Annotated in this window: 95 protein-coding genes and 2 pseudogenes (2 of these 97 running past the window's edge); 46 read left to right on the top strand and 51 right to left on the bottom strand. The window is 63.1% G+C overall.

Features of this window, described 5'->3' with window-relative positions; all coding sequences use genetic code 11:
• The 3 genes from phnA to AB4Z53_RS16080 all read right to left on the bottom strand — a co-directional run.
• On the bottom strand, window positions 1–505 hold the start of the coding sequence (gene phnA, locus AB4Z53_RS16090; protein WP_113539688.1) for a phosphonoacetate hydrolase. 758 nt of this gene lie to the left of the window's left edge; 505 of the gene's 1,263 nt are visible here — the first part of the coding sequence; its start codon is at window positions 503–505; the stop codon falls past the left edge of the window.
• Between the two features lie 15 nt (window positions 506–520).
• Window positions 521–1,723 carry a 2-aminoethylphosphonate--pyruvate transaminase gene (locus AB4Z53_RS16085; protein WP_441596608.1) on the bottom strand — a complete coding sequence of 401 codons (1,203 nt, stop codon included), beginning with the start codon at window positions 1,721–1,723 and terminating at the stop codon, window positions 521–523.
• 102 nt (window positions 1,724–1,825) lie between these two features.
• On the bottom strand, window positions 1,826–3,478 hold the full coding sequence (locus AB4Z53_RS16080) for a Na/Pi cotransporter family protein (RefSeq protein ID WP_441596607.1): 1,653 nt from the start codon (window positions 3,476–3,478) through the stop codon (window positions 1,826–1,828).
• 115 nt (window positions 3,479–3,593) lie between these two features.
• Here AB4Z53_RS16080 and AB4Z53_RS16075 point away from each other — a divergent pair, with 115 nt between their 5' ends.
• Window positions 3,594–4,469, top strand: coding sequence for a LysR substrate-binding domain-containing protein (locus AB4Z53_RS16075; RefSeq protein ID WP_113539854.1), 876 nt, complete (start codon window positions 3,594–3,596; stop codon window positions 4,467–4,469).
• A 62-nt stretch (window positions 4,470–4,531) separates the two neighbouring features.
• On the opposite strand, the gene pta is transcribed toward AB4Z53_RS16075, so the two are convergent.
• The 8 genes from pta to tauA all read right to left on the bottom strand — a co-directional run bounded on the left by pta (window position 4,532) and on the right by tauA (window position 13,107).
• Window positions 4,532–5,527 (bottom strand): phosphate acetyltransferase, encoded by a 996-nt coding sequence (gene pta, locus AB4Z53_RS16070; RefSeq protein WP_113539691.1) that lies wholly within the window; start codon window positions 5,525–5,527, stop codon window positions 4,532–4,534.
• A complete protein-coding gene (locus tag AB4Z53_RS16065) occupies window positions 5,527–6,564 on the bottom strand; it encodes a YeiH family protein (protein ID WP_113539692.1) in 1,038 nt (345 codons plus the stop codon). Before AB4Z53_RS16065 ends, pta begins: the two co-directional genes overlap by 1 nt.
• A 76-nt stretch (window positions 6,565–6,640) precedes the next feature.
• The gene (xsc, locus tag AB4Z53_RS16060) at window positions 6,641–8,416 is read right to left on the bottom strand and encodes a sulfoacetaldehyde acetyltransferase (protein WP_113539693.1); all 1,776 of its coding nucleotides are present in this window, start codon (window positions 8,414–8,416) and stop codon (window positions 6,641–6,643) included.
• Between the two features lie 35 nt (window positions 8,417–8,451).
• A complete protein-coding gene (locus AB4Z53_RS16055; RefSeq protein ID WP_441596606.1) occupies window positions 8,452–9,852 on the bottom strand; it encodes an NAD(P)/FAD-dependent oxidoreductase in 1,401 nt (466 codons plus the stop codon).
• Between the two features lie 18 nt (window positions 9,853–9,870).
• Window positions 9,871–10,251 carry a nuclear transport factor 2 family protein gene (locus AB4Z53_RS16050; protein ID WP_441596635.1) on the bottom strand — a complete coding sequence of 127 codons (381 nt, stop codon included), beginning with the start codon at window positions 10,249–10,251 and terminating at the stop codon, window positions 9,871–9,873.
• Window positions 10,252–10,367: 116 nt separating this feature from the next.
• Window positions 10,368–11,195: an ABC transporter permease subunit gene (locus AB4Z53_RS16045; RefSeq protein ID WP_441596605.1), complete on the bottom strand. Its 828-nt coding sequence runs from the start codon at window positions 11,193–11,195 to the stop codon at window positions 10,368–10,370.
• Window positions 11,188–12,000 (bottom strand): taurine ABC transporter ATP-binding protein, encoded by an 813-nt coding sequence (locus tag AB4Z53_RS16040; RefSeq protein ID WP_223729370.1) that lies wholly within the window; start codon window positions 11,998–12,000, stop codon window positions 11,188–11,190. Before AB4Z53_RS16040 ends, AB4Z53_RS16045 begins: the two co-directional genes overlap by 8 nt.
• An 84-nt stretch (window positions 12,001–12,084) precedes the next feature.
• A complete protein-coding gene (gene tauA / locus AB4Z53_RS16035) occupies window positions 12,085–13,107 on the bottom strand; it encodes a taurine ABC transporter substrate-binding protein (protein ID WP_441596604.1) in 1,023 nt (340 codons plus the stop codon).
• Window positions 13,108–13,250: 143 nt separating this feature from the next.
• Between tauA and pdxR the strand changes: the two genes are divergently transcribed.
• Together pdxR and AB4Z53_RS16025 are read left to right on the top strand one after the other, a co-directional pair.
• Window positions 13,251–14,726, top strand: a complete 1,476-nt coding sequence (pdxR, locus tag AB4Z53_RS16030; protein WP_441596603.1) for a MocR-like pyridoxine biosynthesis transcription factor PdxR — start codon at window positions 13,251–13,253, stop codon at window positions 14,724–14,726.
• Window positions 14,727–15,112: 386 nt separating this feature from the next.
• Window positions 15,113–15,409 (top strand): PRC-barrel domain-containing protein, encoded by a 297-nt coding sequence (locus tag AB4Z53_RS16025; protein ID WP_441596602.1) that lies wholly within the window; start codon window positions 15,113–15,115, stop codon window positions 15,407–15,409.
• 89 nt (window positions 15,410–15,498) lie between these two features.
• Here the strand turns inward: AB4Z53_RS16025 and AB4Z53_RS16020 are convergent.
• Window positions 15,499–15,736: pseudogene (locus AB4Z53_RS16020) on the bottom strand (YciE/YciF ferroxidase family protein); the annotation flags it as partial.
• A gap of 329 nt (window positions 15,737–16,065) precedes the next feature.
• Here AB4Z53_RS16020 and AB4Z53_RS16015 point away from each other — a divergent pair.
• The 4 genes from AB4Z53_RS16015 to AB4Z53_RS16000 all read left to right on the top strand — a co-directional run bounded on the left by AB4Z53_RS16015 (window position 16,066) and on the right by AB4Z53_RS16000 (window position 20,081).
• Window positions 16,066–16,287, top strand: a complete 222-nt coding sequence (locus tag AB4Z53_RS16015) for a hypothetical protein (RefSeq protein WP_441596601.1) — start codon at window positions 16,066–16,068, stop codon at window positions 16,285–16,287.
• Window positions 16,288–16,495: 208 nt separating this feature from the next.
• Window positions 16,496–18,325: an ABC transporter ATP-binding protein/permease gene (locus AB4Z53_RS16010; protein WP_441596600.1), complete on the top strand. Its 1,830-nt coding sequence runs from the start codon at window positions 16,496–16,498 to the stop codon at window positions 18,323–18,325.
• Between the two features lie 98 nt (window positions 18,326–18,423).
• A complete protein-coding gene (locus AB4Z53_RS16005; RefSeq protein ID WP_441596599.1) occupies window positions 18,424–19,464 on the top strand; it encodes a glutathione synthetase in 1,041 nt (346 codons plus the stop codon).
• Window positions 19,465–19,610: 146 nt separating this feature from the next.
• Window positions 19,611–20,081: an NUDIX hydrolase gene (locus AB4Z53_RS16000; RefSeq protein ID WP_441596634.1), complete on the top strand. Its 471-nt coding sequence runs from the start codon at window positions 19,611–19,613 to the stop codon at window positions 20,079–20,081.
• A gap of 9 nt (window positions 20,082–20,090) precedes the next feature.
• Here the strand turns inward: AB4Z53_RS16000 and AB4Z53_RS15995 are convergent, their stop codons facing one another.
• Both AB4Z53_RS15995 and AB4Z53_RS15990 read right to left on the bottom strand, forming a co-directional pair.
• A complete protein-coding gene (locus tag AB4Z53_RS15995) occupies window positions 20,091–20,285 on the bottom strand; it encodes a hypothetical protein (RefSeq protein WP_113539703.1) in 195 nt (64 codons plus the stop codon).
• A gap of 158 nt (window positions 20,286–20,443) precedes the next feature.
• Window positions 20,444–21,727 carry a DUF763 domain-containing protein gene (locus tag AB4Z53_RS15990; protein ID WP_441596598.1) on the bottom strand — a complete coding sequence of 428 codons (1,284 nt, stop codon included), beginning with the start codon at window positions 21,725–21,727 and terminating at the stop codon, window positions 20,444–20,446.
• Window positions 21,728–22,011: 284 nt separating this feature from the next.
• Between AB4Z53_RS15990 and AB4Z53_RS15985 the strand changes: the two genes are divergently transcribed.
• Window positions 22,012–22,326: a hypothetical protein gene (locus AB4Z53_RS15985; protein WP_113539705.1), complete on the top strand. Its 315-nt coding sequence runs from the start codon at window positions 22,012–22,014 to the stop codon at window positions 22,324–22,326.
• 57 nt (window positions 22,327–22,383) lie between these two features.
• On the opposite strand, the gene AB4Z53_RS15980 is transcribed toward AB4Z53_RS15985, so the two are convergent.
• From AB4Z53_RS15980 to AB4Z53_RS15955, 6 genes are all read right to left on the bottom strand, one after another.
• Entirely contained in the window at window positions 22,384–22,794 is a 411-nt protein-coding gene (locus AB4Z53_RS15980) for a PAS domain-containing protein (RefSeq protein ID WP_441596597.1), read from the bottom strand.
• A 76-nt stretch (window positions 22,795–22,870) separates the two neighbouring features.
• On the bottom strand, window positions 22,871–23,188 hold the full coding sequence (locus AB4Z53_RS15975) for a hypothetical protein (RefSeq protein ID WP_113539707.1): 318 nt from the start codon (window positions 23,186–23,188) through the stop codon (window positions 22,871–22,873).
• 613 nt (window positions 23,189–23,801) lie between these two features.
• Window positions 23,802–25,409, bottom strand: coding sequence for a copper resistance CopC/CopD family protein (locus tag AB4Z53_RS15970; protein WP_441596596.1), 1,608 nt, complete (start codon window positions 25,407–25,409; stop codon window positions 23,802–23,804).
• A 44-nt stretch (window positions 25,410–25,453) separates the two neighbouring features.
• Window positions 25,454–25,984 (bottom strand): YcnI family copper-binding membrane protein, encoded by a 531-nt coding sequence (locus AB4Z53_RS15965; RefSeq protein WP_441596595.1) that lies wholly within the window; start codon window positions 25,982–25,984, stop codon window positions 25,454–25,456.
• 289 nt (window positions 25,985–26,273) lie between these two features.
• Entirely contained in the window at window positions 26,274–26,648 is a 375-nt protein-coding gene (locus AB4Z53_RS15960) for a DUF2946 family protein (RefSeq protein ID WP_365887435.1), read from the bottom strand.
• 224 nt (window positions 26,649–26,872) lie between these two features.
• Window positions 26,873–27,415: an NADPH-dependent FMN reductase gene (locus tag AB4Z53_RS15955; RefSeq protein ID WP_441596594.1), complete on the bottom strand. Its 543-nt coding sequence runs from the start codon at window positions 27,413–27,415 to the stop codon at window positions 26,873–26,875.
• 69 nt (window positions 27,416–27,484) lie between these two features.
• Here AB4Z53_RS15955 and AB4Z53_RS15950 point away from each other — a divergent pair, with 69 nt between their 5' ends.
• Complete coding sequence (locus AB4Z53_RS15950; RefSeq protein ID WP_441596593.1) at window positions 27,485–30,133, top strand: autotransporter domain-containing protein; 2,649 nt, start codon at window positions 27,485–27,487, stop codon at window positions 30,131–30,133.
• A gap of 19 nt (window positions 30,134–30,152) precedes the next feature.
• On the opposite strand, the gene AB4Z53_RS15945 is transcribed toward AB4Z53_RS15950, so the two are convergent.
• The gene (locus tag AB4Z53_RS15945; protein WP_113539713.1) at window positions 30,153–31,091 is read right to left on the bottom strand and encodes an AraC family transcriptional regulator; all 939 of its coding nucleotides are present in this window, start codon (window positions 31,089–31,091) and stop codon (window positions 30,153–30,155) included.
• A 107-nt stretch (window positions 31,092–31,198) separates the two neighbouring features.
• Between AB4Z53_RS15945 and AB4Z53_RS15940 the strand changes: the two genes are divergently transcribed.
• Window positions 31,199–32,401, top strand: coding sequence for an MFS transporter (locus AB4Z53_RS15940; RefSeq protein ID WP_441596592.1), 1,203 nt, complete (start codon window positions 31,199–31,201; stop codon window positions 32,399–32,401).
• 193 nt (window positions 32,402–32,594) lie between these two features.
• Here AB4Z53_RS15940 and AB4Z53_RS15935 read toward each other — a convergent pair whose 3' ends face one another.
• Entirely contained in the window at window positions 32,595–33,701 is a 1,107-nt protein-coding gene (locus AB4Z53_RS15935) for a DUF930 domain-containing protein (protein WP_441596633.1), read from the bottom strand.
• Between the two features lie 347 nt (window positions 33,702–34,048).
• Here AB4Z53_RS15935 and AB4Z53_RS15930 point away from each other — a divergent pair, with 347 nt between their 5' ends.
• The 4 genes from AB4Z53_RS15930 (at window position 34,049) to AB4Z53_RS15915 (ending at window position 38,666) form a co-directional block, all read left to right on the top strand.
• On the top strand, window positions 34,049–35,092 hold the full coding sequence (locus AB4Z53_RS15930) for an amino acid ABC transporter substrate-binding protein (protein WP_441596591.1): 1,044 nt from the start codon (window positions 34,049–34,051) through the stop codon (window positions 35,090–35,092).
• A gap of 20 nt (window positions 35,093–35,112) precedes the next feature.
• Window positions 35,113–36,303, top strand: coding sequence for an amino acid ABC transporter permease (locus AB4Z53_RS15925; protein ID WP_441596590.1), 1,191 nt, complete (start codon window positions 35,113–35,115; stop codon window positions 36,301–36,303).
• Complete coding sequence (locus tag AB4Z53_RS15920; RefSeq protein WP_441596589.1) at window positions 36,300–37,373, top strand: amino acid ABC transporter permease; 1,074 nt, start codon at window positions 36,300–36,302, stop codon at window positions 37,371–37,373. Before AB4Z53_RS15925 ends, AB4Z53_RS15920 begins: the two co-directional genes overlap by 4 nt.
• A 78-nt stretch (window positions 37,374–37,451) precedes the next feature.
• Window positions 37,452–38,666 carry a TIGR03862 family flavoprotein gene (locus AB4Z53_RS15915; RefSeq protein WP_441596588.1) on the top strand — a complete coding sequence of 405 codons (1,215 nt, stop codon included), beginning with the start codon at window positions 37,452–37,454 and terminating at the stop codon, window positions 38,664–38,666.
• A 52-nt stretch (window positions 38,667–38,718) separates the two neighbouring features.
• Here the strand turns inward: AB4Z53_RS15915 and AB4Z53_RS15910 are convergent, their stop codons facing one another.
• A complete protein-coding gene (locus AB4Z53_RS15910) occupies window positions 38,719–40,533 on the bottom strand; it encodes an ABC transporter ATP-binding protein (RefSeq protein ID WP_291149738.1) in 1,815 nt (604 codons plus the stop codon).
• A 456-nt stretch (window positions 40,534–40,989) separates the two neighbouring features.
• Entirely contained in the window at window positions 40,990–44,277 is a 3,288-nt protein-coding gene (locus tag AB4Z53_RS15905) for an autotransporter domain-containing protein (protein WP_441596587.1), read from the bottom strand.
• 235 nt (window positions 44,278–44,512) lie between these two features.
• Between AB4Z53_RS15905 and AB4Z53_RS15900 the strand changes: the two genes are divergently transcribed.
• Window positions 44,513–45,307, top strand: coding sequence for a DeoR/GlpR family DNA-binding transcription regulator (locus AB4Z53_RS15900; RefSeq protein WP_441596586.1), 795 nt, complete (start codon window positions 44,513–44,515; stop codon window positions 45,305–45,307).
• Window positions 45,308–45,560: 253 nt separating this feature from the next.
• Here the strand turns inward: AB4Z53_RS15900 and AB4Z53_RS15895 are convergent, their stop codons facing one another.
• Genes AB4Z53_RS15895 through AB4Z53_RS15885 form a run of 3 tightly spaced genes read right to left on the bottom strand, consistent with a single transcriptional unit; the run spans window position 45,561 to window position 48,710 of the window.
• A complete protein-coding gene (locus tag AB4Z53_RS15895) occupies window positions 45,561–46,664 on the bottom strand; it encodes an ABC transporter substrate-binding protein (protein ID WP_441596585.1) in 1,104 nt (367 codons plus the stop codon).
• A complete protein-coding gene (locus AB4Z53_RS15890) occupies window positions 46,664–48,049 on the bottom strand; it encodes a sensor histidine kinase N-terminal domain-containing protein (protein ID WP_441596584.1) in 1,386 nt (461 codons plus the stop codon). The genes AB4Z53_RS15895 and AB4Z53_RS15890 overlap by 1 nt, the downstream gene beginning before the upstream one ends.
• Window positions 48,036–48,710 (bottom strand): response regulator transcription factor, encoded by a 675-nt coding sequence (locus AB4Z53_RS15885; protein ID WP_291149726.1) that lies wholly within the window; start codon window positions 48,708–48,710, stop codon window positions 48,036–48,038. Before AB4Z53_RS15885 ends, AB4Z53_RS15890 begins: the two co-directional genes overlap by 14 nt.
• 279 nt (window positions 48,711–48,989) lie before the next feature.
• Here AB4Z53_RS15885 and AB4Z53_RS15880 point away from each other — a divergent pair, with 279 nt between their 5' ends.
• The 6 genes from AB4Z53_RS15880 to AB4Z53_RS15855 all read left to right on the top strand — a co-directional run bounded on the left by AB4Z53_RS15880 (window position 48,990) and on the right by AB4Z53_RS15855 (window position 54,786).
• Window positions 48,990–49,961: a Bug family tripartite tricarboxylate transporter substrate binding protein gene (locus tag AB4Z53_RS15880; RefSeq protein ID WP_441596583.1), complete on the top strand. Its 972-nt coding sequence runs from the start codon at window positions 48,990–48,992 to the stop codon at window positions 49,959–49,961.
• A 134-nt stretch (window positions 49,962–50,095) separates the two neighbouring features.
• Window positions 50,096–50,554 carry a tripartite tricarboxylate transporter TctB family protein gene (locus tag AB4Z53_RS15875; protein WP_113539859.1) on the top strand — a complete coding sequence of 153 codons (459 nt, stop codon included), beginning with the start codon at window positions 50,096–50,098 and terminating at the stop codon, window positions 50,552–50,554.
• 24 nt (window positions 50,555–50,578) lie between these two features.
• Window positions 50,579–52,084, top strand: coding sequence for a tripartite tricarboxylate transporter permease (locus AB4Z53_RS15870; protein ID WP_441596582.1), 1,506 nt, complete (start codon window positions 50,579–50,581; stop codon window positions 52,082–52,084).
• Between the two features lie 157 nt (window positions 52,085–52,241).
• Complete coding sequence (locus tag AB4Z53_RS15865) at window positions 52,242–52,853, top strand: helix-turn-helix transcriptional regulator (protein WP_441596581.1); 612 nt, start codon at window positions 52,242–52,244, stop codon at window positions 52,851–52,853.
• A complete protein-coding gene (locus AB4Z53_RS15860; protein ID WP_441596580.1) occupies window positions 52,850–53,827 on the top strand; it encodes an ornithine cyclodeaminase family protein in 978 nt (325 codons plus the stop codon). Before AB4Z53_RS15865 ends, AB4Z53_RS15860 begins: the two co-directional genes overlap by 4 nt.
• Window positions 53,824–54,786, top strand: coding sequence for a pyridoxal-phosphate dependent enzyme (locus AB4Z53_RS15855; RefSeq protein WP_441596579.1), 963 nt, complete (start codon window positions 53,824–53,826; stop codon window positions 54,784–54,786). The genes AB4Z53_RS15860 and AB4Z53_RS15855 overlap by 4 nt, the downstream gene beginning before the upstream one ends.
• A 29-nt stretch (window positions 54,787–54,815) precedes the next feature.
• On the opposite strand, the gene AB4Z53_RS15850 is transcribed toward AB4Z53_RS15855, so the two are convergent.
• Window positions 54,816–55,757: a LysR substrate-binding domain-containing protein gene (locus AB4Z53_RS15850; protein ID WP_441596578.1), complete on the bottom strand. Its 942-nt coding sequence runs from the start codon at window positions 55,755–55,757 to the stop codon at window positions 54,816–54,818.
• A 111-nt stretch (window positions 55,758–55,868) separates the two neighbouring features.
• Here AB4Z53_RS15850 and AB4Z53_RS15845 point away from each other — a divergent pair, with 111 nt between their 5' ends.
• The 11 genes from AB4Z53_RS15845 (at window position 55,869) to AB4Z53_RS15795 (ending at window position 70,523) form a co-directional block, all read left to right on the top strand.
• Window positions 55,869–57,668, top strand: coding sequence for an adenine deaminase (locus AB4Z53_RS15845; protein WP_441596577.1), 1,800 nt, complete (start codon window positions 55,869–55,871; stop codon window positions 57,666–57,668).
• A gap of 60 nt (window positions 57,669–57,728) precedes the next feature.
• Entirely contained in the window at window positions 57,729–59,129 is a 1,401-nt protein-coding gene (locus AB4Z53_RS15840) for an NCS2 family permease (RefSeq protein ID WP_441596576.1), read from the top strand.
• A gap of 66 nt (window positions 59,130–59,195) precedes the next feature.
• Window positions 59,196–60,992, top strand: coding sequence for an adenine deaminase (ade, locus tag AB4Z53_RS15835; protein WP_441596575.1), 1,797 nt, complete (start codon window positions 59,196–59,198; stop codon window positions 60,990–60,992).
• 549 nt (window positions 60,993–61,541) lie between these two features.
• Window positions 61,542–63,218 carry a putative bifunctional diguanylate cyclase/phosphodiesterase gene (locus AB4Z53_RS15830; RefSeq protein ID WP_113539730.1) on the top strand — a complete coding sequence of 559 codons (1,677 nt, stop codon included), beginning with the start codon at window positions 61,542–61,544 and terminating at the stop codon, window positions 63,216–63,218.
• Between the two features lie 144 nt (window positions 63,219–63,362).
• Complete coding sequence (locus AB4Z53_RS15825) at window positions 63,363–63,881, top strand: ubiquinone biosynthesis methyltransferase UbiE (RefSeq protein ID WP_113539731.1); 519 nt, start codon at window positions 63,363–63,365, stop codon at window positions 63,879–63,881.
• Window positions 63,878–65,053, top strand: a complete 1,176-nt coding sequence (locus AB4Z53_RS15820) for a class I SAM-dependent methyltransferase (RefSeq protein WP_113539732.1) — start codon at window positions 63,878–63,880, stop codon at window positions 65,051–65,053. The genes AB4Z53_RS15825 and AB4Z53_RS15820 overlap by 4 nt, the downstream gene beginning before the upstream one ends.
• Complete coding sequence (locus AB4Z53_RS15815; protein WP_113539733.1) at window positions 65,050–67,410, top strand: SpoIIE family protein phosphatase; 2,361 nt, start codon at window positions 65,050–65,052, stop codon at window positions 67,408–67,410. The genes AB4Z53_RS15820 and AB4Z53_RS15815 overlap by 4 nt, the downstream gene beginning before the upstream one ends.
• Window positions 67,411–67,414: 4 nt before the next feature.
• On the top strand, window positions 67,415–67,975 hold the full coding sequence (locus tag AB4Z53_RS15810) for a slr1658 superfamily regulator (RefSeq protein ID WP_113539734.1): 561 nt from the start codon (window positions 67,415–67,417) through the stop codon (window positions 67,973–67,975).
• Between the two features lie 13 nt (window positions 67,976–67,988).
• The gene (locus AB4Z53_RS15805; RefSeq protein WP_113539735.1) at window positions 67,989–68,330 is read left to right on the top strand and encodes a slr1659 superfamily regulator; all 342 of its coding nucleotides are present in this window, start codon (window positions 67,989–67,991) and stop codon (window positions 68,328–68,330) included.
• Between the two features lie 214 nt (window positions 68,331–68,544).
• Complete coding sequence (locus tag AB4Z53_RS15800; protein ID WP_441596574.1) at window positions 68,545–69,222, top strand: FadR/GntR family transcriptional regulator; 678 nt, start codon at window positions 68,545–68,547, stop codon at window positions 69,220–69,222.
• Window positions 69,219–70,523: a CynX/NimT family MFS transporter gene (locus tag AB4Z53_RS15795; protein WP_441596573.1), complete on the top strand. Its 1,305-nt coding sequence runs from the start codon at window positions 69,219–69,221 to the stop codon at window positions 70,521–70,523. The genes AB4Z53_RS15800 and AB4Z53_RS15795 overlap by 4 nt, the downstream gene beginning before the upstream one ends.
• A 94-nt stretch (window positions 70,524–70,617) precedes the next feature.
• Here AB4Z53_RS15795 and AB4Z53_RS15790 read toward each other — a convergent pair whose 3' ends face one another.
• Window positions 70,618–71,832: an MFS transporter gene (locus AB4Z53_RS15790; RefSeq protein ID WP_441596572.1), complete on the bottom strand. Its 1,215-nt coding sequence runs from the start codon at window positions 71,830–71,832 to the stop codon at window positions 70,618–70,620.
• A 323-nt stretch (window positions 71,833–72,155) separates the two neighbouring features.
• Between AB4Z53_RS15790 and AB4Z53_RS15785 the strand changes: the two genes are divergently transcribed.
• Together AB4Z53_RS15785 and AB4Z53_RS15780 are read left to right on the top strand one after the other, a co-directional pair.
• Window positions 72,156–73,376: a helix-turn-helix domain-containing protein gene (locus AB4Z53_RS15785; RefSeq protein ID WP_441596571.1), complete on the top strand. Its 1,221-nt coding sequence runs from the start codon at window positions 72,156–72,158 to the stop codon at window positions 73,374–73,376.
• 10 nt (window positions 73,377–73,386) lie between these two features.
• Window positions 73,387–74,031 carry a Vgb family protein gene (locus AB4Z53_RS15780; protein ID WP_113539861.1) on the top strand — a complete coding sequence of 215 codons (645 nt, stop codon included), beginning with the start codon at window positions 73,387–73,389 and terminating at the stop codon, window positions 74,029–74,031.
• Between the two features lie 8 nt (window positions 74,032–74,039).
• On the opposite strand, the gene AB4Z53_RS15775 is transcribed toward AB4Z53_RS15780, so the two are convergent.
• On the bottom strand, window positions 74,040–75,233 hold the full coding sequence (locus tag AB4Z53_RS15775; protein ID WP_441596570.1) for an MFS transporter: 1,194 nt from the start codon (window positions 75,231–75,233) through the stop codon (window positions 74,040–74,042).
• A 103-nt stretch (window positions 75,234–75,336) separates the two neighbouring features.
• Here AB4Z53_RS15775 and AB4Z53_RS15770 point away from each other — a divergent pair, with 103 nt between their 5' ends.
• Window positions 75,337–76,230, top strand: coding sequence for a LysR family transcriptional regulator (locus AB4Z53_RS15770; protein WP_113539862.1), 894 nt, complete (start codon window positions 75,337–75,339; stop codon window positions 76,228–76,230).
• 94 nt (window positions 76,231–76,324) lie between these two features.
• Here AB4Z53_RS15770 and AB4Z53_RS15765 read toward each other — a convergent pair whose 3' ends face one another.
• The 11 genes from AB4Z53_RS15765 to AB4Z53_RS15715 all read right to left on the bottom strand — a co-directional run bounded on the left by AB4Z53_RS15765 (window position 76,325) and on the right by AB4Z53_RS15715 (window position 86,424).
• A complete protein-coding gene (locus tag AB4Z53_RS15765; RefSeq protein ID WP_113539741.1) occupies window positions 76,325–77,155 on the bottom strand; it encodes an alpha/beta fold hydrolase in 831 nt (276 codons plus the stop codon).
• An 87-nt stretch (window positions 77,156–77,242) separates the two neighbouring features.
• Window positions 77,243–78,841 carry an MFS transporter gene (locus tag AB4Z53_RS15760; protein ID WP_441596569.1) on the bottom strand — a complete coding sequence of 533 codons (1,599 nt, stop codon included), beginning with the start codon at window positions 78,839–78,841 and terminating at the stop codon, window positions 77,243–77,245.
• On the bottom strand, window positions 78,838–79,296 hold the full coding sequence (locus tag AB4Z53_RS15755) for a DoxX family protein (RefSeq protein ID WP_113539743.1): 459 nt from the start codon (window positions 79,294–79,296) through the stop codon (window positions 78,838–78,840). The genes AB4Z53_RS15760 and AB4Z53_RS15755 overlap by 4 nt, the downstream gene beginning before the upstream one ends.
• A gap of 50 nt (window positions 79,297–79,346) precedes the next feature.
• Window positions 79,347–79,559 carry a hypothetical protein gene (locus tag AB4Z53_RS15750; RefSeq protein ID WP_113539744.1) on the bottom strand — a complete coding sequence of 71 codons (213 nt, stop codon included), beginning with the start codon at window positions 79,557–79,559 and terminating at the stop codon, window positions 79,347–79,349.
• 23 nt (window positions 79,560–79,582) lie between these two features.
• Window positions 79,583–81,565, bottom strand: coding sequence for an amidohydrolase (locus AB4Z53_RS15745; RefSeq protein ID WP_441596632.1), 1,983 nt, complete (start codon window positions 81,563–81,565; stop codon window positions 79,583–79,585).
• Window positions 81,565–81,858 (bottom strand): XapX domain-containing protein, encoded by a 294-nt coding sequence (locus tag AB4Z53_RS15740; RefSeq protein ID WP_113539745.1) that lies wholly within the window; start codon window positions 81,856–81,858, stop codon window positions 81,565–81,567. The genes AB4Z53_RS15745 and AB4Z53_RS15740 overlap by 1 nt, the downstream gene beginning before the upstream one ends.
• A gap of 83 nt (window positions 81,859–81,941) precedes the next feature.
• Complete coding sequence (locus tag AB4Z53_RS15735) at window positions 81,942–82,592, bottom strand: hydrolase (protein WP_441596568.1); 651 nt, start codon at window positions 82,590–82,592, stop codon at window positions 81,942–81,944.
• Window positions 82,593–82,737: 145 nt separating this feature from the next.
• Window positions 82,738–83,646, bottom strand: coding sequence for a helix-turn-helix domain-containing protein (locus tag AB4Z53_RS15730; protein ID WP_113539747.1), 909 nt, complete (start codon window positions 83,644–83,646; stop codon window positions 82,738–82,740).
• Window positions 83,647–83,872: 226 nt separating this feature from the next.
• Window positions 83,873–84,781 carry a helix-turn-helix domain-containing protein gene (locus tag AB4Z53_RS15725; protein ID WP_441596567.1) on the bottom strand — a complete coding sequence of 303 codons (909 nt, stop codon included), beginning with the start codon at window positions 84,779–84,781 and terminating at the stop codon, window positions 83,873–83,875.
• Between the two features lie 133 nt (window positions 84,782–84,914).
• Window positions 84,915–85,805: a helix-turn-helix transcriptional regulator gene (locus tag AB4Z53_RS15720; protein WP_441596566.1), complete on the bottom strand. Its 891-nt coding sequence runs from the start codon at window positions 85,803–85,805 to the stop codon at window positions 84,915–84,917.
• A 190-nt stretch (window positions 85,806–85,995) separates the two neighbouring features.
• A complete protein-coding gene (locus AB4Z53_RS15715; protein ID WP_441596565.1) occupies window positions 85,996–86,424 on the bottom strand; it encodes a hypothetical protein in 429 nt (142 codons plus the stop codon).
• 56 nt (window positions 86,425–86,480) lie between these two features.
• Between AB4Z53_RS15715 and AB4Z53_RS15710 the strand changes: the two genes are divergently transcribed.
• Complete coding sequence (locus AB4Z53_RS15710) at window positions 86,481–87,113, top strand: alpha/beta hydrolase (protein ID WP_441596564.1); 633 nt, start codon at window positions 86,481–86,483, stop codon at window positions 87,111–87,113.
• Between the two features lie 17 nt (window positions 87,114–87,130).
• On the opposite strand, the gene AB4Z53_RS15705 is transcribed toward AB4Z53_RS15710, so the two are convergent.
• Window positions 87,131–89,419, bottom strand: coding sequence for a hypothetical protein (locus AB4Z53_RS15705; RefSeq protein WP_441596563.1), 2,289 nt, complete (start codon window positions 89,417–89,419; stop codon window positions 87,131–87,133).
• Window positions 89,420–89,854: 435 nt separating this feature from the next.
• Here AB4Z53_RS15705 and katG point away from each other — a divergent pair, with 435 nt between their 5' ends.
• From katG to AB4Z53_RS15690, 3 genes are all read left to right on the top strand, one after another.
• On the top strand, window positions 89,855–92,062 hold the full coding sequence (katG, locus tag AB4Z53_RS15700) for a catalase/peroxidase HPI (RefSeq protein WP_441596562.1): 2,208 nt from the start codon (window positions 89,855–89,857) through the stop codon (window positions 92,060–92,062).
• A 410-nt stretch (window positions 92,063–92,472) separates the two neighbouring features.
• Window positions 92,473–93,585 carry an efflux RND transporter periplasmic adaptor subunit gene (locus tag AB4Z53_RS15695; RefSeq protein ID WP_441596561.1) on the top strand — a complete coding sequence of 371 codons (1,113 nt, stop codon included), beginning with the start codon at window positions 92,473–92,475 and terminating at the stop codon, window positions 93,583–93,585.
• Window positions 93,586–93,588: 3 nt separating this feature from the next.
• Window positions 93,589–96,789: an efflux RND transporter permease subunit gene (locus AB4Z53_RS15690; RefSeq protein WP_441596560.1), complete on the top strand. Its 3,201-nt coding sequence runs from the start codon at window positions 93,589–93,591 to the stop codon at window positions 96,787–96,789.
• A gap of 131 nt (window positions 96,790–96,920) precedes the next feature.
• On the opposite strand, the gene AB4Z53_RS15685 is transcribed toward AB4Z53_RS15690, so the two are convergent.
• From AB4Z53_RS15685 to AB4Z53_RS15655, 7 genes and pseudogenes are all read right to left on the bottom strand, one after another.
• The gene (locus tag AB4Z53_RS15685; protein WP_441596559.1) at window positions 96,921–98,438 is read right to left on the bottom strand and encodes an FAD-dependent monooxygenase; all 1,518 of its coding nucleotides are present in this window, start codon (window positions 98,436–98,438) and stop codon (window positions 96,921–96,923) included.
• 115 nt (window positions 98,439–98,553) lie between these two features.
• Complete coding sequence (locus tag AB4Z53_RS15680) at window positions 98,554–99,282, bottom strand: FadR/GntR family transcriptional regulator (protein ID WP_223728449.1); 729 nt, start codon at window positions 99,280–99,282, stop codon at window positions 98,554–98,556.
• Window positions 99,283–99,297: 15 nt separating this feature from the next.
• Window positions 99,298–100,266, bottom strand: coding sequence for a galactofuranose ABC transporter, permease protein YjfF (gene yjfF / locus AB4Z53_RS15675; protein WP_291149622.1), 969 nt, complete (start codon window positions 100,264–100,266; stop codon window positions 99,298–99,300).
• Window positions 100,263–101,288: an ABC transporter permease gene (locus AB4Z53_RS15670; RefSeq protein ID WP_441596558.1), complete on the bottom strand. Its 1,026-nt coding sequence runs from the start codon at window positions 101,286–101,288 to the stop codon at window positions 100,263–100,265. Before AB4Z53_RS15670 ends, yjfF begins: the two co-directional genes overlap by 4 nt.
• A pseudogene (ytfR, locus tag AB4Z53_RS15665) lies at window positions 101,285–102,798 on the bottom strand (galactofuranose ABC transporter, ATP-binding protein YtfR). Before ytfR ends, AB4Z53_RS15670 begins: the two are co-directional and overlap by 4 nt.
• 131 nt (window positions 102,799–102,929) lie before the next feature.
• Window positions 102,930–103,892, bottom strand: a complete 963-nt coding sequence (gene ytfQ, locus AB4Z53_RS15660; protein WP_441596557.1) for a galactofuranose ABC transporter, galactofuranose-binding protein YtfQ — start codon at window positions 103,890–103,892, stop codon at window positions 102,930–102,932.
• Window positions 103,893–104,097: 205 nt separating this feature from the next.
• Entirely contained in the window at window positions 104,098–104,997 is a 900-nt protein-coding gene (locus AB4Z53_RS15655; RefSeq protein WP_113539762.1) for an EamA family transporter, read from the bottom strand.
• Window positions 104,998–105,088: 91 nt separating this feature from the next.
• Here AB4Z53_RS15655 and AB4Z53_RS15650 point away from each other — a divergent pair, with 91 nt between their 5' ends.
• The 7 genes from AB4Z53_RS15650 (at window position 105,089) to AB4Z53_RS15620 (ending at window position 113,669) form a co-directional block, all read left to right on the top strand.
• Window positions 105,089–105,976: a LysR family transcriptional regulator gene (locus AB4Z53_RS15650; protein ID WP_441596556.1), complete on the top strand. Its 888-nt coding sequence runs from the start codon at window positions 105,089–105,091 to the stop codon at window positions 105,974–105,976.
• 135 nt (window positions 105,977–106,111) lie between these two features.
• Window positions 106,112–107,140 (top strand): LacI family DNA-binding transcriptional regulator, encoded by a 1,029-nt coding sequence (locus AB4Z53_RS15645; protein WP_113539864.1) that lies wholly within the window; start codon window positions 106,112–106,114, stop codon window positions 107,138–107,140.
• A gap of 114 nt (window positions 107,141–107,254) precedes the next feature.
• On the top strand, window positions 107,255–108,523 hold the full coding sequence (locus tag AB4Z53_RS15640) for an ABC transporter substrate-binding protein (protein WP_441596555.1): 1,269 nt from the start codon (window positions 107,255–107,257) through the stop codon (window positions 108,521–108,523).
• Window positions 108,524–108,605: 82 nt separating this feature from the next.
• Entirely contained in the window at window positions 108,606–109,505 is a 900-nt protein-coding gene (locus AB4Z53_RS15635) for a carbohydrate ABC transporter permease (protein ID WP_441596554.1), read from the top strand.
• Entirely contained in the window at window positions 109,502–110,323 is an 822-nt protein-coding gene (locus tag AB4Z53_RS15630; RefSeq protein ID WP_441596553.1) for a carbohydrate ABC transporter permease, read from the top strand. The genes AB4Z53_RS15635 and AB4Z53_RS15630 overlap by 4 nt, the downstream gene beginning before the upstream one ends.
• Window positions 110,324–110,331: 8 nt before the next feature.
• A complete protein-coding gene (locus AB4Z53_RS15625; RefSeq protein WP_441596552.1) occupies window positions 110,332–112,596 on the top strand; it encodes a glycoside hydrolase family 2 TIM barrel-domain containing protein in 2,265 nt (754 codons plus the stop codon).
• Window positions 112,593–113,669 (top strand): ABC transporter ATP-binding protein, encoded by a 1,077-nt coding sequence (locus AB4Z53_RS15620; protein WP_441596551.1) that lies wholly within the window; start codon window positions 112,593–112,595, stop codon window positions 113,667–113,669. The genes AB4Z53_RS15625 and AB4Z53_RS15620 overlap by 4 nt, the downstream gene beginning before the upstream one ends.
• Window positions 113,670–113,756: 87 nt before the next feature.
• Here AB4Z53_RS15620 and AB4Z53_RS15615 read toward each other — a convergent pair whose 3' ends face one another.
• Window positions 113,757–114,620: an alpha/beta fold hydrolase gene (locus tag AB4Z53_RS15615; protein WP_441596550.1), complete on the bottom strand. Its 864-nt coding sequence runs from the start codon at window positions 114,618–114,620 to the stop codon at window positions 113,757–113,759.
• 154 nt (window positions 114,621–114,774) lie between these two features.
• A protein-coding gene (locus AB4Z53_RS15610; protein ID WP_113539769.1) for a LysR family transcriptional regulator crosses the window boundary here: on the bottom strand, window positions 114,775–115,343 show its 3' portion. It continues 322 nt past the right edge of the window; only the last 569 of its 891 coding nucleotides appear in the window; its start codon lies beyond the right edge, outside the window — the gene reads right to left on this strand; its stop codon occupies window positions 114,775–114,777.

Below are 115,343 nucleotides of genomic sequence, written 5' to 3'. Positions count from 1 at the left end.
CGTTGTCGAGACCGTTTTCCGCCTTGGTCGTCTTGTCGGACTTTTCCGAGGAGAAGCAGATCGCCCTGCCCTCGTCGAACTTGAGGCCGTGGCCGAGCAGCGCCCTGAGCTTGTCCTTGGCCGTCACCACGGCCACCTTCGCGCCGGCATCGTAGAACGCCTTGAAGATCGTCGGGGCGCGCAGGAAGCGCGGGTCGTTCATCATCACTTCGTTGCCGGTCTGCGGTTCGTAGAGATAGTTGCCGCAGATGCCGTGGATCGCCGGCGGCCGGCCGGTGGCGATGGAGAGGTTGTTCGGGTTGGTGAAGCTTGGGATGACGCTGAGCGCTGTGCGCTCCGTCCCGGTCTTGCGGATGCGCTCGAGCGTCGGCATCAGCCCGGCCTTGATGGCTTCGTCGAGATAGGCCGGCTCGCAGCCGTCGAGGCAGATGGCGATGGCCGGGACCTTCGGCCAGGGATAGGTGCGGCGGTTGGCGGTGACGGTGATCTTGGACATCTGGTTCATCGTAATTTCCTCAATTCAGGCGGCGAGACGGCGGCGTTCTTCAAGGGCGACGGCCGGGGGAGCGGCGCTGTCGACGCCCATTTCGGAGAGTGAGTAGCGGGCGGCTTCGACCACGCGGCGCATGACATGCTCGTCCATGCGGCCGATGCAGCCGACGCGGAAACTGTCGACCACGGTCAGCTTGCCGGGATAGATGATGAAACCCTTGTCCTTCATCAGGTCGTAGAAGCGATCGAAAGCGAAGGCAGGATGAGCCGGGCTGAAGAAGGTGACGATGATCGGCGACAGCCACTGATCGGCAAGCAACGTCTCAAAGCCGGCCTCGCGCATGCCGGCGACCATCACATCGCGGTTTCGGGCATAGCGGGCTCCACGGCCGGCGACACCCCCCTCTTCCCGATGCAGGCGCAAGGCTTCCAGGAAGGCCGCGACCACATGGGTCGGCGGTGTGAAGCGCCACTGGCCCGTCTTGTTCATGTAGTCCCACTGGGCATGCACATCGAGGCTCAGCGAATGGCTGCGCCCCTTTGCGGCCTCCAGCTCGCTCTTGCGGGCGATGACAAAGCCGAAGCCGGGCACACCCTCGATGCACTTGTTGGCGGAAGAAACGATCGCCTCGTAGCGGAAATCGCCAATGCCGGCCGGCACCGCGCCGAAGGCACTCATGGAATCGACCAGCAACCTGCGGCCGCGGGAGTAGACCGTGTCGGAAATCTCCTTCAGCGGATTGAGGATGCCGGAGCTCGTCTCGCAATGGACGACCACGACGTGGGTGATATCAGGGTCGGCATCGAGTGCCGCTGCAACCTCCGGACCGCGCGGCGGCATGTAGTCACCCTTGTCGATCGTCACATGATCGCGACCGAGATAAGAGAGCGTCTGGGCGATGCGCTTGCCATAGGCGCCGTTCATCAGCACCAGCACCTTGCCATCCTTTGGGACGAAGCTGCCGAGCATCGCCTCGACCGAAAACGAGCCGCTGCCCTGCATCGGCACGCAATCGAACTCACCCTTGGCATCGCCGGCAATCTCGAGCAGTTCCTGGCGGAGCTTGGCGGTCATTGCCCGGAAATCGCCATCCCAGGACCCCCAGTCCCGCAGCATGGCTTCCTTGACCTGATAGGCCGTCGTCAGCGGGCCGGGCGTCAAGAGATAAGGTTCGCCGAGTCTCGGCATTTCCAGAGGCGCGATGGTTCTGTCAGAAGCGGTGTTTGGCATTGTCCGTCCTCGCGGTTGGCGTGTTCGAGAACGACAATGGGGCGGAAACATCCATCTGTAAAATCGTTCTTTTGTATCAATCTATCGTTCCAATTTATACATCTAGGCAGCGGGCACGAGCCGGCTTTCCAGAAGGTCTCCGCTCTCGCGCAGCCGCGGATAGGCCATGGTCGTCACCAGCGAATTGACCTCCTTCAGCGCCCGAACGATCTCGAGATGCATGTCGCTCGACAGGATGCTGGTCGCGACACCTTGGCGAAGCCGTTCAAGATGGCTCTTGCTGCTTTCTTCGACCAGGCGACGCACATGCTCCTTCTGCCGAACCATTTCGCGCGCGATCACCGGATCGGGGGAGACAAGAAGATTAGCGGCAAGCCTGACGTTGGAAGACACGGCCGCGTGCAGCAAGGTGAGTTCACGCCATCCCTCCTGCGAGAACGTGCCTGCGCCCGCAAGCCGCTCCTCGGCCATCTGTAGAAGGCTCTTTGCGACGACGTCGCCGGCATATTCGAGATGGATCGCCGCCTCAGTGAGTTCGATGCCGCGTCGCGATTGGTCTTCGGTCAGGATGCCGCGATTGACGGCTGCGATGTAGAGCTTGATTGCGCTGTGGGCCAGGTGGATGTCGCCGTCGATGCTTCTGAGCGCCTTGACCGCCTGGGGTGTCGGCGCGTGAATGACCGTCATGACGGGCTCCAGCATCCGGGCGATGAGATTGCCCATGTGGAGCACCTCGCGCGCCGCAGCCGCGAGCGCCTGCGCCGGCTTGTCGATCAGCGCCGGGTCGAGGGCGCTGACATGAGCCGTACGATCATTGGCACCGGCGGCCTCCGGCAAAAACAGCCGAACGAGGCGCGCCATCGGGCCGCAGAAGATCACCCCGACGAGAACCAGGGCTGCGTTGAAGAGCACATGCAGATTGACGAGCTTGCCGGCAACCGTCTCACCCGGAAGCCAGTCAAATGGAGAATGCAGCGCAAAGAGGCCAAAGATCATCGCACCGAACAGGGCACGGAAGAGGAGATTTCCAAGCGGCAGGCGCCGGCCATCGACCGGCAGGCCGCGGGTCAGCCAGAGCGCTATGAGCCCGCCGCCGATGTTGACGCCGAGTACCAGCGGAATACCAACATCCAGGGGCACGATGCCCTTCACGGCGAAGGTCAGGATCAGCAGGATCGCGGCGACGCTGGAGTGCAGCGCCCAGGTGAAGAGGGCGGCAAGGATCATCACCGTCAGCGCATCCTTGCCGACAAAGGCGACGACGGAAGGCAGCAGCGGACTTTGCGAAAGCGGCTGCGTCGCATGGCTGATCATCTGCAGCGAAAGCAGCAGCAGACCGATACCGAGCACGGCGCGCCCCCCTTCGACGGTCTTGCGGGTCGATGCCTTCAGATGTGCGAGACCGCCAATCGCGATCAGAAGTGGTGCCAGCCAGTGCAGGTCGAAGGACAGGATCTTGACGACGAGCGCCGAGCCGAGATCGGCACCAAGCAGCACCGCCAGACCGGTATCAAGCGCCAGTGCGCCACTAACGGCAAAGCCGGCGGCAAGCATGGCAACCGCCGTCGAGCTTTGCAGGGCAATAGCAACAGCACAGCCGCAGATGGCTGCCCGTGGTCGTCCCCCCGCACCGCCGACGGTGCGCGCAACGATGTCGCCTGCCGCGGCCTCGACGCCCTTCTTCACGAGACTGACGGCGTAGAGCAAAAGGACAGTGGCGGCGGCAAGCTCGAGGGCGACAGCCGGGAGGTTCATGGGCGCGCTCCGGAAAGAGATGCAATCCGAAAACTATCCGCTGCCACTTTACATAAATCAAATCGTTCGTTTTAATCAAACCATAGATCAAATCTATTCAAAAGGCGTCGTACGCATGCGCTATGTCCAGCTTCGCGCCTTCCACAATGTGGCCATCCATGGTGGCTTCTCGCGCGCAGCCGAAGCCCTCTTCCTCACCCAGCCCGCCGTCTCGGATCAGGTGCGCAAGCTCGAAGAGGAATACGATGTCCTCCTCTTCAACCGGAACAAGAAGCAGGTGACGCTGACCCAGGCCGGCCAGCAGCTTCTCGAAGTCACGCGTCGCATGTTCGATGTCGAGCAGCAGGCCCTGGATCTTCTCTCGGAATCGCGGGCGCTCAGGGCCGGAAAGCTTCGCATCGTAGCCGACGCCGCCCACCATCTGCTGCACATCCTCGCCGCCTTCCGGCGCACCTATCCGACGGTGCAGGTCTCGATCGATTCCGGCAACACCGAAACGGTCATCACCAGCCTGCACGCCTATGAGGCGGATATCGGCGTTCTCGGAGAAATCCCGCAATCGAGCGACTTCGACATCCTGAAACTCAACTCCACGCCGATCATCGCGTTTGCCAGCCGCGACTACCCGCTCGCGGGCCGGAAAACGGTTACCCTCGCCGAGCTTGCCGGACACCCGCTCGTCATGCGCGAGCAGGGTTCCAAGACGCGGCAGAAGCTCGAGGCGATGGCCCAGCAATGCGGCGCGTCTCTCACGCCGCTCATCGAAGCCGAGGGACGCGAGGCCGTACGCGAGATCGTTGCGGCAGGCGGCGGTGTCGGCTTCGTTTCCTCGGCCGAGTTCGGCCAGGACAGCCGCCTCGTTCCCATCCGGATCGACGCGCCGGAGATGCTGATGGATGAAGCACTGATCTGTCTGCGCGAGCGCAGCAACGGCAAGCTCGTCAGCGCCTTCTTCGACATCGCGCGTAAACTGGCGCACCGGGCGACCTAGGCTGCACCAAGCTTACGGCACAGCACTGCCCGAACGATGGGCTGGCGTGCGATAAACACTTATCAACTAGAAGCCTGAACGACGGTGACGGCGATCATGTGGAACACGTCATCGGCATTGCACCCACGCGAGAGATCGTTGGCGGGCTTAGCGAGCCCCTGCAGGATCGGGCCGATGGCGGTGGCTCCGCCGATCCGCTGGGCGATCTTGTAGCCGATGTTTGCCGCATCGAGGTTCGGGAAGACGAAGACATTGGCCTCGCCATGAAGGGCCGAGTTGGGTGCCTTGGCCGCGCTGACGGCCTCGACGAAGGCGGTATCGAACTGCAACTCGCCGTCGATCACCAGCCCTGGCGCGGCCGCATGCGCGAGCCGCGTTGCCTCCACCACCTTGGAAACGCGTTCATGCGCAGCACTGCCGGCGGTCGAGAACGAGAGCATCGCCACCTTCGCCGACTTGCCGGAAAGCGCCTCGAAGGAACGCGCCGAAGTCACGGCGATATCGGCCAGACCCGCCGCGTCCGGGTCCACCACCAGCCCGCAATCGGCAAAGACGAAAGCGCCCTTCTTGGCGTGGTGCGGCGCGCACAGCATCATCAGGAAGAAGCTCGAAACCAGGCCGACATCCGGTGCGCGGCCAATGGTCTGGAGTGCGGCACGCACCGTATCGGCGGTGGTGGCGACAGCACCGCCGACTGTTCCATCGGCCTCATCCTCGCGCACCATCATGGCGGCAAAGACGAGCGGCGAACGCACGGCTGCCGAAGCGGCCACCTCGTCAACGCCTTTGTTGCGACGCAGCGCGTGGTAGGCCGCGACGAGGCGCGGCGTGAGCGCGGACGAAGTGGGATCCTCGATGCGGACTTCGTCCGACTGGCCACCGGCCTCCTCCAGCCGTTCCTCGACCACGTTTCGATTACCGATCAGGGAGATCTCCGCAATACCGGCCCGAACGGCGCGCAGGGCACCTTCGACGATACGCGGATCCTCCCCTTCGGCGAGCACGATATGGCGCGGCGCGGCCTTGGCGGCTTCGAGAATGCGATCGAGCGGTTTCATCAGGCGTGCCCCAGATAGTGAATGCCGACGAGGATGAAGAGGGCGATGAACACGGTTTCGGCGACGATCAGCGCGACGGCATCGCCGCCGACGTCGAGCACACGGCGAAGCGAGGTGCGCATGCCGACGGCGACGATGCCGGCGAGCAGCGCCCAACGCGACGTCTCCATGCCGGCCTTGGCGACCATTTCCGGAACGAAACCGAAAGAGTTCATAGCCGCAAAGATCAGGAAGGCGACGACGAAGCCGGGCAGCAGCGGCGGGCGCTTGCCGGTTTCGCCTTCCGGCTGCGGCACTTTGCGCAGCGACAGCGAGAAGATGAGGACGACGGGCGCCAGCATGGTTACGCGGATCAGCTTGACGAGCGTCGCCGTCTCGCCCGCCTCCGGCGAGACCGAGAAGCCGGCGCCGACGACCTGGGCGACGTCATGGATGGTGCCGCCGAAGAAGATGCCGGTGGCGCGCGCATCGAGCCCCATGGTCTGGGCGAGGATCGGATAGGCGATCATCGCAAGCGTGGAGAGCACCGTCACCGAAAGCACGGTGAAGATCAGATTGCGCTCGGAAAACTCGTTCTTCGGAAGAACGGCGGCGATCGCCATGGCCGCCGACGCGCCGCAGATGGCAACCGAGCCGCTGGTGATGAGCGCCAGTCGCCAGCCACGGCCGAGCAGTTTTGCGGCAAGCAACCCGAAGCCGATGGTCGCGGCGATGGCCGAGATGAGCAGCAGGATCGTGCTTGCGCCAAGCCCGATCAGCAAATCGACGCTGATGCGCATACCGAGCAGCGCCACGCCGATGCGCAGCACCTTTTTGGCGCAGAAATCGATACCGGCGACGCAGCGCCCTTCCTCTGACAGGAAGTGAAAGGCGATGCCGAGCAGCAGCGCCATCAGCATGGCCGGCGCGCCGTAATGGTCGGAGAGAAACTGGGCGGCGACGGCCACCGCCGCGGTAACGGCAAAGCCCGGCCAATAGGCTGCAAAGCCGGAGGGCACGCTTCGGAAGCGTTCGTGGACGGAGGCGACGAAGGTCATGGTTCTGTTCCGGTCATTTGCGGGAGGCTTTGCTCCGCCCGGGGGCACCGGGCGGAGCTTGTTTTAGAACGAGGGATCAGGCCCGCTTCTGCGGGCGCATGTCGGCGCGGTCGATGCCGGCAACCGGCACCGGCTTCTTCATCGCGTCGCGGCGGAAGGGTTCGCCGAGCTCCTGGTTGAGGATGACTTCGATGAAAGTCGTCACGCCGTTCTTCTGGTCAGTGATCGCCGTGGACAACGCCTCGGTCAGTGCTGCCGTGTTGTCGACCGCAACCCCCTTCAGCCCGCAGCCTTCTGCCACCTTGGCGTAGGAGAGATTGGGGTTGAGCTCAGTGCCGACGAAGTTGTTGGCGTACCAGAGCGTCGTGTTGCGCTTTTCAGCACCCCATTGGTAGTTGCGGAAGATAACCATGGTGATCGCCGGCCAACCCTCGCGGCCGATCGAGCCCATTTCGTTCATGGAGATACCGAAGGCACCGTCACCGGCAAAGCCGACGACCGGCACATCAGGGCAACCGATTTTGGCGCCGACGATCGACGGGAAGCCATAGCCGCAGGGCCCGAACATGCCCGGAGCGAGATACTTCCGGCCGGCTTCGAAGGTCGGATAGGCGTTGCCAATGGCGCAGTTATTGCCGATGTCGGTGGAGATGATCGCCTCCTTCGGCAGGGCCGCCTGGATTGCCCGCCAGGCCTGGCGCGGCGACATCCGGTTCGGCTCGCGCGAACGTGCGCTTTCGTTCCATTCCGTGCCCGGATCGTCGTCCTCGTGGTCCATCGAGGAAAGCTGCTGCTGCCAGGCAGAGCGGGTCTGGTGGATCGCAGCCTTGCGTTCCTCGCGGCCGGCATCACCGGCAGTCGGCGAGAGCAGTTCCAGGATCTGGCGGGCGACCTGCTTGGCATCGCCACAGATGCCGACCGACACCTTCTTGGTGAGGCCGATCCGGTCGGCGTTGATGTCGACCTGGATGATCGAAGCGTTCTTCGGCCAATAGTCGATGCCGTAGCCCGGAAGCGTCGAGAAGGGATTGAGCCTCGTGCCGAGCGCCAGCACGACGTCGGCCTTGGAGATCAACTCCATCGCCGCCTTCGAACCGTTATAGCCGAGCGGGCCGACCGCAAGACGATGGCTGCCCGGGAAGGCATCATTGTGCTGGTAGCCGCAGCAGACCGGCGCGTCGAGCCGTTCGGCGAGCTTCATGGAATCGGAGATGGCATTGCCGATGACGACGCCGGCACCGTTGAGGATAACGGGGAACTTTGCCTCGGATAGCAACTTGGCCGCTTCCGCGATCGCCTGCGGGCCGCCGGCCGGGCGCTCGAAGCGAACGATCGCCGGCAGGTCGACATCAATCACCTGGGTCCAGTAGTCGCGCGGGATGTTGATCTGCGCCGGGGCACAGCCGCGCCAGGCCTTTTCGATGACGCGGTTCAGGACCTCGGGTATACGCGACGGATCGCGCACTTCTTCCTGGTAGCAGACCATTTCCTCGAACATCGCCATCTGGTCGACTTCCTGAAAACCGCCCTGCCCGATCGTCTTGTTGGCGGCCTGCGGCGTCACCATCAGAAGCGGCGTATGATTCCAGTAGGCGGTCTTGATCGCGGTGATGAAGCCGGTGACGCCAGGGCCGTTCTGGCCGATCGCAACCGACATCGTGCCTGTCGCGCGGCTGAAGCCGTCAGCCATCATGCCGGCATTGGTCTCATGGGCGCAGTCCCAGAACTTGATGCCGGCCTTCGGGAACAGGTCCGACACCGGCATCATGGCCGAGCCGATGATGCCGAAGGCATGTTCGAGGCCATGCATCTGCAAGACTTTGACGAAGGCTTCCTCGGTGGTCATTTTCATGGGGATGGTTCCTTTCCTGGTATTATTTCAAAGTGTTAGAGGATCTCGTCGCGGAGGTAGTACCAGCGGTACATTCCCCATTGGCCGAGCCGACGGAACGGCGTCAGAAGCCCGTGACCCGGTAGGGGCGAAGTGAAGATGGGAAGGTCGAGGCCGCCGCCTTTGCCAGCGACCATCTGGGCCATGCGGCGGCCGGCCTGGGCGGAATACATGACGCCGTTGCCACCATAGCCCATGGCATAGAACAGCCTCTGCGCCGGGTCCGGCTGGAAGATGCGCGGCATCATGTCGTGGCTGACATCCACCCAACCCCACCAGGAGTAGTCGATATCGATGCCGCGAAGCGCCGGGAACTTGCGGTAGAGGCCGGCAAGCAGCAGTTCGAGATGTTTCGGATTGCTCGCGTCGCGCCCGGTAATGGCGCTGCGGCTACCGATCTGCACCCGTCCGTCCGGCAGCATGCGATAGTAGTGGCGGAGCGTTCGCGTATCGGTGAGCGGGATGCGCGCCTTGAAGTTCAGCGCCTGCTGCTCGCCCTTCGTCAGCGGCCGCGTGACGATCGAGTTCGACAGGATCGGCATCAGCCGATGGCGGGTGAGCGCATTCATGCCCGGCGATGTGTAGCCGGCCGTTGCGATGCAGACGGCACGAGCCCGCACCGTTCCGCCAGGCGTGGTCAGGTAATGCACGCCGCCCTTGGCAGTGCAGCTCAGCACCGGGCTCGACGTATGCACCTTCGCGCCCAGCTTGCGGGCAAGCCTCAGATAGCCGAAGGCGAGCTTGGCCGCATGGATACCCATGCCGTCGGGCTCGTACATGGCGCCGCGCGCTTCCTCGTCACGGACGAAATCGAGGTGGATTTCGTCGCGCGAGACCATGCGGGCACGGTAGCCGAAGGTATCGTTGAGGACGCGGGCCTCGTTTTCCAGCGCCGGCAGCATCTTGTCACGATGGGCGATGTAGAGATGGCCGCCATCCTGCGGGTCGCAGTCGATTTCCGGCTCGCGGATCAGCGAGCGAAAGAGGTCGAAGCCCTCGGAAATCTCCGCGTGCATTTTCCGCGCAACGTCAACGCCCCAGCGGGCGATCCATTGCGAGCGCTTCAGGCGACCGGCGGAGATCTGCGCCTGTCCGCCGTTGCGCGTGCTGCAGCCCCAGGCAACGCCATTGGCCTCCAGCACAGTGGCCTTGATGCCGTGCTCGCGCGCCAGATGGATGGCGCAGGAGAGACCGGTATAGCCCGATCCGATGATCGCGACATCGACATCGATGTCCCGCGTGACCGGGCCGTCGTCCTCCGGCTCCGGCCCGGCGGTGCCGATCCAGTAGGTCGGCGCATAGTCCTTGCCTCGACCGGGGCTGCGGTCATGGTTGGGGTCATAGGCGGGATCGAACGGCTGCCTTGCAGTCTTCAGAGAAGTGGCGTGCAGTTGCATGGCTCTTGCTCCAGGCCATCAGTAGCGGGGCTGCAGGACCGGGCGGTTCTTGCGGAACGCCTGCTTGCGCACGATCTTGCCGTTGCGGAAGGTGAAGAGGTCACAGCCCTCGGCCTCGATGCGGCTGCCATCGGCGGCCGTGCCGGAGAAGGTCCATTCGGAGACGCCCCTGTCCCCCTGTACGAAGTGGCTGTGGTTGCCCCACTCGGCGTCCGGCATCGACTTCCACACGCCACTGAAGGCATCGGCGATCGGACCGGGGCCGACGAACCGGTTGCCGTAGACCTCCGGGCCGCCGACTGCGTTGAACACGCAATCCTCGGCGAAGAAGTGCATGACGCCATCGATGTCGTGCCGGTTGAAGGCATCGAACAAGGTTTTGAGATCGGTCGCCGTCAGTGTCATGGTCCTGTCCTTTGGCTAGTCGCAAGGCATGGCTTCGCCGGAGACGGGAGATGCCGTCTTCAAAAAGCTGCCAGGCCGAATTCAGATGAGGGGTTGGGTGCGGCCGCTGGTTAGAGGCGGCCCTTCCAGGGGATCAGCGCCTTTTCGAGGTAGCGGATCAAGAGATCGAAGGCGAAGGCGAAGATGCCGATGATGAAGATGCCCATGATCACCGTATCGCTTTCGAGGTTCTCGGCCGCGTTCAGAACCATGAAGCCGAGGCCTCGGTTGGCGGCCACCATTTCCGCCGCCACCAAGGTCGTCCAGCCGACACCGATGCCGATGCGCATGCCGGTGAAGATCTCGGGCAAGGCGGCCTTCATGATCACCTGACTGATGACCTGCCCGCGGGTGGCGCCCATCGCATAGGCCGCGTGGATCTGTTCCGTCGAGACCGAACGCACCCCTGCTCTTGCGGCAATCGCCATCGGGGCGAAGATCGCCAGATAGATCAGGAACACCTTCGGGAACTCGCCGATGCCGAGCCAGATGATGACCAGTGGCAGGTAGGCAAGCGGCGGCAGCGGCCGGTAGAATTCGATGATCGGGTCGAACAGTCCGCGCACGAAGCGGTTGACGCCCATCAGGACGCCGATCGGCACAGCCGTTACCAGAGCCAACAGAAAGGCGCCGAAGACACGGCCGATACTGGCGAGTGTGTGCTGCATCAGCGTCGAGTTCGAAACGCCGTCGGTCATCGCCAGCATGAACTTGTCCCAGACCGCCAGCGGCGACGGCAGGAACAGCGGCTTGACCCAGCCGCCCTCGGTCACGAGGAACCAGAGCGCGACGATGACGACCGTCGTCGAAAAACTGATCAGGCCGCTGCTGCCTTCACCGGGCGCGCCGAAGATCTTGCCGGCCTTTACGGGCTTGGCGCGTGTCACTCTGTCAAGCATGGGCCACCTCCGGGTTGCCGGACGCGCGTTCGTCGCCATAGATGATGCCGAGCACCTCTTCGCGCATGCGGATGAATTCCGGGCTGGACTTGATTGCGCGGGCATTGCCCTCGGCGAGGAACCGCTTGTTGAAGTTGAGCTCGTAGGTGTGGGTGATGCGACCCGGGCGCGGCGACATGACGATCAGCCGCGAGCCGAGGAACAGAGCCTCCTCGACGCTGTGGGTGATGAAGAAAAACATCTTGTTGGTGAGCTGCCAGACCTTGAGCAGCAGTTCCTGGATCGTTTCACGCGTCAGCGCGTCGAGTGCTGCCATCGGCTCGTCCATCAAGAGCATGGCCGGGTCGCAGGTCAGCGCCCTGGCAATACCGACGCGCTGCTGCATGCCGCCCGACAGGTGATAGATCATGTGGCGGTGAAAGTCCTGCAAACCGACCAATGCGAGGTTCTTGGTCGCCAGATCGCGCCGGGTCGCCTTGTCGACGCCACGCAGCTTGAGGCCGAATTCGGTGTTTTCCATCACGTTGAGCCACGGCAGAAGCGCGTGCTTCTGGAAGACCACGCCGCGTTCGGCGCCCGGCCCGTTGACCCGATGGTTTCCTAGAGTGATGTCGCCCTCCGACGGAGCCATGAAGCCCGCCATCAGGTTGAGCAGTGTCGTCTTTCCGCAGCCCGAGGCGCCGAGAGCGACGACGAAGTCTCCACTGTTGATGGTAAGATTGACGCCTTTGAGGGCGATGATCGCCTGGTCCGAGTACAGGCCCGGGTAGGTCAGACTGATGTTCCTGACGCTAAGTGTTTCCATGAGAAATGCCTCCCTGCACCTCGGTCACGGGTCGATGATGGTGCGCCGTCCGCTCCTCAGGGACGGCGCAATCTGCAGGATATCCTATTGCGCCTGCGCCGCAGCCTTCGCGAAGTTGGCGTTGACGAAGGGCGCATAGTCGTCGAGCGACTGGCTGATCTGTTTCTGCTCGACGAGGAACTTTGCGCTCTCGCTGAGCGCGCGGGTGGCGCCGCCACCGAGCCAGACGTCTGATGCCTGATCCTCCGCGTTCGGGAATGCGAGGAGACGGAGCGCCTCCACCGTGCTCGGACCGTCGCCGCCGATCAGCTTGACGATGCCCTGGACCTGGGCCGAGTCTTCCGTCCAGGCCGCCTTGTTGGCATTATAGTCCGCATAGGCGTCGGTCAGGACCTTGGTGAAGGCCTCCATGAGCTTCGGATTTTCCTCTGCCCAACCCTTGGAGACCACCAGCCCGTCGAAGGTCGGCACGCTTGCCGCACCGATGACCTCGGAATCCGAGATTGTCTTGCCGGTCTTCTGGAGCTCGGAAAGAGCCGGCGGCCAGACATATGCCGCATCGATATCGCCGCGCTGCCAGGCGGCCACGATCTGCGGCGGCTTCAGATTGAGGATTTCCACCTCGCGCGGATCGACGTTCCAGATCTTGTTCATGCCAACCAGCAGGTGGAAGTGCGACGTGGAGACGAAAGGCACGGCGACCTTCTTGCCCTTGAGGTCGGCAGGCGTCTCGATACCTGAGCCCTCACGCGCGACAAGCGCCTCGGATTGGCCGATATTGTCGAGGATCCAGAAGAGTTGCAGGTCAACGCCACGTGTCGCGGCCGACGCCGTACCGGTCGAGCCGAGAACGCCGATCGGCACATCGCCCGAGGCGAGCGCCGTCGTGATGTCGCCGGCGGAGCTGAACTGGCGCCAGTCGATCGTGTAACCAACCTCCTTGGCAGCCGCGTCGAAACGGCCGTCGGCGATCGCGGCCACGAACGGGCCGACGATCTGCTGATAGCCGACGACGAGCTTCGTCTCCGCGTAAGCCGCACTGGATGCGGCAAGGCCGGCCACGATGCTGGCGGCGGCCGCAAGCCGTTTGAAATGTCCGTATAGCATTCTTCGTTCCTCCTCGTTGATTATTGATTGGCCAGTTTTTCCGGTCTTGTTGAGGACGATAGAGGCGCTTGGCAGCTTGCGTTATATCCAGTCTGGAAGTTGAATAGATCCAGATTGGAGTGACCGAGGGCCGGCACGTGCGCATGAACGTTTCCGAAACGATCTTCTTCATCGAACGCGAAAGCGGGATCGGCTTGCAGGCGCAGTTGCGCGAGACCGTCGTTTCGGCCGTGCTCGCCGGCCGGGTACAGCCAGGGGCACACCTGCCCTCGACGCGCAAGCTCGCCGACTATCTTCGCATTTCGCGCATCACGGTGACGCTCGCCTACCAGGAACTGATCTCCCAGGGCTATGTGGAAGCCGTCAACCGCAGTTCCTATCGCATCACCGACAACCCGCCCGGCAGAGACTTTGAAAGCGACCGTCCATCCGGCGGCAGCACCCCGGTGGACTGGAGCAGCAAGATCAAGATGAGCTTTGGCGTCGTGCGGCAGATCCCCAAGCCGCTGGACTGGCGACGCTACCCCTACCCGTTTCTCTATGGCCAGATGGACCCGACGCTGTTCGACCTCAATGCCTGGCGTGACTGCGCCCGTCGGGCGCTCGCCCGCGAGGATTTCGTCCTGATGGCGAGTGACTTTGCCGCTGCCGACGATGTGCGCCTCGTCAACTACATCTGCTCACGCACGCTGCCGCGCCGCGGCATCCACGCCACGCCGGACGAAATCCTCGTCACCGTCGGCGCCCAGAATGCCCTTTGGATCGTAACGCGGCTGATCCTGGAGAAGGGCTCCGCCGCGGTCTGCGAAAACCCGTGCCATCCCGATATCAGCGCGTCGCTCTTGCTCAGCGGTGCGAAAGTCACGACCGTCGACGTGGACAGCGAAGGCCTGTCGCCGGATGCCTTGCCGGAAAACATCGACGCGGTTTTCGTGACGCCGAGCCACCATTCGCCGACGGGCGCGACGATGCCGATCGATCGGCGCACACGGCTGCTGCAGGCGGCAGAGGAAAAGGACTTCGTCATCGTCGAGGACGACTACGAGTTCGAGATCAGCTATCTCGCGCCACCTTCTCCGGCGCTGAAAGCCTTGGACCCCTCCGGCCGCGTGCTCTACATTGGCAGCTTCTCCAAATCGCTGTTTCCCGGGCTCCGCCTCGGCTACCTCGTCGCGCCCGCGCCGTTCATCCGCGAGGCCCGAGCGCTGCGCTCGCTCATGCTGCGGCATCCGCCGGGCCATCTGCAACGCACCGCGGCCTATTTCCTGGCGCTCGGCCACTATGACGCCGTTCTGCACCGCATGCGTACGGAGTATCACAAGCGCCACGTGATCATGGCGGAGTCGCTGCGCAGGGCGAACCTGAAGGTCGCGGGCTCCTCGACCTTCGGCGGCACCTCGTTCTGGATGGAAGGACCGGAGGGGCTGGACGCGGATCGGCTGGTCAGCGATCTGCGCCAGGATGGCGTGCTGATCGAAGCCGGGTCGCCCTTCTTCCCCCGAAGCGACCAGCCCTGCCGCTATTTCCGCATGGGCTATTCGTCGATCCCCGGCGCGCGCATCCCTGAAGGCGTTGCCCGCGTGCGGGCACGTATCGATCTTCTTGCGGACTGCGAATGAGTCCTCTCGATCCAACCGGCGAGGCTGCGCGGCGTTATCGTGCTCGATGCCGGGCTCTCACGCCGCTTGCCACCAGATAGAACAGTTGGTTGGCCTCCTTTTCCGTGACCAACCTGCCGGACCAATCCGGTCCGCCTGCATGCACCTGCCTGAAAGCTGGATCGTTTACCCGGCCAGGGGCCAATCTCAGCCTGGCACCGATCGAGATCTCCACGCCCCCGCGGGCATAACCCCGGCCGCCAAATACCGCCGGTACCGGACACCGCGCGCCAATGCGACGGTGATCTAGCTTTCTCTCGTCAGCGACCTCACAGGCGATTGCCGTGTGATGGAACAGTTTGGTTCAGTGCCGGTTTTGCTCCGTTCACTTCAAAGGAGCAACAAAGATGGGTCACACCAATCACGTACGCCTTGGCCCCACCGAACTCACGCCTGCAGCCCTTGAAGGTGCGACTGTGTATGGGGCAGATGACGACAAGGTCGGCAAGGTGGACCACGTCCACGGCGCAGGCGCCGGCGGCACCGTTATCATTGATGTCGGCGGTTTTCTCGGCATCGGCGCAGAGCCGGTCGCGGTGTCCACGACCGATCTTGATTTCATGCGTGACGAAGACGGTGAGGTTCACGCTGTGACCACATGGACCAAGGATCAGCTCAAGGCGATGCCCGAGCATCACGATTGAACACAACAGCCCGGCCTCACGCCGGGCTTCTCTTTCGCAGCTTGCATTGACGCGGAAGGCACGCTCACACCCGCCGCATTCTGACGTCGTCAGGCCGCAGCTTTCGCCTTAATGTTGGCGGCAGACAACGCGATCTTGGTCAATCGCCTTGTCGGCGGCCCCTTCCTCCTGAAGGGTCTGCTCCAGCAGAAGCACCGCTTTTTCCAACCCAAGTTGCTTGGCCCAGGTCTTCAAGGTGCCGTAGCGGGCGATCTCATAGTGTTCGACCGCCTGAGCCGTGAGAATAAGACCGGCATCGAGAGCCGGGCTCCTTTTGAACTCCTCCATGTGCCGGAGGCAATCGAAACCAATCAAAAGCCCGGCGCGCACGCAACTCTGCCGGGAGGCTAGTTCGAATTGAGTAACCGCTAAACCTCGACGCGAAAATGCGTCGGGCGTTCAATTTCCTTTGAGGCGCAAGGCTTCGAGGCCGCCGAAAAATCCGACAAAGGGAAGCGGCGGCCTCACCAAGCAAGCATAACTCGATGGCCGCGACGGCTGGCGAGCGGAAGCCACTTCGGGGCAGGAACCCACCAGAAACACTAGGCGTCACTTGATGATCGATCTTTACGCCGGAGGTCCGTTGACCGCTAGGCTGCAATCGCTGGAAGGCGCGCATGTGGAAGACGGATTGGCCAAAGCCGGGGATGGCGTCGGAAACCATCATGGTGCTGCGCCGCATCCTCAGGGAATGGTGCGACGAGCAAGGTTGTCAGGCCGAAAGTGACGCGGGCGGGCTCGCAGCCAGGAATTTGATCCGTTGGTATGAGTTCGGCGTGACGGATGAACGGGAACTGGCAAAATTGATCCGCGACGACATTTCAATCTCCGACGCGTAAGCTGCGGAGATAAAGGGACATCGGCAATTGGCAACGAGCCTGGTCCACCTGCCACCGCACGCTTCGGAATTGACAAGCCCGATCCTCGCCCCAGTTCATGGTGATGGCATTAAGTGAGGTCGTGCGCAGCAACGCACAACGAACAGCAGCACTGGTCAAATGGACCCTCGGCCGGGAACGACGGCGCCGGAGCAGCCCTGTTTCCTCCATGCGCAGCTTCTGGGGTCTGTTGCTGGCCTACTGGCTCTCCGAGCGCTGGCGCGAGGCCTGGGGCCTGACGTTTCTCATCCTGCTCCTCACCGGATTGTCGGCGCAAGCAAGCGTATGGTTTGCCTTGACCTCGGGCGAACTCGTCAATCGGATCGCCAATTTCCACCACCCCACCGTACCCACCACGCCATCATCCCTTCTGAGCACCGCGGGGACCTTGGCAGCAATCGCGATCACCAGGGATGCCGGGTTCACGGCGGTCCGTCATTTTTTCTCGACCACGCTCCACCGGAAATGGCGCCAGTGGCTGGACGAACGCTTCAATCGGGCGCTGCTCGATAACAACCACACCCATTTCCACCTTCAGCAGAACGGATTTGGCGCCGCGGTCGAGAACGAGAGTTCATCGCCCGACAACATCGACCAGAGGGTACAGGAAGCGATTAAGGGCATGACCGGCGGTGCGATCGGTCTCGGCGTTGGCATCGCCGGCGTCGTTCTGTCGCTCGGCTTCGTCGGGCGAAAACTGATCGAAACGTCGAGCCCCGTCAGAGGGCTCGATCTCCTCGGCAGCTACGGCAGCGCGTGCCTGATGTTCCTGGCGATCGCGATATACGTGCCGCTCAACACCTTCATCGCAGCCAAGCTCGGCAGCGTCCTCCAGGGCCTCTCCATACGCATCCAATCGGCTGAGGGCAGTTATCGCAGCGAGTTGAACCAGCTGTTGCACCGCAGTTTTCATGTCGCCGTGATCAAGGGCGAACCGGCCCAGAAAGCAGTGAACGGGCGCCGATATCGCGAGATCGACGACACCTGGGCGAGCCTCAACCGGGTAACCGCCGGCTACATGGGTTTCGAGCTGGTGCACAATTTCATCGGCTCACGCATCGTCGCCTATGCGCCGGGGCTGCTGCCCTATGTCGACAAGACGATCAGCCTTCAGGATTACGTCACCGGCGCCGAGCTGGCGACGGCGCTTATCAACGAATGCTCGTGGTTCATCCATGCGATGCCCGATATCGCCACGCTCCGAGCGGATGCGCACCGGATCACCGAACTTGCGCAAGCGATCGAAACGGTGCAGCAGCCGCAGGATTATTATGCACGTAGCGGTCCTTCGGTGTTCGAGTACGAGACCCAGGACGCCGCGCGCGGCTTGACGATCCAGGCGGTCGAGCTCTTGCACACCGGCGACGACAAAGCTTTTCTGACCGCTGACGAACTGGACTTCCTTCCCGCGGAGTGGACCTTGGTGGTCGGAGAATCCGGTGGTGGAAAGACCTCGCTTCTCAAGGCCATCAATGGACTTTGGGCACACGGCCGCGGCACGATCACGACGCCGGAGAAGGTACGAAGCCTCTACGCCGCCCAGGACGTCAAGCTCCAGGGCGTTTGCCTGAAAGACCTCGTCTGCTTGCCGGATGCGGCTGAAACGCATGACGACGCCTCTGTCATTGCAGCGTTGGAGGAAGCCGGGCTCGAAGAATTCACGGAAGAGCTTTCGAACGATGGTCGCGAAGGGCAGAACTGGGACAAGCTTTTGTCCGGGGGCGAGAAGCAGAAACTGGTCCTTGCAAGGATCCTGCTGCAGGAACCAGGCCTGCTTTTCCTCGACGAGGCGACGAGCGCCCTCGATAGCGAGGCGGTTCGCGGATTTTATCAGTCGATCAAGGATCATTGCCCGGAGGCGGCGGTAATCGCCGTCATGCATGACACCTCTTCCATCCAATCCGAAAGCGGGGTCGAGTTCTTCGACAGCGTGCTCACCATCGACGACGGCCTCGCGACGAAAACGCCGATTGCCGCCTGGCGCGATAGGCAGGAGTAGCTGCCACCGGCAGCCGCCCTATTTCGGTCATGTACCGCGCATTCGGCTGGCGCGGCGCGAAAGGGATCAAATTCCTCCATCCGAAACCAGGAGCCCCAATGCGCATTGCTCTCCTCGTCAACACGCTGGAAACCGAAAGCCCGGCCTATACAACGACCGCATTGGCTCTCGGCGCCCTCTCTCGCGGGCATGAGGTTCTCTACATCACGCCTGGCGACTTCATCCTGCGTCCGGACGACACGTTAATGGTCCGTGCGGCCGGGTTCGCCGGCACACGGCCAAAGAAGCCGGAAACACTCTTGCGCGCGCTTGCCGATGCAGTCAGGACCATCGTCAACATTGAAGACGTGGACGTCCTGCTGCTTCGCAATGACCCGTCAGAGGACGCCGAAAACCGGCCCTGGGCATCCTATGCCGGAGCCAATTTCGGGCGGTTCGCCACAGAGCGTGGTACGATCGTCGTCAATGATCCCTGCGGTCTGGCACTGGCCCAGGACAAGCTCTACTTCCAGGATTTCCCGGTGGCCGTTCGCCCGACAACCTTGATCTCCAAGGACATCGAAGAAATCCGCACATTCATCGACAGCCACTCCGAAGGCGTGATCATCAAGCCGTTGCAGGGATCCGGAGGCAAAAACGTCTTCCGGGTGGGTACCAGCACCGAAGGCAATCTCACGCAGATCGTCGAGGCGGTTGGCGTCGTCGGCTATCTGATCGTGCAGAGTTACCTACCGAAGGCATCGGAAGGCGATACGCGGTTGTTCCTGATGAACGGCCGACCGCTGCAGAGAGGCGACGTCTATGCCGCATTCAGACGCGTGCCACCCAAGGGAGACGTCCGATCCAACATCCACGCCAGCGGCACGCCAAAGCCAGCCAATGTCACGAAGGAGATGCTGGCGATCGCCGAAACGCTGCGGCCTAAACTCGTCGAGGACGGCATGTTCCTGGTCGGCCTCGATATCGTCGGCGACAAACTTCTCGAGATCAACGTCTTCACGCCCGGCGGGCTCCAGACCATCCGTGAGCTTCACGATATCGATTTCTGCGACGAGATCCTGGATTCGCTGGAAAACAAGGTCGAGATCAGGAAAACCTATCGGGGATCACTCAGCAATCGAATTCTGTCTACGCTTTGAATCGGCCGGCCAATCCCTCGCACCATTCCCTTTTTGCACGACCTGTTGGCGGAACAGAACCGATCACCCGGTTGTTATTGTCGATGTTGCGCGCGGCGCATAGAGCGCGATTGCCGCAAGCGGGCGACAAGGGAGACAGTATTCCGGTGAATTTTCTACGCCAAATTGCCGCTGACGTGCAGTTGATGCTGCGCCGGCCGCCACGTATGCAATACGCGGCCTTGTGTTATCGCGTGCGCAACAACGCATTGGAAATCCTTCTCATAACCAGCCGGGACACCGGTCGCTGGGTCATTCCCAAGGGCTGGCCGATGAAGGGAAGGCGCGCGCACGAGGTGGCAGCGAGAGAGGCCTATGAAGAGGCTGGCGTGAAAGGCACCTGCCAGAAATTTCCGTTCGGCCACTACTTTTACAAGAAGCGGCTGGACCACGGGCTCAAGATTTCCTGCAGGGTTCAGCTCCACCCCCTGGAAGTCGCGCGCATGCGAGCGAAATTCCCCGAGAAGGGAGAGCGGAAGCTCGCCTGGTTCGACTATCGGGAAGCGGCCAAGCGCGTCGCAGAGCCATCGCTGCGCGACCAGATGCTCCGTTTCGGACAGCAATGCATTCCGCAGTGAACGCTGGTCTTAATGGACGCTGGCGATCTTGACGGCGTGGGCGAAATCTTCCGCCACCAGTTCGCTGATCGCGATCAGAACCTCTTCCACCGAAAACCCGGACTCGATCGTCTCGCGGATCAAAAGCTGGAGGTCCAGTTCGACGACGTCACGGCAATCCTCGAGCCGCTCCTCAGATACCGTGATGCTCTGCAGTTCTTCCATCGCGAGACTCCTCTTGACGTGGATTCTGCTGGTCTGCCCTCGCATGCTTGCTCTAACGCCCTTCCAACCCTTGGGAAGAGGTTTGAGTTCCGGCGAGAACCTCTCAAGAAGATCAAAGAATAAGATTCGCTGCAACGCCTTGCAGCGGCATGGAGCCGTTACCGGCCGCGGTCACCCCGGCGGCGTGGCCGGTCTGCATCGCTCGGCGGCTCTACCGGTCCTTCCCAGCCGAAGACACTGCGACCGCCAAACTCGTGCGATTGACGAAACTCACCGGCCACGATCTCCTTGAGATCCGGGCCGGTGGCATATTTCTCGAACTGGCGGGCCTGATCGTCGAGGCGCTTGAGGACTTGCATCTCTTCGTCGCGACCGAGCTTCGCCTTCGATACGGCGGATTTCATCACTCGGATCGTCTCGTCATACACCTTCAGGGGAACCGGGAACGGGTGGCGATCCTTGCCTCCATGGGCAAGCGAGAAGCGCGCCGGATCGGCGAACCGACACGGCGCGCCGTGCACCACTTCGGCCACCATCGCCAGCGCCTTGACCGTGCGCGCTCCAACGCCCGGCACCAATAGGAGATGCTCGAAATCCTCCGGGCCACGGTCGGCAGCCGCAGCAAGCGTTGCATGCAGGCGCTTCATGTTGACGTCTTCTTCGCGCACGTCGTGGTGCGCAGGCATGATCAGATGCGGCAGCATGGGCTGCGCGCTTTGCTTGCTCGCCCGCCTTGGCTCGATAACAGCAACCTCTCGGACGATCCGGTCCGGTCCGAGCGACGCGAGGAGATCGAGCTGGCCACTGCGCGAAGCCGCAGCGCGGCGGTCGGCAAGATTGACGATTTCGCCCTGCCGCGCACCTTCTATCGCCGTATGGGGCGAATCCACGAAGCTGCTGATCCCCTCGGAAAGCCAGTGGTAGCGCCGGGCCTGCCGCCTCTCGCCGTTCATGCCCTGCTGCACTACAACCCATTTACCGTCATCGGTAACGATGAAGCCGTGCAGGTAAAGGTCGAAGCCGTCTTGCACTGCCGCACTGTCGACCTTTGCGACGAGGCGACTGGTGGTCGCCAGGCCGCCTCCGTCGAGGCCCACGCGCTCGCCGATTGCAATCAACTCGCCCGGCGTCTCCCGGGAGTTCCGCCCTCGTCCGCCGCAGACATGGATACCAAGTTCGCCCGATAGCGGTAACAGACCACGTTTCAGGGCACCGATGACGCTGGTGGTGATGCCGGAGGAGTGCCAGTCCATGCCCATGACGCATCCGAAAGACTGAAACCAGAACGGATGCGCCAGCCGGCGGAGAAACTCGTCTCGCCCATATTCGATGACGATCGCCTGGGTGATGATCGCACCAAGTTTTGTCATGCGCTCGCCAAGCCACCGGGGAACCCGGCCACCGTGAAGCGGAAGATCGGCACTGCCTGCTCTCTGGACCATCCGGGCCTTATACACGGGCAGAAAGCCCTTTCACATAGGAAAGTTCCTCAAACGTTCTCATTTTTCGCGGCAAACTGCGAGACCGCGGCGGCTCGGTCGTGTCCGTGGGAAGGTGCTGCAGGTCGCCGAACAGCATCATCGCGAGACCTTGCCTTCGGGACGGTTCGACTGCATCAGCCCGAGTAAAACCCAAACTGCATTATGAACTCTACCTTTGCGCTTAAGATAGAGTTCAGCAATCGGCGATATGCTCCACGCTAGATTGCATTTGAACAGGGTTCAAAATGAGCGAGTTCCAAAACAGAGCTGTTCGATTGATGGTTGCTTCCTCAGGAGAGGATTCGACCAGTGATCTTGCTGTGCGTCGCGCAAAGGTTCTGACGACCGCGCTGGAACTCTATGACGCTTTGGGCGGATCGTCCGAACAACTTGAGGCCTGCATCGCGAAAAGGGATGCCGGGGCTCCGAGACGCATTGATCTGGTGATCGGCGATCTGATGATGGAGATGGCAACCATAAGCCACATTCACGACATCGACGTGATGCAGGCAGCACACAATGCTCTCGACAGCGGCATTCGCGAAACGACTTCCGCCTAATCGCGGACCAATCTCGCCAAACGCTTTTCCGTTCCGCGCCTTGGCGACCTTTCGCCATTAGTGCCTTCGGTGGTCGCTTGCCGATGTAGCGCTTTCGAGAACAACGATCCCGGAATAGAGCACCGGAGTGTCCTTCCGATCGCGAAAGCACCGACCAAAGGCGACGACCGAGACGTAGTGCCCGCCTCGCGTCTTTACGCGATAGGTCGATAGCTGGGCTCGCCCTCCCACCATGGTGGCGGCAATTTCCTTTGCCAGATACGGCCGGTCTTCCGGGTGAACCCGGTCGAGATAGAGCTTGAGCGGCAATCCGCGATTGGTCTCCGTCGCGATCAGTCCGAAAAGCTCCGCCAGAGCCGAGTCCGCGTAGACGAGGTCCTGTGTAATGTCCCAGGTGAAAATCCCGGAATCCGCAGTGTCCACATCGGCGAGATCCACAACGAAAGTGCGCTCTCTATCCCCTTCCATGGGCCTTCCTTATGTTCGGGGGATCATTACCCGGTGTGAATGGAACCTGTGTGAACGACACACGCAACACCGTCAATCAGTCGAATTGCGCGGACACATCAAAGGCGTGCCGATCGACCAGCTGGCGCAAGCAGGCATGCAGCCGCCCGTTGTAGCCGCCATCATTGTCCTCCAACATATCCAGATAGAACTGCGCTATGGCGCGAAATTCGCTGGCGTCGCGTGGGACACGCTGCTCAATCTCGATGAACGTTTGCTCCACGGTCCGTTCGAGCGAGCGGAACCGTTCCGTTTCATATTCGTCAACCAGCCCAAACAGTTGGCTCTGCGCCGCTTTGAATTGTGCGATGAGGTCCGTGACCTTCGCATCGCCATCTTGATCAGATCTATGCATTTCATCAATTTAGCACGCACTAACGAACAGAGCCAACTCCCACACTTGACGACTGTCATTTTAATTCGGATTTCCAAGCTCTTCCGCAATGAAGCGCCGAACAGTGTGACTTTTTAGCAGCAATATTTCGCCACCAAATCTTGAGGCGCTCGCTTGGCGATGCCGGTTCTCAGCACCAAGAGGTGGCGGAAAGCTAGAAGCGCGTTCGCAGGTAGTTCAGTTGAGCGTTCAGCCAATAGCGAACTTGTCTGGTCGCGGACTGGGCCTCATGCCCAAACTCCTGGGTATAGCGGCCTTCACACAACGTCGTGTCGACCACCCACAATCCGCCCGCCAAAAATGTCATCAACAGGAAGCCGCGCATGGCCGCACAGCATGAACATGCGATATTTCTAAAGTATTAACGGCGAGAAAAATCATTCGACCGACAAGCTTCGGCCAGCCGCCAGTCGCGTCGCTCGCGCAAGGGCGCGACGTCAAAAGGAACCTGCACCGGCAAGGCGGTGGCCCAGAGTCGGGTACTTTCGATTGAGCGCGGCAGGGGGACTGCGATCCCGCCAGCAATCGCAATCGGAAGAGGCTGACAAAGGCTTCAGGGCGGCAGCCTCCGCAGTCACGGCGCGATGCCAATCTGATCACTCAGCGTCACCTTCTCGAAATCGTTGATGAGAATATCGACACGCACCTGCCAAGTGCCGGGCAGCGGGATGTTCATGTGTTCGACCTGCCAATCCGCTTGGCCGCGTCGCACAGCCGCGCGCTTGAATGGTTCGATGCCGGCATCAGGCTTGGACAGCACAAGCATAACCTCCTTGGCGGCAAGCGGCTCGAGTTCGCCGCTAAGCGTGTTGATCGATACGTCCACCTCGCCCACCCGTCCGGGCGCAACGTCAACAAGGACCATCGCCTTTTCGATGTGGATATGAACGCTTGCAGACTGCGCCGCCAAAGCCAGGAGCGCGCGCGGCGGCGGTGTGAAGCGCCAGCAAGAGACGGCCCCGAAGATCAGGAAGACAATCAGTGTTTCCGCAGCGATCGAACGGACCAGCCGCTTCATCGCTGCCCGGTCGCCAGCCATGGTCGGCTCCGTCAGACGCCAGCGATTTACGATCGCCAGCAGAAACAGTCCCGTCAGCAACGCCATCTTGACCATAAACACCCGGCCATAGGCTGTTTCGATCAGCGCTGCGGGCTTCTCCACCTGCACGATGGCCAAGGCGACACCCGCCGCGACGAGCACCAAAACCGCATAGGGGATGGCCATCGAGAACCGCCGTAACGCCCGAAGCGCCGCCGGGTCTTTGCCGTGCAGCGCTAGGCCCAAGGGCGCCAGCGCTCCGATCCAGAGACTGACCGCAATAACGTGCAGAAAGACCGCCGGGCGCATCAGCCATTGGGGCTCGGCGGTGGCCGCATGGCCGCTCAGTGACAGGGCAGCAGATGAAACGACCAGCGCGGCAAGAGACGACGTCCGCGCAAGCCGACCCTTTGCCCGCAGGGCGACAGCCGCCACGCCGAAGGCACTGAAGGCGGCAACAGCCGTCACGCCGAAGCTCGTCGCCATGGCCGTGGACCAGACGACAGGCTCGACAAGGTGCGCCAGGGGGACGCCCAACGCATCGAGCCCTTGAAAGCCCACGGCGGCGACGGCACCCAGCCCCCCTGTCCCGAGCGCTGCCGCGACCACGTTGCGCCCCGATCGAGAACCATCGAGCAGCCAATGGCGCGAAAACGCGCCGCCAACACCGATGAACAGCCCCACATAAAGCGCGAGCTTCGACAAGAGAACGCCGGCGCGTGCGGACCAGTCGATCTTGTCTCCCGTCGCGAGCGGAGTGGTGCTGGCTGCGCCGAGCGAAAAGACGACGGATCCGCCGATCGGATGCCCGTCAGCAGAGGTTACGCGCCAACTGAGCACATGCGTGCCGCGCCCAAGACCGGTCGGCGCCATGATCTCGAGCAATCGATCCTTCAGCTCAAACCGGTCCAGTGGGATCGCCGTCCCATCCGGGCCGACAAGCTTCAACGACAAGGGCGAAACCGGCTCACTGAAGGTCAACATGTAAACGGACGGCGCGGTATCTACGACCGAGCCGTCCTTCGGTTCGCTTGTGTTGAGCGATGCATGGGCGAAGGCGACAGTGACCTGCATGAGTATCCCGCAGAGCACGATCCCCATCAACTTCGCAAGGCGAGTGAAGCTTAGTGGTACCAGCGCCATGCCTGCTCTCCGGTCAATTGGCCTTCGCCGTCACGCTGCGCCGATCAGTGCCCGCTTTTCTTTTCAAGCAGTTTGATGCCGGGTGCCGGATATTCGAGATCGTCACTCGACTTGCCCTCTGCCGGGATTTCAATCCAGCGCTCGGTCGCGCCATCGGGGCACTCCTGCACCAGCGGCACGTAGAGCGTCTTGCCGACCGGCAGGCCTTCGGTCAGGAACGCGCGGAAGACGAACTCCTCATACTCATCGTCGGCCAGGTTGCCGCCCTTCCAGACGACCTCCTTCACCCCCTCCTTCATCGGGGTGCCGAAGTAGTCGTAGGACTTCTCGTAGGCTCCCTTGATCTTCTCCAGTGTCCAGCCAGGCTTGGGCATCGGCTTTGCTGCGATCATGCCCTCGGGGATCTGGACGCGCAGCGCGATCGTCGGCTTGCCCTCGCAGCCGTGCGGGACGCGAATGACGGCCTTGTAGGCCCCGCCTACATGCGCCTCGGTCACTTCGAGCGTGGAATGGGCAAAGGCTGCCGTGGCGCTCATCGCGATGAAGGCGGTGATAGTGATCAGTTTCGAGAACATATGGCTATTCCTTTGAGATTATTTGGTTGTGTCGGGCCACGAGAAGGTCTCTCGCGGGCTTCAGGGATTGGATGCAGCGATCCGGAAAAGGTTGCCGACATTTTCGGTCGGCGGAGTAGCGATCGCAGGAGACGGTCGGACCGACGGCTCTCGGCGTGCACAAGACCAGGCTTCGGGCAACCTCGGATCACGCGAAGGAAATCCGTCAGGATGAGAAGACCGATGGTGCCGGCAGAGACTAGGCAAGGGTGCCCCCGCCTCTGGCATGGGCTGGCGCGAACGCTACCGATCAGGCAAGCAGTCGAGGAGGCGCGCGAGGATAGCCGGGGCGATGTTCGCCCCTCGGCGACGGGGCGGCCGCGGGCCAATATTGCTCTGTCGCGGACGTGACTTGAAAGGTGAAGACCTCGAAGGCTTCCGGAGCAGCTGCCAGGACCTGCGAGGACACGCAGCATCCGAGCAGGCAGCAATCGGCGGCGCTCCCGTGGCCGCTGTCATGGTTGTCTTTGCTCGCGTGATCCACGCTTGCGCAAAGCGCATTACCGAAAGGATCGATTTGCGCGACGGCAGCCATCGAACTCGCGGCAAATGTGCCGGCGATCGACTGCAGCACGAACAGGCAGGCAGCGAAAAACGCCAATCCCCAACTGTTGCGTCGCCTCACCACACTCAAGCTCCTTCTGCGCTGCTGCGTGAATGTCCCGCAGCCACCGCATAGCTATCCCGTAGGCGTGCGCTCTTCCTTGCGCCACAGCAAGCACGAAGACATCAGGAAGTGGGAAAGCTGACTGCCCCTGTTTTTGAATTCGCCAGTAAAATCAGGTCGTCAGTAAAATCAGGTCGAAAGCTTGGGGGCTGCCGAACAGCTGGTGACTGCAGGCTTAAGAGCTAAGCGGATTCACGCGCGGCCATGCAGAACGATGCAAACGCCCGAAGATAGGCTTCCACCTTCGAGCGGTCCTCGGGTGTCTCCATGGCCTTCAATATCTCCGCGGGCTCCATCTTCATGAGGTGGAGACGGAGAAAGATATCTGCTGCGAAACGGTCGCTGACTGTTGCAAGGACGGTGCGCAGATTGGCCAGCATATCGTCTCCCCGATGAGACGCATGCAGCAGGGCAATCGGCTTGTGGACGATTTCCGCTCCGGACACGAGCCAGTCGATCGCATTCTTGAGGCCACCCGGAATGGAGCGCACGTATTCCGGGCTTGCGATGATCAGGCCGTCGCTCCTGGCAATGGCATCGATGAAGCCTTGCACCTGGCGTGGCAGGGGCAGGCTCTCGAGATCCGGCGAAAAGACCGGCAGCTCTCCCACACGATCGAACACAGAAATCTCGATGTTTGCCGGTGCAATCGACCGGACGGCCCGCAGCATGGCCGTATTGGTGGAATTGATCCGAGCACTGCCTGATATTGCGAGAATCTTCATGGCAAGAAAAGTGGCCGATCGGACATGGTTGTCAACGCCTGCAGGCCCGGCCGCGTGGATGGATGGGGATTGGCGGCGATCGGCGCCGAATATGCCTACATGCTGGGTTACGACGGCAGCGGCATCAAGGTCGGCGTAGTCGACAGCGGCCTCGACATCAGCCATCCGGAATTTACCGGCCGCTATGTGGAGGGAATTACTTACGACCCGGAGAAACCATGGACTTTCGTGGCGGAGGGGCACGGCACAACGGTCGCCTCGGTGATCGCCGCCAATCGCGATGGGACCGGGATGCACGGGGTCGCCCCGGGCGCGACCATCGTTCAGGCAGGGGCATCGGACATACCTGGCTACCTCGACACCGATGCCATCGACTACGGAATCCGCACCCTCATCGACCGGGGCGTGAAGATCATCAACAACAGTTTTGGCGATGGCTTCATTACGGAAACGTCCGCCGAACAGGTTGAGGCCTCAAGCAACCTGTACGCCTATCGCTACGCGGTTTCGCGCGGAGGACTTCTCGTCTTTTCAGCGATGAACGACGGTGCCGCGCAACCTTCCGTGGACGCCGGTCTTCCTTACCTTTTCCCGGAACTGGAACAAGGTTGGCTCGCTGTGGTGGCGACCAGTCCCACCCATATGCCCAACTGGTCGAACGAGTGCGGCGTTGCCATGAACTGGTGCCTGACTGCGCCGGGCGGCGACGGCGCGACACGATGGGATCCAGACAAGGGCGAGTGGGTATGGGCGAACCCGCAAGACAACATCATGGTTGCTGTTCCCGGCGGTGCATACAGCAGAGAAACAGGCACATCGCTGGCCGCCCCATTCGTCTCGGGCACGGCGGCCCTGGTGGCGCAAACCTTTCCCTACATGACGATGGCTCAGATCCGGCAGGTATTGCTGGGCACCGCCACCGATATCGGGCTTCCTGGAGTCGATCCGGTGTTCGGCTATGGCCTCGTCAGCGCCGGGCGGGCGGTGCGTGGCCCGGGTAAGTTCGACTGGGGCGATTTCCACGCCGTGATTACGGACGGCGAAAGCGCGTGGTCAAACAACATCGCCGGCGCGGGAGGGCTGATCAAGTCTGGCGATGGCCTTTTGGTGATGAGCGGCGATAGCACCTATCAGGGCGTCACGCGCATCGACGGCGGCATTCTGGCGATCGGCGGCAGTATTGTTTCCGATACTTCTGTAGTCGGGGAAGGCATGCTCTCCGGCGACGGTATCATCCACGGCAATGTCGACAACGGCGGCGCCGTCAATCCTGGCTGGGGGCGTAGGGGCGGTGTGCTGACCGTTGACGGCAGCTACCGACAGTCAAGCGATGCGTGGTTCCTGGTCAATCTCGACGCACCCGACGGCACCAGCCGGCTCGACGTCGCCGGCACGGCTGACATTGCCGGCATGGTGGATGTCAGGGTCAGGCCCGAAAACTACCGAGGTGAAGGCCGCCACACCATCCTTTCCGCAACCGGCGGCGTAAGCGGCCGCTTCGAGGACGATTGCGGCTGCCATGCCTTCCTGGATCTGACACTGGCCTACGACCCAACCACAGTCTATCTCGACGTCGTCCGCAATGGCGTGGCCTTCGCGGATGTGGCCTCCACCCGCAACGCTGCGGCAACCGCCGCCGCAATCGAGCGCCTTGGTATCGGCCGATCCCTGCATGATCTCGCGATCACCCTTGACGCCGGCACCGCCTCCGATCTTTTCGGCCAGTTGCCCGGCGAAGTCTACGGCTCGACCGTGACCGGCCTGATCGAAAACAGCCAACTCATCGGCAACCAGATCAACGACCGCCTGCGGTCCGCCTTCGACACTGTTGGCGCGAAGGCTGTGCGGACGGTGGCAACGGATGATCTCACCACCGGGTCTATCGCGTCAGCGGAACGCGCCGGCGCCTGGGGCTCGGCCTTCGGCTCCTGGGGCCACACGGATGGCGACGACAATGCCGCCAATTTGTCGCGCTCCACCGGCGGCCTCGTCGCCGGCCTCGACGGCCTCGTCAACGACGACTGGAGGCTCGGTTTCCTCGCCGGCTACAGTTCGTCGAGCTTCAAGGTCGATGACCGCCGTGCGTCGACCTCCAGCGACAACTATCATCTCGGGGTCTATGGCGGCACACAATGGGGCGCCCTGTCGTTCCGCTCCGGCCTTGCCTATACGTGGAGCGATATCGACAGCCGCCGCAATGTCCTCTCGCCGGTTCTCGTCGACAGCCTGACTGCCGACTACCGCGCAGGCACGACCCAGGTGTTCGGCGAACTCGACTATGGCATGCGGGTGGGCCACCTCGCCTTCGAGCCCTTTGCCAATCTCGCCTATGTCAACGTGCATACAGACGACTTCACGGAGAAGGGCGGCGCGGCAGCGCTGGCAGTCCAGGGCGGCTCGGACGATATGACCTTCACCACGCTCGGCCTGCGCTTGGCGACCGATTTCGAACTCGGAACGGCCAAGGCTACGGCTCGCGGCCTTCTCGGCTGGAGGCACGCCTATGGCGATGTCACGCCCGCGGTCGCTCAAGCGTTTTCCGGCAGTGACCCATTTTCTGTCGCAGGCGCACCGATTGCACGCGACAGCGCCCTCGTCGAGGCAAGCGTCGACTTTGCCGTCACACCGGCGGCAACGCTTAGCATCTCCTATCAGGGACAGATCGCCTCGACCGCTCGCGATCACGGCGTGCGGGCCGATCTCGCCATCGAGTTCTAGCGGCCTCTGGCCGCGCCGGTCACGAAGCGATCTGCTCGGGAGCTGCCGCCAGGCTCCGCGAATGGCTTGGCGGCGCGCCCATGATCTTGCGGAAGGCACGGCTGAAGGAGGCCTCGGAATCATAGCCGAGGCGGTTGGCGACATGGGCGACCCGCTTTCCTTCGCGCAGCCACTGATGGGCCTGGTGCATGCGCATGCGCGCCACGTAGCGGGCCGGCGTTTCGCCGACCGTATCGGCAAAGCGCTGGGCGAAGCCGGAGCGCGAAGCACCCATGAGCTTGGCCAGCTCCGGCACCGTCCAGTCCTTCGTTGGGTCGAGATGAATGGCGGCGAGTACCCGGCCGACCTCCGGATGGCGCACGGCGGCAAGCCAACCGGTCGCAGTACCGCAGCCGTGCTCCACCCAGGCGCGGATGATCGTGGCGGTCAGCACGTCGGCAAGCCGCGCCAGGATGCCGCCAGAGCCGACGCGCTGCATCGCCGCCTCGCGTGTCATGGTATCGAGCAGCGACGGGATCGACGGCTCACTCGAGGCCAGATCGCTGGTGCGCATGACCGATGGCATCAGCTGCAGCAGAGGATGAAGCCGGTCGACATTGAACTGCATCACCGCGAAGAATAGAAGGTTCTGGCTGTCCGTGTTGGGACACTGCACATCGATGATGCCGTCGCAGAGCTGCCGCTTCGGCAGATCGCGGATCGAAATCGTCGGCAGGCCGGGCTTGCTGGCGAGAACATGCGCGTCACCGCGCGGGAGCAGCACGGCATCTCCAGGCATCAGTTCCACCCAGGCGCCATCCGGCGTTTGCAGATGGGCGGAGCCTGAGGCCAGAAAGTGAAAACGCGCAGGTTCCTGCGCTGGATAGGCCGTTGCCCATGGCGCACAGGGCTGGCAACGCCCATATTCCACCCCATCGAGCCTCAGGCCGCGCAGGATGTCGGTCAGCGCATCAGTCATAGGGCACTCCAGCTTTGGACAAACGGCACAGTGTTTTGGATTTTCTAGCATAGAAACTCCAGGTGGCCATGCATATTTTCATCCCAACCGCAATGGAGATGAAGATTATGGATGGCATCGTCGCAAGGCCTACGGGCGAGGCGGATGAACAAGAAAAGCCGCTATGGGCGGCCGTCGTTTCCCTGTCGCTTGGGGTTTTCGGCCTGGTCACGGCGGAGTTTCTGCCGGCAAGCCTTCTCACACCGATGTCAGCTGACCTCGGCGTTACCGTCGGTGCGGCCGGACAATCGGTAACAACGACTGCCGTTGTGGCCGCGATCGCCGGTCCCGCGATTGTTGTCTACACCGGACGCTTCGACCGCCGGAATGTCCTTCTGACATTGACCGCACTTCTCATCATATCCAGCCTGATCGCCGGCTTCGCCTCGAGCCTGCCGATGCTGCTTGTGGCGCGCTTCCTGCTCGGCATCGGCCTTGGCGGTTTCTGGGCCCTGTCGCTGGCGCTCGCCATGCGGCTCGTTCCCGGCCGGCTGATGCCGCGGGCGATGGCGATCATCATGTCCGGCGTGTCGATCGCGACGGTCTGCGCCGCCCCCGTCGGCGCCTGGATCGGCGCGACGCTCGGCTGGCGTTATGCCTTTCTGCTTGCCGCCGCCGTCGGCATCGTCACCTTCATCGTCCAGGCACTGACCGTTCCTCGCCTGCCGCCGAAGGGGACCACCGGTCTCAACACCATCCTCAACGTGCTGAAGCGTCCAGCGATCCGGCTTGGCCTTGCAACCATCCTGCTCGTCGTCACGGGCCACTTTGCCGGCTTCACCTATGTTCGCCCGTTCCTTGAGCAGGTGCCGCAGTTCGGCGTCGAGGCAATCACCGCGATCCTGCTCGCCTTCGGCGTCGGCGGCTTCTTCGGCAACATTGCCGGCGGGTTTCTTGCCGAGCGCAGCACGCGGCTGTCGATGATGTCGGCAGCAGCCGGCGTCGCCGTCACCACCCTGACGCTGGCACTTGCCGGCGCACTGCCCGCAGTCGCCATCCTTGCCACCGCCGCCTGGGGCTTCGCCTTCGGCGCGCTGCCGGTCAGCGTGCAATCCTTCCTCAGCCGTGCGGCCGGCGACGAAGCCGAAGGTGCTGGAGCGGCAACGCTTACGACTTTCCAGATCGCCATTTCCACCGGCGCGATCCTCGGCGGCCTTCTCGTCGAACTGCAGGGACCGRCCGGCGTCTTCCTGTTCGCCGCGGTGGCAGCGATGCTCGGGACCTCGCTGGTCTCGGTCTACCGCGAGCGGGCGCTGCAAGCCGCGGAATGACTAACCGCCTCCGTTTTGTGTGAGAGTGGCAACTCGCACCTGCGCCTGCCGGGCTCCCAAAGGTCCGGCAGGCAAAGCGCTGGCGAGGCACACGTCTTGCCGGACCGCGCGAAGACAACGGGAGGACCACGTAGCTCGATGGCTGAAGCTTGGCGCGATGCAGGCGCGCACGCCAAATCGCTGTGCTACAAGATCAATCCGGAGGCGGGCCGAGGCGCCGCGTCTCCCAGGCCGACTTCGGCACGACGCCGCCAATGGCGATGCTGAAGGAGATTACCTCCGTCGCATCCTCGTTGAGAAGGCACTTGAAGTCGACGTCGTACCAGACCTTCTTGCTGTGATAGGCACCACCGCTGGCATCCATGCGATTTTTCGAGATGAACCCRCCCCTTGGACCGAATGGTACCATTCCTTGGGGTGGAGTATCCGGACGTTGGTGGCGGATTTGCTCCAGCGCCTCGGATTTGCAGAGCTGGCTGATGCGCGCCTTGACGGGCAATGTGAGAAGCGCCTGCTTCATTCGCGGATCGGCAATTGCCTTCTCGGCATAGAGCTTCTTCGCCTCCACCAATTTGCTCGGCACCGGCTTGAGTTCAACCTTTGCAGCAGCATCGGCCGGCTTCGTCTTCGGCTTTTCTTCCGGCGGCTGCTGCTTGGCCTCGGCTGGCTTCGCGTCCTTTGGCTCAGGCTTCGCTTCGGCCACCGCCGCCGCTAGCTTCTCGTCCGGCTTTTCCGTGGCGTTCTGCGGTGACTTCGCCGGCACCGCCAGCGTCGGCAAGGGCTTTTGTTCTTTTACCGGCGTCTCATCCTTCTTGGGTGGCGCCTTTGCAGGTTCTTCCGCGGACTTCGCAGGTTCAGTCGCGGGCTTTGCCTGCTCAGACGCCTCGGCCTTCTTATCCTCCGATTGCGCAGCCGGCGGAAGCTCGGCCTCCTTGTTGTCCTGTTTGGTCTTGGCCATGGCGGACGCGAAGGTTTGCGGCAGTTGCTGCGGCGGCTTGGGCTGGGGCTGCTGTTTTGGGTGCGGCTTCGGTTGCGCCTGCGGCTTCGGCTGCGGTTTCGGCTGTTCGGCCTCTTTCTCCTCGCCCTTCTTCTGCTCAGCCTTCTTCTGTTCGGCTTTATTCTCTTGCTTCACCTCGGGCGGCGGAACGAGCTCGACGCTGACCGTCTGCTCCTTCGGTGGCTTCGGCAGTTCAAGCGGCAGGTCGAACAGGAGCAGCAAGGCGATGATGAGATGCAGGGCAATCGACGTCGGCGCGCCCCATCCTATCCGTTTCCACCATTCTTTCACAAAAAGCCGCATCGCCAATGACGTAACCCATTCGATCGGCGGAACCTAGGAACTTCCGCGGATCTCAACAAGAGGCACAGCCCTGGAGTACGCCGGCAACCCGGACGCGCAGCTTTCGGCCGATCGGCAATCCGCAAGCGCGACAAAACCAGGAATGGCCGCCACGCACGTAGGCCGACCATATGCTTGTCAAAAACGTTCCCGGCAAAAACGAGGCGGCGAAATCTGTTTCAGGCCGCGCGCCAAATTCGCACAAAAATACCTATTATATAATTTCTATAGATTTAAATATTTCAAAACGCAGCGGGCGCTTCCGCCGTGCATGCGCAGTGACATTCTTTCGTGGCTTGGGGGCCCTTATGCAGCGACATTTCACTCACCGAAAACTCTTCACCAAAGCCTTTGCCGCAACGGCAGCGCTGGCGGCTGGCCTGATCGCCACGTCAGCGCTCGCCGGTGAAACCCTCGACAAGATCAAGGCGCGTGGCGTCATCAAGGTCGGCGTCGGCACCACGCCGGGTTTCTTCGCGCCCGATAGCAGCGGCCGCTGGCAGGGCTTCTTCGTCGATTTCGGCCGCGCCATCGCCATCACCGTCTTCAACGACGCCGAGAAGGTCGAGTTCACCAATTCCTCGCCGCAGCAGCGTCTGCCGGCACTGCAATCCGGCGAGTTCGACATTCTGCTTTCGGGCGTGACGCAAACCGTTAGTCGCGCCTTCAAGCTCGGCTTCCACTTCGGTCCCGTCGTCTTCTACGACGGTCAGGGACTGCTGGTGCGCAAAGACCTCGGCGTAGCCAAGGGCGAGGAACTCGACGGCGCGACGATCGGCGTCCAGAGCGGCACCACCGGCGAGCTCAACATCGCCGACTTCTTCCGCAAGACCGGCAAGGCCTTCACGCCGGTGACGATCGAGGAAACCGGCGAGTTCCTGAAGGCACTCGACTCGGGCCGCGTCGACGCGCTCACCCAGGACGCGACCGACCTTGCCGCCAAGCGCACCCAGCTTTCCAAGCCCGACGATTACGTGCTCCTGCCCGAACGCCTGTCCAAGGAGCCCTTGGCCCCGGCAATCCGCGCCGGTGACGATCAGTGGCTCGAAATCGTCAACTGGACCGTCTACGCGACAATCCAGGCCGAGGAATTCGGCATCACCAAGGAGAATGTCGACACCTTCCTCAAAAGCGAGGACCCGGCGATCAAGCGCTTCCTGGGCGTCGACCCGTCGCTCGGCGAAGCGATCGGCCTTGATCCGAAGTTCGCCTACAACATCGTCAAGACCGTCGGCAATTACGGCGAGATCTTCGAGCGCAATGTCGGCAAGGGCACGCCGCTCAACTTCGAGCGCGGCTATAACCAGCCCTGGACCGAAGGCGGCCTGCTCTACTCGCCGCCGTTCCGTTGAGCCGGTCCATGGTCCCTCCCATGACACGCCAACTCCAACCGGGCCCTTCGGGGCCCGGACCCGTCTCGCGGCTGCGCTCGTGGATCGGGCCTCTGCCATTGCAGCAGGGCCTGCTTTTCATCGGCGTACTGCTGCTCTTTGCCTTTCTCGGTCAAAATACTGCCGAAAGCATGCATCGCATGGGTCTCACGCCCGGCTTCGCCTTCCTCTCCCATCAGGCGAATTTCGAGATCGGCGAAAGCGTGGTGCCCTATTCTGCCGGCGACAGCTACGCCCGGGCGCTCGCCGCCGGCATCGCCAATACGGTCAAGGTCGCGATCGTCGGCTGCCTGCTTGCGACCGTGCTCGGCGTCGTGCTCGGCATCATCAGGCTCTCCGGCAATCTGCTGCTTGCGAGCTTCGTGCATGGCTATGTCGAGCTTCTGCGCAACACGCCTTTGTTGCTGCAACTGTTTCTCTGGAGCGCGATCATCCGCGCGCTGCCGCCGCCGCGCGGCGCCTACACGTTCCTCGGCAGCGTCTATCTCAGCAATCGCGGCGTCTTTCTGCCCTCGCTCTCGGTCGACGGCCTGCCGGCCGCCGTGTGGCTGCCCGCTGTGTTCCTGACGGCCTTCGCCGCGCTCGTCATTTCCAGGCGCCTGCTGTCGGGCGCGACGTTCTATCTGCCGAAAACCGCCGGCACCGTGCTCGGCGCGCTTGCCCTCTGCTACCTGGCCCTTACCTCGCTTGGCTTCGCCGCCYCTGTCGAGATCCCTGCCAAGGGCGGCTTCAACATCCGCGGCGGCCTGTCGCTGACGCCGGAATTCGCAGCGCTGCTGATCGGCCTCGTCGTCAATGCCTCCGCCTCGATCTCCGAAATCGTACGCAGCGGCATCCAGTCGGTGAAGTCCGGCCAATGGGAAGCGGCCCGGGCACTCGGGCTAAAGCCCCCGCAGATCCTGCGTCTTGTCGTGCTGCCGCAGGCGCTTCGGGTCATCACGCCGCTGATGATTTCGAGCTTCCTGGATCTGACGAAGAACTCGAGCCTCGCGGTCGCGATCGGCTACCCCGACCTCGTCAGCGTCGCCAACACGACAGCCAACACCACGGGTCAGGCGCTCGAAGCGATCATCATCATCGGCGCTGTCTACCTGACGATCAGCCTTGCAGTTTCGGCCGTCATGAACCTCTACAACCGGCGCGTGGTTCTGCGCGGAGAAGGAAAGCGATGAGCCAGATCGAACTTGCGCCACCCGTCGCACCCGACTGGCACCGCTGGCGTGAAGGCCTCTTCAGCGGCTGGGCCAACGCCCTCGTCACGCTTGTAACACTCGCGGCAATCCTCTGGCTCGCGCTTCCCTTTTTCCGCTGGGCCGTCATCGATGCCGTTTGGTTGGGCACATCAGCCGATTGCGCCAAGGAAACGGCCGGCGCCTGCTGGGCCTTCGTCGGCGCCAAGTTTCGGTTCATGCTCTTCGCCTTCTTCCCGCCGCCTCTGCAGTGGCGCCCGGCGCTGGTGATCGCCCTCATTGCAGCGCTCCTGACGATCTCGGCCCTTCCCCGCTTCTGGAGCTTCCGCCTGGTGCCGGTCTGGCTGTTGGCGCTTCTCGGCATCTGGCTGCTGATGGCGGGCACGGCCGGCCTGGAACCGGTATCGACCAATCATTGGGGCGGACTGCCCATCACGCTTGCCGTCTCTATCGCCGGCCTTGCCTTCGCCTTTCCGATCGCGCTGCTGCTGGCGCTTGCCCGGCAATCGGACATGGGCATCGTGCGATGCCTGGCAATCGCCTTCATCGAAGTGCTGCGCGGCGTGCCGATGATCGCCGTTCTCTATGTGGTCATGCTGATCGTGCCTATGGCGCTGCCGAGCGGTGCAGCCGTCGACAAGCTGCTGCGCGCCCAGATCGGCGTCACGCTGTTCTTCTCCGCCTATCTCGCCGAAGTCATTCGCGCCGGCCTGCAGGCGGTCCCGGTGGGCCAGAAGGAGGCGGCGCTGTCGCTCGGCCTTGGCCGGGTCCAGATGTTGCGGCTGGTCGTGCTGCCGCAGGCGCTGACCGCCGTCATCCCGGCGATCGTCAACCTCTCTATCGGCATCGTGCTCAACACCTCGCTGCTTGCGGTCATCGGCATTTACGATCTCTTGAACGCCGCCAAGACCTCGGCAACCGACCCCGCTTGGCTCGGCTTTTACAGCGAGGCCTATATCTTCGCGGCACTCGTCTATTTCGCCATCTGCTTCACCGGCTCGCGCTACAGCCTCTGGCTCGAAAACAAGCTGAACGGTTCCAATCGCCGCTGAGCGCATCGCGCGGGGTTGCACACCGTGCGACGCCGGGCCAAGAGTGCGCTGACGTGGAATCGAGACCGGGCCAAGCGCATGGGGAAGAAGCAGATCGCCATTGTCGGCGGCGGGCCAAGTGGTCTGATGGCCGCCGAGGTGTTGGCGGAGCGCGGCCACGCGGTCACGATCTACGACAGCATGCCGACGGTGGCGCGCAAGTTCCTGCTCGCCGGCAAGTCCGGCCTCAACATTACCCATGCCGAACCCTATGCCGCCTTTGCCGAGCGCTTCGGCGATGCCTCACCGCGGCTGCGTGCGGCGCTGGACGCCTTCACTCCGGACGATATCAGGCAATGGGCGGCAGACCTCGGAACCAGGACCTTCGTCGGTTCCTCGGGCCGTGTCTTTCCCGAGGTGATGAAGGCCTCGCCGCTGCTGCGCGCCTGGCTCAAGTCGCTGGAAAGCCGCAGCGTTCGCATCCTGACGCGGCACCGCTGGACTGGCTTTGAGGGCAGCGCGCTCGCGTTCGAAACCCCAGATGGCAAGACGCTTGTCAGCGCAAATGCAACATTGCTTGCGCTCGGTGGCGCCAGCTATCCGCGCCTCGGATCGGATGCCGCCTGGGTTTCCTGGCTGGAAAAGAGGGGTGTGTCCGTCGCGAAATTCCAGCCCGCCAATTGCGGCTTCGACGTCAACTGGAGCGAGACCTTCCGTGACCGCTTCGCCGGCGATGCATTCAAGGGTGTGACGGCAACGTCCCCGGCTGGCACCGTTCCTGGCGAATTTGTCGTCAGCAAGAGCGGTATCGAAGGCAGTCTCGTCTATGCCCACACGAGCGCGCTTCGCGACCGCCTGTCACACGGCGAGCCGGCCGAACTGGTGGTTGATCTCACGCCCGGACGAACCGTCGAGAAACTAGCGAAGGATCTCGACCGCTTCGACAGCAAGACCAGCTTTTCCAACCGTCTGCGCAAGGGGGCTGGGCTTGAAGGCGTGAAAGCTGCCGCGCTGCGCGAGCTTTCGTCTGATGCGGCGCGTTTGGCGCCGCCCGATCTTGCTGCCTTGATCAAGGCGCTGCCAATCCCGGTGCTACGCCCGCGCCCGATCGCCGAGGCCATCTCCTCGGCCGGCGGTGTGACCTGGGCCGCGCTCGATGACGAGTATATGCTGAAGGCGATGCCCGGCACCTTTGTTGCCGGTGAGATGATCGATTGGGAAGCGCCAACCGGAGGCTATTTGCTCACCGCCTGCATTGCCACCGGTCGCGCCGCCGCCCGCGGCATCGATCGCTGGCTCGGCCAATCGGCTTAAGGTTTCGCCGCGCCTTCGTCAGGCGCGGCAAATAGTTTGGCAGCGGGCATTCTTACTGGTCGTTCAATACCAGACCCTTGGTCAGTTCCAGCGCCTGGCGCTCGAAGAGACCACGGTAGATGCCACCGTCGAGACGGATCAGCGCGTCATGCGTGCCCTCCTCGGCGATCCGGCCGTGATCGAAGACCAACAGCCGGTCGAGCGCCCGGACCGTCGAGAGCCGGTGCGCAATCACCAGCGTCGTGCGTCCGAGCATCAGCCGCTCCATCGCCTGCTGGATCAGCACTTCCGATTCCGAGTCGAGGCTCGAGGTCGCCTCGTCGAGGATCAGGATCGGTGCATCCGCGAGGAACGCGCGCGCAATGGCGATGCGCTGACGTTCGCCACCCGAGAGCTTGACGCCGCGTTCGCCCACGAGCGTGCCATAGCCTTTCGGCAGCGCCGTGATGAAGTCGTGGGCGCTTGCAAGCTTCGCCGCCTTCTCGATTTCGCTCTGCGTGGCGTTCGGCCGCGCATAGGCGATGTTCTCGGAAAGCGACCGGTGGAACAGGATCGGCTCCTGTTGCACGATCGCGATCTGCTGGCGCAACGACGTCTGCGTTACCGATGCGATGTCCTGACCATCGATCCGGATCTCGCCGGCCTTCAGGTCGTGCAGGCGCTGGATCAGCTTGACGAAGGTCGTCTTGCCCGAGCCCGAATGCCCGACGAGACCGACACGCTCGCCCTCCCGGATCGTCACCGAGAAGCGGTCGTAGAGCGGCTTGCGGTGCGCACCGTAGTGGAACGTCACATCCTTGAACTCGATGCGGCCATCGGTGATCCGGATCGGCTTGGCATCCGCCTTGTCGTCGATGCCGAGCGACTGGCCATGGATATCGACGAGCTCTTCCATGTCGTTGACCGAGCGCTGCAGGTTGCGGATGTGCTGCCCGACTTCACGCAGGTACCCCTGCAGGATGAAGAACGAGGTGAGCACGAAGGTGATGTCGCCCGCAGTCGCTTGACCCCGCGCCCACAGAAGCAGTGCAAAGCCGATCACCGCCGCACGCAGGACGAGCAGCATCGCGCCCTGCGTCGTGCCGTTGGTCGTGCCTCTGATCCAGGTGCGGCGCGTGCGGTCCCGCCACTTGGCAAGAACCTTGGCCAGGCGCGCGTCCTCACGGCCTTCGGCACCGAAGCCCTTGACGACGATGTTGCAGCTGACGGCGTCGGCAAGCGCGCCGCCGAGCTTGGTGTCCCACCGGTTGGCCAGGCTTGCCATCGGCGCGACATAGCCGAGCGACAGCGCAATCGTCATCAGGATGAAGACAATCGACCCGATACCGATGATGACGCCCATCATCGGCCAGTACAACGACATCAATATTGTCGAACCGACCAGCATCACGACGGACGGAAACAGAGCGACGAGCAGGGTGTCGTTCAACAGATCGAGCGCCCACATGCCGCGCGTCACCTTACGCACGGTCGAACCGGCAAAGCTGTTGGCGTGCCAGTCGGTCGAGAACCGCTGGATGCGGTAGAAGGCAGCCGAGGCGATGTCGGTCATCATCTTGAGCGTCAGGTCGGTGACGCCGAGGAAGGTGAGGTGACGCAGCAGGATCGCGCCGAGCGAAAGCGCCATCAGCATCCAGAATGCGGCAATCGCCGCGTTCCAGGCAAGTTCATCCGTCGCCGCGCCGGAAACGACGGCATCGACGAGCCGACCCGAATAGAGCGGCGTCAGGACATCGGCGAGCGTCGACAGAAGGACCATGCCGAGGATGACGCTGATCCTGACCGGCTGCGCCTTCCAATGAGACCAGGTGAAACCAAGAACGCTGCGGAACGCACCGCCGCGCAAGGCAAAACGAGTAAAAGCCATAATATTTGCCCGATGCGCGACGCATCGGCCTCAAAACGATTCAGATGGAATATGCCGTTAAAAGGAACCCAGCTTCCGATGCGGCATCATTGGCTTGGCGAGATTCTCCGGAAGAGAACGGCCAAGGTCAGCGAAACGAACTCTGACCTGGAAAAGACGGAAAGGCGAAACTGCCCTTCTGCGTCCAGCTCAGAACTGTACGCCGCCCCGTAGGGAGAAAGAATAAGCTGGCATCTTTTGAAACCTCCCTGATTGGTTGCCGGAAGACGACCTATAGGCGAATCGGCAGCAACCGCCAAGTGCAGAAATCTGGCCATGGCGCCAATCGTCGCGGCTGCGGCCTGTTTGCAACAGTTACGTAAGGCAACGCTGACATAGAAAAGCGCCGCGCACGAATGCGCGACGCTTTAACCCCGGGCACCCGGCCAGCCTTGATGCGCTCGGTCGAGGCGGCTCTTAGAAGCTCACCTTCAGCTTGGCGTTTACACCGTGGTCGGAGACGCCCGAAGCGATCTGGCCGGTGTAGTTGACGCCGAAGGTCGCGGTTGGCGCAACCTTGAAGTCGATGCCAGCCTCGAAGAGCGCCGCGTCCCTGGCAATCGGCGCCCCGCCGACGGTGAACGCATCGCCACCGGCAAAAGCAAGCGTGGAGGTCGGCACAACATCGCCGAAGGCGTGGCGCCAGCCGACGGTGCCGCTCAGGACCGCCGCCGTTTCGCCGAAAGAAACGTCGGTCGAGCTGCGCACGCCGATCGTGGTGAAGGTCGTGTCAGTGTTGTCCGAACGGCCCGAGAGCGCCGCTGCCGCGCCCTTTTCACGGAAACCATCCGTGTCGAGGTTGAGATAGGCAAGATTGGCGAAGCCCTCGAAGTCGAAACGACCGGCACTCATGGCATAGCTCGCCTCGCCGAAGATCTGGGCGGTGCGGGCATCATAGGCGGCCGACAGGCTGTCTTCGAAACCGGCGAAGGAGACGCCGCGCGTGGTCTCGATGCGGTGCCAGCTGTAGGTCGCGCCCGCTGTCAGCGACAGCGCGCCAAGCCCGGTCCCGGCATAGGCACCGATATGGTAGTTGTCGCTGTCCCCCGAGGAACGACGATCGACCACATCGAAGGACGAGCGGCTGTAGCCGCCGAAGAGACCGGCACGCCAGTTGTCACTGACAAGGCCGTCGGCACCCAAGAGGAAACCGCCGATATTGCGCTGGAAGCCGGCCGCATTGCCGTTGCCATCCTTATCGCCCCAGGTGCCGAAGGCCTGGCTCCAGAAGGCGAAGCGGTCGGTGTCAGCGCCAACGCTTTCGATGCCGCCCTCGCCATAGGCAAGCACCGGCGCCGCCTTGGTGTTGTCATCGCCAAAGGCCGCGCGGATGCGGTTGGTGGCCGCGGCGTTCAACAGCAGGCCGCCCTGCAGCAGCATGCCCTTGGTCGAGGCGTGGATTTCGCCGGAGAGCTGGTCGAAGGCAAGAGGCGCCTGGTCGTGATCGAGGTTGGTGAGAGCCGAATAGGCGGCACTGGAGAAGCCGAGGCTTTCAGCGCCGACCGCGGCTGCCCGCTGGTTTGCCGTCGTCGCGACATCGGCAAAGCGGATATCGTTGCGGCTGAGCGTCAGCGTCACGTTGTTGGCATCGTAACCGAGCGTCGGTTCGAGGAAGACGAGGCTCGACGCGACATCCGCAAACGTACCGTTCACGCCGCCGGCCGCCGTCAGGATCGTGTAGCGCGTCTGCGGCGCGTAGCTGCCATTGGCGGCGAGCGCCAGAACCGAGCCCCCGTTGAGCTTCGCCTTGCCTGACGCGACGATCTTGTCGCTCTCGCCCTTGGCATTGGCCTCGACCTGGTAAGTCGAGCCGGCCGCAAAGGTGATGTCACCGGCCACGTTCAGCGTGCCGATCGAATTTCCGGGCGCAATCACGCCGCCATCGGCGACCGTCAAGCTGCCGAACTTGCCGACACCACCGACAGCACCACCCTTTTCGACCGCCAGACCCGAAGACGAAGCAATCGAGCCCTGAACCGAGAGCAGGCCGGATTTGACCGTTGTCGCGCCGGTATAGGTATTGTCTCCGTTGAGCACGAGCGCGCCGGCGCCGAGCTTCGTCAGACCACCGTTGCCGCTGATCGCCTTGTTGACGGCAACGACGTTGGCCGCATCGGCGACATCAAGCGCACCGCCGCCCGCTTCGAGCACGATATCGCGATTGATCTGGTGCATGTCGCGACCGGCGATCCTCAAAGCACCGCCGTCGAGCCGCAACTTCGCATTTGCACCGCCGAGGGCGGCGTCCTCTTCGACGACCACCGTGCCGCCATCACTCACCAGCGTCTCGCCGATAAAGGAATGATCATCGATGCAATAGTCGCGTATCGCCTGCTGGAAGCGGGCATCCGTGCTGTTGCAGTCAAGCAGCGTCTTCTTCTCCTGATCGGTCAGACCGGCAAGGATCGGCAGGCCGTTCTCGTCGGCGATCTGGCCGAGATAGACATCGTTGCGCATGTTGTTACGGCTGAGGTTGAACACCCCACCCTTTTCAGAGAAGTTCGACGCTTCGTCGCCCCAGACGATCCGGGTCTTGGCCGTCGCTGACGCCGGATCGGTGTAGTTCTGCAGCACCGGGCCGACCCAGCGCACCGTGTGGGCAACCGGCTCGTGGTCAGAAAGCGGCGTCTTCGATCCATCCGGATTGGTCACGTAGCTGACGTCGGTGATGACGCCGGAATAGGGATCCTTCGGATCGTCGGCGAGCGTCCACCATTTGCCGAAGGGGCGCGACGCCAGGAAGTGGTCGATCTTCACCCGGTGCCAGCTTGCCCAGGTATTGGTGGCGTCCTCGCCGTGCGATGGCCAGGTGACGCTACCGTCGTTCAAAGCATGCGCCGAGAACTGCTCGCGCTCGTTCGGAAGCTGCAGGATCTGGAACTGCTTCTTCAGGATGTTCATCGTCTGCGGCAGGTTGCCTGCAACGGGATACATCTCGTCGGCAAAGAGGCCTGACGGCACCGTCGAGGCGTTGATCGCCGAGGCACTCTTGCCTTTCCACTCGGCGATATAGGCGTCGAGCTTCTGCTGATCCTTGGCGTAGTCGCGCAGGAGGCTCAGATAGAAGCTGTTGCTCGGGCTCTTGACGTAAGTCTTCAGCAGCAATTCCTGCTGGCTGACCGAATGCAGGCCGCGCTCCGAGACGTCGCCGGCATTGAAATCGCCGGTGAGGATGATCGGCCGCGCCTCGGACTTGGCCCACTGATTGATGCCCTTGGCTTCGTTGATGCGGGTCGTCGGCGGGTCGTAGTAGTTGAGGTGAGTGGTGCCGACGACCACCTGCGGCTTGCTGATGGTCGGATCGACCACCGTATAGGTCACGATGTCGCCGAGCGTACTGGCGCCGAAGGTGCCGGGGAGACGCGAGAACACGCCGGTGTCGCTGTCCTGGCGGGTGGCGTAGGTGCCGAGGCCGGCATTCTTCAGAATACCGGGAATGTCTCGGGCATAAGTGCTGTTGGCGCGAAACTCCTGGAAGGTCAGGATGTCGTAGTTCCCCTTGATGAAGAAGTCCGACATGACGCTCGGATTGGCCTTGAAGCGGTCGAGCCAGGTATTCAGCGTCAGGATTTTCATGCTGTCGTCGGCGGCGCGGGCTTCGGCTGCCGAAAGCGTCAGACTCGTTCCGCACAGAAGGATCGCCGTCGCCAGGCGAAGGCGCGCAATAGCCCGCACCCCGCGGAGGTCGTGTCCACGTTGTCTCATTTTACTGCTCCAATGTCGCGATGCGAACACGCTCCGTCACAAGACCTTCATGGCGATGGTGTTGATGAGCGGAAAGGCTCGAAGAGATGTACGATTACGGACATTAGGCGAGTCAAATGTCAGTTTTACAACATTTCATAGGCCGACATAAAATTTCGCGCGACGGATCGGCGTTCCCGCGATTTCCTTGGAGATTGACTGAAGCCCTATGTTAGACGTGCCTCGGGGGAATGAGATGACAGCAATGGACGACGATCGGGATCTCCCGACGGGAGACAAGAAGACGCGCCGGCAGACGCTGCTTCTCGGGCATCTCGAAAAGAACCACTACATCTCAATCGACGAGATCACCGAGATGTTCGGCGTGACGACCCAGACCGCGCGGCGCGACATCATGGCGCTCGAGCAGGACGGCAGGGTTCGACGCCTGCATGGCGGCGCGACCATCGCCACCCCTGTCGACCCTGACACCTACCGCCAGCGGCGCGTCGACAACGCTGGCCTGAAGGAGCGCATCGGACAGCTGACCGCCGACCTCGTCGCCGATGGCGCCGCGGTGTTCATCGATACCGGCACGACCTGTGAAGCGGTGGCGCGCAGCCTGTTGAAACGCCGCGACCTGCGCGTCGTCACCTACAGTCTGCGCGTCGCAACGACGCTCAGCGAAAGCAGCAGCTTCGCGGTTGCGGTGCCCGGCGGCTTCGTGCGGCAAGTGGATGCCGGTGTGTTCCGCGAGGAGACCGCAGACTATATCCGCAAGTTCAAATTCGACGTCGCCATCATCTCCGTCAGCGGCATCGACCAGGACGGCGATATCGGCGATGACGACCATGCGGAAGTCGCCGCCGTCTCGGCCGCCATGCGCCAGGCCGAGCGGGTGATCCTCGCCGTTGACAGCAGCAAGTTCGGACGGCGCGCGCTCGTGCGCCTTGCATCGCTGGCCGATATCGACGCACTCGTCACCGACCAGTTGCCGGACGAACACATCGTCGCCCTTTTGCGTCAGCATAGCGTCAGCATCCACTGCTAGCGCAAGCGCCAGGCTCGAAGGGCGCCGACGGCGATTTCGTGGCAAGGGCTTGAAAGCCGTGACCGGACACCACACATAGGCATCAACGAATTGCCCGTGGAGCCCGCCGGAATTGATCATCCGAAGGCTCCGGGCGTAGTTCGCGCGGAGACGCTGACCACGGATGTACTGGCAGTGTGACGCAGCGAGCGGGAAAAGGTCGGCATCGCCGGCCTTTTTTGTTTTTGCCCGCCAGAGCGGCCAACAACCCCCTTCAGTTCGACCGTAACCGCGTCGGCTTGTTGACGATGAGATTGGTCCAATCGTCGATGAAACGGGAGCGCTGCAACCGGTCTTGCGCGGCGAGCAACGCCGGGCCGATACGGATCGGCCGACCGATGCCGGATTCCACCAGTTTCACCGGCCCGTCGACCTCGGCGGGCAAGGCGCCATTCCGCGAAAAAAAGAACGCCTTCTCCCGTGCGACATCCTGCCCGCGCTCGGACAGCAAGTAATCGAGGAAACGACCGGCCAGATCGCTGCGCTTCGCACCCACGGGGATGAGCGCCCCACGGCTGAGGATCAGCGTATAGTCGCGCGGCAGCACGATCCGGAGCTTGTCGTTTCGCCGGGACGCGGCATAGGCATAGGAGCCGAGGATGTTGTAGCCGATATAGACATTGCCGCTATCCAGTTCCGACAACACCGCATTGTTGCAGCAGCGCAGCACCGCCTGGGCGCGGCTCAGGCTTTCGAGCAGGCGGCCATAGGTGGTCGATGCCTGCTGGGCGTCGAGGAAGGCGAGCAGATAGCCGATGCCAGACTGGCGCAGGTCATAGGTGCCGATACGGCCACGATAATAATCCGGCTTGAAGCGCAAGAGGTCCGTCAGCTCGCCATGGGTGTGCGGCACATCTTCCGGCGGCACGAAATCCCGGTGGTAGACCATGACCGAAGGCTCGAAAGTGAAGCCGAAAACCTCATCGCGCCAATTTGCCCAGGTGGGTACGTCGGCGGTTTCCGGCGAAACATGGGCGAGCGCACAGCCGTCATTTGCGAGCTTCACCAGTTGATCGACGGACGACGAAAGCAGGATGTCGCCGAAGGGCTGCTGCCGGCGGCAGGCGGCATCGGCATCGCGGTAGAGGTCATTGGTCACATAGTCGGTGTAGTCGATGGCGACGTCCCTTGCCGTCTCCTGAAAGTCGCGGATCAACGGCTCCATCGCCTCCACATCCGTCGCACCGTTGATCACGAGCCTGCCGCGCTCTGCATCAAGCGCCGGAAAGTGCGCCCGCATCCCCTCGACGGCAGCAGCCGGTGTGGCGAGCGCGAAGACCGCGGAGAGTGCAAGGAAGACGCGCTTCGACCAGATCATCATACGCCCTCCCGGTAGAGGGGAATTTCGAGAACGACGGTGAAATCGTGCTCGCCCTTCTCGAGAAAACGGACCGTGCCCCGATGGGCAGCCGCCACTTCCGCCGCAATCGCGAAACCAAGCCCCATGCTCCCCTCCCCCGTCTTCGAACTGACGAAACGCGCAGTGACCTGCGGCCATTCACCTGGCGGAATGCCGGGGCCATCATCGGCGACTTCCACGAGCGCCTGCTCGTCCTTCCGGTCCACCCGGACCGCCAGGCGCTGCTTGACGCCGTGCTGCAGGGCATTGTCGATGATGTTGGCTATTGCCTCGCGCAGGCTCACAGCATCGCCAAGCACGAAGACCGGCTCCACGCCGACTTCGAAGGAAACGACGACATCGGCGTCGACGGTGATCGGTACCGTCGACCGTAGAGCCTTGCGGGCGACATCGCCGAGATCGACCCGCTTGAAGCGCACGGAATCGGATCGGTGGATGACCATGGCATGGCTGAGCAGCTGGTTGGTGAGCCGCGCCAGCTGGCTGACGCGATCGCGCACCCGCCCCAGATGCCGTCTGCGGTTGGCGTCGAGATCGTCGTCATCGAGCATGTCGACCTGCGCCGAAAGGGCCGTGAGCGGCGTGCGGATCTGGTGGGCCGCATCGGCGATGAAGCGCTGAAGCAGGGTGACGCGTTCGTCGAGGCGGCCCATGAAATGATTGATCGACCCGACGAAAGGCTTGAGCTCCCTTGGCATGTCGGCCTCGACGGGGGTCAGGTCCTGCGGATCGCGGGCACGCAGCGTCGCGGCAAGGGCATCGACGGGCAGCAGTGAATAGCGGATGGCAAGCACGGTGCCGGCAAGCGCCAGCAGGCTCATGATGCCGACGAGGATCATCGCGCGCGTCGTCAGTTCGCCGGCAAGCGCGCGCCGCGCTTCGGTCGTCTGCGCCATGACCACATAGGCCCAGCCGGAAAAGGACGGGTCCGACAGCGCCCGCGAGACCACGGCCACGCGCACCGGCACCTTGCGATACTCCGTCGTCAGGAACACCGGGCCGGCCCGGGCCGCTGTCACGTCGATGCCGGTGTCGAGATCGTCGTAGCCGGTAAGGGTTCGGCCATCCGGGCCGACCACCCGATAGAAAATGCGGTCACGCTCGGCAAGGCCGAGCAGTTCGAAGGCCGACGACGGCAGCGTCACGCCAAGATTGCCCGCGTCGACGGTCATGTTCGCGGTGATCTGGATTGCTGCCCCAAGCAGCAGCCGGTCGTAGGCATCGTCGGCAGCCGCGCGGGCATAGTACCAGGCAGCCGCCGAGAGCAGCGCCGCCCCAGAGCAAAGCACCAGCGCGACGCGCAGCACGAGCCGCCAGAAGAGAGAGGTTTCACGCCGCTTCATCGGCCACCAGTTGATAGCCGAGACCACGGATGGTGACGATGCGCACCGACGAGCCCTCGATCTTCTTGCGCAGCCGTCCGACATAGAGTTCGACGGCATTGGGGTTGACGTTTTCGTCGAAGCCGAACAGCCGGTCGAGCAGTTCGTCCTTGCTGAAAACCCGCCCCGGCCGGGCGGCCAGTACCTCCAGAAGCGTGATCTCGCGCCGCTTGAGCTGGACCTCGCGATTGCCCACCCGCACGGAACGGCTGTTGCGGTCGAGAACAAGATCTCCACACTCGATGAGATTGGTCGGATCGCCCTGGCGGCGGCGCAGCAGCACGCGCGTGCGGGCCTCGAGTTCACGGAAATCGAACGGCTTGACCAGATAATCATCCGCGCCGAGATCGAGCGCGCCGACGCGGTCCTCGATCTCCGATCGCGCCGTCAGCACCAGCACCGGCGTCGTCTTTCGCCGGGCGCGCAGATGGCGCAGGATCTCGAACCCGTCGAGCCCCGGCAACATGACGTCGAGGATCACGAGATCATAATCGGTAAATTCGAGTATGTCGGCGGCGGTTTGACCGTCCGTCTGCCAATCGACGGTGTGCCCGACCTTTTCCAGTCGTCGGCTGATTGCCTCCCCGACATCCCTCGTGTCCTCCACCAGAAAGATGCGCATGGGCAAGCAGTGACATGGAAGATTTCAGCGATCAACCCGGCGGATCTGGTGACGACAGTGACAGCATGGTGACAGGTTCGGGGAGGAAAGAGGGCAGCCTGACCGCGACAACGGGAGATGCGGCCAGGGTCTGGACGACAATCATCGCCGAGGCATTTTCAGGCGGCCGCCACGCGGTCCGTCGATGCTGGTCGATGCCCGTCCGGGCCCTGGATGTCACGGTGGGGCAGGCGCGCGACAGCGCCTTCGAAAGAACAACTCATGGATGGGAGAGAGACCATGACCCGAACCCTCGTAAAGACCCTTCTGGCGGCCGGGCTTTTTGCCGCCGTTGCATCGCCGGCCGGCGCCGAGCCTACGAAGCCCGAGTGCCTCGCCGGCGCCAAGCCCGGCGGCGGCTTCGACCTCACCTGCCGGCTTGCCGCCAATGCGCTGCTCGAAGCCAAGATCATCGGCAAGCCGATGGCCGTCACCTACATGGAAGGCGGGGTCGGTGCAGTTGCCTACAACCACGTCATCGGCAAGCGCGGAACCGACGGCAACCTGATCACCGCGGCCTCGTCCGGCTCGGCGCTTCTGATCGCCCAGGGCAAGTTCGGGCAATATGACGAAACGGCCGTGCGTTGGCTCGGCGCGCTCGGCGCCGACTACGGCGTGCTCGTCGTTGCCGCCGATTCGCCCTACAAGACGCTTGGCGAACTGATCGCGGCCTACAAGGCAAACCCGACCGACTTTTCGGTTGCCGGCGGCGGCGCCGTCGGCTCACAGGACTGGATGAAGGGTTCGCTCTTGGCAAAGGCTGCCGGACAGGAGCCGAAGCAGATGCGCTATGTGGCGCTCGAAGGCGGCGGTGCGGTGCTGACGGCGCTCGAAGGTGGCCACGTCAAGGTCGGCGCCGGCGATGCGGCGGAAATGTCCAAGCACCATGCCGCCGGCAAGGTCCGCGTGCTCGCCGTCATGGCGCCCGAGCGCCTTCCCGGCGAACTTGCCGAAGTGCCGACCGCCAAGGAACAGGGCGTCGACATCGAATTGCCGGTCTGGCGCGGCTATTATGTCGGCAAGGACGTCTCCGACGCGGACTACAAATGGTGGGCCGACGCCTTCACCAAGCTCGTCGCAACGCCGGAATTCGTGAAGGAGCGCGAGGCGCGCGGTCTCTACGAATACAACCAGGTGGGCGATGCCTTCGACCAGCAGGTCAAGGCGGACGTGGCGCGCTTCAAGATCATCGCCAAGGAAGCCGGCATGTAATGCCGAGGATCGGAGCGGGACGACCTCCCGCTCCGATCGCCATCATCCTGCGGGCACATAGGCACCGGGCGATCCGATCCGGCCGTGAAGGAATGCCCGTTTTCCGTGACGACGTGATCATCGGGAAACCCAACATGTCAGACACTCCATCCTCATCCTCCCTCATCGGCAGGATCGGCGGGCTCGTGATGCTCGCGCTGGCTATTGCCTATGGCATCGGCGGCAGCCAGATCGAATATGCCTTCGCCTCGGACCCGCTCGGTCCACGCGTCGTGCCGGTACTGCTCGCCATCACCCTCGCGGTGCTTTGCCTCTTCTACCTGAAAAACCCCGGAACGGCCGAAGCCTTTCCGCGGGGGCAGCTTCTCGTGAAGATCGTTGCAGTACCGCTCCTGCTTCTTGCATCGGCACTGCTTCTGGAGCCCGCCGGCTTTGCCGCCTCGATCTTCCTGCTGACCTTCGGCGTCGGCTGGATCTTCGGCGCGCCGCTGCGTCTCGCGCTGATCGGCGGCGTCGGACAGGCGGTCCTCTGGTGGTTCGTCTTTTCCTACCTGCTCGACGTCTATCTGCCCGCCGGCCGGCTGTTCGGCTGATCCGCCGGTCAAGGAGTTAAACCCATGAATCTCGAATATCTCTGGAACGGCTTTACCGTCGCACTGACGATGCAGAACCTGCTCATCGGTCTCGCCGGCTGCTTCATAGGCACCCTCGTCGGCGCCTTGCCGGCCATCGGACCAATCAACGGCATCGCGCTTCTGATCCCGATCGCCTATACGATGGGACTGCCGGCCGAAAGCACGATGATCCTGCTCGCCGCCGTCTATAGCGGCGCCGAGTATGGCGGCCGGATCTCCTCGATCCTTCTGAACGTGCCGGGCGATGCCGGCGCCGTGATGACGGCGCTCGACGGCAACCCGATGGCCCGCCAGGGCCGCGCCGGCGAAGCGCTGATGCTCTCGGGCCTCTCCTCCTTCGTCGGCGGCGTCTTCGGCGCCGTCGGGCTTGCGCTGTTTGCGCCGCTGCTTGCGGGCCTCGCGATCGGCTTCGGCCCGGCCGAATATTTCGTGCTGATGGTCTTTGCCTTCGCCACACTCGGCTCCATGGTCGGCAGCCAGCCGGTAAAGACGCTGATCGGCTGCACCCTCGGGCTGATGCTTGCGACTGTCGGCCTTGACGCCACCTCCGGCGCCTACCGCTTCACCTTCAACGAGCCGGAACTCGGTGACGGCATCGAATTCGTCGTGCTGGTCATCGGCCTGTTCTCGGTGTCCGAGGCGCTGCTGATCCTCGAGCACCACGCAAGCGGCGTCACGGTCATCCGCGAACTCGGTCGCATGACCGCCCGCCTCGACGACATCCGCAAGTCCGTCGGCGCGACGCTGCGCGGCTCGGTCATCGGCTTCATCGTCGGCGTGCTGCCCGGCACCGGCGCATCGGTATCGAGCGCGGTTTCCTACACCACGGAAAAGCGGATCTCCGACACCGAGGGCACCTTCGGCAAGGGAGACGTGCGTGGTCTCACGGCACCGGAGGCGGCCAACAACGCCACCGCCTGTGGTGCCTTCGTGCCGATGCTGACGCTCGGCGTGCCCGGCTCCGGCACGACCGCCGTCATGCTCGGCGCGCTGATGCTCTACAACATCCAGCCGGGCCCGATGCTGATCACCGAACGACCTGAAGTGGTCGGCGGCCTTGTCGCGTCGCTGTTCATCGGCAACGTGCTGCTTCTTCTCCTCAACCTGCCGCTGGTCAACATCTTCGCTCGCGTTTTGACGGTACCGAACTGGTTGCTGGTTCCGGGCATCCTCGTGCTCTCGGTTGTCGGCGTCTATTCCACCCACGCGTCGGTGTTCTCGATCCTCCTGATGCTCGGCATCGGCGTCATCGGCTGGCTGCTTCGAAAGGCCGGCTTCGACATGGCGCCGATCATCCTCGGCTTTGTGCTCGGGCATGTGATGGAGGTGAACCTGCGCAATGCACTGGCGATCAGCGGCGGCGACATCTCGATCCTGTTCCAGAGCAAGATCTCGATCATCCTCTGGATCCTGGCGGGCGCCATGGCCGTGATGCCGCTTGTTGTCGGCTGGAGGAAGGCAAAGCGCATGAAGACCGCGACGAGCTAGCTGATCCCCTCCCTGTCGGCTGCTTGGACAGCGGCGCGCGAACTCATCGCGCGCCGCTGTTGTCGTTTAGGGCGGCACCAATTTCAGACTATAAATCCAATATAGACAATTTCGTCTACGCATGTTTTAAGGGACGCCATCGAGGAAGAGGAATACCGTGACCTCAGAACTCCGCCCTTATAGCCTGGTCTGCGACGCGGTCGCCTTGCTGTTCCAGCCCTATGCCGAAGTCGTGCTGCATGACCTCGCAACCGAAACCGTCGTCCACATCGCCGGCAACTTCTCCAAGCGCGAGATCGGCGAGCCCTCGCTGCTGAGCGAAATCGGCTTCCGGCAAGGCGATGCGATCATCGGCCCCTACGAAAAGGTCAACTGGGACGGCCGGTCGATCAAGGCGATCAGCGCGGTGCTGCGTGATACGGCCGGCAGGGCGATCGGCGTGCTCTGCATCAACGCCGACGTCTCGGACTTCCATGCAGCACTCCGCACGCTCAACGCGCTCGTCCGCGTTCCCGTCGACGCTGACAAGCCGGAGAGCCTGTTTCGGGAGGACTGGCACGAACGCGTCAACGAATACGTCCAGCAGTGGACCGCGGCGCGCGGGCTGACGATCTCGACCCTGAGCCGCACCGACAAGCAAGAACTGGTCATCGCCCTTTCGTCAAACGGCGCCTTCGGCGGCAAGAACGCCGCGTCCTACATCTCGCGAATCCTCGGCATGGGCCGGGCGACCGTCTATAAATATCTGAGCAAGGACAGTGCGCCATGATCGTCATCGACCGAGAAAGACTGGCCGAGCTACCGTTGCTGACGCTCGCCGCACCGGCCATCCGCGATGCCTATATCGCGGTCACCGACGGTCGCGCCAACCTGCCGCCGGTCGGTTATCTACCGCTTCCTGGTCGCAATGCGGATTGCCACATCAAGTACGGCTACATCGAAGGCGATCCGATCTTCGTCGTGAAGATCGCCTCCGGTTTCTACGACAATCCGGCCAAGGGATTGCCCTCGAGCAACGGCATGATGGTCGCGGTATCCTCGGAGACCGGCGACGTGGTGGCAGTGCTCGACGACAAGGGCCTGCTCACCGATCTGCGCACCGGCATCGGCGGTGCGATCGCAACGATAGCGCTCTGGCGCAAGGACGCGCGGAGGATCGGGATCGTCGGCACCGGAACTCAGGCGCGCATCCAGATCCGGGCGCTTGCCGCGCTCTCGGATCGACCGCTGCGGTTCACGGTCTGGGGGCGATCCATGGAGCGGGCCAACGCCGTGCTTGCCGATCTGGCGGAGCTTGACCTTTCCATCGCGGCGACAACCGATCTCGAGGCACTCTGCCGCCAGTCCGATGCGATCGTGACCACGACGCCATCGAAGGAGCCGCTGATCCGATCGGACTGGATCGCGCCTGGCACCCATGTCACCGCCATGGGTGCGGACGCACCCGCTAAGCAGGAACTCGACATTGCCCTCGTTGCGCGCGCCGACCGGCTGGTCGTCGATCTCGCCGAGCAATGCCTTGACCATGGTGAACTCTCCGCGGCGGCGCGCGCCGGGCTGATCGGCGTGGACCGCTGTGTCGCGCTCGGCGCGATCCTTTCCGATGTGGCCGAAGGCCGGCGCTCGGACCGCGACATCACCATCGCGGACCTGACGGGGATCGCGACGCAGGACATCGCCATCGCCCGCACCGTGCTCGATGAACTCGGCCTGCTCGGCCGTGCCCAAGGAACAACCGCATGACCAAAGACGTCCTCGACACGGCCGCACGCGCTGTCCGCGCACGCCAGCGCATCCGTCCCTTCATCTATGAGACGCCGCTGATCCCCTCGCGCACGATCGGGCAGCAGGCATCGTCGTCGGTGCTGTTCAAGGCGGAAAACCTGCAGCTGACCGGTTCCTTCAAGATCCGCGGTGCTGCGAGCAAAATGACGTCGCTGCCCAGGGACCATCAGGTGATCACCGCCTCTTCCGGCAATCACGGCATTGGCGCTGCCCATGCAGCAAGCGCGATCGGTCAGAAACTGRCGGTCGTGYTGCCCGAAATCGTCAAGACGGCGAAGCTGGAGCGCATCCGCGCCTACGGTGTCAACGTCGTCCTCCACGGTTCCGAAACCGGGCTTGCCGAACAGCATGCGCAGCAACTGGCCGCGACCGAAAAGCTCGGCTACGTCTCGCCCTACAACGACCCGGAAATCATCGCCGGCCAGGGCACGATCGCACTTGAACTGCTGGAGCAGGCCGAGCGCATCGACAATGTCTTCATCGCCATGGGCGGTGGCGGACTGATCAGCGGCATAGGCTCGGTGCTGAAGAGCTTCAGCCCGTTGACCCGCGTCATCGGCGTCTCCGCGGCAAATTCGGCGGCACTCGCGGCTTCGATGAAGGCTGGCCGCGTGGTCGAAACCGAACACCTCGACACCCTCGCCGATGCCGTCGCCGGCGGTCTTGACGAAGACAGCATGACACTCGGGCTTGCGATGGCCGTCGTCGATGAGGTCGTGACCTGCTCCGAAGCCGAGATTGCCGCGGCGATGCGGGACGTGCTTCTCGATGAGCATATGTTGGTCGAAGGAGCGGCAGCTCTCGCACTTGCTGGCTTCCGGCAGATCGCAGGAAGATGCGCCGGCCAGACGAATGTCGTCCTGCTCTGCGGCGGCAATGTCGATGGCGCCAGCGTGTTGCCTTCGTTGCTGGGGTAGAAGCGCCGCTGCATGGTTCCGCCTCGCCTCTAGAGGCTGACACGCTCCACGTAGTAGCGCGGGATCTTCACCCGGTCCCGATCGCGGTAGAAGTCGATGCAGAAATCGACGAAGGCCTTGAACCGCTTCGAGACGTGCCGGCGGCGCGAATAGATGAGGTTGATCGCCGTCTGCGGCGAGCGCCAGTCCGAGAGCACCGGCTCCAGCAGGCCCGCCTGCCGCTCGGTCTCGACGAAGAAATCGGGCAGATAGGCGATGCCCTCACCGGCAACCGCGAAGTACTTGATCGTCCAGTAGTCGTTGGTGGTGCAGGTGGATGTCGGCAAGAGATCCACTTCGTCGTCCGCTGCCTGCGTCAGATACCACGACTGCAACCGCGTCGGCTGGCGGAAGACGAGGCCGCGGTGGCCGGCAAGCGCATCCGGACTATCCGGCTGGCCGTGTCGGGCGATGTATTGCGGGCTGGCGAAGAGGCCGTAGGACGAGACCGAAAGTCTACGGCTGATATAGTCGACATCGGAAGGCTCGCCCCAGTGGAAAATGCCGTCAAGCGCCTGTTCGGTGACATCGGAAAAGGGTTGGCGTGAGGAGAGGAACACGACGTCGAGATTGACCTGAGGATATTGCTGGCGAAAGGCGTAGAGCAGCTCAGAGGTGATCGTCGTACCGAATTCGCCGGTCGAGCCCACGCGCAGCGTGCCCGCCACCTCCTGGCGCATCTCCGCCATCGCCGTTGCCGCATCGTCGCAGTTCGACTGGATCAGTCGGGCGTAGCGCAGGAACTCCGCGCCGGCATCGGTCACATGCAGTTGGTGCCCCTCGCGCACGAAGAGCTCGATGCCGAACTCATCCTCCAATTGCCGGATCTTGTGGCTGAGCGTCGATTTCGGCAGGCGATGGCGCCTGGAAGCCGCTGAAATCGAACGGGAATCCGCAACTTTCACAAAGCAGTCGATAAGCGAGAGATCCATCTTTCGTCCAAAATCTTGTACGATATGTCCAGAGATTAGCCTATTTCGACCCATTGTGTAAACGAGTGGGAATTGGGAATATTCACTGGAGCTAAGGGAGAAGAGGTTCCAGTGAGCGATATCAGAGAATTCATTCGCGCCGCATCCGGCACCGGCGGCAAGGCAACCCTGGCGATCCGCGGTGGTCGCCTGGTCAACGTCGTTTCGGAAGAGATCTATCAGGCCGACGTTGCCGTCTATGGCGAGCGCATCATCGCGGTCGGCGACATCACCGACTATATCGGGCCAGAGACGAAGATCGTCGACGCCACCGGAAAGTACCTGGCACCCGGCATGATCGACGGACATCTGCATGTCGAATGCTCGAAGATGTCGCTGACGAGCTTTGCCAAGGCTGTCGTGCCGCTCGGCACCACCTCGATCGTCACCGGTCTCGACCAGATCATCGTCGTCGGCGGCCCCGCCGCTGCGCGCGAGTTCCTCGATGAAGCCAAGCAAACGCCGCTTAGGGTATTCTGGGGCGCGCCGTGCAAGACGCCCTACACCATGCCGCGTTCGACCGTCGGCCACTATTTCAGCCCGGCCGATCACCAGGCGACGCACCACTGGCCGGAATGCGTCGGCATCTGGGAGACCGTGCGCGAATTCATCCAGGAAGAAGACACCGACGTTCTGGCGGCGCTCGAACTTGCTGAAAAGAGCCGGCTTCCCGTGCTCGGCTGCTGCCCGATGACCCGCGGCGCACGGCTCAACGGCTACCAGCAGTCGGGTGTGCGCGCCGATCACGAAAGCTACTCGCCGGAAGAAATGCTCGAAAAGCTGCGCGCCGGCATGCATGTCGTCGTACGCGAATCCTCGATCTCGCACTTCCTCGCCGACAACCTGCGCATCGTCACCGAGATGGGCGTCAAGGCGCTGCGCCGCATCAGCTTCTGCACCGACGACGTGGTAGCGAGCGACATCCTCAAGCGCGGCCATCTCGACAACATGGTGCGCATGGCGATCGCCATGGGCATTTCGCCGATGGCAGCGATCCAGATGGCGACCATCAATGGCGCCGATGCGCTCAGGATCGACGACAAGGTCGGCTCGATCTCGCCCGGCCGCGCCGCCGATATCCTGCTCGTCGACGACCTGCGCAACTTCAGCATCGAAACCGTCGTCGCCAAGGGCGAAGTCGTCGCTCGTGACGGCAAGATGGCGATCGAACTGATCCCGCCGCAGCGCAGCGTCGCCCTTCTCAATTCGGTCAAGGTCGCGCCGCTCCAGCCCGGCGATCTCAAGGTCGCCTATCACGGCGCCGGCGAAACGGCGGACGCCATGGCGATCGCCGTCACCCCGGAAAAGATCTTCGTGCGGACCCGCCGCGACGTGACACTTAGCGTCAAGGATGGCCAGGTCCTCGCCGATCCGGCAAGGGACGTGCAATACGTCACCGTCGTCGAACGCTACGCCAAGACGAACAACCGTCCCGTCGCCTTTGCCTCCGGCTTCGGCCTCAAGCAGGGCGCGATTGCCAGCTCCACCGCGCCCGATGACAACAACATCATCTGCATCGGCGCCGATCTCGAGGACATGCGCATCGCCATCAACCACCTGATCGCCAACAATGGCGGCCAGGTGGTGGTCAGGAACGGCAAGGTCGAAGCCTTCCTGCACCTGCCGATCGGCGGCATCGTCTCCGATATCGAGCCGGCCGAAATGGCGGCGCTGGAGGATCAGCTCGACGACGCCGCGCGAGCCCTCGGCTGCCCGCTGCCCTGGCCCTTCATGTACATGTTCGTGTTGCAGATCACGGCGATCCCGGAATATGCGATCACCGATCTCGGTGTCGTCGACTGCGTCGGGCTGAAGGTGATCTCGCCGTTTTCGCCCGCCGGCGGGGACGAGCGCGCCGTCGCTGCGGAATGATGCCTTGGAAGGGGGTCGGTCATGCCGGCCCCCTTCTTCGTTCAAAAAAAGGGGAACAAGATGAACTATCAGAACAAGACCGTGGAGGCGGCACCAGGTCCGGAGACATCCTGGCTCGCAGCCCTCCTCGACCGCTACTTCCAGATTTCGCGGCTCGGCTCGACCGTCCGCACCGAGATCCTCGCAGGCCTCACCACCTTTCTGGCTGCCTCCTATGTCATCGTCGTCAATCCCTCGATCCTCGCGCATGCGGGCATTCCGTTTTCGGCGGGCGTGACGGCGACGGTGCTCGTCAGCTTCATCGGCAGCTGCGCCATGGGGCTTTATGCGCGTAGCCCCATCCTTGTGGCGCCTGGCATGGGCATCAATGCGCTCTTTGCCTACACCATGGTCGTCGGCGCCAAGGTGCCGCTTGAGGTCGCGCTCGGCTGCGTCTTCTGGGCCGGCGTGCTCTTCACCGTCATGGCGTTCTTCAACCTTCGCCAGACGATCATCGAGGCGATCCCGGTCGATCTGCGCTATGGCATCGCCTGCGGCATCGGCCTGTTCATCGCGCTGATCGGGCTGGAAAACGCCAAGTTCATCGTCGCCAACCCTGACACCATCGTCGGCCTGACCCAGTTCAACCCGGTCACCCTCACCTTCATCGCCGGTTTCGTGCTGACGGTGGCGCTGGTGGTGCGGCGGGTTCCGGGCGCCATGATGGCCGGCATGATCCTCACCACCGTCCTGTCGATCCCGATCGGCCGCTGGTGGGGCGACGGAGCTGCGTTCTGGCCGGAGACGCCCGATGTGCACACGCTCGTCAACTGGAGCGGCTTTTCCGCTGCACCGGATTTCAGCTTCGTGGGCCAGATCGATCTCATGGGCGCGCTGAACCTGATCTACCTGCCTTTCATCTTCGTCTTCCTGTTCACCAACTTCATCGAGGCGCTCTCGACATTCCTTGGCCTCGCGGAAGCGGCAGACCTGAAGGATGAAAACGGCATGCCGCGCAACATCCGGGAATCGATGCATGTCGACGCCATCGCGGCGCTGATTTCCGCACCGCTCGGCACCAGCCCGGCGACCGTCTATCTCGAATCTGGTGCCGGCATCCAGCAGGGCGGACGCACGGGTCTCGTCGCGCTGGTCGCGGGTCTTCTCTTCGTGCCTTTCCTGTTCTTGTCGCCGCTGCTTTCGCTGGTGCCGGCGGTCGCGACCGCACCAGTGCTGATCCTCACCGGTCTGTTCATGTCCGAACCGATCAGCAACATCCGCTGGAGCGCGCTCGACGAGGCGATCCCTGCCTTCCTTGCGATCGTCTTGATCCCGCTCACCTTCTCGATCACGCTCGGCCTGTCGCTTGCGATCATCGCCTATGTGCTGATCAAGCTGGTCTGCGGCCGGGCCGGCGATGTAAGACCGGTCATGTGGTTCGTGGCCCTGCTTGCCGCAGCGCTCGTCGCCCAGACCCAGTAACCGCCAGAAATCCTTCGGCGCCCTCGATGCCAGGGCGCCGACATCGCCCATCCGAAGGAAACTGTCATGCTTCAATCCTGGTCGAAGACCGCACCCGAACTGGTCGATGTCGCCATGGGCCGCAAGCCCGCCGATCTCGTGATCCGCAACGGCAAATGGGTCAATGTCTACTCCGGCGAAATCATCCCCGGCACCGACATCGCCGTCAAAGCCGGCCGCTTCGCCTATGTGGGCCCGAACGCCAGCCACACGATCGGCGACGGTACCAAGGTCGTCGACGCCGCCGGCCGTTATCTCGTTCCCGGCCTCTGCGACGCGCACATGCATGTGGAAAGCGGTCTCGTCACCGTCACCGAATTTGGCCGCGCGGTCATCCCGCACGGCACCACCACCATGTTCATCGACCCGCACGAGATCGCCAACGTGCTCGGCCTTGACGGCGTCCGGCTGATGAACGAGGAGGCCCAGAGCCTGCCGATCAACGTACTCGTCCAGGTGCCTAGCTGCGTGCCGAGCGCGCCGGGCCTTGAAACCGCCGGCGCCGAACTTTCCGCGCAGGATGTCGCGGAAGCGCTCGCCTGGCCGAACGTCATCGGCCTTGGCGAGATGATGAATTTCCCCGGCGTCGCCGGAAATGACCCGAAGATGATGGCCGAGATCGCCGCCACCCAGGATGCCCGGCTCACCGTCGGTGGGCACTATGCCTCGCCGCATCTCGGCCGCGAGTTCCACGCCTATGCCGCCGGCGGCCCGGCCGACGACCATGAAGGCACGACGGTCGACGACGCGATCGCCCGTGTACGCCAGGGCATGCGCGCCATGCTGCGCCTCGGCTCCGCCTGGTACGACGTTGCGGCACAGATCAAGGCCGTCACCGAATCCGGCCTCGACCCGCGCAACTTCCTGCTCTGCACCGACGACAGCCATTCCGGCACACTGGTTCACGACGGGCACATGAACCGCGTGGTCCGCCATGCGATCGCACAAGGTCTGAAGCCCGTCACCGCGATCCAGATGGCGACGCTCAACACCGCCCAGCACTTCGGCCTGGAGCGCGAAATCGGCTCCATCGCGCCAGGCCGGCGCGCAGACCTGATCGTGACCTCCGACCTTGCCGCATTGCCGATCGAAATGGTCTTTGCCCGTGGCGAACTGATGGCGGAGAATGGCGCGCTGGTGCGCGATATCCCAGCCTACGTCTATCCGGAAAGCGCCTGCAACACCGTCCATCTCGGCCGGGTGCTGGCCGCGGCGGATTTCGACATCCCATCCAATGCGCGGGCGACACGCGCGCGGGTCAACGTGATCGGCGTCGTCGAGAACCAGGCGCCGACGCGGGCGCTTCAGGCCGAAGTCGCAATCGAGAACGGCCTCGTGCAGATGGACCGGGCCAACGACGTCTGCCAGATCGCACTCGTCGAGCGCCACCGCGGCACCGGCGACGTGGTCAACGCCTTCGTCTCCGGCTTCGGCTATGACAGCGATTGCGCCATGGCGAGCACGGTCGCGCATGACAGCCACCACATGATCGTCGTCGGCACGAACAAGGCGGACATGGCCAAGGCCGCCAACCGGCTGCACGAGGTCGGCGGCGGCATCGTCGTCATCAAGGAAGGCCGCGAACTGGCCCTGGTAGAGCTGCCCGTCGCCGGGCTGATGTCGGATCAGCGGGCAGAGGTCGTCGCCGAGAAGGCCGCTGCCATCGTCGAGGCCATGCGCGCCTGCGGCTGCCGGCTGAACAACGCCTATATGCAGCACTCGCTGCTGGCGCTCGTCGTCATCCCGGAACTCAGGATTTCCGACAAGGGCCTGATCGACGTGCGGACCTTCCAGAAGACCGACGTGATTCTGAGCACGCACTGATCACCGTTCAAGGATCGGCCGCCTCAACCAGGCGGCCGATCCTTGAGCACGATGTGCCAAGGCGCCGTTATGAACCGGAGAGCGGCCGTCCAATCCCCCGATTTCTTCTTTTATGGTTAACCGGCACCGGAGGAAAACGGAACCCGCCGCTCGCCCGTCCAAATCAACCATTCGTCGAGGCCCGGGAGGTCGACCTGGCGCCGCAAACCGTGCTTCAGGCCGCTGTCCTGCAATGGGATTGCTGTATGGGCCAACCTTTGGCGCAGGATCGAACCGACACCAAATTGCATGCAATGATGGTAAATGATAAAAGAAGGAGCTCATATACAACCGTGCGGGGCAATGGCTGCCACGCCAGGCTCGCCATGTTTCGAAGCGAGGTTTCCACAGGCCATTATCAGCGTGCGGCAAGGGCATTGACCCGGATACGTCGCGCGATAGCTTTGGAGAAGGACGACCCACGCCGCAATGCCGCGCGTGGCGGTGTCCCCGGGAGCCGCGACCGCTGCTGTCCCCGGGCGAGTTCGGAACAGAAAGGGAAAGGCAAGTATGCCGGACACTGACGCAAACTTGTCTGCTTCAGCTTCAGTGCAAGATCCCGTCGCGGCCAACGCCGATGACATCCTCTCGTTCTACGACGAGGCGTTTCACCTGACCGGCGCGTCGCCGGCGCTCCAGGAGACCTACGAAGTCGGGACGCTGGTCGATGCAACCTTGTGGCACCTCTATCCCGAACTGCTGGCCCCTGCCTCAAAGGCGACGGTCGCGTCGGTGATCGCAAACGGCGTGCCCAGAAGCGTTGAAGTCATCGACGCCAACACCAAGTCCAAGCGCACGCTTCTGGTCTTCCGCGCCTTGCGCGGCATCGGCGTGCTTGAAACCAGCGGCCGCTCGACACGCCGCGAGGTCGGCAGCCATGGCGAGAGCGAACGGGCGCTGCTCCTGCACCAGGCAACGCACGATGTGCTGACGGGCCTGCCTAATCGCCGCCAATTCAGCGACGACCTGCAGAACATCCTGCCGACGCCCGGCGAAAAGCTGGCACTGATGCAGATCGACCTCGACGATTTCAAGCCGGTCAACGATACGCTCGGCCACGGCGCCGGCGACGCCGTGCTCAAGATGGCGGCCGAGCGCATTCGCGGCGCGCTCCGCGATGGCGAGGTGGCCTATCGCCTCGCCGGTGACGAATTCGCCGTCATCCAGCGCCACAGCGATCAGCCGACGGATGCCGAATATCTTGCAGAGGCCTTGATCCAGTCGTTCAATGAGCCGTTCACGATCGACGGCATCGCGGTTTTCGTCGGCGCCAGCATTGGCATTGCCATCGCTCCCAACGACGGCAACGAGATCGAGCAGTTGATGAAGGCGGCGGATATCGCCCTCTATGCCGCAAAGAAGGACGGACGGGGACGCGCAAAAACGTTCAGCCGCTCCATGTTGATCGTGCTGGAGCAGCGAGAAATGCTCCGTCGCAGCCTGCGCACTGCGCTACAGGACAACCAGTTTTCCATCGAGTACCAGCCGCTCGTCGAACCGCCGTTCTCGATCGTCGGCTTCGAAGCGTTGGTGCGCTGGCACCATCCGCTGGTGGGTGTCATCCCACCCAACGTCTTCATTCCCATGGCGGAAGCCGACGGATTGATGAACGAGATCGGCCAATGGGTGCTGGAAGAGGCCTGCCGGCAGGCCGCCACCTGGCCGTCGCACTTCACCGTCGCCGTCAATCTGTCGCCGGCCGAATTCCTGCGGGAGGGACTGACCGACCGCATCGCCCAGGCGCTCGACATGGCGGGCCTCAGGGCTGATCGGCTCGAGTTGGAAGTTACGGAAACGGTCCTGCTTGAGCGCACCACCAACAATCTGGACACGCTGAATACGCTGAACGTGCTGGGCATCCAGATCTCGCTCGACGATTTCGGCACCTTCTACTCCTCACTCAGCTACCTCAAGAACTTCCCCTTCGACACAATCAAGATCGACCGATATTTCATCAAGGACCTCGAGAGCGACGAGAAGAGCCAGACAATCGTTCGATCGATCATCGGGCTTGCGCATGGCCTTGGCATGCGGGTCACCGCCGAAGGCGTGGAAACGATGGGACAGGCGGTCTGGCTGCGAAAAGAGGGATGCGACCGGCTGCAGGGCTATTTCCTGGGCATGCCCATGCCGGCTGAAGCGATCGGCGCCTATCTCCGCCGCTCGTCGGCAATGGCGACGCTCTAGCGGCATCCGTGCGTTGCGCGCCGTGAAACGCGGCGCAAAACCTGGGTTGTTTACGTGCAAGATCCGGGGGGTGCCTGGTTACAAATCATTATAGAAACTGCGTTATGGCCGTGGCAGAGTTCGGGGTGCGGAGGACATTGCTGTATGGGTGCAACTGTCAATAAGACCACGGAGGCGGCTTTCGAGCCCCTGCTGCAGTTCGATATGGAGATGGAAGATTTCCTCTCGGACTGGCATCACTGCGACCATGTTTCGAGCTACCTCGCCCGCATGATCAGCCACAACAGAGCCGATCCGGTGCGGCATTCGAACTTCTTCTCCTCCGCCTTGAACGAGCTTCTCGAAGTTTCATTTCGCGGCGGTACCACCGACGGGAAAATTGGCCTGTCGATCTATCGCCAAGGCGCCACGGAACGGGTTCAGCTGAGCTTTCCATGCCCGCCGGCTCAGGTGCGCTTCTATCGCGAGGCGGTATCGAGAACCCGTGAGAGCGATGCCCAGGCCCGCTATCTCGACGCCATTTCCAACGATCTTGCCCCCAGCCGGGAATCGGTGCTTCTGGACCTCGCAGTCAACTATGACGCCCGCCTCCGGCTTGACGAGGATGCGGCGCCGGCAATCACCCTGATCGTGGACCTTCCTCTTGAAGGAATGGTGAGTTGATCGCGGCGGGCCTTACTCAGCGCTTCAAGGTTGACTTCGATCCGAACAGCCAGATCTTCTCGCTCGCCGGAACGATCCGGCCGCGTTCGATCGATGAAATCGCCGAGAGCATTCACGCGCTGCGGGAAGCGATCGATGCGGTGCGCGGCGTTCTCTACATCGATGTGAAGCGCCTCATCCAGATGAACAACACGGCCTTCCAGGCCTTCATCCGGGTCGCCCTCGACGCCTGCCGGGAGCGGTCGGACCTGCGCCTGATCGTCGTCACTTCGAGCGTCGTCAGCTGGACGACGCGCATGTTCCGGCACCTGAGCACAATCGAGCCGCAGATCTCCGTCGAGGTCTATGATTCGATGTTCTATCCCGGCCAGGACTACTTCGAGGATACGAGCTTCATTCCAATCCTGCGCGCGCAGACGAAATTGACCTGGCGCCACGAACGAGACATCCTGCCGCGCCACGGCATGCGGCCGGGCATCGCCATGGCCGACATCTGCTGCGGCATCGGCGATTTCGCCGTGCTCGCGCAGAAGGAGTTCCAGCCGTCGCGGATCGTCGCCCTCGACCACTCGAAGCCGAGCCTCGCCTATGCCCGCAACGTGGCCGCCGAATTCGGCGTGACGGGTATCGAATACACCTACGGCGACGCGTCGGAGATGCTGCTTGAGGACAACCAGTTCGACTTCGTGAGCTGCCGCCACTCGCTGCAGGTCTTCAATCAGCCGGAGCTGCTTCTCAAGGAACTCTATCGGATCGTGAAGCCGGGCGGCCGTGTCTACATCACCAACGAGAAGAACTCGCACTGCCTCGGCGAACCGCGGGCGCAAAGCATCCAATGGACCTACAATGAGCTCGCACGGCTATTGAGCAATTTCGAGATAGATGTGGAGTTCGGGCCGAAGAGCAGGCGCTATCTCGCCGACACGGGCTTCGACGACATCCTGGTCGAATCCTTCATGGTCACCAATCTGGACGGTGACCCACAGGATTTCGCCGATATCATCGCCGGCTGGGAGAAGATGTTTGCGGACATGGCGGTGAGGCACGGCGAAGCACCCGAATTCATCGAGCGGTTCCGCCAGGGCTTCCGGGATCACATCTTCGCTGCACTGCATCCAAAGGGTTATGCGGGCTGGCCGATCTGGGCAGCGTCCGGGCGCAAACCACTATGAACGCGAGCACTATCCAACGTCCCCGGTTCGGCTTGAGATCCTTCCGCGCCAAGTTCGTGCTGGTCGTGGGCAGCGCCGTGCTCTTTGACCTCCTGCTGACAGGCGGTCTGGCGCTCTGGAACGTTCAAAGGCTGTCGCGCGACGCGACAACCGAGGTCGGACAGGGCCTGCAAAAGGCCAACGAAGACTACATGCTCACCTACGCGGAATCGACGGCCGCGCGGGTTAATCTTTTGCTCGGCCAGGTTCACGCCGACGTCGCCACGCTTGCGGGCGTGCTCCAGGCGCAGATCGACCGCCCCGTGCGCCGCTCCGACGTCGGAGAGGCACTTGCCCGGCATGCACCGGAATCCGTGACCGTGGAATACGATTCCAAAGGTGGGTGGGCGCAGAACCTTCGGGGTCCGCTCTCGAGCGTCAGCGTTTGGAGCTATCTCCTGGGCCCCGACCACCGGCCACTTCCCGAGGTGCAGACCGACATCGAGAACAGCGCCGTTCTCGATCTGGTCGCGCCCGCCCTGCTTGCGCACGGCCGGTCCAAACTGCAGATGTACTACGTCGGGCCAAAGGAACGGCCGATCTTGCGGATGGCGCCCTATGCCGATCAGGCGCAGACGTTCGACCGTCTCTACCCCGGCCACAACGCGGCCAACTTCTGGAACTTCTTCTTCCCCGGCCTCTACGAGTCCTGGGAGGAATGGGCGAAGAATCCAAGCCTCAGGCCCGTTGCAGCCGATACCACACAGACGGCGCCTTACACCGATGCCGCCTCGGGCAAGCTGATCGTCAGTTTCTTCCAACCGCTCTGGACGCCTGACCGCAAGCGTGTCGCCGGAGCGACCGGAACCGACATCACCCTCGACCAACTGGCCGAGGTGGTCGAAAGCGTCAAGGTCGGCGACAGCGGCTTCGGGTTTCTGGCGATGTCCGACGGCAACGTGCTTGCCATCAATCCGGTCGGCGAAAAGGTGATCGGTCTGAGGCGGTCCAGCGACACGGGTGGGCAGGGCGTTACCGGGTTGGAGCGTTCGCTGCGCCGCAGTGTGCAGCCCGCAATCGCAGAGCTGCCGCTTGGCACCGATGGCGCCATTCAGCGGGTGCTGCTCGACGAGGGCGGTGAGAAAGTCCCCTATCTCATGCTCCTGAAGCAGCTCGAGCCGGAGAACCTCTGGGTGTCCGGCCCTGTGCGCCGCGAGACCATGTCGATCGGCATCGTGGTGCCGGAGCGGGAGATCTATGCCTCGCTGTTTGCGGCACAGGCGAGTATCTCTGAAGCGACGAACCGCATCTTGATCTACCAGATCCTGGCGCTGCTCGCTTCGCTGCTGTTCGTCACGCTCGCCGTGTTCGGTATTTCCAAGCGGGTTACGCGTGGCATCAGCGCGCTCGCCGAAGCGGCAACCAGCATCGAGGCGAAGGACTATTCCGTCCGGGTGCCCATCACGACGCGCGACGAAGTCGGTGAAGCCGGTATCGCGTTCAATCGAATGGCCGAGGAGATCAGCTACCACACGGAGAACCTCGAAAACCTGGTGACCGAACGCACCAAGCAGCTCGAAGACGCCAACCACCAGATTTCGACGCTGAATACCCAACTGCGTAGCGAAAACCTGCGCCTTGGCGCCGAACTCGCTGTCGCCAAGCAGATCCAGATGATGGTGCTGCCGAAGGCCGGTGAGCTCGCTGAAATCGCCGACCTCGAAATCGCCGCCTATATGCGCCCGGCCGACGAGGTGGGGGGCGACTACTACGACGTGCTGCGCGACGGCGAGCGGCTCAAGATCGGCATCGGCGACGTCACYGGTCATGGCCTTGAAAGCGGTGTGCTGATGCTGATGGTGCAGTCCGTCGCCCGCGCCTTGCAGGAAGCCGGCGACATGGACCCTGAAGTGTTCCTCAACCGGCTCAACCGCGCCATCTACAAGAACATCGTGCGGACCAATACCGACAAGCATCTGTCGTTGGCCTTCCTCGATTACGACGCTGGCCGCCTGACGCTGTCGGGGCAGCACGAGGAACTGATCGTCGTGCGCAAGGGTGCGGAAATCGAGCGGATCGACACCCTCGACCTCGGCCTGCCGATCGGCCTGGAATCGGACATTTCGCGCTTTGTTGCCACCCGCGAGATCTCCTTCGGCCGCGGCGACATGATCGTGCTGCACACGGACGGCGTGACCGAGGCGGCGAACGCCAAGGGCGAATTGTTTGGCATCGAGCGACTGTGCGAGAGTGCCGGGAAGTTTTACGGACAGAGCGCCGAGGACGTCAAATCGGGTATCATCGAGGACCTGATGGCGCATATCGGCAAGCAGAAGATTTACGACGACATCACGCTCGTCGTCATGAGACACAGGTGATCAGATGACCACGCTCTACGGACTGGCGGACCTGACGATCGGCGCCCACCAGAGGATGACGCGGCTGCGCCTCTATGACGGCCCGCTGGACCTCAGTTGGAAGCATTGCGCCATGGCTTCGGATTTCGTGGCCGAGCTCGCGGCGCTGCGCTATCGCGCCTCGCGCAATACCTATCGGGAAGTCCGGCACAACATCGGCTACCTGACCAACGAGCTGGTCGAGAATGCGGTGAAGTTCCGTGCCTCCGGTGCGGTTATGGTAGAAGCCGCTCTCGAAGCAAACAGCTTCCGCACGAAAGTCTCCAACGTCATCGACAACGAGGCGGCTGCGCGCTTTCAGGACCTGCTTTCCGAGATCGCCGACGGCGACCCCGGAGACCTGCTCATCGAGCGTATCGAAGCCAATGCAAACGGGCTCAGCAAGAGCGGCTCGGGGCTTGGTCTTTTGACGCTGATGAGCGATTATGGCGTTCGTTTCGCTTGGGTTTTTGGTGCCCGGGGAGACGACGGAGAAACCTCGCTGGAGACTTATGCCTCCATTGCGGTCCCAGACCTCTCGAACTGATGAGCCGGTGAACATGGAAAATAAGGACGAAGAAGAGTATCGCGTTTGGTCCGAAGGCAACGATATCCATTTCGAAGGCACCATGCGGCTGTCAGGAACGGAAGCCTATGCCCCGATCTTCTCGACCGTCATGAGCGTGCTGGAAACCGAGCCTGAGCACATCACCATCGATCTCACGGAACTGCAGTTTCTGAACTCGTCCGGGATCAACCTACTCGCCAAGCTGACGATCGAGGCGCGCAACCGCCCGAACGTGCAATTGACGGTGCGCGGGACCTCCGAAATCCCGTGGCAATCGAAATCTTTGCCGAACCTCAAGAAGCTGCATCCAGGCCTCGACCTCAGGCTCAACTGAGATAGCTGTTCGGCGGCATTGCGGCCCACGCAAGTCGATCCTTCACGTCAGTGCTCCCGGTCTCCGCCGGCAGCGCTGGCTGTTGCTTTTCCGAAATGACAGATCGCAGCGGAAGAACTCACCGCCGCTCGGCCTCGGCTGCGCCTTACCCTGATTGACTCGCGCATCAACTCGGCTTATCGGTAAAATCATCTGATGACTTGATGAGCAGACGATGCGACCGATTAATCGCACCAATCTCGCTGAAAGCACGGCTGAAAGCCTGCGGGCGGAAATCCTCAGCGGCCGCTGGGCCGTCGGCGAGCGCATACCTAATGAGACGGCGCTCACGGAACTGCTGGCGGTCAGCCGCGGCACCGTGCGTGAGGCCGTTCGAGTGCTAATCTCGAAGGGCCTGCTCGACGCCCGCCAAGGCTCTGGCACCTATGTCCGTTCCACCGTCGATGCCTCGGGCGCACTCGACCGGGTCAAACGCACAGGTCTTCGCGATCAGTGGGAAGCACGCGCGGCACTCGACGTCGAGGCGGCACGGCTGGCGGCGCTGCGCCATACGCCTGAAGACCTCGATCGCATGCTCAAGCTGCTTGGCGCCCGCGGCACCGTGACCGATGGTGGACGCGACGCCTTCGGTCAACGCGACATCGCCTTCCACAGATCGATCGTCGAGGCATCGGGCAACAGGGCGATCGTCGAGCTCTATGATTTCTTTACCTCGGCCATCCTCGAAACCATCCACTCGACCCTTCGCGGCGATCTGCCCGAGCCGGACGACCGGGCGCATGCGGCGATCGTCGAGGCGATTGCAACCAGTGATCCGGACAAGGCCGCAGCCTCCGTGCGGGCGTTCATGGCGCCCGTCCTCACTGAACTTGATCGGCTCTTGACCCAATGAACCAGACTTTTCGCGACCCTCACAAGGCCGAGACGGCCGAGCCACTCGACCTCGAAGACCAGCTGATCGACGCCGAGGCCGACAGCCTGCCGGCACCGCAACCGCCGGTCTTGAGCCGCCGTGCCCGCATCCTTCTCGGCGTGAGCCTCGTCCTGATCGCCTTCAACCTGCGGCCGCTGTTTTCGAGCCTCTCGGTGCTGCTGCCCGAGGTGATGCAGGCAACCGGCCTGTCAACCGCCGGCGCCAGCGTGCTTACCACCCTGCCGGTGGTCTGCCTCGGCATCTTCGCGCCCCTTGCACCAAAGCTCGCCCAACGCTTCGGCGCCGAGCGCACACTTCTGGGTGTGCTGTTGCTCCTGACGCTGGGCACCGGCCTGCGCGGCGTCCAGTCCGTGCCGTTGCTGTTCATCGCGACCTTCGCCGCCGGTGCGGCGATCGCGGTCGGCAACGTGCTTCTCCCCGGCCTCGTCAAGCGTGACTTCCCCGATCGGGCCGCGATGATGACGGGCCTCTACACCATGGCGCTCTGCGCGGGTGCTGCCAGCGCCGCCGGCCTGACGCTCACGATCGAGCATCATGTGGTCGGCTCCTGGTCCGGCGCGCTCGCCGCCTGGGCCGTGCCTGCCCTAATCGTGCTTTTGATCTGGGCACCGCAGGCCTTGCGCGGCAAGGCGCAGGCCCGTCACACCGGCTTCCGCGTCGTCGGCCTCTGGCGCGATCGCCTCGCCTGGCAGGTGACGCTGTTCATGGGGCTGCAGTCGGCGCTCGCCTATTGCGTCTTCGGCTGGATGGCGCCGATCCTTCGCGAGCGCGGCCTCGATGCTGCAACCGCCGGCGCCGTCGTATCCGCGTCGATCATGATGCAGGTCGTTACCTGCTTGGCTGTGCCTTCGTTCGCCGTCCGTCGCCGCGACCAGCGCGCCGTCTGCGTGGCGCTCGTCGCCGCTGCCGTCATCGCGCTGATCGGTATCCTTTTCGCGCCGCTTTCGACAGTGCTCGTCTGGGCCGTTCTTCAGGGGATCGGCCAGGGCGGCCTGATCGCCGCGGCGATGACCCTCATCGTGCTGCGCTCGCCCGATTCCCACGTCGCCGCGCATCTTTCTGGGATGGCGCAGGGCGTCGGTTACGTGCTCGCTGCCATCGGTCCGCTGCTCGTCGGCTTCATCCGCAGCTGGACCGGCAGCTTTGCGGCGAGTTCCGTTCTCTTCATCGCCCTTGGCATCGGTGTGGCGATCATGGGCATGGGCGCCGGCCGGGCACTTCATGTCGGCGCAAGAACGGTGAAGGTTGACGACCGCTAAGCCGGGAAAGCATCTCGGATAAAAACGGACAACAACATGATCGGGCTCCACCTATCAGGCGGAGCCCGATCGATTGGTCCCTAGCGCGGTTGCGTCATGCCGCAGCGACCGCCTGCCGGTATCGCGGCGCGGGCCTGAAGGTGAGCGCGATCAGGAACGCGCCAAGGCCGATGCCCCAGGAGCCGATGTAAAGCCAAGTATAGCTCGCCAGCGCATCATAGATCAGACCACCGGCAATCGGTCCCGTCGCCATGCCCAGGCTGCCGGCCATGGCCGTTCCGCCGATCACGGTCCCCATCATCCGCAAGGGGAAGTTCTCGCGGGCGAGCACGGCATAGAGCGGCATGACACCGGCATAGATGAAGCCAAACAGGGCGGCGACGGCGTAGAACGAGCCGAGCCCCGCGGCAAAGACATAGGCGAGCGCGCCGAAAGCCTGGGCCAGCAGCCCGAGAACCAGCACGCGCTTGGCCCCGAAGCGATCACCGAGCAGGCCGAAGACGACGCGGCCACCCATGCCGGCGAGCCCCTCGACGCTATAGATCGAGACTGCCGCCATCACCGGAATGCCGCAGGTGATGGCATAGCTCACCGTGTGGAAGATCGGCCCGGAATGGGTGGCGCAGCAAAAGAAGTTTGTCAGCAGCAGAATGATGAAGAGCGGCGATTTCAGCACCTGGCTCGTCGTCATCGACGACTGCGCCTCTTCCTCCGGAGAGGCGGCCGCAGCCCCTCCAGCCAGTGCCGGCGCCTTGCGAACGAGAAGCGAGACCGGAATCATCACGACGGCGACGACGACGCCGATGATCTGCAGGGCTGTTCTCCAATCGTAGGCCGAAACCAGCCAGGCCGCGAAAGGCGACATCGTCATCGGCGCCATGCCCATGCCGGCCGAAACGAGCGAGACCGCAAGGCTCCGATGCGTATCGAACCAGCCGGTGACGCAGGCCATCATCGGCGCGAAGATCGCCGCCGTCGCGATACCCACGACAACGCCGAAGACGAACTGGAAGGCGATCAGCGATGTCGCCCTGCTTGCCGCCATCAGGCTGACGGCGAGAAGCACCGAGCCGATGAGCACGATCGGCCGCGCACCCCAGCGATCGGAGAGACTGCCCCAGGCGATGCTGGCGAATGCCATCGCCAAAAAGCCGATGGTCATTGCGCTGGAGACTCCGGTGACGGACCAGCCGGTGTCACGCGAGATCGGCAGCAGGAAGACTGGAAGCGAGAACATGGCGCCGATTGCCAGGCAGCCAAGCAGGCCGCCCGCCGCCACGATGACCCAACGATAAAACGAATTGCTCATTGCAATCTCCTTGGCGGCGCCCGGTCAGACGGCCGGCAGCGCCGATAACGTGCAAACTGATCGCGCAGCAGGTTCGGATGTGCACAGCACCTCCTCTTGCTGGTTGCTGTAAGACGCAGGCGCCGACGCAAAGCCGACATCGCATCTTGCAGAATTTCATAAATATTGCAGGTTCGCCTGCGTCGCGCGGCACACCTTCAACCGCTTCGGATCCAAGCCACTTGATTGTGCTTCCAAGGTCCTCTCTGTTGTCGCGTGCCGTTCAGGCAATAGATAGAGGCCGAAGCACTGTTGGGGGGAGTGACAAGTGTGACGGGATTTAGATGGATTCGCTGATTACCGCGGCTGGCCAGGCGCTGGCGGCCGGAGATCTGCTCGGCGTGCTGAAGCGCGTTGGCCTGCGCGACGACCCGCCGGCTTTGGCGTTGCGCGGCATCGCGATGGCTCAGCTCGGCGATCTCGTGCGCGCCAAGACGCTGTTGAAGGCGGCGGCGCGCGGTTTTGGCCCGAAGGAGGCTGTCGCCCGCGCGCGATGCATCGTCGCCGAGGCGGAAATCGCCATCGTCTCGCGAGACCTCTCCTGGCCGATGAAGGCACTCGAAACCGCCCGCGCCACGCTCGAAGCCCATGGCGACCACCTCAATGCCGCCCACGCCCGCAACCTCGGCGCTCGACGCTTGCTGCTGATCGGCCGTCTCGACGAAGCCGAACAGATGCTCGCCGGTGTCGATCCGGGCAGGCTGACACCGCCGGCGAGAGCCACGCACGAGCTTGCCGTGGCCGGCATCGCCGTGCGGCGACTGCAGACCGCTACCGCGGCCAGCGCCTTCGCCCGGGCAACCCAGGCGGCGCGCGCGACCGGTATACCGGCGCTGGTTGCCGAAGTCGAAGGCGCGGCCCTCGTGCTGGAGATGCCGGCCGCCCGGCTTCTGGCCGGCGGAGACGCGCGCCTGCTGCGGCTTGAGGAAGTCGAAACCCTGTTTGCTTCCGGCGCCCTCGTCATCGACGCCTGCCGGAATGTGGTCCGACGTGAAGCTGCCGCCGTTTCGCTTTCAACCCGACCGGTGCTCTTCGCGCTCGTGCGGGCACTCGGAGAGGCTTGGCCGGCCGACGTCTCGCGGCGCGCCTTGCTCGCCCGTGCCTTCGGGGCGAAACATGTCGACGAGTCCCATCGCGCAAGACTGAGGGTCGAGATCGGCCGGCTTCGCGACGAACTCCGTGCTTTCGCGGATATCAGCGCGACCAGCGACGGTTTCCGGCTGGCTCCCCAAGGTAATCACGCAGTCATGGTGCTGGCACCGCCGGTCGATGAGCGGCATGCGGCCGTGCTCGCGCTGCTCGGCGACGGCGAGGCATGGTCGAGTTCCGCCCTCGCGATCGCGCTCGACGCCAGCCCCCGCACCGTACAGCGGGCGCTCGAAGAGCTTTCCGCGGAAAAGAAGGTGTTTCCAGTCGGTCGCGGGCGGGCGCGACGCTGGGTGATCCCGCCGGTGCCGACATTCCCGACAGTCTTGTTACTCCCGGGCCCACTGCTAAGCGATTAGGATGGAGACCATGAAACGATCCGAAGCCGAAATCCTCCGCGAATATGGCCCCTTCCCCGGGGCCGACCAAGTGCACGGCGTCACCTTCGACGGTGAGAACATCTGGTTTGCCTCCGGCGACAAGATCAATGCGCTCAATCCCGAAAGCGGGACGCCGGTGCGCTCGATCGATGTCGCAGCCCATGCCGGCACTGCCTTCGACGGCAAGCATCTGTTCCAGATCGCCGAGGACCGCATCCAGAAGATCGATCCCTCCAGCGGCCGCGTACTGGCAACCATCCCCGCGCCCGGTGGGGGCGGCGATTCCGGCCTTGCCTGGGCAGAGGGTACCCTTTGGGTCGGACAGCATCGGGGCCGGCGGATTCATCAGATCGATCCGGAGACCGGCGCTATCCTGCGCACCATCGAATCCAAGCGCGTCGTGACAGGCGTCACCTGGATCGACGGTGAGCTCTGGCACGGCACCTGGGAAGGCGACGACAGCGACTTGAGGCGTATCGACCCCGAAACGGGGTCTGTGCTTGAACGGATCGTGATGCCGCGGGGTTTCGGTGTCTCCGGACTGGAGTCCGATGGCGGTGACCGCTTCTTCTGCGGTGGCGGTACAAGCGGAACGATCCGGGCCGTCCGCCGGCCGAAGAAGCGCGCGCCCTAGCCTCGCCGTCAGCGCGAGATCGCCAGCCTGGCCGCTCGCCGAGCTAGCAGCATGCCAGCGAGCGCCAGACCCGCAAGCCCGAAACCGAGCGCGCTGACACCGAACCAGCCCCCATAGCTCCAGGCGGCGAAGGACAGGGCCGAACCTGCCGATCCCCCAAGAAACATGCTGGTCATGAAGACGGTATTGATGCGGCTGCGCGCCGCCGGCTCGAGCGCATAGATGATATGCTGGTTGGCGATCAGCCCGACCTGGATGCCGATATCGAGCACGATGACGCCAATCACCAGTCCGGCGAGCGACGCCCAGACGCCAAGAATGCCCCAGGCGGAGAGCGTCAACGCCGCCCCGAACCAGACGACGGACCGTGCGCCCCGTCGATCTGCCAGCCTGCCGGCGATTGGCGCTGCAAAGACGCCGATCGCGCCGACAATGCCGAACAGGCCGGCAGCATCCGCGCCCAGATTGAAACGCGGTGTCGCGAGATAAAGTGCAAGCACGGTCCAGAATGCCGTGAAAGAGGCGAACAGTGCCGCCTGCACCACGGAAGCCAGGCGGAGCGCGGGCTCGCGTCGCCAAAGCGTTACGAGCGAACCAAGGGCTTGGCGATAGGGCAAACGCAACGCGGACCGCAGATCCGGCAAGGTCCGGACCATCAAAAGCGAGGCGGCAAGGGCAAGAGGTACGCTTGCCCAGAACATCTCGCGCCAGCCGGCGTGGGCGCCAACGAAGCCGGAGATCGTGCGGCTGAGCAGGATGCCGGTCAAAACGCCGGCCATGACCGTACCGATCGCCGCACCCCGTTTGTCAGGCGTAGAGAGCATCGCAGCGATCGGGACGATTTGCTGCGCGACAGTGGCGCTGGCCCCCAGCAGCACTGAGGCGACGATCAGCAGGATGGATGACGGCGCCAAAGCTGCAGCAGCGGCCGCGATCGCAATCGCCAGGAACTGGCCGACGATCAGCCGCCGCCGTCGGACGATATCGCCGAGCGGCAGCAGAAGCAGCAGGCCCAGTGCGTAGCCAAGCTGCGTCGCCGTCGGCAGCAGGCCAATGGCCGGCTCACCGGGAAACTCGGCCTCGATGAGGCCGAGCAGCGGCTGATTGTTGTAGATGTTTGCGACAGCGATGCCGCTGGCGACGGCCATGGCATAGAGGCGGGCTCGGCAGAGGCCGGAATGCTCCGTTTCGTTGGTATCCATTTCACTTGCCCTTCTCATTGGGGAGATGGGCTTGATCTATCGTATCATCGATTTTCGCTGTAGTGTCGCGATTATTGATACCAGAATATCGAAATTCGATACAATGAACCTCGAAGAAGTCCTCGTCTTCACGGCAGCGGCAAGCGGCGGCAGTCTCGCCGAGGCCGCGCGACGGCTTGGCATCACACCCATGATCGCGACGCGGCGGCTCGCAGCCCTGGAGCAGACGCTTGGTGCCCGGCTGATGCATCGCACCACCCGCTCGCTGTCGCTGACACCGGAGGGGGAGACCTTTCTGCCCTATGCCCAGGCGCTTCTCGAAACCGAGCAGCAGGCGCGAACGCTGCTCAAGGGCGGCGATGAGGGGGCGACCGGGCTCCTGCGCGTTTCGGCGCCGGTTGCCTTTTCGACCAAACTGATTGCTCCGCTCATGCCCTCGTTGCTTGACCATCATCCCGGGCTCAAGGTCGCACTCGATATGAGCGACACCATGCCGGATCTGGTAGCGTCGGGCATCGATCTGGCGATCCGCATCGCACGCCTGAAGGACAGCAGCCTGATCGCCAAAAAACTGGCCGAAAACCCGCGCTCCCTCGTCGCTTCGCCATCCTATGTCGAGAAACACGGGAGGCCACGGACCACGGGCGATCTCATCAACCATCAATGCCTGCCCTTGCACGGCGTCAATCATTGGACCTTTGTGAGCGCCGGGGACGAGACGCATGTACGATTGCAGAGCCGATTCTCGTCGACAAGCATCGAAGGATGCCACGCGGCGTGTCTCGCCGGCGCCGGCATCACCCTGCTCTCCGACTGGAACATTGCCGATGCGCTCGATGCAGGGCGGCTGATACGCATCCGCCTCGAAGACGCCGCACCTGAGACACTGGCGATCTGGGCCGTGTACCCGACGACGAAACTGGTCGCGCCCAAGGTGCGCGTGTTCATCGACCGGTTGGTGGGCGCCCTTGGCAAAACCGCCAAGGCAAGCGCCTGAATGATAAAACCCGCACCGCTCAACACGGTGCGGGCATCAAGATCTGTCCCGGCACGGTCCGCGGTACCGGGACGCTGCGGATCATGCCAGCCTTTTAGGCCTTGATGAAGGCAAGCAGGTCAGGATTGATGACGTCGGCATGGGTCGTCAGCATGCCGTGGGCGTAGCCCTCATAGACCTTGAGCGTGCCGTTCTTCAGCAACTTGACGGCAAGCCGCGCGCTGTCGTCGATCGGCACGATCTGGTCGTCATCGCCATGCATGACCAGCGTTGGGACTTCGATCGCCTTGAGGTCTTCGGTGAAGTCGGTTTCCGAGAAGGCCTTGATGCCCTCGTAATGGGCCTTGGCGCTGCCCATCATGCCCTGGCGCCACCAGTTGCGGATCACGCCTTCGGATGCCTCGGCACCCGGCCGGTTGTAGCCGTAGAAGGGGCCGGCCGGAACGTCGAGGAAGAACTGCGCCCGGTTGGCGGCAAGCGCCGCACGGAAGCCGTCGAACACCTCGATCGGCAGGCCGCCCGGGTTGTTCGCCGTCTTTACCATGATCGGCGGCACAGCACCGACGATGATCAGCTTGGCGACCCTGCCGCCGCCGTGACGCGCCACATAGGCAACCGCTTCACCGCCTCCGGTGGAGTGGCCGATATGAATCGCATCGCTCAGACCGAGCTTGTTGGTCAGTGCCGCAACATCCTTGGCGTAATGCGCGATGTCATGACCTTCGCTCACCTGCGTCGAGCGGCCGTGGCCACGGCGGTCATGGGCAATGACGCGAAAGCCCTTGTTGACGAAATAGAGCATCTGCGCGTCCCAATCGTCTGCCGATAGCGGCCAGCCGTGGTGAAAGACGATTGGCTGGCCCGAGCCCCAATCCTTGTAGAAGATATCGACGCCATCATCAGTCCTGACGTAGCTCTCGGTCATGGGAGCGGTTCCTTTGTTAGGGTTCTAGGGTGGTATGCCTGGCACGCTCCACGGCGCCGGCACTGGCGCCAGGGAACGCAACCCGCTTCAACCGAGATGAGGTCGGTTGATCGCGAGAAGGTGGTGTACGACCGGCACCGCCGGTCCTTTATGAAAGCGACGAACGTCCTCCTGGACATCCGCATCGGCCTTGGAGACGCGCTTGTGCTGGCGCAGATGTTCGGCCCAGGACTCGACCATGAACCACTCCACCATGCGGCCGCTATCAGCCGCGTCCTCGGTCACGCCCCAGCCATAGGCGCCGTCGCGGCGGCGCTCGTGCGACAGGCGGGCGAGCGCCTGCAGAAACTCGGAGCGATCCGCCTTGTCAATCGTGTACTCGATCAGCACGAGCACGGGGCCGCGATCGTGTTCGACCGGCTCGCTGGTCAGCGGCTCCGGCCAGTGGTTGGAGGGAATAAGGTCCGCTTCGCCCTTCGGCAGTTTCATGGCGTGGAAAACGAACCCGACGCAAAGAAGGCCGATGGCCGCCACCGCGAGCGTGAAGGGCACGCCGATCGCCTCGGCGATGGCGCCCCAGGCCAGGCTGCCGCCGGTCATGGCTCCGTTGAAGACCGTGAGATAGACGGCGAGCGTGCGCCCCCGCACCCAGTTGGGAAGGATGGCTTGCGCGGTGCTGTTCAACGTCGTCAGCGCCGTTATCCAGGCGGCACCGCAAACCAGCAAGGCGACAACCGCCACCCATTGCGCCGGTGCGAACGAGAGTACGCCCATCACCGCAGCCGTGAGCACCGCCGACATCAGCAGCAACCCGTCTGCATCCATCCGGGCACGAAGGCGCGGCATCACCAGCGCGCCGCCGATTGCACCCGCGCCGACGGCGCCGAGCAGGATACCGTAGAAGCTGGCGCCACCGCCGAGAAGCTGCCGGGCGACCAGCGGCAGCAGCGCCCAGATCGCACTCGAAAAGGCGAAGAACACCGCTGCACGCAGCAGGACCACGTGCAACTCATGGCTGGCGCGCGCATAGCGCAAGCCCGCCCGGAAGGCGCCGAAGAAGCGCTCCGCAAGGGCATCGTCGTCTGATACGCCGCGCCGCCACCAGAGAAGCGCAGCAATGACGAAGACATAGCTGATGACATCGACACCGTAGGTGACGGCTGCACCGAGCCAGGCAAGCAGCAGACCGCCGAGCGCGGGTCCGATCGCGCGGGCGATGTTGATGCCGAGCGAGTTCAGCGCCACCGCGCCCTTGACGTCCTGCCGCAGAACGAGTTCCGGCACGATCGCCTGCCAGGTGGGGGCGACGAGAGCGGCCCCTATGCCGCCAACGAAGGTCAGGGCAATCAGCGAGCTCACGGACTGCAGGCCCGTGGCGGAGAGAAACAGCAGGCAGAGACTTGCGGATGCAAGCAGGAACTGCACGGCGATCAGGAACTTGCGCCGGTCGAGAATATCCGAGAGCACCCCTGCAGGAATGGCGAGCAGGAAGATCGGCAGCGTCGCTGCCGCCTGAACCATGGAAACGGCGGCCGGAGTCGCCGATAGGTCGGTGACAAGCCAGGAGCTCGCGACATCACGGACAAAGCTGCCGGTATTGCCGATGATCGTTGCGACCCACAGGACCGCAAAAACCTTCTGCCGCAACGGCGCAAACGTGCCAGCGCTCTCTTTCGCTGCCGTCACTGCGAAGCCCTCCCTGCGGATGCCCGTTCGCGCAGATCGTAGCAGGCGACGAGCAGGAAGGCACCCGCCAGGCCGATATGCTCGAAGAAGCCGTTCGTCGCCATCGCACGATCCATGCCCGGCGGCAGCTCCCAGAAGCGGAAAGCGAGGAAAGTTGCGGCGAGCGTGAAGGCCGCGAGCGCGATTGCCGCCGCCCAGCGATAGAACCCCGTGAGAATGAGGGCCGACATCAGAAGCTCGAAGACGATTACCCCGATGGCAAAGAGCGGCGCCGGATGCAGGCCGAAGTGATCCATCTCGGCCAGCGCGCCCGGAAAGTCGAGTATCTTCGTCAACGGTCCCTGGATGTAGGCCGAGCAGAGCGCCAGCAGGCCGATGAATACGATCCACCGGTTGGTGAGCACCGATCGCAGGCGGGCAGCAAGATTGTTTTCGAGAGAAGACAGGCTCGGCATTTGGGTTCCTTGTCAGATGGTCGTCGGCTTAACGGACGGCTAGGCCGCCCTCATCGCGTTTGCGGCCATTTCGAGTTGCTGAACGCGGTCCGGGAAATGCCTTTGTAATAGGCACCCGCCTTCGCTGGCGATTGGTTCACCACGACCTTCGCCCAAGAGGGGCGCTTGTTATCCTTTGCAGGTGCACCATCACCGCCGAGTGCGGCCGAAGAAGTGATCAGGATGGAGGCAGCCATCGCGACAGCGCCGACGATCGTTCTCATTTCGCGTCTCCCTTCCTTCATCGTCACACGGCCCAGCAGGAGCAGCCGAGCGCCCCGAAGAAGCCCTTGAGATCGCCAATCGGCAGCTTTGACGTCCAGGCGCCGGCATGGTCGTGACCATGGACGCCGCAGTTGCTGGCGCAGCCGCACGCCGTGATGGCGGTGCACCGCAGCGAGTTCTTGCCCGCACCGTCGGGCTCGCCCCAGGCGGCATAGCCGCCGAAGGTGCGGACCGGCGACCAGTCGGGCATCGCCGGCGGCACCGTGTTCTCGTCGTGGGCGGCGAAGTCTCCCGCCGCATAGACGATCTTGCCGCCGACCATGGTCAGGTCCGAGGTCAGGAACGAGATCTCGTCCTCGGCGCAGTGGAAGTAGTCCTTGTTCGGCACGATCAGGTCGGCGAACTGCCCCTTCTCGATGCGCCCCTTCTTGCCCTCCTCGTTGGAGAACCACTGCACCTTCTCGGTCCACATCCGAAGCGCCGTCTCGCGGTCGAGGCAGTTGGCGCGCGGATAGAGCTGCAGGCCGCCGACCGTCTTGCCGGTCACCATCCAGGACAGCGAGACCCAAGGGTTGTAGGAGGCGACGCGGGTCGCATCGGTACCGGCAGAGACGTTGACGCCCTTTTCCAGCATCTTTGCCACCGGCGGTGTCGCTTCGGCTGCACCGTGGCCATAGCGCTCGACGAAGTATTCGCCCTGATAGGCCATGCGATGCTGGACGGCGATGCCGCCGCCCAGCGCTGCGATCCGGTCGATCGACCGGTCGGAGATCGTCTCGGCGTGGTCGAAGAACCAGTTGATGCCGGTGAGCGGTATATCCTGGTTGACCTTCTCGAAGACATCGAGCGCGCGGCTGATGGTTTCGTCATAGGTCGCATGCAGGCGCCAGGGCCAGCGGTTCTCGGCGAGGATCCGCACCACCTCTTCGAGTTCGCCCTCCATCTCCGGCGGCATGTCCGGGCGCGGCTCGCGAAAGTCCTCGAAATCGGCTGCCGAGAAGACCAGCATCTCGCCGGCGCCATTGTGGCGGAAGTAGTCGCTGCCCTGCTTGTATTTGACCGAGGAGGTCCACTTCAGGAAGTCCTCCTTTTCCTCTTTCGGCTTCTGGGTGAAGAGGTTGTAGGCGAGCCGGACGGTCATCTGGCCTTCGTCGGCGAGCTTCTGGATGACGGCGTAGTCATCCGGATAGTTCTGGAAGCCGCCGCCGGCGTCGATGACGCTGGTGACCCCCAAGCGGTTGAGCTCGCGCATGAAATGGCGGGTGGAGTTGACCTGATAGTCGAAGGGCAGTTTCGGCCCCTTGGCGAGTGTCGAATAGAGGATGCCGGCATTGGGCTTGGCCAGGAGCAGGCCGGTCGGGTTGCCATTGGCATCCCGGGTGATCTCGCCGCCCGGCGGGTTCGGCGTATCCCTGGTATAGCCGACCGCCCGGAGTGCTGCGGCATTGAGCAGCGCCCGGTCGTAGAGGTGCAGCAGGAACACCGGCGTATCCGGCGCGACCGCATTGATCTCGTCGATCGTCGGCAGGCGCTTTTCCGCAAACTGATGCTCGGTGAAACCGCCGACGACCCGCACCCATTGCGGCGCCGGCGTGATCGCCACCTGCCGCTTCAGCATCGCCATCGCATCGGCGAGCGAGCGCACGCCGTCCCAGCGCAGCTCCATGTTGAAGTTCAGGCCGCCGCGCACGACGTGGGTATGGTTGTCGTTGAGACCCGGCAGCACGCGCTTGCCCTTGAGGTCGATCACCCGGGTGCCCGGGCCTGAAGGCGCCATGATCGCCCGGTCGTCGCCGACCGCAAGAATGAGGCCGTCGGCGATGGCAATGGCGGTGGCAGTCGGATTGGCACGATCGAGCGTCGTGACAAGGCCGTTGTGCAGAATGAGATCGGGCGTCATCGTGGTGTCTCCGGACTGTTGGGCGCCGGCGGTGCGGGCCGACGAAAAGAGAGCAGGCAGGGCAAGCGATGAGGCTGCGCCGAGGAACGTGCGTCGGGTGGGCATCATCCGGCCCTTTCGTCGTTGACGGCTGCGTCCTTCGCCGTGCCGGCACTGGCCTGCCCGCCCCCAGGGAGATGGCCGAACATGTGCGGCATGCACTGCATGTTGAACCAGCTGAGATTGACCGGTTCGCCCGACAGGGCGCGCTTGACCAGCGGGACCGATTGCTCCCCGATGAGGATGCCGAGCAATCCGACGAGCGCAATGACAGGCGGCGCCGGCGAGCGGACGTTCAAGAGGGAATAGATGACGCCGACGAGCAGCCCGGCTCCGAGCGAGAGAAGATACATCTTCATCGCCAACTCCTTCGCGAATGACAGTGTCGCCCCGGCCGCATCGTTGTGGCCAGAGCGTTAATCTAGAGCGCAGAAGCGTTCTGTCAGTGGCCTTCGGACGCGCCGAACATCGACTTGGCATAGATGATGCCGAGGCCGTACGAACCGCCGAACTTCTGGGCGATGCCGGTGGTCATCTCGTAGGTCTCGGTGCGCGCCCAGTCGCGCTGAAGCTCGAGCATGTACTGCAGCGAAGTCATCGGGCGGACACCGGCCTGCACCATGCGGTCCATCGCCCGCTCATGCGCCTCATCCGAGACGTCGCCGCAGGCGTCCGCGATGACATAGACCTCGAAGCCCTGATCGAGCGCCGAGAGCGCCGGGCCGACGATGCAGACCGACGTCCACAGCCCGCACATGACAAGGCGCTTCTTGCCGATGCGATTGACCTCTTCGATCACGGCACCGTCTTCCCAGGTGTTCATCGAGGTGCGGTCCAGAAGCATCTGGTCGGGGAAGGCATCGGTGATCTCGGAGAACATCGGGCCGGAGAAGGTCTTTTCGGCAACAGTCGTGAGGATGGTCGAAACGCCGAAACCCGCCGCCGCATGGGCGACAAGTGCTGCATTGTTGCGCAGGAGCACCGCATCGATCGACTTGGTCGCAAAAGACATCTGCGACTGAAAATCGATCATGATCAGGGTGTGATCCCTAGGCGAGACGAGGAGTTTGCCGGGGGTCGCTGTCGCGGACATGGTCCAGACCTCTTTCTGTTGAAACTGACTCCGACTGGAGAAGCCCAACTATGCCGCCGACCGCGCTCTCGTTCTTGTCGCCAAAGATGGATTTTTGAAAATTTCGCTCGCCTTGCCGCGGCGGCGCGCGTGTATATTCAGTGGGTTACGACTGCCGGCTGCGCCGCCACTGGCGCGGCGTCGCCCCCGCCGCCTGCGCGAAGGCCCGGGTAAAGTGGCTCTGGTCCGAAAAGCCGCAGACGACGGCAATTTCACTCAGGGATGAGGGAGAGAACTGCAACAGATCCTTGGCCTTTTCGATCCTCTGCTGCAGCAGCCAGCGGTAGGGCGTGCTGCCCATGGTCTCGCGAAAGGCACGCAGAAAAGCCGCCTGCGACAGATTGCATGTTTGGGCCAATTCCTCGACCGTGAGCTCGCCATCGAGCCGGGCTTGCACCAGATCGCGGATCTTTGCCTGGCAGCGCTGGGAGAGCCTGCGTCCCCCGGCCAAGCTGTCGCCGCGGCCATTGCCGTACTGCCGCACCATATGCACGCCGATCGCCACCGAGAGCTGGTCGACGAAGAGCGCGCTTCGATCCGTGTGACCGTCTACCGACGCAAACAGGGCGCCGAGCATGCCGCCGAGAACCGGATCGGGCGAGGCGGAGACGGACCGCAGCTCGCTGACGCCGGAAACATTTGCGGCGTCAGCGATGCGCTCCAGCGCACCGTGGCCGATTTCGAGCAAGGTGAAATCGAAGGACCCTTTGAGATCCGCCTTGTAATCGTCGGCAAAGTTCCTGACGTAGATCGCGTTTTGGCCGAACTCCTGGGTCGCAGTGTGATGCGCTCCGAAAACCCGGCGGCTATGACCGCCCACAAGCGACAGGCCGATCAGATAGCCACGCCCGTTGCCAGGCGTCGTCACCTGGCCCGGCGGTCCCGCTGTCGACCGCTTGCGATGGAAGACCACATCTCGGCCTTCGATCGTCCTGTTGTCATCGAGCAGGTCGAGCGAGCATCCGAGACTGTCGCGCGGTCGCGCTCCGGCCGAGGCAGAGGAAGCATTCGTCATCGTCTTCGCTCCTGTGTGTCGAGCCTACCCGGCAATGCCTCCTGCCGTGACGATGAAAACGAAGGATGCGGATCGCCGTGCGCATGGGAAACGTGCACGCAATTCACTCTCGGATTCACCAGATCGTTTGCAGGAGCGGCCCTATGATTGCCCCGGCCGCCGCATCATTCTTGCACGTTTTTCATGTGTTTTGAAAATTTTGCACGAGGGCGCGCCCTCTTCCACGCTATTGCGGAGGTCGATCCACAGCTACGATGACGGACCGGTTCTTTTTGCGGAAGCGCGCCGGCGTCTCGCCCGTCTGGCTGGTGAAAACCCGGGTCATGTGGCTCTGGTCGGCAAACCCGCAGTGGATAGCGATTTCAGCAAGGGGGATGTCCTGAAGCAGACACTCCTTGACCCGTGCGATCCGATACTCGGACAGCCACCTGGACGGCGTGCGCCCGAAGCTTTCCTTGAAAGCCTTGTTGAAGTAGCTGCGCGAGAGCTCGCACTGGGCAGCGAGATCGCCGATCGAGAACGGCGTGTTGAAATGGGCGACCAGAAACTCCGTCGCCAGCCTCTCCTGCCATGGCGCCAGCGTACCCTTCTTGTCGACGGGGAAATGCAAGCCGCCATAGGCCTGGCTGAGGTGAGCCAGCGCGGCAAGATTGATCTGTTCGACGAACAGCAGATTGGCCCGGTCCGGCTCGTCGAGCGAGGGCAGCAGCGCCTGAGCGAGGCCGAACATCACCGGATCCACGCGCCCCTGCACGGGAGACAGCGACACATACTCGCCGCGCCCGGCCCTTTCGGTGAAGCTCCGCATGGAAGCAAAGGGGATGTGGAAGCGGACATTGTCGAAGGGCGACAAATGGTGGCACTGCCATTGGTCGCGAAGATCGGTGATCGCAAGCGAGGCCTTGGGGTGCCCACCCTCATAGACGAGTTCGCCGCGCCGCCACAGGCGGTGCGCCTCGAAGTCACGCATCTGGATGATGACGTTGAAGGCGTCGGCGACCGGGATCAGTGGCCCGGGCTCCAGATCGAAGCGATCCGAGAAGGTTCTCGTGACGGTGATGTCGCCGGCGCTGATTCGTTTGACGGTAGGACGCGGTGTGCCCTCGTCTCCGCTCAGTTCCTCTTGCAAGGCCATCGGTCAGGGTCTCCCGATTTCCAGCTCGGCCGCCCGCTTCAGCGGCCGGGCAGATGCTACAACGGTTGGCTGTCGCAATGAAGAGGCAAATCCAGCGATGCATTGCTGAGGGTCGAAAGTCAGCATAGCACCCTCACTGCAGCCAGCGCGCGCGCCAGATGGCGGGCGTCACGCCGGTCACCTGGCGAAAGGCTTCGATGAACCGGGCCTCGTCGGCATAGCCGCAGCTGGTAGCGGTTTTGCTCAACGACCATCCCTCCTCTATCAGATAGCGCTTGGCGCGGGCGATCCTGTACCGCATCAGCCACTCTTCCGGCGTCTGCCCGGTCGCGGATGCAAAGGCCGCGGTAAAAACCTCCTCCGGCAGGTTCGCGGTCGCTGCCGCCGCCGCAAACGAAAAGTCCTTGGCCCAATGGTCGATCATGAAGTCCTTCGCCGCCTTCTCCTGCCACACGGAGAGACAGGGCGCGCCGGACGCATTGGCTCGATCCGGGTAGGAATGCAGAAGGTGCGCGCAGATGGCGACTGCGATGTGCTGCAACACGGCACCTGGTTCACCCTCGTTTTCGGCAAGAAGGGGCAACAGCGCCAAGGCGAGATTGTGCATGACGTCGTCGACCTCGCCGCGGCGGCACCGGAGACTGGTGGCGGCGGGCGCATGCGAAAACGTGGAAACTTCGCGAAACAAGGCCCGCGGCAAATGGAAAGCGAGTGAATCGAGATCGCTCACAAGTCGGATACTGGCACCCTCGACAAGGTCGACGAGGCAGACCGACCCCTGCCGGTAGCGGCGAATTTCACTTTCGCTTTCGCCCGGCACCACGTCGCTATGCATCACATCCTTGAAATAGAACATCAGGAAGTAGGCATCGTCGGCGGGCAGCGAAACGATGCGGCTCAACTCCCCCTTCAACCGGCACTGCAGGCGCGTCACCGAAAACCGGGCGTCGCGGACGGGCCGCACCATGAGAAACGGCGCCTTGGGCTCGCCGAAATATGCTCCAATGCCATTTGCCTCTGTCATCGTCCGTCCACCCCCGCCTCCTGGCGATGGAGTTCACTCCTCGGGCGCCACCCGCCTCGAATCGACCCTTTGGCGTAGGCGCAGGGGACGATTTCGCAATTGCCGCTCATATCCGAGGAAACATGGGGTGTGCTGTCCCTAATTTCTTGTATCCTTTGCTCACATTTAGCCGCAAACGGCTCTGTTTTGACTAGATCCCGCGCCGCGTGATCCGGCGGGGCCGCGTCTCGGTAACGTGGCTTTCGAAGAAATCGGAGAACTTGGCAACCCTGAGCGGCAGCCGCTCATAGGGCGGATACAGGGTGAGCCACAGCTGCGGCGCCTCCCAGCCGACGAGGATCTGCTTAAGCCCGTTGCCAGCGCGTCCTCGACGATAGAGCGGCAAATGCGCGATGCCTTCGCCATTTTCAGCAAGCCTTGCGACGATCCTGGCGGCTGCGAAACAACGGAGCTTACGCGGCGGCGCGCCGGCTTTCGATGAATATCGTTCCAATCGCTCATGCGCTATAATTGCAATACTTGAAATAATATAGTTAATATTACTGCTATTCAGTTTAGCTATGATTCCGCCGATCCTTTGATCGGAGAAGCGCGTGACGGGCTGGCAGAGATGGGGCAAGCGTGAATGCTGCCTCCGACGGCCCTTCGGTCTTCTCCTGTTACGGGAGCGACAGCATGACAATCTCATTTTCCAGCGAACAAAGAAAAGCGCCCAGGCCCGATGCGCCGATCGTCTTCGCCTTTCACAATCCTGCTCCGGGCGATCCGGTCGGCGCGCTGATCGCCACCACGCTGCCAGATGCACGGGTGTTTTCCTTCAACAGATGCGCAGCCAATGCCGATGCGGCGCCCCCTCCCCCGATCGGCGACGCCTTGGGCGATATGCACGCATTCGCTTCTGCCATCGAAGACCTGGCGAAAGATGTCGGTGAAGTACGGCGTCTCTACCCGGACAGCGCCGCCTACGGCATCGGCTACTCTTCAGGGGCGACTGTTCTCGCTGGGCTTCTGGTCAAGCATCCCGATCTGTTCGACCGGGCAGCCCTGCTGCATCCCCTCGTTTCCTGGGTGCCATCCGGCAACGCCGAACTTGAGGGCAAACCGATCCTGGTCACCGGCAGCCAAAATGATCCGAGCCGCCCCTTGGCGCTCACGGAGCGCTTGGTCGACTATCTTGCGGGGCAGAAGGCAGATGTCCGAGCGCTCTACAATCGTGGCAGGCATGAGGTCGGACGCGAGGAAATGATGGCGCTGCGGGAACTCCTTCAACATCCCGCGGGCAGAAGTGATGCGGGCCGCATCGACTGAGGCGGCCCGCGATCGATTTACTGTGCGGTCGCTTCGAGATCGACCTTCTCGAGCAGAAGCTCCGGGTTCTCGGCAGCTCCCATCAGTTCGAGCGCACCGACACCCGCCTCATCCTTGGCCTTGACCTTCAGCGTGAAAGTGCCGGGCTTGCTGATGAACTGGGTGAATGCCGTTGCGGCGTCCTGCAGCTTCGGCTGGGTGGCGGCAAAATGCTGCACGCCGGCGCTGGTCATCAACACGAGCAGGCCGCGAACGCTGTCCTCGGTCATGTGGTTGTCCTCGGCATAAAGCTTGATGCCCTTGGCCATGATGCCCTTGTCCTCGAGCTTGAGCGTGACTTCGCGGGCAGTAAGACCGAACATCGCGATCTGCGCGGCATTCAGGTCGCCGGAGAAGAAGTCTTTCGAAGCGCCGCCCATGACGCCGGAGAAGGAGAGGCTGCCCAAGTCCTTGCCTTCCAGCGAAATCTGCTTGATGACGAAGTTCTCGTTGGGCTCATCCCACGACAGTTCGACGTTGGACGAGAAGACCAGCTTGTCGAGGCCGATCTTGCGCAGCGTCTTGAAGCCCTCCTCCTGCGTGTCCGCAGGGATCGGAACGCTGAGATCGCGGTAGCTGACGCGGACATCCGTCGGAATGCCGTTGCGCGGCTTCGTCAGCGCGATTTCATAGGTGTCGAGCGTGAAACGAACACGTTCCGGAACGGACGGCACTGCCGACTGCTCTACCGGCGCCTCGGCCATCGGGTCTTCCGCCACTTCACCGGCGATCTCCGCGTCGCTCGCGGCTTCGCCATTGGTGGCTTCATCCGCCGACTGCTCTGCGGGCGCCTCGGCCGTCGAGTCTTCTGCCGGATCGCCGGGGACCGCCGCGTCGCTGGCGGCTTCGCCGTCTGTCGTCTGATCCGGCACCTGCTCGGCTTCGGGCGCCTGTTCGGCGCTGGCCGACGGATCGACCTCGGTTTCGGTCGCGCTGTCGTCCTCGATGGCTTCGCTGTCCGTCACGGCTGCCGGATCGCTGCCGGGCATGTCCACGTCGAGCCCGGCGATCCGGATCGTCCCGAATTCCGGCATCAGCGTCGTGTAGGGGAAGGTTTCGAACTCCTCCTCCTTCAGTCCCGCAAGCTTCGTCAGTGCTTCCATGGTCGGAGCCCAGGAGAAACCCTTGATGCTGGCTTCGGCAAACTTGAAGTAGTCGGTCCCCTCGCCCGCAGTGACACCGCTCATCGTGCCATCGAAACTGCGGCCGTTGAGCTGGAACGCCATCTTGTCGACGGCGAGCTTCACGAGCTTGCCGTCGGTGTTTGCCTGTTCCGGCACTTCCATCTTCAGGCCGAGCAGCTCCATGTCGCCCTTTGCCAGCATGTCGACCAGCGAAAGGATGCGCTTGAAGAATACCTGGCGTTCCGCCGGCGGCAGGGCTTCCGGGTCGTTGACCGCCTGGAGCTTCTCGAGCGTTTCGAGAAGCGGCTCGGTCGGCATGCGGACGCTAAGACCGCTGCTGCGCACTTCGTCATAACCGAATCGCGACTTGCTGTCGGAGAAGGCAAGGTTCTTTATCGAGATCGGGCCGTAGAGCGCCTTCGGCTCCTTGTCCTCGGGACCGGCCTTCTGCGTATAGATGCGGGCCATGTAGGCCACATCGAAGCTCTCACCGGTGACGGCGCCCATGGTGCCGTCCATCTTTTCCCGCTTCGTTGCCCCTTCGCCATCAGGAAGATCCATGGCAAAGGCGAACGTGGCGCCGCTCGCCGAATAGCCCGCGACGCGGCCGCTGGCGATATCCTCGAGCCGGACATCCTTGTAGACCGTCTTCTGCTCGGCGCCTGCAACGTTCTGAACGATGGCGACTTCCGGCGCGGAGACCTGCTTTGCCGCGAAGCGCTCGATGCGCATCAGCAGGTCAGCCTTGTCCCCGCTTGCCGTCAGGCCCGCTGCGAAAAAGTCGGGATCTTCCAGCGTTGCCGCCGGCACGGAAAGCTTGGCGGCCTTGAGGTCGAGCTCCAGGCCCTTCACGTCGAGCTTGCCGCTCAGCGAGAAAATCTTCGGACGGCCGTCGATTGCCGCGATACGCGCGCTGACGCCATCGGCGAAGGGGAGCGTCACGTCACGCAAATGAACCCGTCCGAGGAAATCCGCTTCGACGGAGCCGGCCTTGCCGCCGCGATCAGCAATGAACCTGTCGACCGTCCTTTCGAGCATGAACTTGCCGCCGACGACGCCGGCGGCTGCGATCGCGATCACCGCGACAGCAGCCCAAAGCGCTTTGCGACGGCCCTTGCCGGCCCCAATTTCTGTCTCAGCCACGATGTCTGTCCTTTCACCACGCGAAAAATGGAAAGCGTTGAGTCGTTGCGGTGTGACTAACGATTGGCGCTTTCTTCCGCAAGTTTGGCGGGAGTGCAGTGCACCAATATTCTTGTGTGGGCTGCAATCGGCGAAGCGCTCGCGCGTCATCAAAGATCCATGGAGGACTGCAAGCATGCGCCCGTTGCCCGTCGTTCATTAGCCATAGGATTGCCTTATCGTCACCATCAGGAAATCCAACTTAAATTAATGAAACCACTTTGATAGAGTCGCCGCGCAATGAGGGAGACGCAGCCAGTGGCGAGACCGCTTCGCGGAACGACAACCACAGACGGCACAAAGAATGCCGCTAGCCGGGCCCGGCACACCGTTGGCCCGCACGGCCTGCCTTTCCTCTGATCAGCACAATTCACGTCATCGTAAAGGGAGATAGAAATGGACGCGAAAGCCGACAAAACGGGCAAATGTCCCGTCATGCACGGAGCTCAGACGAGCGCTCAATCCGCCGGCACCTCGAACCGGGACTGGTGGCCGAACCAGCTCAACCTGAAAATCCTGCACCAGAGTTCCTCCCTTTCCGATCCGATGGGCGAAGCCTTCAACTACGCCGAGGAATTCAAGAAGCTCGACCTGCCGGCGGTGAAGAAGGACCTCTTCGCGCTGATGACCGATTCGCAGGATTGGTGGCCGGCCGACTTCGGTCACTATGGCCCGTTGTTCATCCGCATGGCCTGGCACAGTGCCGGCACCTACCGCACTGGTGACGGCCGTGGCGGCGCCGGTGCCGGACAGCAGCGCTTTGCGCCGCTCAACAGCTGGCCGGACAACGCCAACCTCGACAAGGCGCGCCGCCTGCTCTGGCCGATCAAGCAGAAATACGGCAACAGCATCTCCTGGGCCGACCTGATGATCCTCGCCGGCAACTGCGCACTCGAATCCATGGGCTTCAAGACTTTCGGCTTCGCCGGCGGCCGCCCTGACGTGTGGGAGCCGGAAGAGGACATCTACTGGGGCACGGAAAAGACCTGGCTCGACGACAAGCGCTATTCCGGCGATCGCGACCTCGAAAACCCGCTCGCTGCCGTGCAGATGGGCCTGATCTACGTCAATCCGGAAGGCCCGAACGGCAACCCGGACCCGCTCGCTGCGGCCCGGGACATCCGCGAAACCTTCGCGCGCATGGCCATGAACGACGAGGAAACCGTGGCGCTGATCGCCGGCGGCCATACCTTCGGCAAGACCCACGGCGCCGGTGATGCGGCCAATGTCGGTCGCGAGCCAGAAGGCGCCGGCATCGAGGAACAGGGCCTCGGCTGGGCAAGCACCTACGGCAGCGGCCGTGGCGGCGACACCATCACCAGCGGTCTCGAAGTCACCTGGACGACGACGCCGACCAAGTGGAGCAACAACTTCTTCTGGAACCTCTTCGGCTACGAATGGGAACTGACGAAGAGCCCGGCGGGCGCACACCAGTGGACGCCGAAGCACGGCATGGGCGCCGGCACGGTCCCGGACGCGCATGACAAGTCGAAGCGCCACGCGCCGTCGATGCTGACGACCGACCTGGCGCTGCGCGTCGATCCGGCCTACGAGAAGGTCGCAAGACACTTCTACGAGAACCCGGATGCCTTCGCGGACGCCTTCGCCCGCGCCTGGTACAAGCTGACCCACCGCGACATGGGTCCGCGCGCCCGCTATCTCGGCCCGGAAGTCCCGGCCGAAGAGCTGATCTGGCAGGATCCGATTCCGGCCGTCGATCATGCGCTCGTCGACGCCAAGGATATCGCCGACCTCAAGGCCAAGATCCTCGCTTCGGGCCTTTCGGTCTCCGAACTCGTTTCGACAGCCTGGGCATCCGCCTCGACCTTCCGCGGCTCGGACAAGCGCGGCGGCGCCAACGGTGCCCGCATCCGCCTTGCTCCGCAGAAGGACTGGCAGGTCAACCAGCCGGCGCAACTGGCAAAGGTTCTGGAGGTTCTCGAAGGCATCCAGCGTGGCTTCAACGACGCCCAGTCCGGCGGCAAGAAAGTGTCGCTCGCCGACCTGATCGTGCTCGGCGGCGCCGCTGCCATCGAGAAGGCTGCAAAGGCTGCCGGCCATGACATCGACGTCGCCTTTGCGCCGGGTCGCGCAGATGCCACGCAGGAGCAGACCGATGTCGACTCCTTCGCGGTCCTCGAGCCGATCGCCGATGGCTTCCGCAACTACCAGCGCACCCAGTATGCGGTTTCGCCGGAAGAGCTGCTGATCGACAAGGCCCAGCTGCTGACGCTGACCGCACCGGAGATGACCGTTCTCGTCGGGGGCCTGCGCGCTCTTGGCGCGAACCACGATCAGGCCAAGCACGGCGCCTTCACCGATCGTGCCGGAACGCTCAGCAACGACTTCTTCGTCAACCTGCTCGACATGGGCACGGCCTGGACGGCTACGTCGGATGCGAAGAACGTCTTCGAAGGCCGAGACCGCAAGACTGGTGACGTCAAGTGGACGGCCACCCGCGTCGATCTCGTCTTCGGTTCGAACTCGCAGCTCCGGGCCATCGCCGAAGTCTACGGCCAGGCGGATGCCAAGCAGAAGTTCGTGCGCGACTTCGTGGCCGCCTGGAACAAGGTGATGAACGCAGACCGCTTCGACCTGGTCTGACCGGTCCGAGCGCAATACCGACCGCAGGTCCCGGCGCAGGGCCGGGACCTGTTCGGCAGGAATCTCGCAGATTTTCCCACCTAAGGTTGCACTCACACCGCTCGACGGCGGCCACCCACTACACGTTAAACGATCGCAGTCAAGCAGGATATTCAACCGAAACCCGATCATTCCGGGATGTCGAGCCCCTTTTGCATTGAGGGGCACAGGCCGCGCAAATCATTGCTTTTGTGACAAGTTCTCTTTGACGCCTTCCTTCGCCCGCATATTCGCTGTCTTCGCAAGCTCGCGCTTAAATCAACCCCTGATTGCGTGACTTGGCGCGGAGAACATGTTCTGATTTCAATGCAATGAGGACTGCCAAGGCGACTTAAGTTATCTCCAGCTGTTTCGTTCAGGGGGAACGTTGCATGCGTCGTTCGAGAATTCTTGCCCTTTCACTTTCATCTGCATTGCTTGTCACCGTCGCGGTTTCCACGCAAACGGCGTTTGCCCAGCAGGCTCCGGCCGTCGTCGTGGCACCGGCTGCAATCATGGATCTGCGCGAGAGCGTGGATCTGACCGGCAAGGTTACGGCCATCCAGAAGGTCGACATTCGCGCCCGCGTCTCGGGCTTCCTCCAGGCGGTCAACTTCACCGAAGGGCAAAAGGTGACGGCCGGGACGGAGCTCTACCAGGTCGAAGACGGCGCCTATCGCGCTGCCGTGCAGGAGATCGAAGGGCAGATCGAGGCGGCCGAAGCCGCCAAGGAACTCGCGATCCTCGAGCGCGCTCGCGCCGAACAGTTGCTCACCACCAAGACCATCTCTCAGGCCAAGGTCGACGAGGCCCATGCCGAAGTCAGGAAAGCCGAGGGCGACCTGATACGGCTCAAGGGCAGCAAGGACAACGCCGACCTCAACCTCTCCTACACGAAGATCATGGCCCCGTTCGACGGCATCGTCGGCTTGAYGGCGGCCGACGTCGGTGCGCTCGTCGGTCCGGACAGCGGACCGCTGGTAACGCTGACCCGGCTCGATCCGATCTATGTCCAGTTTCCCGTGGCGACGGCGCTCTACCTCACCTATCGCGAGCGCGTGCTGAAGGGCGAGATCAGCGGCGGCGCCAATGTCGGGCTTGGGCTCCCGAACGGCACCGAATACAAGCAGAAAGGCACGATCAACTTCGTCGCCAGTAATGTCTCGCAAGGCACGGACACGGTGATCGTGCGCGCCGAATTCCCCAACCCGGACAGCATTCTTCTCGATGGCGCGCTGGTGCGCATCGTGCTTGAGCAATCCGACAAGCAGGACGTGCTCGCCGTGCCGCAGCAGGCGATCCAGCGCGACCAGCAGGGCGCCTTCGTGCTGGTGGTCGACTCGAGTTCCAAGGTGGAGCTTCGCCGTGTCGATGTCGCGCGCAACACGCGCGGCCAGGCTGTCATCAGCAAGGGCCTGAAGGAAGGCGAGAACGTCATTACCGAGGGGGCGGGCAAGGTCCGGCCGGGCATCACGGTCGATGCGGCCACGGCAGCAGGTGGCTAAGCGATGATTTCAGAGATCTTCATCGATCGCCCGCGCTTCGCCACGGTCATCTCCATCGTGCTGACGCTGGCGGGCCTGCTTGCGCTCACCCGTCTGCCGATCGCGCAGTTTCCCGACATCGTGCCGCCGCAGGTCAGCGTCACGGCAAGTTATCCGGGCGCTGGCGCCGACGTGGTGGAAACCACCGTCGCCCAGCCGATCGAGAGCAAGGTCGTCGGCGTCGATGACATGCTCTACATGAAATCGACCAGCGGCGCCGATGGCTCCTATACGCTGACCGTCACCTTTGCGGTCGGCACCGACCCTGATATCGCCACCGTCAACGTACAGAACCGCGTGTCGCTTGCCGAAGCCGGCCTGCCGGCGGAAGTCAAGCAGAGCGGCGTCAGCGTGCGCAAGAAGTCCTCGGCGCTGATGCAGGTGATCACCATCTTTGCGGCGGACGAGAAGCAGAACTTCGATTCACTGTTTCTGTCCAACTACGCCACGATCAACGTGCTCGATACCGTCAAGCGTGTGCCCGGCGTCGGTGACGCCCAGCTTTTCGGCGCTCAGGACTATTCCATGCGCGTCGTGCTCGACATCGACCGCATGACCAGCCTGGACCTGACGCCGACCGACGTGATCAACGCGCTGAAAGCGCAGAACGTGCAGGCCGCCATCGGCCGCATCGGCGCCCAGCCGATGACCGACGACCCGCTGTTCCAGCTGAACCTTCAGACGCAAGGCCGCCTCACCGATCCCAAACAGTTCGAGGATGTGGTGCTGCGCGCAAAGCCCGACGGGTCCTATGTGCGCATCCGCGACGTCGCACGTGTCGAGCTCGGGGCTGCCAGTTCCGATTCCAATGCGCGGATCAACGGCAAGCCAGTCGCCATGATCGGCACCTATCAGGCCCCGGGCGCCAATGCGCTTGCCGCCGCCAGGGGCGTGCAGGAGGCGATGGAACGATTGTCGAAATCCTTCCCGCCGGGACTCACCTATTCGGTCTCCTACGACACGGCGCAGTTCGTCGAAGCGAGCGTCGACAACGTCGAGGAAACACTGCTCGAGGCCTTTGTCCTCGTCATCATCATCGTCTTCCTGTTCCTCGGTAACTGGCGGGCAACGCTGATCCCGCTTGTCGCAGTTCCTGTCGCGCTGATCGGCACCTTCGCAGTGCTTCTCGCCATGGGTTTCTCGCTCAACACCGTGTCGCTGCTCGCCCTGGTTCTGGCGATCGGCATCGTGGTCGACGACGCCATTGTGGTGGTCGAAAACGTCGAGCGGGTAATGGAGGAGAACCCCGGTCTTTCGGCGGCCGAAGCGGCACGCCGCGCCATGGGTGAAATCACCGGCGCCATCGTCGCGATCACGCTGGTGCTGCTCTCGGTCTTCGTTCCGGTCGCCTTCATCCCGGGCTTGAGCGGCCAACTGTTTCAACAGTTCGCCGTCGCCGTGTCGGTGTCGATGGTGATCTCGGCGATCAACGCGCTGACGCTGAGCCCGGCGCTCTGCGCAGTGCTTTTGAAGCCGCATCACGGCCCCAAGCGCGGCATTCTTGGCTATATCTCGCGCACCATCGACAAAGGACGCGACGGCTATGCCTTTGTCGCCGGGCACATAGCCCGCCGGGCGATCATCGGCCTCGTGTTGCTCGCGGCCGCCTTCGTCGCCACTGGCCTGCTCTTCAAGGTCGTGCCGACCGGCTTCCTGCCGGCGGAAGATCAGGGCGCCTTCTTCACCGAAATCCGCCTGCCCGAGGGCGCCTCCTACAACCGCACCGATGCAGTGGTAAAGCAGGTGGAGACGATGCTTGGCGGCATCGAGGGTGTCGCCAACGTGATTACCGTCACCGGCTATTCCTTCCTGGACGGCCTCTCGAAATCGAACTCCGCTTTTGCCATCGTCACCATGAAGCCCTTCGCCGAGCGCCTCACGGCATCCTCCGGCGTCGAGGCCGCGATCCGCACGACCATGGCCAAGGGCCAGGCGATCCGTGGCGCGCAGATCTTCGCGTTCAACCTTCCGCCGATCATGGGCCTCGGTACCGGGTCCGGCTTCGAATATCAGCTGCTCGACCTGCAGGGCCGCTCGGTTGCCGATCTCGCAGCCACGGCAGGCGGGCTGATTATTGCCGCCAACCAGAACCCGGCGCTCGGCCCAACCTTCACCACCTATTCGGCCAGTTCGCCGCAACTCTATCTCAACATCGACCGCGATCGCCTGCAGTCGCTCGGCGTTTCAGTCAGCGACCTGTTCACCACGTTGCAGGGCACGCTCGGCAGCTACTACGTCAACGACTTCAACCTCTTCGGCCGCACCTGGAAGGTGACGATGCAGGCGGCGCAGGCGGACCGCAATGCGGTCGACGACATCCAGCGTCTGCATGTGCGCAACGCCAATGGCGACATGGTGCCGGTCGCCTCGGTCGCCAAGGTCGACTACATCGTCGGTCCGCAGTCGATCGTCCGCTACAACAACTACCGCTCGATCACGTTGAACGGCCAGCCGTCCGCCGGTCATTCCTCAGGCGAAGCGCTCGCCGCCATGGAGGCGCTGTCGGCTTCGACCTTGCCGCCCGGCTACAGCTACGAATGGACGGGAACCGCGTTGCAGGAACTGGAAGCGGCTGGCAAGACGACCGCCATCCTGGCGATGGCGGTGCTCTTTGCCTACCTCTTCCTCGTCGCACTCTATGAAAGCTGGACGATCCCCGTACCGGTGCTGCTGTCGGTCGCCTTCGGCGTTTCCGGCGCGCTGCTATCGGTGCTCGTCGCCGGGCTTTCCTTCGACATCTACGCCCAGATCGGCCTCGTCGTGCTGATCGCGCTTGCCTCGAAGAACGCAATCCTGATCGTCGAGTTCGCCAAAGCCCACCGCGAAGCCGGAGCGTCGATCGTCGATGCGGCGATCGAAGGCGCCCGCGCCCGTTTCCGCGCCGTGATGATGACGAGCTTCGCCTTTATCGTCGGGCTGGTGCCACTGGTGGTCGCCAGAGGCGCCGGCGAACTCAGCCGCCGCGCGGTCGGCACCGGCGTTGCCGGCGGCATGCTCGCAGCAGCACTTGTCGGCATCTTCGTCATCCCGGCACTCTATGTCGTCTTCCAATGGCTGCGCGAGCGCGGCCACAGGCTCGCCGGCATTTCCAGGCACCCGGCAGAGACACCGCCTGAAGCCGGCGCGACAGGGGACGAGGGCCCGACGCCGACCAGCCACGGCTAGGTCCGGCGACCCTATCCATGCGAACAAGACGGGGCCGGCCTGGCCCCATCTTTGTTTCGTCAATTCCGTCATTTGACGCCTGCCAAATCCCGACGAACTAATGGCGGAATGTCCTGGGCCGAGGACGAGCGTCAGGGCCGAGTGATCCCCACTTCCGACAGATAGGCTTCGAAAGCATCCGCTGCCTGTTCTGGGGCGGCCAGCGCCACATAGGTGTCCGGCCGCAGGAGGTAAGCCGCATCCATGACGAGGCCAGCGACCGCGTGCGCCTCGGTCCAGGGGAAGATATGAAGCGGCACATGGCGTGTCGCGCACCATTGTTTCAAATCACCGGACGCCGCTCCATAGACGTGAACCTGCCAGCTGATGGCGGCAAGCGGCGCGTAGTTGTCGAGACCGTTCGCCGGGATCCAGGGCAGCCGGTCTCCACCCTCCACCCAGCCGGCATTGCTGCGGCTCAAAGGCCCACCGCGATAGTTCAACTGGGTTTGCGAGAGCATCCGGAACAGAAATTCGCGGACGCGGCCGATACGGTAGGCGAAACTTGCGAGAGCCGGAGCGATCTCGACACGCAGGAAATCCGCGATGCGGCCCTCGGCCGTCACGAAGGTAAACAACCGATCGGTCGTCTCTACGAGCTGGCGCGCGAAACCAATGCGTTCGCCTTCATAGCTGTCGAGGAGCGTGTCGGATGCTTGATCCTTCAAGACCGCAGCGAGCTTCCAGGCGAGATTGATCGCATCGCCGATGCCGGTATTCATGCCCTGGCCGCCGACCGGACTGTGCACATGGGCAGCGTCGCCGACCAGGAAAACGCGCCCCTGGCGAAAGCGGTCGGCTACACGATGGTGGACACGATAGGTGGAAAACCAGTTGACCCGATCGATGGTGAGTTTCAGGCTCTCGATGGCGCGGTGGCTGACATCTTGAAAGGTAAGCGCGGCCGCGTCTTCCCGTTCGTCGCGCACGAGGCCGATCAGCCGTCCCCGTCCCTCGGCATAGGCGAGCAGGGCAACGAAGTCGCTGCTTTCGAGCGACAGATGCACCTCGCCATTGGCCGCAGGCCCGCTCGCCTCGACATCGGCGACGTAGAAGGTCTGCTGATAGGTCCCGCCCTCGAACCCGATCGCGAGCTTGTGGCGGACCGGCGAGCGGGCGCCATCACATCCCGCGAGGTATCGCGCCGTTGAAATCTCCTCGCTGCCGTCAGGCAAGCGGAGACGCGCTGCGATCCGGTCGCCGGCGTCCTCGAAGTCGACCAGTTCGGTCTGGCGCTCGACGGTGACGCCGATCGCTTCCAGCCGCTCCGCCAACAGGCGCTCGTGATGATCCTGCGGATAAACAAGGACAAACGGATAGGGTGTCAGCTTCGCACCGGTCGGGTTGAAGGATATCCGTGCCTTGGCCTTGCCTTTCGCCCAGAGATTGACCGACGGGTTGCGGTGTCCGGCCTCGATCACGGCCGCCGCCAGATCGAGCTGGCGATAGAGCTCAAGTGTGCGGGCATGCACCACCATCGCCCGTGACGTTGGGCCGGGACCGGCGTTCTTGTCGATGATGCGGACCTTTGCCCCCTGGGCGGTCAGCCAGAGAGCAAGCACCAGCCCGGTCGGCCCTGCGCCGACAATCAGCACATCCTGTCCCGTCACCCGAGTTCTCCGGCTGCCCTGTCCCGGCATCTTTTCGTGCCGGTGGCTGCAGCCTACGCGCAGATGGCGGGAAAACAAAGTCGCATAGCGGCGCTCGGCGCGCACACCTGTACGGTCAGTCGCGCGCTCTCATATTTGCGATCAGCTGCTGCTGTCCCACACGGATCACGTGCTCCATCGCGCTTCGGGCGCCTTCTTCATTGCGCAGCCGAATTTCCTCGACAATGCGGATATGCGCGACGGCGACGCGATCGATCTCGGCGCCGTCGGTGGCCGCGTTGCTCAAGCGGAAAACGCCGATCAGCGCCGCCTCGATCAGGCTGCCGACGGTCTGCATGAACGGGTTGAGCGAAGCCTCGAGCAGCCGAAGGTGGAATTCAAGATCGGCGCGCGCCAGCGTCTGCGCGCTGTGCCCCGCATCGCCCATGGCGACCGCCAGCCGCATCATCTGGGAGATATCGGCGTCCGTGGCGCGCCGCGCCGCCAGGCCGGCCGCATAGGGTTCCAGCGCCAGGCGAACCTCGCTGACATGGCTGAGGAACTCCTCGTCGACGCCGGCCCGGAAATGCCAGGAAAGCACGTCACCATCGAACAGGTTCCAGTTCGCCCGCGGCATGACGCGCGTACCGATGCGAGCGCGAGCGACGACGAGGCCCTTGGCGGCTAGTGTCTTCATCGCCTCGCGCAGGACGGTGCGGGAAACGTTGAAGCGCGCAGCCAACTCCGCATCGCCGGGCAGGATATCCCCGACGGCGAACTCCCCTCCGACCACCGCCTGGCCGAGTTCCTCGACCACGAGCCGGTGGCTCGTGCGTTTGCGCGGCTGATGGAGGGATGGCCACATCGCGCAACCCTTGCCTCACGCCCGCTGCTGGCGCTGGCGCGAAACGAAGATGATGCCCTTCTGAAGCAGGATGAAAGCAAAGAGCAGAAGGCCGATCAGGATCTTCGTCCACCAGCTCGACAGCGATCCGTCGAAGGTGATGTAGGTCTGGATCAACCCTTGAATGAGGATGCCCACCAGCGTGCCGGCGACGAAACCCGAACCGCCGGTCAGAAGCGTGCCGCCGATGACGACGGCGGTGATCGCGTCCAGTTCGACGCCGACCGCGGCAAGCGAGTAGCCGGCCGAGGTGTAGAGCGAAAAGACGATGCCGGACAATCCCGCAAGCAGGCCCGAAAAGGCGTAGATACGGATCGTCGTCGCGGCGACCGGAACGCCCATCAACCGGGCCGTCGCCGTGCCCCCACCGAGCGCATAGACATTGGTCCCGAAGCGCGTGCGGTGTGCGATGAGGATGCCGATCGCAAAGACGAGCAGCATCAGCCCGCCGATCAGCGTGATGCGGCCGCCACCCGGCAGCTTGAAATAGAGCCCCTTCAGCGTCGCGTAGAAGGGATGCTTGATCGGAATGCTGTCGATCGACAGTACGAAGGCCATGCCGCGCGCGAGGAACATGCCGGCCAGCGTGACGATAAAGGCGGGCATTTCCAGATAGTGGATGATCGCCCCCATCGCTGCGCCGAAGAGCGTCGCGATCGCCAGAACCATGACAAAGGCGATGAGCGGGTGGATGCTCGTGTGTTCCAGCACCACGGCGAGAAACACGCCGGTAAAGGCGATGACCGAGCCGATCGAAAGATCGATACCGCCGGAGATGATGACGAAGGTCATCCCGACCGCCGCAATACCGAGAAAGGCGTTGTCCGTCAGAAGATTGCCGATGACACGTGTCGACAGCATGTTCGGATATTGCGCCACGCAGAGCGCATAGCCGAGCAGGAAGATCACGAGCGTCGCCGTGAGTGGAAGATATTTCGGCTTCATTTTGCAGCTCGCTCGCTCGGTTTGCTCGCGCCGCGCGCCGGGTCGAGAAAGGCAAAGGCGGTGCGGAACCGCGGCGACTGAAGCACCAGGATGAAGACGATGATCGCGGCCTTGATGATCAGGTTGAACTCCGGCGGGAAACCGGAGAGAAGAATGCCGGTGTTGATCGCCTGGATGATGATGGCGCCGAGCACCGATGCGGCAATGCTGAAGCGGCCGCCAAGCAGCGACGTGCCGCCGACCACGACCGCAAGGATGGCATCAAGCTCCAGCCACAGACCGGCATTGTTGGCATCCGCGCCGCGGATATCGGCGGCAGCGATGATGCCGGCGATGGCAGCGCAGAGCCCGGAAAGGACATAGGCGGCGATCAGGAGTACCGGCGTCAGCACGCCGGACAACGTGCTCGCCTGGCGATTGACGCCGATCGCCTCGATCAGCATTCCGAGCGCCGTCCGCCGGACGAGCACGGCGATCAATATGCCGAAGATCAACCAGATCACCACAGGCATAGGCAGGCCGGCAAAGGAACCGCTGCCGATGAAGATGAGGCCGGGATCGTTGAAGGTCAGGATCGCCCCCTCGGTGATGAGCTGGGCGATGCCTCGCCCGGCGACCATCAGGACCAGCGTCGCGATGATCGGCTGGATGTCGAGTACCGCCACCAGCACCCCGTTCCAGAGACCGCAGAGAATGCCGACCGCCAGCGTGATCAATAGCGTTGCGGGAAGCGAATGCCCCGAGGTGATCGCCGAGGCCGCGGTTGCCCCACAGATCGCCATGACAGCGCCGACGGAGAGATCGATGCCCTTGGTGGCGATGACGACGGTCATGCCGATCGCCAGCAGCACCACGGGCGCGCCGCGGTTGAGGATATCGATGAGGCTGCCATAGAGGCGGCCGTTCTGGATCTGCAGGTTGAGGAAGCCGGGAAACACCAGCGATACTGCCACGACGATAACGGCAAGCGCGATCAGTTGCGGCAGCAACCGGTTGAAATAGAGCCTGAGGAACGACGTCACGACGTCCACCTTTCATTGGTTGCGGCGATCGCCTCGACGATCTCATCGGCAGTGATGCGGCTGCCGTCGAGTTCGGCGACATGGGCGCGATCCCGAAGCACGATGACCCGCGTGCTGTAGGCGACCAATTCCTCGATCTCCGAGGAGACGACGATCAAGGACAAGCCCTTTTCGCGCAGCGCCTCGATCAGCTTGACGATTTCCGCATGGGCACCGACATCGATGCCGCGCGTCGGCTCGTCGAGGATCAGGAATTCCGGTTCGGTCGCGAGCCAGCGCGCGAGGATCGCCTTCTGCTGGTTACCGCCGGACAAGAGTTTGATCGGCTTCTCCCGATCGGCGGTGCGGATATCGAGCGCGCGGATATAGTGGTCGGCCAGCCGGTTCTGCTCCGCCCGCGAGATCGGCCGGGTCCAGCCGCGACGGGCCTGCAGCGCCAGCACGATGTTTTCGCGCACCGAGAGATCGCCGATGATGCCCGATGTCTTGCGATCTTCCGGGCAGAAACCGAAGCGGTGGCGGATGGCGGCGCGTGGCGACGAAAGGTCGGCCGCACGACCGTCGATTTCGGCCTCGCCGCTATCGGCGCGATAGGCGCCGAAGAGGAGCTCCGCGGTCTCCGTCCGTCCGGAGCCGAGCAGGCCGGCCATGCCGACCACTTCGCCGGCGCGGACATCGAGATCGAAGGGACGGACGCGACCCTTGCGGCCGTAGTTGCGAAAGCGGTAACGCAATGGCCCTTCCTGGGCCTCCGCGCGCGGTGCGTGGATTTCTCCGCCAGCTCGCGGCCGATCATCATCGCGATCAGCTCGCGGCGATCGAGGCCAGCGGTTTCGCGCGTTCCGACGAGCTGCCCGTTCCGGAGCACCGTGATCCGGTCGGAAATCTCATAGACCTGCTCCAGAAAGTGGGTGACGAAGACGATGCCGAGCCCGCGCGCCTTGAGGCGCCTGATAATGCGGAACAGCATCGCCACCTCATGCGCATCGAGGCTCGCCGTCGGCTCGTCGAGGATCAGCACCTTGCCGGAGAGATCGACGGCTCGGGCAATGGCAACCACCTGCTGGATCGCGACCGAATAGCTGGAGAGATCGCGGGTGACGTCGATGTCGAGTTCATAGTCGGCAAGCAAATCCCGCGCGCGCCGGTTCATCGCGCGCACGTCGACCATGCCGAAACGGCGGGGTTGGCGCCCGAGGAAGAGGTTCTCGGCAACCGTCAGGTTCGGCAGCAGGTTGACCTCCTGGTAGACCGTGCCGATCCCGAGTGCCTGGGCTTCAAACGTATCGCGCGGATTGACCTCGGCATCATCGAGCAGAATGGCGCCGCCGTCGCGCCGGTAGGCCCCGGTCAGGCATTTGATCAGGGTCGATTTTCCGGCACCGTTTTCGCCAAGCAGCGCATGAACCTCTCCGCGCCTGAGGTGAAAATCGACCTTGTCGAGGGCTCTGGTCCCCGGGAAGGTTTTTTCGATCCGGATCGCCTGGAGAATGTGGTCATTGGTCTGCATCGATACCGTCTCCGCGATGCTGGTATCTGCCGACGAGAAGCACAGCGCTTAGCCGCGGCAAGCTGCGCTCTTCAGCCGGAACTTGGAAAGAGCGTGGCCCGCGCGAGAAGCAGCGCGGGCCACGGCCGACGTCAGTAGCCGAGGCCCTTCTTTTCCTCGTAGACCTTCAGCGGCTCGTCGGCCTGAGTGTAGAGCTTCGATTCCGTCTGGATCCACTTCGGCGGCGCCGTGCCGTCCTTCTGGAAGGCAGCGAGCGCATCGAAGGCAGGACCAGCCATGTTCGGCGTCAGCTCGACGGTGGCATTGGCCTCGCCGGCGGCCATCGCCTGGAAGATATCCGGAACGGCATCGATCGACACGACGAGGATATCCTTGCCCGGCTTCAGGCCGGCTTCCTTGATCGCCTGGATGGCACCGACGGCCATGTCGTCGTTGTGGGCATAGAGCGCGCAGATGTTCTTGCCGCCGTCCTCAGCTTTGAGGAAGCTTTCCATGACTTCCTTGCCCTTGGTGCGGGTGAAGTCGCCGGTCTGGCTGCGGATGATCTTCAGGTTGTCGTGGCCGGAAAGCGCCTGTTCGAAGCCCTTCTTGCGGTCGATCGCCGGCGAGGAACCGGTCGTGCCCTGAAGCTCGACGACGTTGCAGGGCTTGCCCGCGGTCGTATCGACGAGCCATTTGCCGGCAACTTTGCCCTCGTGCACGAGGTCGGAAGTGACTGCCGTCAGGTAAAGCTCCTTCGACGAATCGACCGTGCGGTCGAGCAGGATGACCGGAATTTCCGCATCCTTGGCTTCCTGCAGCACTTCGTCCCAGCCGGTAGCGACCACCGGGGCCACGAGGATGGCGTTCACGCCCTGCGCGATGAAGGAGCGGATCGCCTTGATCTGATTTTCCTGCTTCTGCTGCGCATCAGCGAATTTGAGATCGATGCCGCGCTGTTCGGCCTGCTGCTTGGTCAGCGTCGTCTCGGCGGCGCGCCAGCCGGACTCCGAGCCGATCTGCGAAAAGCCGACGACCAGATCGGCCGCGGAAGCGCTGCCAAACGTGCAGGCAGCAAGGATCGTTGCACTCGCAAGTGCCTTGGCGATTTTCATGATTTCCTCCCAAAGAAAGCTGCCTCCACGCAGCCATCGAGAAAAAAATCATATAATATTACTTTTGTAAACGGGCACTTTTCGCCTAGTGCCCGCATCGATGAATTTTATCGGAAGTAGCAGAGGGCGCGGCAAACTGCCCCCTCGCCAACGGCGTCGGATCCCTCTGCGGAAGTCACGCGTGAGAAAGCGCGCCCCGTACGGCCTAGGACTTAGCCAACAAGGTACCGGCAACGCTGGCGATCATCACGAGCACGACCCCGAAGATCTGGTTGAGCGCCAATGCCTGACCGAGAATGACGAAGCCGGCACCAGCGCCGATTGCCGGCTCCAGGCTCATCAGGATGCCGAAGGCCGAGGGCTGCATACGTCGTAGCGCCATGAATTCGAGGGCGTAGGGAAGCAACGGCACCAGGATTGCAAGCCCGGCCGTCATCAAGAGCATGTCGAAGGAGAAGCCGGATTGAATCTGGTGCACGCCAAACGGCGTTGCGAACAGGGCGGCAAACAGCAGCGAAACGGCGAGCCCTTCCAAACCCCTGAAGCGTTGGCCGGCATGCTTCATCAAAACGATATAGCCACCCCAACCGATCGCCGCGCCAAAGGCAAAAAGGAGGCCGCGCGTGTCCGCAACCCAGGATGAACCGTCCCAGGAAAGGCAGAATACACCGGCGGCAGCGATAACCGGGCAAAGCAGGCGCCAGCCACGGCCGCCGAAAATCGCAGCGACCGTCAAGGGACCGAGAAATTCGATCGCCACGGCAAGGCCGAGCGGGATGCGCGCGATGGCCGCGAAGAAGCACAGCGTCATCACTGCCATCGTCGCGCCGAGGGCAAGAGCCGAGAGCCACTGCGACCGCGTATAACTGAGCAAGGGCGGACGAACGAGAAGCAGCAGGAATGCCGCTGCCCAGGAGAGCCGCAGCCAGGTCGCACCAAAAGCTCCAACGCTATCCATGGCGGGCTTGGAGAGCGCGGCGCCAAACTGCACGCTCGACATCGAGAGCAGGCAGAAGGCGATGGCGATAGACACACGCCCGGCGGTGTCGTCCGTCGCACTCGGCTTGCTCCAAGCGCTATCCGCTGTCGTTTCCGTTTCCGCCATGTCCGTTCTCCCGTTGGGCTTGAACAGCCATAGCAATCTCGGCACAATAAAGAATACTAATAATTGTGATGTCATCATAAAGGATCGTTATATGCATGACCTCGACATCGGCCTGTTGCGCGCCTTCGTGGTGACCGCCGAATGCGGCAGCGTCAGTGGTGCTGCCCAGCGGCTGGCACGGACTCAGGCCGCCGTGAGCATGCAGCTGCGCCGTCTGGAGGACGATGTCGGCGCCAGGCTCTTGAACCGCAATACGAGGGGCATGGGCCTGACCGAGGCCGGACATGTGCTGCTGCCCTATGCCCAGAAGATGCTGGGATTGAGCATGGGCGCACGGCGCGCACTCGCCGGACAGGCTCTCCAGGAACCGATCCGCTTCGGTATGATCGAGGACATCGCCGTCGGCTCGTTGCCGCGGGCGTTGCAACGGTTTACCGAATGCCATCCGAATGTGGCGCTCGAACTGACGGTCGGCGAAAGTACCGTGTTGTCGGAGAAGCTGTCCCAAGGTCAGCTTGACGTCGCGATCGGGGACCCGGCCCTGATCCATGGCGCGCCGATCCTCACCTGGCGGCTGCCGCTCCGGTGGGTTGCGGCGCGTGGCTTCGCGATGCCGGAAAATGCCCCCCTGCCGCTCGTCACCTTCGATGGCGTCTGCACCTGGCGGCAGAAGATGATCGAGGCGCTGAAGAGTGGGGACCGCCCCTGGCGCACGGTGCTGACGAGCGCCAGCCTCTCTTCCATCCAGTCGATGATCGAGGCCGGCCTCGGCATCGCCGTTCTCCTGGACCTCAACATCCGCAGCAATACGATGCGGATTCTCGGCGCCGAAGAGGGCCTGCCGCCCGCCCCGGTGATCGAGCTTGGGCTTTTCGCCGCCGGCGATCAGGGGCTGGCGTCCCGCCCGATCGCAGCACTCTGGGCGTTCCTCTCCGACGAACTTCAGGCGCAGGCATTGGCAACCAGCCGCGCCGCATGATGCCGCGCGCGGTTGCGTCGCGTTCTACGAACGAAATACGCGCCCAGAGATTGAAAAACCGCAGGCAAAATTTTACTAAATAAAGATTGCGCCGCGCCCGAAAGGAGGGCCGCGGCGGCGGGCAGGACGTTGGACATGGTAACAATCAAGGAAATCGCTTCGGCTGTCGGGGTCTCTTCGGCGACTGTTTCTCGGGTGCTGAACTATGATCCGACCCTCTCGATCTCCACGAAGAAGCGACAGGCGATCATCGAGACGGCCGAGGCGCTGAACTATGCGACACCGCGCAACCGCGGCCGCGGTGCCGGGCCGATGCAGGGCCTGAAATTCGCGCTGGTGCATTTCCTTCAGCCCGCCCAGGAACTGATCGACCCCTATTATGTCGGCGTCCGGCTCGGCATCGAAAACCGCTGCCAGGCTCTGAAGATCGAGGTGGTCAAGGTCTTCCACAACGGCAACCTGCCGGAGGCGGCGATCCTGCAGGGCGCCAGCGGCGTCGTCGCCGTCGGCCACCACTATGGCGAAGAGGTCCATTGGCTGCGGCGGCACAGCCGCCATCTGGTCTTTGCGGATTTCGCCCCCGACGATGACGTTGACGACAGCGTGATGAGCGACGTTTCGATCGCGATGAACCGCCTACTCGACGGCGTTTACGGCATGGGATACCGCCGCATCGGCTTTCTCGGCTGGATCGACGCCTTCCGCGACAAGGACGACATCCATTCGGAGCGGCGCTGCCGCGCTTTCATCCAGTGGATGACGAAGGCCGGCCTTTACGATCCCGAACTCTGCATGGTCGAAAAGCTCACGCCCGATAGCGGCTATACGCTCGCCAAGGCGATGCTGTCGAAACCCAATCCGCCCAAGATCCTCGTCACCTGCAACGACAACATGGCGATCGGCGCCTACCGCGCCATTCACGAGATGGGCCTGCGGATCCCCGACGATGTCGCGGTCGCGAGTTTCAACGACATCCCCGTCGCCCAGTTTCTGGGGCCACCGCTTTCGACGGTGAAGATCCCGGCCGAAGTGATCGGCGAGACGGCCGTCGACCTTCTGGTCGAGCGGCTGACCGGCCGCGACGTCGCGAAGAAGGTGATCCTCGGAACCGAGATGGTCTGGCGCGGCAGCACGGCCGTAGCCGGCGCGTTAAACGGCCGGTAAAAAACGCGTGGTAAAAATTTACTGAAATATTGCCTTCTCCAGAATTTTGCGAAATACTCCGCGCCGAGACTAGGAGGAACGTCTCGGGGAACGAATTTCGAGGGAGGAGAAACTATGGACATGCGTACCTATCTGCCGCGCTTTGCCGCCATCGCGCTTGCAGGCGCCAGCCTCTTGGCCGTCACGGCCGCCGAGGCCAAGGAAATCACCATCTGGTGCTGGGATCCGAACTTCAACGTTGCAATCATGAAGGAGGCCGGCGCGCGCTACACCAAGACGCATCCGGACGTTACCTTCAACATCGTCGATTTCGCCAAGGCCGACGTCGAGCAGAAGCTGCAGACCGGCCTTTCCTCCGGCACCGCGGACGCCCTGCCTGACATCGTTCTGATCGAAGACTACGGCGCGCAGAAATATCTGCAATCCTTCCCCGGCGCCTTCGCGCCGCTCTCCGGCACCGTCGATTATTCCGGCTTCGCTCCCTACAAGGTCGAGCTGATGACACTGGATGGTCAGGTCTACGGCATGCCGTTCGATTCCGGCGTCACCGGGCTCTACTATCGCAAGGATTATCTGGAGCAGGCCGGCTTCAAGCCCGAGGACATGCAAGGCATCACCTGGGATCGCTTCATCGAGATCGGAAAGCAGGTCGAGGCCAAGACCGGCAAGAAGATGATGGGTCTCGACCCGACCGACGCGGGCCTCGTGCGCATCATCATGCAATCGGCCGGGCAATGGTATTTCGACAAGGAAGGCAAGGCCAACATCACCGGCAACGCGGCGCTGAAGGCGTCGCTGGAGACGGTCGGCAAGATCATGGCCGCCAATATCTACAAGCCCGCCGCCGGTTGGTCCGACTGGGTAGGCACCTTCACCTCGGGCGATGTCGCCACCGTCATCACCGGCGTCTGGATCACCGGCACCGTCAAGGCGCAGCCGGACCAGTCGGGCAAGTGGGGCGTGGCGCCGATCCCGGCGCTTTCGATCGACGGCGCGACGCATGCCTCAAACCTCGGCGGATCGAGTTGGTACGTACTTGAAAGCTCCGCTGAAAAGGCTGATGCGATCGACTTCCTGAACGAGGTCTATGCAAAGGACGTCGATTTCTACCAGACGATCCTGACCGACCGCGGCGCCGTCGGCTCGCTGCTCGCCGCCCGCGGCGGGGCTGCCTATGGCGAGGCGGATGCCTTCTTCGGCGGCGAGAAGGTCTGGCAGAACTTCTCCGACTGGCTCGCGAAGGTCCCCTCGGTCAACTACGGCGTCTTCACCAACGAGGCGGACACCGCCGTCACCGCACAGCTTCCGGCGCTGCAGCAGGGGACACCCGTCGACGACATCCTGAAGGCGATCGACGCCGAGGTCAGCGCACAGGTCCAGTAGTCACCACGGCGATTGTCTGCATTGCTCCTGGCCGCGGTAAATACACCGCGGCCAACGGCTCCTGCTATCCATGGGGATGATGATGGCTCTCGCGCGTCGCGGCGGCATCGGCCGATACTACAACGTCAATGGCTGGCTCTTCGTCGCGCCGGCACTGGGGCTGATCGCCCTTTTCATGATCTATCCGATCGTCTGGTCGCTGTGGATGTCGTTCCAGTCCGGCCGCGGCATGATGCTGAAATTCGCCGGCTTCGCCAACATCGTCCGCCTCTGGAACGATCCGGTCTTCATCAAGGCACTCACCAACACGCTGACCTATTTCGTTGTGCAGGTGCCGATCATGATCCTCCTGGCGCTGATCCTGGCGTCACTGCTCAACAATCCCAAGCTCGTCGGCCGTGGCTTTTTCCGCACCGCCATCTTCCTGCCCTGCGTCACCTCGCTGGTTGCCTATTCGGTGCTGTTCAAGGGCATGTTCGCGCTCGACGGCATCGTCAATTCGACGCTGGAGGCGCTCGGCCTCATCGCCTCGCCGATCCCGTGGCTGACACATCCCTTCTGGGCAAAAACCCTCGTCATCATTGCGATTACCTGGCGCTGGACCGGCTACAACATGATCTTCTACCTCGCGGCGATGCAGAACATCGATAAGTCGATCTATGAGGTCGCGCGGATCGACGGCGTGCCCGCCTGGGCGCGGTTCACCCACATCACCATTCCATTGTTGAAGCCCGTCATCCTGTTCACGACGATCATCTCGACGATCGGCACGATCCAGCTCTTCGACGAGGTCTATAACCTGACCGAAGGCAAGGGCGGTCCTTCCAACGCCACGCTGACCTTGTCGCTCTACATCTACAACCTGACCTTCCGCTTCATGCCGAACTTCGGCTACGCGGCGACCGTCTCCTATGTGATCGTCGTGCTCGTCGCCCTGCTCGCCTGCCTGCAATTCTTCGCGGCACGGGAGCGCGACCGATGAACAACGGAACCACACGTATCGCCGGCACCATCGTCACCTACGGCTTCGTCGGACTGATGGCCTTTCTCTCGATCTTTCCCTTCGTCTGGATGCTGCTCGGCGCCACCAATTCGTCGATCGACATCATCAAGGGCAGGATGATGCCGGGCAGCGCCCTTGCCACCAACATCGCCACCTTCTTCACGCAGGTGAACGCACCGCTGGTTTTCTGGAACTCGGCCAAGATCGCCATTCTGGCGACGGTGCTGACCCTCGCCGTCTCGTCGCTTGCCGGCTATGGCTTCGAGATGTTCCGCTCGCGCCACCGCGATCGGATCTACAGCGCCATGCTGATCACGATGATGATTCCGTTTGCCGCGTTGATGATCCCGCTCTTCATCATGATGGGCAAGGCGGGGCTGATCAACACCCACCTCGCCGTCGTGCTGCCGACGATCGGCTCTGCCTTCATCGTCTTTTACTTCCGCCAGACCACCAAGGCGTTCCCGTCCGAACTGCGCGACGCCGCCAAGGTCGACGGGCTGAAGGAATGGCAGATCTTCCTGTTCATCTACGTCCCGGTGATGCGCTCGACCTATGCGGCCGCCTTCATCATCGTCTTCATGACGGCGTGGAACAACTATCTCTGGCCGCTGATCGTGCTGCAGTCGAACGAGCAGAAGACGATCACGCTGGTCATCTCCTCCCTCGCCTCCGCCTATTACCCCGACTACGGCGTCGTCATGGTCGGCACCATTCTCGCGACGCTCCCCACCCTCGCGGTCTTCTTCTTCATGCAACGCCAATTCGTCCAGGGAATGCTGGGCTCAGTCAAATAGGAATGATCATGCGTTCTGTTACCTCTTTCAACGACACCTGGGTTTTCTCCGAAGGCTTCGATGCGGCGAACGCCGGCCGCCTGCAGGCAGGCAAGCCCGTCAGCCTGCCGCACAATGCGGTGGAGCTGCCGTTCAACTATTTCGACGAGGCCTCCTATCAGCGCGCCTTCACCTACCAGAAGGTGCTTGCCTGGCGTCGGGAGTTCCATGGCCGCGAGGTCTCGCTCGTCTTCGACGCTGCCATGGCCGACGCCGTCGTCTATCTCAACGGCGAAGAAATCATCGCCCACAAGGACGGTTACACGCCCTTCGAAGCGCGGCTGACCGACAAGCTGCGCGAAGGCGACAACCTGATCACGGTCAAGATCGACGGCAGCGAAAACCCCGAAATCCCGCCGTTCGGCGGCCGCATCGATTATCTCACCTATGCGGGCATCTATCGCGACGTCTGGCTGAAGGTCACCGATGCCGTTTCGATCGCCAATCTCAAGATCGAGACCCGCGATGCGCTGAGCGATGCCAAGTCCGTCTCGATCCGCTGCGACCTCGCCAATCCGCAAGGCGCCAACTTTGCCGGTACGATCACGGCACTCCTCAAGGACGCCAACGGCAAGGTCCTGGCGGAAGCTGCCGGTGAAAGTCGTGGCGAGAGCGTCACGCTTGAGATCAAAGGCCTGAAGGGCCTTTCGCTCTGGGATATCGACAGCCCCGTTCTCTACGAAGTCGAAGCGCAGCTGCGCAGCGATCGTGGCAGCGACCGGCTTGCGTCACGCTTTGGCTTCCGCACCGCCGAGTTCACCACGGATGGATTCAAGCTCAACGGCCGGCCGCTGAAAATTCGTGGCCTCAATCGACATCAGGCCTTCCCCTATGTCGGCTACGCCATGGGCCGCACGGCGCAGGAGCGCGACGCAGAGATCCTGAAAAACACGCTGCATTGCAATCTCGTGCGCACCTCGCACTATCCGCAATCCAAGTGGTTCCTTGACCATTGCGATCGCATCGGCCTGCTGGTCTTCGAAGAAATCCCCGGCTGGCAGCATATCGGCGGCGAAAGCTGGAAGCAGGAAGCGATCGAGAACGTCCGCCGCATGATCGAGCGCGACTGGAACCACCCGTCGATCATCATCTGGGGCGTACGCATCAACGAATCCCAGGACTCCCATGATTTCTACGTCGAGACCAACCGGCTGGCACGCGAGCTCGACCCGACGCGTCGGACCGGTGGCGTGCGCTACATCACCGACAGCGAATACCTCGAAGACGTCTACACCATGAACGACTTCATCCTCGGCAACGAGGAACTGCCGGGCGCGAACCGTCCGCGCACGGCGCTGCGGCCGCAACAGGAATGCACCGGTCTCACCCGCAAGGTCCCCTATATGATCACCGAATTCGGCGGCCACATGTTTCCGACGAAGATCTATGACCAGGAGCAGCGCCAGGCCGAGCATGTGCGCCGGCATTTGGAAGTGCTGAACGCGGCCTATGGCGACCCGAGCATTTCCGGTGCCGTCGGCTGGTGCATGTTCGACTACAACACCCACAAGGACTTCGGCTCCGGCGACCGGATCTGCTATCACGGTGTCATGGACATGTTCCGCCAGCCGAAATTCGCGGCCTATGTCTATGCCAGCCAAGGCGAACCGTCGGAGCGCGTGGTGATGAAGCCTGTCACCTTCTGGGCACGCGGCGAGCGCAATATCGGCGGCGTGCTGCCCTTAATCGTGCTTACCAATTGCGACGAGGTCGAGCTGAAATACGGCTCGCTCGTCAAGCGCGTCGGCCCGGACCGGGAGAACTTCCCGCATCTGCCCCATCCGCCCGTCGTCATCGACCATCGCCACTTTACCAAGGACGAACTCGGCGTCTGGGGCATGAAGTGGGAAGACGCCGCCTTCACCGGTTTCATCGACGGCGAGCCCGTCGCCAGCCTGCGCATGGTCGCCGATCCGGTACCGACGACGCTGGAGGTCGTGGCCGACAGCACGGCACTCAGGGCCGAAGGGCGCGACAGCGTGCGGGTGATCGTGCGCGCGCTCGATCAGGCCGGCAACGTGTTGCCCTTCCTCAACGATGCGGTCGATGTGACCGTCACGGGCCCTGCCCGCCTGCTCGGCCCCGAGCGCCTCATCTTCCAGGGCGGTTCGACCGGCTTCTGGCTGGAAACGACGGGTGCTGCCGGCGGCATCGCCGTCGTGGTCACGTCGACGCGGCTTGGAACCGTGAGACTGGAGCTTTCGGCAGTGTCGGACGAGGCGGCGGCTGCATGAGCGAACTCCAACTCAAGCACGTCAGAAAGTCCTATGGCACCTTCGAGGTCATCAAGGGTGTAGACCTCGACATCAAGACCGGTGAGTTCGTCGTCTTCGTCGGGCCATCCGGTTGCGGCAAGTCGACTCTGCTTCGCATGATCGCCGGCCTCGAGGAGATCACGTCAGGTGATCTCACGATCGGCGGCGAGCGCATGAACGATGTCGACCCCTCCAAGCGCGGCATTGCCATGGTGTTCCAGTCCTATGCGCTTTATCCGCATATGACAGTGCGGGAGAACATGGGCTTCGCGCTGCGTTTTGCCGGCGTACCGAAGGCCGAGATCGCGCAACGCGTCGGCGAAGCCGCGAACATCCTGGAGCTCGGCCCGCTGCTCGACCGCAAGCCGAAGCAGCTCTCCGGCGGCCAGCGCCAGCGCGTGGCGATCGGCCGGGCAATCGTGCGGCATCCGAAGATCTTCCTCTTCGACGAGCCGCTATCGAACCTCGATGCGGAGCTGCGCGTGCACATGCGCATCGAGATCGCCAGGCTGCACAAGAAACTTGCGACCACGATCATCTACGTCACCCACGACCAGGTCGAAGCGATGACGCTTGCCGACAAGATCGTCGTCATGCGCGGCGGGGTAGTCGAACAGGTCGGCTCGCCGCTCGACCTCTATGACGATCCGGCCAATCTCTTCGTCGCCGGTTTCATCGGCTCGCCGAAGATGAACTTTTCAAAAGGGATCATCGAAGCGGGCGCGGGCGGAGAGAAACATGTCCGCCTGCCGGAATTCGGCAATGTGACGCTTCCAGTCGCCATCAAGGATGTCGCGGCGGGCAACAGCGTGACGATCGGCATCCGGCCCGAACATTTCGGCGACAGCGGCGCGGCAAGCCTCGACCTGACGATCGACATGCTCGAACATCTGGGCGGTGAGACCTTCGCCTATGCCCGGCATGGCAACGGCGAACTGATCGTCATCGAGACGAAGAACGGCCGGGGCCTGAAGTCCGGGGACACCATCTCCGCCCGCTTCGATCCCGCTGCCGTTCTGGTGTTCGACGCCGACGGTCGGCGCCTGCGCTAGGCCAAGGCCCGTCTCCAAACCCTGATAATAGCAACGGCGCCGACCCATGGGACGGCGCCGTTCGCTTTTTTGCGGGAATATGCCCTTCTACTGGAACATGCCCTTCGGTGTCTCGCCCTTGAAGAAAGGTTCGACGAAGGCCTCCAGCAACTCCGGCTGACTGATGACCGCCGTGTGCGACGTGGCCGGCAGAATGGCGAGGCGCGAAGCCGCGAGCGGCTTGCCCATGTCCCCCATCGCACCGCCGCCGAGCAGGCGGAACAATGCCACCGTGTGCTCCAGCGTTGCCACATCGGCATCACCGGCGATGACGAGAACCGGAGTCCTTAGCGCCTTGACGTCCGCCTCCCAGGCCATCGGCTCCTTTTCGAGCTGAATCAGCTTCTTGACCAGATCGGGAAAGCCATCCGGGTTGGCGGCGAGCTTGCGGTAATCTTCGGCAAACGGCATGCTGACGAACATCTCGACGGTCATCTGCGGGATGAATGCCTTGAACTCCGGCTGCCAGCCCTCGGCATCGTAGCCGACGGACGCGGCCGCAAGCTTGTTGACCTTCTCGGGATGGCGGATCGCCAGCTGCAGGCCGGCAGCCGCCCCCATCGAGTAACCGAAGACATCGGCCTTCTTGAGATCGACCGCATCCATGAAGGCGGCGACGTCGTCGGCGAGGTTCGGATAGGTGATCGGGCGGTCGATGTCGGTAGTGCGACCGTGACCCTGGAACTCGATCGCATAGACCTTGTGGGTCTCGGCGAGCTTCGGGATGATCGCGCCCATCGACGGAATGTTCATGTAGGCGCCGTGCAGCACGACCAGCGGCTCGCCCTCGCCCGAAACCTCGTAGTACATCTTCATGCCGTTGACATCGACGCGGTTGCCGACGGGCTCGGCCCCGGCAAGGGCGGCGCTGGAAATCAGCAGAGCGCCAGCAATGAAAGCGGTGCGGAACATGCATATTCTCCTTGTTGTCAGCGCGGTCCAAAACCGCCGTCGAGATTAAGACGCGCGGCGCTTTTCCATCCCGACATCGACGATCAATGAAATTTCGCGCCTGCATTGCGGCCCGCAGAGTGGGCCTCGCGCAGCAGTCGTCACGGGAGGCGTGTCAGCTCGGCGGATTGAGTTTCGGCCGCAGACCCGCGAACTCCGAGACGGTGAAGTCTATGAGTTTTCGCACCCGCTGGAGATTGCGTGTCTCCTGGTGCACGCCGAGCTTCAGGGACAGGACCGGTGCGGAAACGCCGAGGTCGACGGGAACGAGACCGTCCCGCCCGGCCGCCAGGAAATGTGGAAGCGTCGCGAGCGCCGTGCCCGTCTCGACAGCGCTCAGCTGCGAGCGAATGGAGTTCGTTCGCAACATCACCCGCGCATCCGGCAAAAGGTCCTTCAGCCAGGTCGAGAGCGAAACCCGCACCGGTGCCTCGGCCAATTCGACGATGGCATGACCGCTGCTCCCCTTCGCGTTCGGATGGCCGAACCGATCGAGATAGACTTGTGTCGCAAACAGGCCGTAGCGGATATCGGCAACCTTGCGCTCGATGGTATCGCTCTGGTCGAAGCTGCCGAAGCGGAAGGCAATATCGGCATCCCGCCGGGAGAGGTTGAAGCGCCGGCCGTCGTTCAGCAGATGAACGGTGACGCCAGGATGGGCGGCGGCAAATTTCGTCAGGATCG

The sequence above is a fragment of the Ensifer sp. 2TAB8 genome (assembly GCF_052115125.1).
In the GTDB taxonomy this organism is placed as follows: domain Bacteria; phylum Pseudomonadota; class Alphaproteobacteria; order Rhizobiales; family Rhizobiaceae; genus Ensifer.
Note: the sequence above shows the minus strand (reverse complement) of the source record. Positions and strands in the feature narration are given on the sequence as shown.

Excerpts from the sequence above, each read along its gene's own strand:
- AB4Z53_RS16085 (WP_441596608.1), bottom strand. The coding sequence starts at position 1,723 with ATGCCAAACACCGCTTCTGACAGAACCATCGCGCCTCTGGAAATGCCG.
- AB4Z53_RS16080 (WP_441596607.1), bottom strand. The coding sequence starts at position 3,478 with ATGAACCTCCCGGCTGTCGCCCTCGAGCTTGCCGCCGCCACTGTCCTT.
- AB4Z53_RS16075 (WP_113539854.1), top strand. The coding sequence starts at position 3,594 with ATGCGCTATGTCCAGCTTCGCGCCTTCCACAATGTGGCCATCCATGGT.
- pta (WP_113539691.1), bottom strand. The coding sequence starts at position 5,527 with ATGAAACCGCTCGATCGCATTCTCGAAGCCGCCAAGGCCGCGCCGCGC.
- AB4Z53_RS16065 (WP_113539692.1), bottom strand. The coding sequence starts at position 6,564 with ATGACCTTCGTCGCCTCCGTCCACGAACGCTTCCGAAGCGTGCCCTCC.
- xsc (WP_113539693.1), bottom strand. The coding sequence starts at position 8,416 with ATGAAAATGACCACCGAGGAAGCCTTCGTCAAAGTCTTGCAGATGCAT.
- AB4Z53_RS16055 (WP_441596606.1), bottom strand. The coding sequence starts at position 9,852 with ATGCAACTGCACGCCACTTCTCTGAAGACTGCAAGGCAGCCGTTCGAT.
- AB4Z53_RS16045 (WP_441596605.1), bottom strand. The coding sequence starts at position 11,195 with ATGCTTGACAGAGTGACACGCGCCAAGCCCGTAAAGGCCGGCAAGATC.
- AB4Z53_RS16040 (WP_223729370.1), bottom strand. The coding sequence starts at position 12,000 with ATGGAAACACTTAGCGTCAGGAACATCAGTCTGACCTACCCGGGCCTG.
- tauA (WP_441596604.1), bottom strand. The coding sequence starts at position 13,107 with ATGCTATACGGACATTTCAAACGGCTTGCGGCCGCCGCCAGCATCGTG.
- pdxR (WP_441596603.1), top strand. The coding sequence starts at position 13,251 with ATGAACGTTTCCGAAACGATCTTCTTCATCGAACGCGAAAGCGGGATC.
- AB4Z53_RS16025 (WP_441596602.1), top strand. The coding sequence starts at position 15,113 with ATGGGTCACACCAATCACGTACGCCTTGGCCCCACCGAACTCACGCCT.
- AB4Z53_RS16015 (WP_441596601.1), top strand. The coding sequence starts at position 16,066 with ATGTGGAAGACGGATTGGCCAAAGCCGGGGATGGCGTCGGAAACCATC.
- AB4Z53_RS16010 (WP_441596600.1), top strand. The coding sequence starts at position 16,496 with ATGCGCAGCTTCTGGGGTCTGTTGCTGGCCTACTGGCTCTCCGAGCGC.
- AB4Z53_RS16005 (WP_441596599.1), top strand. The coding sequence starts at position 18,424 with ATGCGCATTGCTCTCCTCGTCAACACGCTGGAAACCGAAAGCCCGGCC.
- AB4Z53_RS15995 (WP_113539703.1), bottom strand. The coding sequence starts at position 20,285 with ATGGAAGAACTGCAGAGCATCACGGTATCTGAGGAGCGGCTCGAGGAT.
- AB4Z53_RS15990 (WP_441596598.1), bottom strand. The coding sequence starts at position 21,727 with ATGGTCCAGAGAGCAGGCAGTGCCGATCTTCCGCTTCACGGTGGCCGG.
- AB4Z53_RS15985 (WP_113539705.1), top strand. The coding sequence starts at position 22,012 with ATGAGCGAGTTCCAAAACAGAGCTGTTCGATTGATGGTTGCTTCCTCA.
- AB4Z53_RS15980 (WP_441596597.1), bottom strand. The coding sequence starts at position 22,794 with ATGGAAGGGGATAGAGAGCGCACTTTCGTTGTGGATCTCGCCGATGTG.
- AB4Z53_RS15975 (WP_113539707.1), bottom strand. The coding sequence starts at position 23,188 with ATGCATAGATCTGATCAAGATGGCGATGCGAAGGTCACGGACCTCATC.
- AB4Z53_RS15970 (WP_441596596.1), bottom strand. The coding sequence starts at position 25,409 with ATGGCGCTGGTACCACTAAGCTTCACTCGCCTTGCGAAGTTGATGGGG.
- AB4Z53_RS15965 (WP_441596595.1), bottom strand. The coding sequence starts at position 25,984 with ATGTTCTCGAAACTGATCACTATCACCGCCTTCATCGCGATGAGCGCC.
- AB4Z53_RS15955 (WP_441596594.1), bottom strand. The coding sequence starts at position 27,415 with ATGAAGATTCTCGCAATATCAGGCAGTGCTCGGATCAATTCCACCAAT.
- AB4Z53_RS15945 (WP_113539713.1), bottom strand. The coding sequence starts at position 31,091 with ATGACTGATGCGCTGACCGACATCCTGCGCGGCCTGAGGCTCGATGGG.
- AB4Z53_RS15930 (WP_441596591.1), top strand. The coding sequence starts at position 34,049 with ATGCAGCGACATTTCACTCACCGAAAACTCTTCACCAAAGCCTTTGCC.
- AB4Z53_RS15920 (WP_441596589.1), top strand. The coding sequence starts at position 36,300 with ATGAGCCAGATCGAACTTGCGCCACCCGTCGCACCCGACTGGCACCGC.
- AB4Z53_RS15915 (WP_441596588.1), top strand. The coding sequence starts at position 37,452 with ATGGGGAAGAAGCAGATCGCCATTGTCGGCGGCGGGCCAAGTGGTCTG.
- AB4Z53_RS15910 (WP_291149738.1), bottom strand. The coding sequence starts at position 40,533 with ATGGCTTTTACTCGTTTTGCCTTGCGCGGCGGTGCGTTCCGCAGCGTT.
- AB4Z53_RS15905 (WP_441596587.1), bottom strand. The coding sequence starts at position 44,277 with ATGAGACAACGTGGACACGACCTCCGCGGGGTGCGGGCTATTGCGCGC.
- AB4Z53_RS15900 (WP_441596586.1), top strand. The coding sequence starts at position 44,513 with ATGACAGCAATGGACGACGATCGGGATCTCCCGACGGGAGACAAGAAG.
- AB4Z53_RS15895 (WP_441596585.1), bottom strand. The coding sequence starts at position 46,664 with ATGATCTGGTCGAAGCGCGTCTTCCTTGCACTCTCCGCGGTCTTCGCG.
- AB4Z53_RS15890 (WP_441596584.1), bottom strand. The coding sequence starts at position 48,049 with ATGAAGCGGCGTGAAACCTCTCTCTTCTGGCGGCTCGTGCTGCGCGTC.
- AB4Z53_RS15885 (WP_291149726.1), bottom strand. The coding sequence starts at position 48,710 with ATGCGCATCTTTCTGGTGGAGGACACGAGGGATGTCGGGGAGGCAATC.
- AB4Z53_RS15880 (WP_441596583.1), top strand. The coding sequence starts at position 48,990 with ATGACCCGAACCCTCGTAAAGACCCTTCTGGCGGCCGGGCTTTTTGCC.
- AB4Z53_RS15875 (WP_113539859.1), top strand. The coding sequence starts at position 50,096 with ATGTCAGACACTCCATCCTCATCCTCCCTCATCGGCAGGATCGGCGGG.
- AB4Z53_RS15870 (WP_441596582.1), top strand. The coding sequence starts at position 50,579 with ATGAATCTCGAATATCTCTGGAACGGCTTTACCGTCGCACTGACGATG.
- AB4Z53_RS15860 (WP_441596580.1), top strand. The coding sequence starts at position 52,850 with ATGATCGTCATCGACCGAGAAAGACTGGCCGAGCTACCGTTGCTGACG.
- AB4Z53_RS15850 (WP_441596578.1), bottom strand. The coding sequence starts at position 55,757 with ATGGATCTCTCGCTTATCGACTGCTTTGTGAAAGTTGCGGATTCCCGT.
- AB4Z53_RS15840 (WP_441596576.1), top strand. The coding sequence starts at position 57,729 with ATGAACTATCAGAACAAGACCGTGGAGGCGGCACCAGGTCCGGAGACA.
- ade (WP_441596575.1), top strand. The coding sequence starts at position 59,196 with ATGCTTCAATCCTGGTCGAAGACCGCACCCGAACTGGTCGATGTCGCC.
- AB4Z53_RS15830 (WP_113539730.1), top strand. The coding sequence starts at position 61,542 with ATGCCGGACACTGACGCAAACTTGTCTGCTTCAGCTTCAGTGCAAGAT.
- AB4Z53_RS15825 (WP_113539731.1), top strand. The coding sequence starts at position 63,363 with ATGGGTGCAACTGTCAATAAGACCACGGAGGCGGCTTTCGAGCCCCTG.
- AB4Z53_RS15810 (WP_113539734.1), top strand. The coding sequence starts at position 67,415 with ATGACCACGCTCTACGGACTGGCGGACCTGACGATCGGCGCCCACCAG.
- AB4Z53_RS15805 (WP_113539735.1), top strand. The coding sequence starts at position 67,989 with ATGGAAAATAAGGACGAAGAAGAGTATCGCGTTTGGTCCGAAGGCAAC.
- AB4Z53_RS15800 (WP_441596574.1), top strand. The coding sequence starts at position 68,545 with ATGCGACCGATTAATCGCACCAATCTCGCTGAAAGCACGGCTGAAAGC.
- AB4Z53_RS15795 (WP_441596573.1), top strand. The coding sequence starts at position 69,219 with ATGAACCAGACTTTTCGCGACCCTCACAAGGCCGAGACGGCCGAGCCA.
- AB4Z53_RS15790 (WP_441596572.1), bottom strand. The coding sequence starts at position 71,832 with ATGAGCAATTCGTTTTATCGTTGGGTCATCGTGGCGGCGGGCGGCCTG.
- AB4Z53_RS15785 (WP_441596571.1), top strand. The coding sequence starts at position 72,156 with ATGGATTCGCTGATTACCGCGGCTGGCCAGGCGCTGGCGGCCGGAGAT.
- AB4Z53_RS15780 (WP_113539861.1), top strand. The coding sequence starts at position 73,387 with ATGAAACGATCCGAAGCCGAAATCCTCCGCGAATATGGCCCCTTCCCC.
- AB4Z53_RS15775 (WP_441596570.1), bottom strand. The coding sequence starts at position 75,233 with ATGGATACCAACGAAACGGAGCATTCCGGCCTCTGCCGAGCCCGCCTC.
- AB4Z53_RS15770 (WP_113539862.1), top strand. The coding sequence starts at position 75,337 with ATGAACCTCGAAGAAGTCCTCGTCTTCACGGCAGCGGCAAGCGGCGGC.
- AB4Z53_RS15765 (WP_113539741.1), bottom strand. The coding sequence starts at position 77,155 with ATGACCGAGAGCTACGTCAGGACTGATGATGGCGTCGATATCTTCTAC.
- AB4Z53_RS15755 (WP_113539743.1), bottom strand. The coding sequence starts at position 79,296 with ATGCCGAGCCTGTCTTCTCTCGAAAACAATCTTGCTGCCCGCCTGCGA.
- AB4Z53_RS15750 (WP_113539744.1), bottom strand. The coding sequence starts at position 79,559 with ATGAGAACGATCGTCGGCGCTGTCGCGATGGCTGCCTCCATCCTGATC.
- AB4Z53_RS15745 (WP_441596632.1), bottom strand. The coding sequence starts at position 81,565 with ATGCCCACCCGACGCACGTTCCTCGGCGCAGCCTCATCGCTTGCCCTG.
- AB4Z53_RS15740 (WP_113539745.1), bottom strand. The coding sequence starts at position 81,858 with ATGAAGATGTATCTTCTCTCGCTCGGAGCCGGGCTGCTCGTCGGCGTC.
- AB4Z53_RS15735 (WP_441596568.1), bottom strand. The coding sequence starts at position 82,592 with ATGTCCGCGACAGCGACCCCCGGCAAACTCCTCGTCTCGCCTAGGGAT.
- AB4Z53_RS15730 (WP_113539747.1), bottom strand. The coding sequence starts at position 83,646 with ATGACGAATGCTTCCTCTGCCTCGGCCGGAGCGCGACCGCGCGACAGT.
- AB4Z53_RS15725 (WP_441596567.1), bottom strand. The coding sequence starts at position 84,781 with ATGGCCTTGCAAGAGGAACTGAGCGGAGACGAGGGCACACCGCGTCCT.
- AB4Z53_RS15720 (WP_441596566.1), bottom strand. The coding sequence starts at position 85,805 with ATGACAGAGGCAAATGGCATTGGAGCATATTTCGGCGAGCCCAAGGCG.
- AB4Z53_RS15710 (WP_441596564.1), top strand. The coding sequence starts at position 86,481 with ATGACAATCTCATTTTCCAGCGAACAAAGAAAAGCGCCCAGGCCCGAT.
- katG (WP_441596562.1), top strand. The coding sequence starts at position 89,855 with ATGGACGCGAAAGCCGACAAAACGGGCAAATGTCCCGTCATGCACGGA.
- AB4Z53_RS15690 (WP_441596560.1), top strand. The coding sequence starts at position 93,589 with ATGATTTCAGAGATCTTCATCGATCGCCCGCGCTTCGCCACGGTCATC.
- AB4Z53_RS15680 (WP_223728449.1), bottom strand. The coding sequence starts at position 99,282 with ATGTGGCCATCCCTCCATCAGCCGCGCAAACGCACGAGCCACCGGCTC.
- yjfF (WP_291149622.1), bottom strand. The coding sequence starts at position 100,266 with ATGAAGCCGAAATATCTTCCACTCACGGCGACGCTCGTGATCTTCCTG.
- ytfQ (WP_441596557.1), bottom strand. The coding sequence starts at position 103,892 with ATGAAAATCGCCAAGGCACTTGCGAGTGCAACGATCCTTGCTGCCTGC.
- AB4Z53_RS15655 (WP_113539762.1), bottom strand. The coding sequence starts at position 104,997 with ATGGCGGAAACGGAAACGACAGCGGATAGCGCTTGGAGCAAGCCGAGT.
- AB4Z53_RS15650 (WP_441596556.1), top strand. The coding sequence starts at position 105,089 with ATGCATGACCTCGACATCGGCCTGTTGCGCGCCTTCGTGGTGACCGCC.
- AB4Z53_RS15645 (WP_113539864.1), top strand. The coding sequence starts at position 106,112 with ATGGTAACAATCAAGGAAATCGCTTCGGCTGTCGGGGTCTCTTCGGCG.
- AB4Z53_RS15640 (WP_441596555.1), top strand. The coding sequence starts at position 107,255 with ATGGACATGCGTACCTATCTGCCGCGCTTTGCCGCCATCGCGCTTGCA.
- AB4Z53_RS15635 (WP_441596554.1), top strand. The coding sequence starts at position 108,606 with ATGGCTCTCGCGCGTCGCGGCGGCATCGGCCGATACTACAACGTCAAT.
- AB4Z53_RS15630 (WP_441596553.1), top strand. The coding sequence starts at position 109,502 with ATGAACAACGGAACCACACGTATCGCCGGCACCATCGTCACCTACGGC.
- AB4Z53_RS15625 (WP_441596552.1), top strand. The coding sequence starts at position 110,332 with ATGCGTTCTGTTACCTCTTTCAACGACACCTGGGTTTTCTCCGAAGGC.
- AB4Z53_RS15620 (WP_441596551.1), top strand. The coding sequence starts at position 112,593 with ATGAGCGAACTCCAACTCAAGCACGTCAGAAAGTCCTATGGCACCTTC.
- AB4Z53_RS15615 (WP_441596550.1), bottom strand. The coding sequence starts at position 114,620 with ATGTTCCGCACCGCTTTCATTGCTGGCGCTCTGCTGATTTCCAGCGCC.